A 114,512-nucleotide genomic window follows, 5' to 3' on the forward strand; every position below is an offset into this window, starting at 1 on the left:
GAATCACTTCGGCGATGAAGTCGCGGGCGCTTGAGCGCAGTACGCCGCGGCTCAGTTCGTCATTGATGATCCGGTCGATTTCGAGGCGATCCTCCGGACCCGGCGTGATCACCCGGGCACCGGACTTGCCGAGCAGGCGTTCCGTATAGAACCCGCCCTCCATGGTCGAGCTTGTTCCCAGTAGCGCCACGATCCGGTAACTGGCCTTCCGGATCTCGTCGCTGGTCGGGTCGCAAATATGCAGAAGGTCAATTCCGCACACCTGTTCGATCTGCCGGGCAAACCGATGCATTGCATTGCTGGCGATGATGATGAAATCGGCGCCGCCGGACTTGAGACTGTGCCCGGCTTCGCAAAGAAGCGACGCCACGTGATCCAGCTCACCGTTGCCGAGGGCCTGCCGGACAGCGCCATTGTTGACCGAATGCAGCAGAACGCGCGCGGCTTGACCTTCGCCCAGCTCCCTTTGGGTGAACTCGTTCAGCATCCGGTAGTAGCTGGATGTGGCTTCCCAACCGAGGCCGCCCAACATCCCGATCAGTTTCATGACCCGGTGCCGGCAAGATGCGCGAAGGCTGCGACAACCTGGTCATAGGCCTTGCGCTTGAACGGGACGATCAGACCGGGCAGATCCTGCATCGGCTTCCATTCCCAGGCGTCGAACTCGGCCACATGGTTGCCGGGCGGCGGGTTGATGCTGATCTCGCTCTCGTCGCCGGTAAAGCGCATGGCAAACCAGCGCTGCCGTTGTCCGCGGTACTTGCCCTTCAGGCCAATCCCGATCATGTGTTCGGGGAGGTCGTAGTCGATCCAGTCCGGCGCCTCGGCGACGAGTTCCACCGAGCGCATCCCGGTTTCCTCGTAGAGTTCGCGCAGGGCCGCCTGATAGGGGATCTCATCGGCATCGATCCCGCCCTGGGGCATCTGCCAGAGTTGCGGCGAGCCGTCATATTCGGTGTTGCCTTCGGCGATGCGGTGACCGGCCCAGACGAGTCCGTCGCTGTTGAGTACCATGATGCCGACACAGAGGCGATAGGGCAGGCTGTCTGCGTTCCTGGTGCGGGGGTCCTTGCCGGTCATGCTGTCCTGCCTATTTCTCCGGGTCGTCGGCAACTGCCGAGGCGGAAACGATTTCTATTCCACGGGCCTTGGCTTCCTCGGCCCAGGTTGCGATCGCATCGACGCTGACTTCGAAGGCCGAGGCGACACCGACGGCGATGCCGTTGCGCCTGGCTATGCGTTCCAGATCATCAAGCTTTGCGAGAATGTAGCCGCGCTCCTGGGTGGCGTCGAGCACCATGTCGGATGCGGCGAAAGGCATGCCCAGCGTCTTGGCGAACTGTCCCGTTAGCGAGCGTGCCGAGGTGCCGTCATCGAGGAACATGATGCCGCGTCCGGCAAGGTCGCGCATGACCGGCTCAAGCGCATCGGGATCGGCGAGAAAGCGGCCGCCCATGAAATTGGTGATGCCGGTGTAATTGGTGATGCGGGCCATGGCGGTGTGCAGGTCCGCCAGATTGGCCTGAGCGCCGGCGTTCACGGTCAGGGTGCCTGCGCCGGGATCGTTGGCCGGATAATCGAAGGGTTCGAACGGAACCTGGAGCAGGATCTCGTGGCCCTGGCGGCGGGCTTCCTGCATCCAGCGCTGCAGGCTGTTGCCGTTGGAGGCGAAAGCCAGCGTGACCTCTTCGGGAAGCGTCCTGATGGCATATTGCGTGCCGGTCTGGCTCAGGCCGAGGCCGCCAACGACGATCACCACACGGGCGCCGCGGGCTCCGGACCAGGGCCGCGCATAAATGTCGAAGGCGCGCTCGCCATCGGGCCCGCGCACCGGCAGCGGACCTGTTTCCGTGTCCTCCACCACTGCAGGATCGGGCAGGTGGGCGAGGTGCGGGTTCTGGCCGACCCGGCCGGGCGGGGTGAGAAGGACCGGCCGGTTGTCAGGGCGCGTGACCGGGGTGATCTTGTTGATTTCCTCCCCGTTCTCGCCGAGCGTCGTCGACACTTCGGCGCCGGACTGGCCGTGCAGGGTGCTAAGGGCGCCGTCTGCTTCCGGAGCCTGCGCAGCATCGGAGTCCGAACCGGGGGCCTGCTGCGGGTCCGCCGAGGCATCGGGTGCGGCTGCGGCGGTTTCCGCTTCAGGCCTCTCCAGCATCACCACCGTGTCGCCGGTTTTTATCCGGCTTCCCGAAAGCGACATCCAGGCCGCGGCGCCAATGATCGCGCAGACCGCGGCCGAGGTGAGCAGCAGGGTTGACCAGGCACGCTTCGACCGCCCTCCCGGATGTTTTCCCGGCTTCCGGTCCTGTCCCAGCGGTTGATGGATCTTGTCGCCCACGATCGTCTGTCCGAATCCCGATGAGGGCCGATTGAATCAGTCCGCCGCCCCGCATGCAAGCCGGAGAAACCGGGTGCAGGCGAGGCGCCGGAAAAAGGCTGGATCAGTTCTTGATCGAGGCCTGGTCCGGGTTGGGCGGGAAGGCCGGGTCGGTCTTGATGCCGCGCAGCAGATCCAGCGCATAGTTGAGCTGGACGTCGTCCTTCGGATCCGGCGGAACATAGGCAATCGAGCCGGAACCTTCCTCGGATTCGTTCTCGCCCTGGATATGGCCGCGCAGGGCGCTTTCACCCGACGGCTTCACCCGGCCGCGCAGCTCTTCCGGCACCGGCTCCTCGACCCGGATATCGGGCTTGATGCCGGTTCCCTGGATCGACGTGCCCGAGGGCGTGTAATAGAGCGCCGTGGTCAGCCGGAGCGCGGTTTTCGCATCCAGCGGGATGATGGTCTGGACGGACCCCTTGCCGAACGACGTGGTGCCCAGAACGGTGGCGCGACGGTGATCCTGAAGCGCGCCGGCAACGATTTCGGACGCTGAAGCCGAGCCGCCGTTGATCAGTACGATCACCGGCTTGCCGCCGGAAAGGTCGCCCGGACGGGAGTTGAAGCGGCGGGTTTCCTCGGGATTGCGGCCGCGGGTGGAGACAATCTCGCCGCGATCGAGGAAGGCGTCGGATACGCTGATCGCCTGATCGAGCAGACCGCCGGGATTGAGCCTCAGATCGAGCACGAAGCCCTTGAGCTTGTCCTTGCCGACCTCGTCGGTGATCTTCTCGATCGCATCGGAGAGATCGTCATAGGTCTTCTCGGTGAACGAGATCACCCGGAGATAACCGACGTCCTCCTCGACCCGGTAGCGGACCGCCTTGACGGCGATGATATCGCGGACGACCTTGATCTTGATCGGCTGGTCAGCGCCCTCGCGCAGCACGGTCAGTTCAATTGCTGTGTTGACCGGGCCGCGCATCTTGTCGACCGCTTCGCCCAGCGACAGGCCGCGGACCGGCTCGCCGTCGATTTCCGAAATGAAGTCGCCGGCAAGAACGCCTGCGCGCGCGGCGGGCGTCTCGTCGATCGGGGTGATGACCTTGACCAGTTCGTCTTCCATCGTGACTTCGATGCCGAGCCCGCCGAATTCACCGCGGGTCTGGGTGCGCATGTCATCGGCGGCTTCCTGGTTGAGGTAGCTCGAATGCGGATCCAGCGAGGTGAGCATGCCGTTGATGGCGGTCTCGATCAGCTTGTCCTCTTCCGGCGGCGTCACGTACTGGGCGCGGACGCGCTCGAAGACGTTGCCGAAGATCGCCAGCTGCCGATAGGTCTCGCTTCCCGCCGCGTTGGCGGAACCGCCATAGGAGTTGATTGCGCTTACGGCCGTTGCGCCCATCAATGCACCAACCGTCAGAAGTGTCACCTTACGTATCATTGCTTGCCTTTCTCGAAGACATATCGTCTTTCCACCACGATCGCGGGTCGACCGGTTGACCGTCTTTTCTGATCTCAATGTAGAGCGTCGGACGCTCCGATGCCAGCGACAAAGCCGCCGAACCTGCAAATCTCGTCTGTCCCATCGTCGCCAGGGGCTCGCCGGCAACCACGAACCTGCCGGCCGAGACCTTGATCTTCTCCATTCCGGCCAACACCACGTGATGGTTTTCGCCGGTATCGATAATAACCACCTGGCCATAGCTTCGGAACGGGCCCGCATAGGAGATCCATCCGTCGGCCGGCGCGTGGACGGTCGCGCCCTTTTCCGTAGCCAGGACTTCGCCCGCCAGAGTGTGCCCGGTGCCGTCGTCCGCGCCGAAATAGCGCACCATCTCGCCTGATGCGGGCATGGACAGCGTACCCGTGAGCTTCGAAAAAGCATATGCCGGCATAATGCGGTTTTTGTCGGGCACGGCCACGGCGGCGAAGGCCCGCGCCCGCTCCAGCCGCTCTGCCAGTTGGCGCTGGCGCTCCTCCTCGGCCTTGCGCGCGGCCTCGGCTGCTTGCTTGAGAGTGGCAATCTCGTCCGCCAGCGCGGCAATGACGGATTCGAGTTCGCCGGAGCGGACAGTGAGCGCCTCGGCCCGCTGGCGTTCGCGATCGAGGCGCCGCCGGCTTTCCTCCTGCAATGCCGCTTTCTCGGAAGCCAGATTGGCAAGGCGCTGCTCCTCGGCGGCGTTTTCCTCTAGGGCTGCGGCAAGCGACACTCGCTCCGAGGCAATGGCCTGGCGAAGGGCGGCAAGTTCTTTCAGATCGGCGGCGAGGGCTTGTGTTTCGGCGCGGATTTCGGGAACCACGGCGCCGAGCAGAATGGCGCTTCTGACCGAGGACAGTGCGTCTTCCGGGCTGACCAGAAGGGCCGGCGGCGGATCGCGACCAATCCGCTGCAGCGCGGCGAGCACTTCCGCCAGGACCGAGCGGCGCGAGATCAGGGACAGCCGCACCGCCTCCTGGCGCTCCGAAAGACCGGTCATGGCCTGTTCGCCAGCGGTGATCCGCTGGTCGAGTTCGGCCCGCCGGGCGGCGGTTTCGGCAATCTTGCGGTCAAGCTCCTGCTGGTCGGCGCGGAGGGCGTCGATATCCGCTTCCAGGGCTGAAAGCGCCTTGGCCGCAAGGGCGGCCTCGTCGGCGACCGACTGCAGTTCCAGCCGGCTGGCTTCCTGTTCCTGCTCGAGATCGGTGGCGACGCCAACGGAATCGGGGTCGGTGGCATCCGTCGCACGGGCGGGCGCCGGGCCGACTGCCAGCATCAGGACCAAGGCAAGCAGGCCGGGCCCCAAAGATAGAGGCAGCGCCCTAATCACGCGCGCGCGAGGAATGGCGGCAGTCATTGCTGCGCCAGACTCTGTCTGCACGGATCGGGGGCTCCACATGGTTTCACCCTAGCGAATTTCGCGTTAACGCTCCATGAACCATATTGTCCCGGCGCATCAAATCTTCGCGAGCCGCGCTGGCCCCGGGCGGAACGGCGAAGCGACCGGCGCAGACCGTCATCGGGGCCGGTCAGGCGCGGTGATAGGGATGCCCGGAGAGAATCGTGACGGCTCGGTAGAGCTGTTCGGCGGCCATGATGCGCACCAGCTGATGCGGCCATGTCATCCGACCGAAGCAGATCACCGCGTCGGCCTTGGCGTGCAGCTCGGGATCGAGGCCGTCCGCACCGCCGATGGCGATGACCAGGTCACGGCGGCCGTCGTCGCGCAACCGCGCGAGCATGTCGGCGAACCCGGGCGAATCAGGTGTCTTGCCGCGTTCATCGAGAAGGATCAGGGCGGCGCCGTCGGGCATGGCGCGGGCAAGCGTTGCTGCTTCCTCGCGCTTGCGCTGCTCGGCGGTCGGGGCGCGGCTTTCAGCCACCTCGATGGTCCGGGCGAAATCGAGCCCGATTGCGCCGCCGGATTTGGCGAAGCGATCCAGATAGCGGCTCGAAAGCTCGCTTTCGGGACCTGACTTGAGCCGTCCGACGGCAAAGAGAGTGATGCGCATGGTGCCCTGCGTTTGTCGTGCCGGGATCAGCGCAACGAACCTTCTCGCCGCGCTGCCACGCATGGCCGGGCGGCTTCAAACCTGATCCTGAAAACCAGCCAGGCTGACGACCGGAAGGCCTGTCAGCCGGCGCCGGTCAGTGCAGCTTTCCGTCTTCGATCTCGGGGGTCTGCCACATCTTCTCGATGTTGTAGAATTCCCTGATTTCGGGGCGGAAAACATGAATGATGACATCGCCAGCGTCGATGAGCACCCAGTCGCCGGCCGCCAGACCCTCGACCCGCGGATTGCCGAAGCCGGCGTCCTTGAGTTCGCTGATCAGGCGATCGCAGATGGATGCGACATGGCGGCTCGACCGGCCCGAGGCCACGACCATATGGTCGCCCAGCGCCGATTTTCCTGCAATGTCGATGGCTACGATGTCTTCTGCCTTGGAGTCCGCCAAGCTGTCGCGGACCAGTTCAAGCTGACGCAGAGCGGCGCGTTCGCCGCTTCCCGTGGCTTTCGAGAAATCGCCTTCGGCGCTTCCCTTCGCGTGTTCTGTTCTCAGGGTGGTTCCTTTCCTTTTCCTGAACAGTCCAACAACCGTTGCGATCATCGACGCGACCGCAACGCACCATGAAGATAGTCATGGACGGCAGGGTTTTTCAAGATGCAGCGGTTTTATTCGTGGAGCGCTCGCTGCGGATGGCGCTGGAAGAGAGCGACGAGCGGGGGCCATGGATGAAGGTCCAGGCGGGCGCCTTGAGATAGGGCAGGATCGCCGCATGGTCTTCGTCGATCCGGGCCCGGCTGAAGGTCTTGGCCATTTTCGAGGACAGGTAGGCCAGCGTCGAACCCGGCCGGTCGATCACCGCGATCGGGAAGGTGCAGGCGATGCCGCGCCAGTTTTGCCACTTGTGGAAGTGCCTGAGATTGTCTGCCCCCATGATCCAGACGAAGTTGATGCCGGGATTGCGGGCCTTGACGAAGGCCAGCGTCTGGGCGGTGTAATGCAGGTTGTGGGCGGCCTCGAAGGCAGTAACCTTGACCCGCGGACCCGGCGCCATCCGCCGGCTCAGCGCCACGCGTTCGTCGAGGCTTGCCAGATCGGCGTGGTTTTTCAGCGGGTTTCCCGGCGTCACCATCCACCACAGCTGATCGAGCCCGAGACGGCGCAGCGCGATTTCGGCCACCAGCTCGTGGCCCTGGTGCGGCGGATTGAAGGAGCCGCCGAACAGGCCGACGCTCATACCCGGTTCGACATGCGGCATCTTCAGGTAGGATGGGGAGCTGGCGGAGCGTCCGTTCAAGGCCGGATCTGGCCCGTGCCGCGCACGCGGTACTTGAACGAGGTCAGTTGCTCGACGCCGACGGGCCCGCGCGCATGCATCTTGCCGGTGGCAATGCCGATTTCCGCGCCCATGCCGAACTCGCCGCCATCGGCGAACTGGGTCGAGGCATTGTGCAAGAGGATGGCCGAATCCACTTCGGTGAAGAAGCGCTCGACGACTGCCGGATCCTCGGCAATGACGGCCTCGGTGTGGCTGGACGACCACTTGGCAATATGGTCGATGGCGCCTTCGATGCCGTCAACAAACCGCGCGGCGATGATCGCATCGAGATATTCGGTGCGCCAGTCGTCCTCGGTTGCCGGTGTGGCGGCGGGCATCAGGTTCATCACTGCATTGTCGCCGTGAACCTCGCAGCCTGCGGCGGCGAGATCGGCGAGGATGTCGGCGGCGAGCGCGCGATCCATGGCGCTGTCGAGCAGCAGGGTTTCGGCGGCGCCGCAGATGCCGGTGCGGCGCATCTTGGCGTTGACCACGATGGCGCGGGCCATGGCCGGGTCGGCGGACTTGTCGACATAGATGTGGCACAGGCCCTCGAGATGGGCGAAGACCGGCACCCGGGCGTCGGCCTGGACCCGGGCGACGAGACTCTTGCCGCCACGCGGCACGATGACATCGACCGTGCCGTTCAGTCCGGTCAGAAGCTCGCCGACGGCGGCGCGGTCGCTGACCGGGATCATCTGGATGGCGTCAGCCGGAAGCCCGGCTTTCTCGAGCCCCTCGACGAGGCAGGCGTGAATGGCGCGGGAGGAATGGAACGAGTCCGATCCGCCGCGCAGGATGACGGCATTGCCGGCCTTCAGGCACAGGGCGCCGGCGTCGGCGGTGACGTTGGGGCGGCTTTCATAGATCACGCCGATAACGCCGAGCGGGGTGCGGACGCGCTCGATCTTCAGCCCGTTGGGCCGGTCCCAAGCGGCAATCACGTCGCCGACGGGGTCGGGCAGGGCGGCGATGGCGCGGATGCCGTCGATGATTGCATCGATGCGGCTGTCATCGAGTTTCAGCCGGTCGACAAAGGAGGCCGCCATGTCGCTTGCAAGCGCCGCTTCGACATCGAGCGCATTGGCGTCGAGAATTTCCTTGCGGTGCGCCGAGATGGCCTCGGCCATGGCCTCGAGCGCGGCATTCTTCTGCTCCGTCCGGGCAATCGAAAGCGGTCGCGCGGCAGCCCTGGCACGGCGGCCGATGTCGGCCATCAGTGCAGCGATGTCAGCTTGGCTTGCGGTCTTGTCGAGCATGGCGCTCCTCCCGGCGTGCAATCAGGCAGGTTTCTTACGCAATCGGGGTGGCGGCGTAAAGACGGGACAGAATCCGGGCCCGATCAGCCGATCACCATGTCGTCGCGGTGGATCATGGCGGCGCGGCCGGAATAGCCGAGGATGGCCTCGATCTCGGCTGATTTGCGGCCGGCGATGCGGCGCGCCTCGTCGGCGTCATAGGCACTCAGACCACGGGCGATCTCGCGCCCGAACGCATCGCAGACCGCGACCGGATCGCCACGGTGGAAGTCGCCGGCAACCTCTTTCACGCCCGCCGGCAGCAGGCTCTTGCCGGAGCGGAGGGCTTTCTCCGCGCCTGCGTCGATGGTGAGTCTACCCGCAGGCTCAAGCTGGCCGGCGATCCAGATCTTGCGCGCCGACTGCGGCGTTCCGGACGGCCGGAACCAGCTCGACCGGGCGCCCCTGTCGATGGCCGAGAGCGGGTGATCGGTCTTGCCCGAGGCAATGATCATGGCGCAGCCGGCGCCGGTGGCGATCTTGCCGGCGTCGATCTTGGTCTTCATGCCGCCGCGCGAGAGCTCGGAGCCTGCGTCACCCGCCATGGCCTCGATCTCGGGGGTGATCGCGTCGATGATCTCGAGAAAGCGGGCGTCGGGATCGAGATGCGGCGGGGCGGTGTAGAGCCCGTCGATGTCGGACATCAGCACCAAGAGGTCTGCGCCGGCCATGGTGGCAACGCGGGCGGCGAGCCGGTCATTGTCGCCATAGCGGATTTCGCTGGTGGCCACCGTGTCGTTCTCGTTGATGATCGGCACCGCGCCATGGCGCATCAGCTCGGCCATGGTCGCCCGGGCATTGAGATAGCGCCGCCGCTCCTCGGTGTCGCCCAGCGTGAGCAGGATCTGTCCGGCAACAATGCCGTGGGTGGAGAGGCTGGAGGACCAGGCGCGGGCGAGCGCGATCTGGCCGACGGCTGCTGCTGCCTGGCTTTCTTCGAGCTTGAGCGGCCCGCCGGGCAGGCCAAGCACGGTGCGACCCATGGCGATGGCGCCGGAAGAGACCACCAGAACCTCGGCTCCGGCTTGCTTCAGCTCGGCGATATCGGCGCAGAGCGATTCGAGCCAGGCGGCCTTCAGGCCGCTGGCGCGGTCGACCAGCAGTGCCGAGCCGATCTTGATGACAATGCGCTTGTGCGCGGCAACGGGTTTGCGATTGCCTGCCATGTTCAGTCTTTCGTATCGCCCTTGCCGCCGGTCTTGCCGGCTTCCGCCGCGTCGTCTTCCGCCTTGGCGCCGACGATGACATCGCGCAAGGCGCGCAGGGCGCCGGTCATGCCTTCACCGGTAATGGCGGAGATTTCGTAGGGCGCCCGGCCGGCGGCCTTCTTCAGCGCCCGGACCTTCTTGGCCCGCTCCTTGGCGTCGACGACGTCGACCTGGCTCAGCGCCACGACCTCGTGCTTGTCGGCGATGCCATGGCCATAGGCCTCGAGTTCGTGGCGGACGGTCTTGTAGGCCTTGGCGACGTCTTCCTCGAGCGCGGAAACGAGATGCAGCAGCACCCGGGTGCGCTCGACATGACCCAGGAACCGGTCACCGATGCCGACGCCCTCGTGGGCGCCCTCGATCAGGCCGGGAATGTCGGCGAGCACGAATTCGCGGCCGTCGATGGTGGCGACGCCGAGATTGGGGTGCAGCGTGGTGAAGGGGTAATTGGCGATCTTCGGCCGCGCCCGGGTGACGGAGGCGAGGAAGGTCGACTTGCCGGCATTGGGCAGACCGATCAGGCCGGCGTCGGCGATCAGCTTGAGTCTCAGCCAGATGGTCTTCTCCTGGCCTTCGAGACCCGGATTGGCGTGGCGCGGTGCCTGGTTGGTGGCGGACTTGAAATGGGCGTTGCCGAAGCCGCCATTACCGCCGACGGCGAGGCGGTAGCGCTGGCCGACCTCGGTCAGGTCGCAGATCAGGGTCTCGTTGTCTTCCTCGAAAATCTGCGTTCCCGCGGGCACTTTCAGGGTGACGCTGTCGCCACCGGCGCCGGTGCGGTTGCGGCCCATGCCGTGGCCGCCGGTCTTGGCCTTGAAGTGCTGCTGGAAGCGGTAGTCGATCAGCGTGTTGAGCCCGTCGACGGCTTCCACCCAGACATCGCCGCCGCGGCCGCCATCGCCGCCATCGGGTCCGCCGAACTCGATGTATTTCTCGCGCCGGAACGAGACGCTGCCGGCGCCACCGTCGCCGGAGCGGATATAGACCTTGGTTTCGTCGAGGAATTTCATCTGGCTGTACCGATCGGACTTTGAACGCGAGGCAGCCGGAGCGGCGTATGCCTCCGGCTTTGCGGGCATCGATAAACGCCCTAAGGCGCAAGGTCAAAGCCTATTGCGGCGGGTGGTAAAGGCTCAGGCCCCGATTCGTCAGGGTTTGATGGCCCTGGCGGTCTCGAGCGTGGATGCGAAATTGACCCGGACCCGGGCAATCGGCAACCCGAACTTGGTCACCAGCGCGGTGTTGCGAAGCGTGCCGTCGTCCCCGAGTTCGAGCTTGTCGTGAAAGCGGACAATGTTGGGCTTGCCGCCGGGATTGAGATCGACCCGGTAGGTGAATCGGGCGGTGTTGCCCGACAGCCGGACGGTGGTTTCGCCCAGCACGTCTTCGCGGGTGCCCGAATAGGTGTTCGGCCCGGTGCGGGTGAAGATCCATGTCTTGGTGTCGCGCTCGCCGTCGTCGTAGCGGAAATCCTCGCGCAGCGTCAGCACCTTGCCGCGCACATGGCCGGTGAGATCAACGCGGAAGCTGCGGTGAAGCCCGGTGATGGCGCCGAAGGAACCGTAGGCATAGGTCTTGCCCTTGAAGAAATCCTCCAGCCGCAGCTCGGCTGAGTGCGCGGGCGAGGCGGCGAGGGCGGCGAAGAGCAGCAGGGCCAGGGGGCGCAGAAGGGTCATGGATCGCATCCTTTCGGGGGTCATGATCCTTCTACGCCGTTGTGGGCGGGCCGGATTACCGGGCGTTCGGCCGGTTTTCGTTCGACCAGCTGATCAGCGAGACCCAGGTCTTGCGGTCGAGCCGGAACCATTCGACCGCTGCGCTGGCGTTGATGGCCAGAACATTGATCATGCCGGTTCCCTGGAACTGGAAGCCGCTCTTCTGCAGCACCCGGCGGGAAGCCGGGTTGATCACCCGGCAGCGGGCGTCGATGTGCTCGATGTCGCGGGTGCGGAAGGCCATGTCGACCAGGGCATGCACGGCCTGGGTGGCGATGCCGCGGCCCCAGAACGGCTCTCCGACCCAGTAGCCCAGTTCGAGCGCCTTGCCGTCGCCGACGGTTTCCAGCGAACAGCAGCCGAGCAGCTTGCCGGTTTCGGATTCGGTGATGGCATAGACGCAATTGCCATTCCCGCGTTTGGCGGAGGCTCGCACAAAGGTTTCGGCGTCCGCGCGGGCATAAGGATGCGGGATGCGCGATACCATGGTGGCGATGGCCGGATTGTCGGCGAGAATGGCAATGGCGTCGATGTCCTCGGCGTGGGGCGCGCGAAGGACCAGGTGTTCGGTCAGGAGAACGGGGCAGTCGTAGCTCGACGCCGTCCGTTCGAAACTCTCTGCGTCGCTTGCGCTTATACAGTCGCTGAGGCTGTCTCTGGGTGCCCGTGCGCTGTCGCTCGGGCTCAAACTGGGATCTTCTCTCATGGTCGTTCTCCGGTTTTGGACAAAAAGAAAGGGGAGATGGCGTCCCATCTCCCCTTTTTCGTCCGGTGTTCCGGAGGTGCCTGCAAGGGCCGGGTCGATGAGACGCCGGCTTGCAAAATGCGATCCGGCTTATTCCGCTGCTTCCGCTTTCGGCATCACGGACACGTAGGTTCGGCCGTTGGCGGTTTTACGGAAGTCGACATTACCCGGCTGCACGGCAAAAATGGTGTGATCCTTGCCAATGCCGACGCCGGTGCCCGGATGCCACTTGGTTCCGCGCTGACGAATGATGATGTTGCCTGCAATCACAGCTTCGCCGCCGAACTTCTTCACGCCGAGGCGCTTGGAGTTCGAATCGCGACCGTTACGCGTGGAACCGCCAGCTTTTTTGTGTGCCATGGGTCTGCTCCTGTTCCGCCCTCAAGGGCGATTGTCTGTTTGCGGCTTTTGGCCGCCAGGGCCCGAACGGGCGGTTGATTACTTCGCGAGAGCCTTGGCCTGCTCGCGCCAGTCCGAAATCTGTTCGGCGCTGAACGGCATGGCTTCGTCGATGCGGGTGATGTCGGCGTCGCTGAGAGCGGCAACCTGGGCGAAGGTGGTGATGCCCTGCTCGTTGAGCTGGCCTGCTGCGACCGGGCCGATGCCCTTGATCTTGGTCAGGTTGTCAGGCTCGCCTGCCGGTGCGGTGAACAGCGGCGCAGCGGTTGCCGCAGCCTCGGTCTTCGCCGGAGCGGCTTCCTTCTTGGCGGCAGCCTTCTTCGACGGCTTGGCGCCACCGGTCAGGATGTCGGTGATCTTGACGACAGTCTGGTGCTGGCGGTGACCGCGGATGCGCTTGGAGTTCTGGCGGCGGCGCTTCTTGAAGGCGATGACCTTGCGGGCGCGGCCCTGCTCGACGACTTCGGCAACGACCATGGCGCCTTCAACGAAGGGAGCGCCAACGGTTGCGCCGGCGCCTTCGCCGACCATGAGAATTTCGGTGAACTCGACGGAATCGCCGGCGGCGCCCTCGAGCTTTTCAATCGTCAGAACGTCATTGGCGGCGACGCGGTACTGCTTGCCACCGGTTTTAATGACTGCGAACATCTTTTGTCCTTTCGTGTTCGTCCGGCTCTCGCCTTGCGGCGGGCCGTCTTTTTGCCAGTCGGAACGGATCGGCCGGGTCCATTGGGGACGCTGCCGGGTGAAGCCTGTCCGAGTTCCGCTGTTGCGGACGGCTCAGACAAAGGCCAACGGCGCAGGAAGCCCCACGCCGCATTCGGGTCGCGAGATACGTGAGACGGGGGCATGAGTCAAGCCAAATTGCCGGTCCGGTCCCGGTTTGGGGCGTGAGAGGCAAACTTACCCCTTGTGCAAGTCGCGCTGCGAGGTTATGGAAGCGCCCGCGCACTGATACTGCGCCGACCAAAGACGCGGAGAGGTGGCTGAGTGGTCGAAAGTACCGCACTCGAAATGCGGCGTGGGGGCAACTCCACCGTGGGTTCGAATCCCACCCTCTCCGCCATTTTCTGACTTCCCGCTGTCGCCCTTCGGGCCTCGCACAAGCTCGGACGGCCCTTGGCCTTGCGCACCCTGCTGGTTCGAAGTGTCCCGCTGCTCGCGGCCTTTTGTTTCTCGTGACATATCCGTCTGTGAACTGACCGGACCTAGCGTTACCGGCCGCCAGGTCTCGCCGGGCTATCGGCCGACAATCCTTGCGGTCTTCCGGTGGACTTCACTATTACATAAAGAATCTGCTATGTGTTGGCCTTTCAAGGGAGGATTACATGATCAGATATTTCACCATCGTTGCTATTGCGCTGCTGGCGTTCACAGGAATCGGGAAGGCCGAGGATCTGAAGGTCGGGATCACGTCGGAAATGCCGAGCGTGACCGTGGAGACCGCCGACGGCCCGGTGGAAATCCGCCGGATCCAGGACCAGGAGCACGAGATCACCGGTGAGTATGCCAGGACGTCGCGGGCCTGTCCGCCGTTCTGCATCCAGCCGATCTCGCCGGCGGAAGGGGTGACGACGATCGGAGAAGTTGAACTGATCGGCATGCTCAAGGACCCCGACGCGATTGTCGTCGACAGCCGCACGGTCGACTGGTTCCGTGGCGGGTCGATCCCCGGTGCGATCAACCTGCCCTACACGGAGACGGGTGACCGGCTGAGCCAACTCGGCTGCGAGCCGGATTTCGACGGCTGGGACTGCGAAAACGCGAAAAAGGTGGCGCTGTTCTGCAACGGGCTGTGGTGCGGCCAGTCCCCGACCGCGATCCGGGCGATGATTGCCGCGGGCTATCCGGCGGACCGGATCTTCTACTACCGCGGCGGCATGCAGAGCTGGAGGGTTCTGGGCCTGACCGTCACCGGCGAGGGCAAGTAGGACAGCGATCCTCACAGCGGTGAGGGCTATTCTCGCCTGAAGATGACGGACAGGTTGTTGGCGGGCATCTCGACGGTCGCGGTCAGGACCAGGCCGGCTTGCTCAGCCGCGTCTTCGACGTCCTCCAGCAGCCTTATGCCCCAGGCGGGATTGCGGGCGCGCAGGCTCGCGTCGAATGCCTCATTGCTGAGGGCAAATGGCTGCCCCTGGCGGCGGTAGGGGCCGTAGAGGAACAGCGCGCCTCCGGCCGGAAGAAGCCTGCCTGCCCCCTTCAGCAAACCCAGCGTGGCCTGCCAGGGGCTGATGTGCACCATGTTGATGGAGATGATCGCATCTGCGTGGTCGATTGGCCAGGTCTCGCCCGCAGCGTCCAGATCGAGCGGCGGCAGCACGTTGGCGACACCTTCCGCCTCCCTCCACTCAAGGATGGAGGCGCGCGCCTCCGGCGACGGATCGGACGGCTGCCAGCTGAGCGCCGGGAACAGGGTGGCAAAATGGGTGATGTGTTCGCCCGAGCCGCTGGCGATCTCTAGCACGGTACCAGATTCGGGCAGGACGGTGCGCAAGACATCGGCGATCGGGCCGCGATTGCGCAAGGCGGAGGGGCTGGAAAGCCTCTGGTCTCGAGATGACATCGTTGATCCTCACGGACAGCACAGATGTCGGTTCTTCCCACGAAAGGCGTTGCCATGCCAGCCCGCTGTTAAATCCGCTGCGCGGCCGGCGCGGTAGGAATATCGGCCGGGGATCTTGCGTGCCCCCGGCCGAAAATGACGTGACGTGCTTATCCGAGCACCTGCCGGACCGCCTCGGCGGTGGCCGAGACAATCGTGTCGGCTTCCTGGCGGGTCAGGCACAGCGGCGGGGCGAAGCCGAGGATATCGCCCTGCGGCATGGCCCGGGCAATGACGCCGCGTTCGAGAAGGGCTGCGGCGACCGACGGGCCGACCTTCTTCGAAGCATCGAAGAAGGTCCGGTTGTCGCGGTCCTCGACGAATTCGACGGCGCAGAGCATGCCTTCGCCGCGGATGTCGCCGACATTGGGGTGACTGCCGAGCGCGTCGCGCATTCCGGCGTTGAGATAGGCGCCGGTTTCACCGGCGTTCTTGACCAGGCCGAGATCGTCGATCAGCTTGAGGTTGGCGACGCCGGCGGCGGCACCGATCGGATGCGCCGAATAGGTCCAGCCATGGCCGATGGCGCCGAATTCGTCGGTGCCCTGTTCCAGCACTTTCCAGACGTTCTTCGAGATGATCGACCCCGACAGCGGCGCATAGGCCGAGGTCAGGCCCTTGGCGATGGTGATGATGTCGGGCTCGATGCCGTAATGGGTGGAGCCCATCATGGTGCCGAGCCGTCCGAAGCCGGTCACCACCTCGTCGGCGACGAGCAGGATGTCATGCTTCTTCAGCACCGCCTGGATCGCGGCCCAGTAGCCCGCCGGCGGCGGCACGATGCCCCCCGTTCCCAGAACCGGCTCGCCAATGAAGGCGGCGATGGTGTCGGCGCCCTCTCGCTCGATCAGCGCTTCGAGCTCGCTCGCGCAATGGGCGACGAAATCGGCTTCCGACATCGAGCGGTCCTGGCGGCGGAAATAATAGGGCGCCTCGGTGTGCAGCACCTGGCTCAGAGGCAGGTCGAACTTCTTGTGAAACAGCTCAAGCCCGGTCAGCGAACCGGTCATCAGGCCGGAGCCGTGATAGCCGCGCCAGCGCGAGATGATCTTCTTCTTCTCCGGGCGGCCGAGAATGTTGTTGTAGTACCAGATCAGCTTGACATTGGTTTCGTTGGCGTCGGAGCCGGAAAGGCCGAAATAGACCCGGCTCATGTTCTTCGGCGCCCGGTCGATGACCATCTTGGCCAGCGTCACCGAGGCTTCGGTGCCGTGGCCGACATAGGAATGGTAATAGGCCAGTTCCTTCGCCTGGGCGGCGATCGCCTCGGCAACCTCCTGGCGGCCGTAGCCGATGTTGACGCAATAGAGGCCGGCAAAGCCGTCAAGCAGTCGGTTGCCTTCACGGTCGGTGACGTGGACGCCTTCGCCGCCGGTGACGATGCGGTTCTTCAGTTCGCCGCGGGCGAACTGGGCGAGGTGGGTGGAGGGATGGAAAAAGTGATCGTGATCCCATTGGTCAAGCTGGTCGTTGCGCAACATTGTCATTTCCTTCTCTGAATCTGTGTCATGCCCAGTCGCGGCAGACATATTTGACGTCGGTGAATGCTTCCATGCCGAGGCGCGAGCCCTCGCGGCCCAGCCCGGATTGCTTCATGCCGCCGAAGGGGATCGGCGCGCCGGTCACCTTGGTCCGGTTGACGGCAACCATGCCGAATTGCAGCGTCCGGCTGGCGCGGTAGATGCGGCGGGGGTCCTGGGTGTGCAGGTAGGCCACGAGGCCGTATTCGGTGTCGTTGGCCCTTTGCAGAACCTCCTCCTCGGTGTCGAACGGCGCAATGGCTGCGACCGGGCCGAAGGTTTCCTCGTGCATGATCAGGGCGTCGGCCGGCACATCGGCCAGCACGGTCGGCTGGTAGAACAGGCGGCCCGCATCATGCCGGGCACCGCCGGTGAGCAGCCGCGCGCCCTTGCCGAGCGCGTCGGCGACATGCTGCTCCTGCTTGGCCACGGCGGCTTCGTTCATCAGCGGACCGATATCGGGATCGTCCATGCCAGCGCCGACGGTCAGCCTTGACGTGGCTTCGGCGAAGCGGCTGCAGAATGCCTCATAGACTGGGCGCTCGACGAAGAAGCGGTTGGCGCCGAGACAATCCTGGCCGGAGGTGGCGAATTTCGCCTTGATCGCCTCCTCGACGGCCTGGTCGAGATCCGCGTCGGCGAACAGGATGAAAGGGGCGTGGCCGCCCAGCTCGAGGACCAGGCGTTTGATCGTTTCGGCACTCTGCCGATAGAGGAGTTTGCCGATTTCGGTGGAGCCGGTGAAGGACACCGCGCGGACGCGCCGGTCCTGCATCCAGGGTTCGACAACCACCGGCGCATCGCCGGTGACGACGTTGAACGTGCCCGCCGGAAAGCCGGCACGTTCGGAAAGCTCGGCCAGCGCCAGTGCCGAGAAAGGCGTCTGAGCCGACGGATGCGCGACGACGGTGCAGCCTGCGGCAAGGGCGGCGGCTGCCTTGCGGGTCAGCATCGCGGAGGGGAAGTTCCAAGGCGTGATCAGGGCGGCGACACCGACAGGCTCGCGCCAGACCTCGACCTCGGCATCGGGCAGGTGGGACGTCACGCTCTCGATGTTGGGGCGCTTGGTCTCTTCTGCGAAGAACTCGACGAAGGAGGCGCCGTAGTCGATTTCGCCGCGCGCCTCGGAGATCGGCTTGCCCTGTTCGAGCGCCATGAGAAGCGCGAGATCCTGCTTGTGGGCGAGTATCAACTCGTACCAGCGGCGCAGAGTGGCCGCGCGTTGCTGCGGCAACATCGAGGACCATGGTCCGAATGCCTGCTGGGCGGCGTCGACGGCCCGGGCGCTGTCGCTTGCCGACAGGCTCGCGACATCGCCGAGATGGCTGCCGTCGGCGGGGTTGGAAACGGCAAACATCTGCGCGGACGCGCCGGCGGTCCAGCGTCCACCGACATAGGAGAAGCCGCGAAACAGGGCCGGATCGGAAAGCTCGAACTGCGTCGTTCTGAACTTTGACGGAACAATGGACACTGTGCTGCTCCCAGGTTGGTTGGACTGATCTGATCGTAACCAACGATGGCCAGAGGAATTGCCTGATGCATCCGGACCTGCCAGAGGCTTCATCCATTTTTTTGCGCCGAGCGGCCTAATTCGTCTTCGGCTCCAGCTTCGCGAGAATGTCGAAGGGCGGGACCGTTGAATGCTTGACCGGCTTGGTGACGATATAGGTGAAATAGCGCGCCAGGCCGGCGCGGCCGGCCAGGAGGTCGTCGATCAGCCGCTGATAGCTGTCGATGTCGCGGGTGATGACATGCAGCAGGTAATCGAAGCCGCCGCCCAGCGCCCAGCACGACATGATCTCGTCATATCCGGCAATCGCCTGTTCGAAGGCCTGGAATGTCACTGATCGATGGTTGTCGAGTTCAGCCATGACAAAGACGGACACCTGCGGACCGAGATGCTTGAGCTCGATATCGGCGTGATAGCCGGAGATGATGCCGGCCTTTTCCAGCCGGCTCAGCCGTTCCCAGCATGGCGTGGGGCTGAGATTGACCCGTTTGGCCAGTTCGGATTTGGATATCCGGCCTTCCCGCGACAGGATGGCGAGGATCTTTATGTCACGGTCATCGAGTTTGATTGGAGCCATGCCCGTGACTTTTGATGCAGCATCGGGGGGTTGTCAATTTCGATGATTGAGGTCATCAGTATATCATGACAATCTGGCCACCAAAACCGCAAGAGCTCCGCCGCCCCGCCTATAAATCCCTCGCAGACGCGCTGGTGCGCGCGGTGGATGCGGGCGAAGTGCGCAGCGGCGACCGGCTGCCGACGCACCGCACGCTCGCCTACGACCTCGGGCTGAGCGTACAGACGGTCAGCCGGGCCTATGATGAACTGATACGCCGCGGCTTCATCGCCGGCGAGGTCGGGCGCGGCACCTTTGTCCGCGCCGGCCGTAGCGACACCAAGCCACCCTATGTTCCGGACATCCAGAACGACGAGTTCATTGATTTCTCGATCCTGATGCCGGTTTTCGAATCGGTGCACATGGAAGCGATACAGCGGGCATTGGCCCAGCTCGGCGCCGATCTGCCGACCTCGACGATGTCGGCCTTCCGGCCGTCGACGGCGCTGCGCAAATACAATGGCGCGGCCGCCAAATGGTTGACCCTTTGCGGGGTGAACCCGTCATCGCAAGGATTGCTCATGACCAATGGCAACACGTCGGCGATGACCATCGCACTGATGACGGTGGCCAATTCCGGCGATCTTATCGTCACGGAAGAGTTGGGGCACCATACCCTCAAGGCGCTTTCGCGGTATCTCGGGTTGCGCATCCAGGGGCTCGAGATTGATGATGAGGGCGTCGTTCCCCGGGCCTTTGCCTCGGTTTGCGAGAGATCCCAGGTCAAGGCCATCTACCTGCTGCCGACCGGACTCAATCCGCGGGCAGCGACGATGTCGCTCGAAAGACGCCGTGAACTGGTCGAGATCGCACGGCGCCACGATGTTCTCATCATAGAGAACGACGCCTGGGGGCCGTTGCAGCCCGGCCGGCCGGATCCGATCGCGGCAATGGCGCCGGAGCGGACCTTCTATTTCACCAGCCTGACCAAGTGCATCATGCCGGGCCTGAGGTTTGGCTTCCTGACCATGCCCGAGGCGTTTGAATCGGCGGCCGCAAACCGGCACCTGGTGACGAACTGGATGGCCACGCCGCTGATGGCGGAAATCGGCAGTCGCTGGATCGAGGACGGAACCGCCGAACGTCTGCTGCACTGGCAGATGAATGCACTGAGCAAGCGCAACCGGCTGGCCGCCGAGGTTCTCGGTGACATCCCGTTCAATTCCAGCGCCAACGGGATGCATGTATGGCTCCCCACGCCGGGATCGTGGACCGAAGACGGGTTCGTTGCCCACGCCCGGCTGAACGGGGTTGCGGTGGCGCCGGGATCGGCCTTCTCCATGTCCGACAGCGTTACCAAGCGCGGGATCCGCATCTGCCTCGGGGCGGAGACGGACCAGACGCTCGAGCGGGGGCTGACGGTGATCTCGCGGCTTGCACGCAGCAATCCCGAGCCGGCCCTGCTGACGCTTTAAGGCTGCACATTTCCGCAGATGCCCGGCCGTGCGCTCGCACTGGAGCCTGCGGCTGGATTTGCTTTAATTGTCATGATTTAATAATGTCGTTGACTCTATATTGTCCTTGTTTAAGTTTCAATAAATCATAACAATAATGAAGTGGGGGAAGCGGATTCACATCGTTCCACTCACTCATCCAATGAGGGGCGGGTATTTGCGGCATCGGGGGCCTGGGCCTTCCAGCCGTCCCGCATGAAATTTACCGGCGGGTTTACCGGAAATCGACGTGAACCGAAAATCAATAAGAGAGGAACTGAACATGACACCTGCAATCCGCAATTTCCTGGGCGGCGTGGCTGCTGTGGCCATGATGGCCGGCGCAACCGTTTCCGCGCAGGCTGCCGACTGGAAATACGCATTCGAGGAATCCCTGACCGAAGTCCAGGGCGTCTATGCGACGAAGTTCAAGGAGGCGGTCGAAGCCAACTCCGATCATACGATCCAGCTGTTTCCCTACGGAACGCTGGGTGAATCCGCCGATATCATGGAGCAGGCGCAGGCCGGCATCTTGCAGTTCGTCGACCAGTCGCCCGGCTTTACCGGCGCGCTGATCCCGGAAGCCCAGGTGTTCTTTGTTCCCTATCTTCTGCCGACGGACCAGGCGCATCTCGCCCGCTTCTACAAGGAGAGCAAGGCGATCAACGAGGACTTCCAGGATCTCTATGCAAAGCAGGGTCTTGAGCTTCTGGTTATGTTCCCGGAAGGCGAAGTGGCGATGACGACCAAGGAGCCGGTCAAGAGCTGCGCCGATCTCAACGAGGTCAAGTTCCGCGTCATGACCAACCCACTGCTGGTCGAATCCTACAAGGCATTCGGCGCCACGCCGACGCCGCTTCCATGGGGCGAAGTCTATGGCGGTCTGCAGACCAACATCATCCAGGGTCAGGAAAACCCGACATTCTACCTGTACTCGACGGGTATCTACGAGGTGACCGATCACATCACCTATACGGGTCACAACAACTTCACGACAGCGGTCATGGCCAACAAGGACTTCTATGAGGGGCTCAGCGATGCGGACAAGAAGGTGATCGAGGACGCTGCCGCGACGGCCTATGACTACATCGTCGAGTACCAGAAGGGCCTGGCCGAAAGCGAGCTGAAGAAGATCAAGGAGGCCAAGCCCGAAATGACGATCACGGTGCTGTCGGAGGAGGAGCGGTCCTGCTTCAAGGAAGCGGCCGCCGAAGTCGAAGCCAAGTTTATCGAGATGACCGGCGACAGCGGCAAGGCCATCCTCGATCAACTGAAGGCCGATCTGGAAGCCACGAAGGGCTGATCCGTTTCCGGATTGCAGATTTAAAAATTTCGAAGGCCACATTCTTGTGGCCTTCGGGTCCATCAACCGACCAGCCGGGAGGCGGCCTTGGACGATCTGAAGGAAAACAACCCGCATGAATCGTCGCTGCCCGGCGTGTTGGGCGTGATCGATTCAACCATAAGCCGGGTCGAATCGGTGCTGCTTGCAGCCGGCGTGCTGCTGATGGCATTCAATACGATCGCCAATGTGGTGGGGCGGTTCGTGTTTCAGTACAGCCTGTTCTTTTCCGAAGAGCTCAACCGGATTTTGATCATTTTGATCACCTTTGCGGGGATCAGCTATGCGGCCCGGCAAGGCCGGCACATCCGGATGTCTGCAATCTACGACGCTCTGCCGCCACCGGCCCGCAAGGGGTTCATGGTGCTGATCGCGGCGGTCACCGCACTGACGATGTTCGGGCTTTGCTACTTCTCGGTCGGTTACATCGCCAAGGTCGCGACCTCGGGCCGGGTGCTGCCTTCGCTGCAGTTGCCGGTCTACTGGATCTTCCTGTGGGTGCCGGTCGGCTTTTTCATGACGGGTCTGCAATATGCGCTGACCGCCATCAAGAACATCGTCTCCAAGGACATCTACCTCTCGACGCGGGTGCTCGAGGGGTATGACGAAGACGAACTCGAGGTTTGAGGGGAGACGAGACATGGCACTGACCATTTTCCTGATCATGATCGTTCTGCTGCTGCTCGGCTTCCCGATGATGATCCCGCTGCTCGTGGCCACGTTTGTCGGCTTCGTCTTCATGTTCGGCGATCTGGGCAAGATGGATTTCATGGTCCAGCAGATCATGGCGGGCATTCGCCCTGCCTCGCTGATCGCGGTTCCGATGTTCATCCTTGCCGCCGACATCATGACGCGCGGCCAGTCGGCCAACCGGCTGATCGACATGGTGATGCAGTTCGTCGGCCACATAAAGGGCGGGCTTGCGGTCAGCACGGCCGCCGCCTGCACGCTGTTCGGCGCGGTTTCCGGCTCGACCCAGGCAACGGTCGTTGCTGTCGGCTCGCCGCTTCGTCCGCGCATGCTCAAGGCCGGCTACAAGGATTCCTTCGTGCTGGCGCTGATCATCAACGCGTCGGATATCGCTTTCCTGATTCCACCCTCGATCGGCATGATCATCTACGGCGTGATTTCCAGCACCTCGATCTCCGAGCTGTTCATTGCCGGGATCGGACCGGGCCTGCTGCTGCTGGTGCTGTTTTCCGCCTACAGCATGATCTACGCGACGATCAACAACGTGCCCACCGAGCCGAAGGCCAGCTGGGGCGAACGCATTCAATCGGTCAAGCGGGCGATCTGGCCGCTCGGCTTCCCGGTGATCATTGTCGGCGGCATCTACGGCGGCATCTTCAGCCCCACCGAGGCGGCGGCGGCCTGCGTGCTTTACGCGATCATCCTGGAATTCGCGGTGTTCCGGTCATTGAACCTGCCCGACATCTACCGGATCGCAAAATCGACGGGGCTGATCACCGCCGTCGTCTTCATCCTGGTCGGCGCCGGGGCGGCGTTTTCCTGGGTGATCTCGTTTGCGCAGGTGCCACAGGCCATCCTGGCGGCCGTCGGCGTCGCCGACATGGGCCCCAAGGGCGTGCTGGCGGTGATCTCGATCGCGTTCTTCATCGGCTGCATGTTCGTCGATCCGATCGTGGTGATCCTGATCCTGGTGCCGATCTTCGCCCCGGTGGTCGATTCCGTGGGTCTCGATCCGGTGCTGGTCGGCACGATCATCACGCTCCAGGTGGCGATTGGATCGGCCACGCCGCCATTTGGCTGCGATATCTTTACCGCGATCGCGATCTTCAAGCGGCCCTATATCGAGGTGATCCGCGGGATATTCCCGTTCACGGTGATCCTGCTGTGTGTCTCGGTCGCGCTCATTTACTTTCCGCAGATCGCGCTGTTCCTGCGCGACCTCGCGTTCCGATAACGGGGTAGATCGATGTTTGAACGAATCCTGGTCGCTGTCGACGGGTCCGAAGGATCCAAGAAGGCCCTGAGGGTTGCATCCAAGCTGCAACAGACCTGCGGTGGCGAATTGCTGCTTCTGACCGTGTTCCGGCATCATTCGCTGCTTGAGGCGTCGATGTCGATGGTGCGGCCGGACGATCCGGAGAGCCTCGATGATTCGATGCGCAATTATGCAAAGGAGGTCGCCGAGGAGGCCAAGGCGATCGCGGCAGACTGCGGGGCGCAAAAGGTGCGCGCCTTCGTCAAGGCCGGCCAGCCGGCGCGGACGATCGTGAAATTCGGCGAAGAGCACAAGGCCGACCTGATTGTTGTCGGCAGCCGGGGGCAGGGCGACATGCAGGGATTTCTGCTCGGCAGCGTGTCGCACAAGGTCACCAGCCTGGCGGCGATGCCGGTTATGGTGGTTTGACAATTTCGACAGGCAAGGCGCTGGATTTGCCCGGACACAAGGAGGCAGTCGACACATGAATGAAATCCGTGTTTCGCGTTCGGACGAGATCGTCCGGTTCAATGATGCTGGTGCGACTGCCCGGTTCGGGTTGATTGCGCTTGCCACCGACCTGACAAGCGAGCGCGACCTGTACCGGCAATTGCCCGGCGAGCATGTCTCGATCCATGTCACGCGGGTGGCCTATGAGAACCCGACAACTCCGGAGAATCTTCGCAAAATGGCGCCGCGGCTGACAGAGGCGGCACAGTTGCTGGCGCCGCTCAAGCCGCTCAAGGCAATCTGCTACAGCTGCACCGCCGCCTCGGTCGCCATCGGCGATGACGCGGTGACGGCCTCCATCCAGACCGGCGCGGGAAGCGTGCCGGTGGTAACGCCGACGGGAGCCGCGCGGATGGCGTTTACGGCACTCGGGGTGCGGCGGATCGCCATCCTCACCCCCTATACGGTGGCAACCACCGAACCGATGGCTGCCTATTTCGCCAGCCACGGGCTCGGCGTCTCCGCGGTTCAATGCCTCGGCCTCGAGGATGACCGGGAGATGGCGCGGGTGAGCGACGAGACCATTGTCAACGCGGCGATGGCGGTCGACACGGCCGACGCGGAAGCGCTGTTTCTCTCCTGCACCGGGCTGCCGGCGATCAATGTGATTGCGGAGCTCGAGAGGCGGACCGGCAAGCCGGTCGTCACCTCCAACCAGGCGAGCGCCTGGGCGATGGCGCGGCTCGGCGGGTTTGCCGATCACAGGCCACCAGAATTCGGCAGGCTGTTCGACTACGCTCTGCCGGACCGGGGCGTCGGTGCCGCGGCATGACCATGCTTGAGCCCTTTGTCGATCCCGCTGAAATCGATGAGGCGCGCGATGCCATTGCCGCCACCATCCGGACCACGCCGGTCAACACCTCGCCTGTATTGAGCGACCTGGCTGGCGTTCCGGTTCACCTCAAGCTCGAACACATGCAGATCACCGGCAGCTTCAAGCTGCGCGGCGCATCGAATGCCGTCGCGTCGCTGTCGGAAGCGGAGAGAGGCCGCGGGGTGGTGGGCGTGTCGACGGGCAATCACGGGCGCGGGCTTGCCTATGCCGCGAAGGCCGCCGGGGTGAAGTGCATCATCTGCATGTCGCGGCTGGTTCCGCAGGCAAAGATCGACGGGATCAAGGCGCAAGGCGCCGAAGTCCGCATTGTCGGACAGTCGCAGGACGAGGCGCAGCTCGAGGTCGACCGTCTGGTTGCCGATGAGGGCATGACCATGATCCCGCCCTTCGATCACCGCAAGATCATTGCAGGTCAGGGAACGCTCGGTCTCGAATTGCTCGAGCAGGTGCCGGATCTGGCCACGGTTCTCGTGCCGTTGTCCGGCGGAGGGCTGATATCGGGCGTTGCCGCGGCAATCAAAGGCAGGCGGCCCGACGTCCGGATTGTCGGCATCTCGATGGAGCGCGGCGCGGCGATGCAGGCCTGCCTGAAGGCCGGCAAGCCGGTCCAGGTCGAGGAACTGGCGACACTGGCGGATTCGCTGGGCGGCGGCATCGGTCTTAACAACCGGCTGACATTCGCCATGACGCGGGATCTGGTCGACGATGTCGTTCTCGTCAGCGAAGCCGAGATCGCCGCCGCCATCCGGCACGCCTACTGGCAGGAACGGCAGATCATAGAGGGGTCGGGCTCGGTCGGAATCGCGGCCCTGCTTGCCCGCAAGGTCGAGAGCGCCGGCCCGATCGTCGCCATCCTGAGCGGCGGAAACATCGACATGAACCAGCACCATCGCATCATCTCCGGCGAGGATGTCGATGTTACCCAAGAGGCAGCGTGACATGACCGACATCAGGATCCTGACCGAGGCGGATTTGCGCAGCCTGGTAAAGCTGGATCTTGATGCCGTCGATTGTGTCGAGCGGGCCTTTGCGGCGCTTGCGACCGGCGACGTGGTGATGCCGCCGATCCTGTCGATGGCGATTGCGCCGTTCAATGGCGAAGTCGACGTCAAGACCGCCTTCGTGCCGGGCATCGACAGTTTCGCCATCAAGATCTCGCCGGGTTTCTTCGACAACCCGAAAATCGGACTGCCGAGCACATCCGGGTTGATGGTGCTGTTTTCGGCCCGGACAGGGATGCTCGAGGCGCTGCTGCTCGACAACGGCTATCTGACCGACGTCCGCACGGCGGCTGCCGGTGCGGTCGCCGCCCGTCATCTGGCGCGTGCGGATGCCTCCCGCGCCTGTATCCTTGGTGCCGGATGCCAGGGGAAACTGCAGCTCAAGGCGCTGAGCCTCGTGCGGCCGATCACTTCCGCCATGATCTGGGCGCGGGACACGGCAAAGGCCGCAGATGCGGCGGCGGAATTGACACGGGAACTCGGCTTCGAGGTGATCGCGGCAATCGATCCTGCCGAAGCGGTCGGCATGGCCGATATGATCGTGACGACAACGCCCGCGTCGCAGCCCATCCTGCGTGCCGAATGGCTCAGGCCGGGCCAGCATGTCACCGCCATGGGGTCGGACCAGGACCACAAGAACGAGCTCGACCCGGCCTGCCTTGCCAGGGCCGACCTCTATGTGCCCGACCGGCTGAGCCAGACCCGCGGTCTGGGGGAGCTGCGCTCCGCCATCGCTGCGGGGGTGGCGGCACCCGAAGACGAATTTGCCGAACTCGGGATGATCGTTGCCGGCAGGGCGCGTGGCCGCCTCTCCGACAGCGCCATCACCATTGCCGACCTGACCGGCACCGGCATCCAGGATACGGCCATCGCCACCTTCGCAAGCCAGCGTGCGCTGGCTGCGGGCGCCGGCACGAATTTCTCAAACTGAAACCCTACCCAGAAAGGAAAATCCCCCCGAATGTCCGCGCCAGTTCTCAATTTCAGCCGGGACGAATATTCGCAGCGCCTCGCCAAGACGCGCGCCGCCATGGCTGCTGCAGGTGTCGACGTCATCATCGTTTCCGACCCGTCCAACATGGCCTGGCTGACCGGATATGACGGCTGGTCTTTCTACGTTCACCAGTGCGTGGTGGTCGGTCCGGACGGCGATCCTGTCTGGTTTGGGCGCGGCCAGGACGCGAACGGCGCGCGGCGGACGGCGTATCTGTCCGACGGCGACATCATCGGCTACGCGGATCATTACGTTCAATCGACCGAGCGGCATCCGATGGATTACCTGTCAGCCAAGCTTGAGGAGCGCGGCTGGGGGACAAAGCGGATCGGCGTGGAGATGGACAATTACTGGTTCTCCGCCGCCGCCTTTGCCTCGCTGCAGAGGCACCTGCCCAATGCCCGGTTTTCCGATGTGACGGCGCTGGTGAATTGGCAGCGAGCGGTCAAGTCCGGCCAGGAACTCGATTACATGCGCAAGGCGGCGCGGCTGGTCGAGCGGATGCACGAGACGATCTTCGACAAATGCGAAGTGGGCTACCGCAAGTGCGACCTGGTTGCCGACATCTATGAAGCGGGGCTGCGTTATGATGAAGGTCTCGGCTTCGGCGGCGATTATCCGGCGATCGTGCCGCTGTTGCCGTCGGGGCCGGACGCCTCTGCGCCGCACCTGACCTGGGACGACAAGCCGATGAAGAGCGGCGAGGGCACGTTCTTCGAGATCGCCGGTGTCTACAAGCGCTACCACTGCCCGCTGTCGCGCACGGTGTTCCTGGGCAAGCCGACGCAAACCTTCATCGATGCCGAGAAGGCGGTGCTGGAGGGAATGGAAGCCGGGCTCGAGGCGGCCAAGGCCGGCAATCTGTGCGAGGACATTGCCATCGCTTTCTTTACGGTTCTCAACAAGTACGGGATCACCAAGGACAACCGCACCGGCTACCCGATCGGTCTGTCCTATCCGCCGGACTGGGGCGAGCGGACGATGTCGCTGCGGCCGGGCGACAAGACCGTGTTGGAAGAGAACATGACCTTTCACTTCATGACCGGATTGTGGATGGACGACTGGGGCTTCGAGATAACCGAAAGCATCGTCATCGGAGCGAACGGGCCGGAATGCCTGGCCAATGTCCCGCGCCGGCTCTGCGTGAAGGATTGATGCATGACCGCCAATCCGATTGTTGCGACAATACCGCTCAACGAAGACGGTGAACATCACGGCTATTTGAGGCTGCCCTACAGCCGCGACGATTCCGCCTGGGGCTCGGTGATGATCCCGATCACCGTGATCAAGAACGGCATCGGGCCGACAGCGCTGCTCACAGGCGCCAATCACGGCGACGAATACGAAGGTCCGGTGGCGCTGATGGATCTGGCCGTGTCGCTCAAGGCCGGACACATCGAGGGCCGGGTGATAATCGTGCCGGCCATGAACTACCCGGCCTTTCGGGCGGGAACCCGTACATCGCCGATTGACCGGGGCAACATGAACCGGTCGTTTCCTGGCTCGCCGAGCGGTACGGTCACGGAAAAGATTGCGAACTACATCCAGACGGTCCTGTTACCGGAGGCGAGTATCGTGCTTGACTTCCATTCGGGTGGCAAGACACTGGATTTCATTCCCTTCGCATCGGCCCACGTGCTGGAAAACAAGGAGCAGCAGGCAGCCTGCGTGGCCGCGGTGGAGGCGTTCAACGCGCCTTACTCGATGATCATGCTCGAGATCGACAATGTCGGCATGTACGACACCAGTGTCGAGGACCAGGGCAAGACCTTTGTCACCACGGAGCTCGGCGGCGGCGGCACCTCGACGGCCTATTCCAACGGCATTGCCAAGAAGGGGGTTCGCAACGTGCTCAAGCATGCGGGCATCATGAAGGGCGAGCTGGAGGTTGCCCCCTCGGTGATGCTCGACATGCCCGATGGCGACTGTTTCGTCTTCTGCGAAGACGATGGCCTGTTCGAGGCGATGAAGGATCTAGGCGACCGGGTGGAGACAGGCGAGATCGTCGCCCGCGTCTGGCCGTCGGACCGCACCGGCAGGCCGGCCATCGACTACCGCGCCAAACGCTCCGGGATTCTTGCGTCGCGGCATTTTCCGGGACTGATCAAGTCCGGTGACTGCATGGTGGTGGTGGCAACGGTCGTGGGCGAAACGGTTTCCTGACATCCGTTTCACGCGCATCGCGGCCTCGACCCAATTGTGGCGCTCCGGGGGATGAGAGTTTCCCGGAGCTTTCACGCTGTGCTTGCTCAAACCTGAACGCCTGTTTAGGAGTCAATCATTCCTGGAAGGCGGCCGCGGCCGGTGCTCCGGGGACCATTGTGCAACTCTGTGGGCAAAGCGTGAAGCGGATTCTCTTTCGACTGGCCAGCGTGATGTGCCTGGCGGCCGGCCTGACCGGATGCACGGGAGCGGGCTATTACGCGGAGTCGCTCAAGGGGCATGTCGAGATCATGGCGGCGCGCCGCAATGTCGAAAAGCTGATCGCCGCCCGGACGACCCCCGAGCCGCTGCGGACGCAAATGAAGTCGGCGGCCGCGATCAGGCAGTTTGCGACGGAGAGCCTGGCGCTGCCCGACAATCAGAGCTACCGCAGCTATGCCGATATCGGCCGGGACTATGTGACCTGGGCGGTTTTCGCTGCGCCGGAGTTTTCGTTGACGCCGCGGGTCTGGTGCTTTCCGGTGTTCGGCTGCGTGCCCTATCGCGGGTATTTCTCCAGGAAGTCGGCGATCGGCACGGCCCTGGAGCTGAAGAAGGAGGGGCTGGACGTCCATGTCTCCGGTGTCACCGCCTATTCGACGCTGGGCTGGTCGAGCGATCCGCTGCTGAGCACGATGTTCCTTCACGACAAGACCTATCTGGCGGGACTTGTGTTTCACGAACTGGCGCACCAGCGTGTCTACGTGAATGACGATACGGCATTCAACGAGGCTTTCGCCGTCACCGTGGAAACGACCGGGGTGAGGAAATGGCTGCGGGCGACCGACGATCCCGCCACACTGCGCCGGTTTGAGGCCGGTGAGCAGCGCAGCGCCGACTTCCTTTCCCTGGTGGCGCAAACCCGGGGGGAGCTGAGAGAGATCTACAGCGGTTCCGCTGCTCCCGAAGATATGCGGGCTGCGAAGGCCGCGGCGATCGAACGGCTCAGGGCGCGCTACCGTCGGATGCGGGACACGCGCTGGGGCGGATACCGCGGCTACGATGGCTGGGTCGAGGCACCGATCAACAATGCAAAGATCGCCGCAACTTCGGTCTACAATGACCGGGTGCCGGCGTTTCTCCGCCTGTTTGAGCTGTGTTCGGGTGATTATCCACGCTTCTACGCCGCGGTTCGGCGGATCGGCGCGCTTGCCAGGGATCGCCGGTCCGAAGCGCTGGAGGCGGCGAAGACCTGCGATCAGGCCGGTTGAGGCCGGAGGTTGACGAGGCGCTGGCAAGGCGCGACGGCCGGCGCCGGGCCAACCGGTCTCACAACCGCCATGAAATCAGGGCACACTGGCAATTCCCAGGGAGTGCGCCCGGCGACATTCCGCAAGGATGTTTCTCCATTGCCGCCGGGAATTGTGTTTGACGCTCTGGAGTTGTAGTGGTCCGCAATGTCAGAGCGGCAAGCTGGAGTGAATCATGAGCCTTGAAGATACGGTGCCGGCACAGATTCCCGAGGCCAAGCGCAAGCGCGGCCAGGGCGTCGGTGCGGTCTACGATACGCTCAGGCACGAGATCCTCAACTTGACGCTGGAGCCCGGTAGTCCGGTTGACGAGGTCAAGCTCGCCGAACGGTTCGGCATTTCCCGGACCCCGGTGCGCGAAGCGATGGTCAAGCTCGCCGGCGAAGGGCTGGTGGTGACCTTGCCGAACCGGTTCACCATTGTCGCGCCGATCGATTTTCCCAACCTGTCGCAGTTCTTCGATGCGCTGTCGCTGATGTACCGGGTGACAACCCGGCTGGCGGCGGCAAACCGGACGGACGACGACCTTGAGGCGATCCGCGAACTGCAGCGGGGCTACACGCACGCGGTCGAGGCGCGCGATGTGCCGGCGATGATCGAGGTAAACCGCAATTTCCATGTGCGGATCGCGCAGGCAGGCCGCAACCGCTACTATACCGATCTTTTCAGCCGTCTGCTCGACGAAGGCCGGCGGCTGTTGCGGCTCTACTATTCCTCCCACAATGACGCCCTGCCGCGCATGTACCTGCAGGAGCACGAGGACATGATCGCGGCGATCGACCGGCAGGACATCGACGCTGCCGACCGGATCGCCCAGGCGCATGCGCAGCAGATCGTGCGGCAGATCCAGACTTACATCACCGAAGACCGCCGGCTGAATGCCGGGATAAGTCTCTGAAACAGCGACATTCTTGATCCATTTCCAAGCCGCCGGACCCGATGTCCGGCGAGCCTTAAGGCGCGCGGTGATGCAAAGAATATTTATTGTCGACAATAAAAATACAATTATCTATACTCCGGCTGTCTCCATAGAGGGGAGACGGGAAGGGGCATCCGCGCCAGCGGCTATCGTCCCTCCAGTCAGAACACCATCATACGGTCCGCGCGCCGCGCGGTCAGAAAACAGAGGGTCCTATGTTTGAGAAAGTCAGAAAGTGGGCGCTGATCTCCATGCTGTCTGTCGCGGCGATGCCGGCGGTGGCGCAGGAAGTCACGTGGCAGGTGCCGACCTCGGTGCCCGAAGGGTCGCCGTTCTATGTCAATTTCCTCGAGCGCTTCGCCGACAATGTCGATGTGCTTACCAATGGCCGCGTACTGATCGAGCCGTTCGGCGCCGGCGTCCTGGTTCCCGCGCTGCAGGTCTATGACGGCGTGCGCGACGGCATCGTCCAGGCCGGTCACTCGACCCCGAGCTACCTGGTCAACCAGGATCCGACCAACGCCATTTTCGCAGGCTTCCCCGGCGGCATGGGCCCTGAAGCCTACATCACCTGGATCTACGAAAAGGGCGGCAAGGAAAAGCTCGCCGCGCTGCGCGCCAAGGACGGGTTCAAGAACCTGATCGTCGGCATCGGTTCTTCGGAAGTGATGGCGCATTCGAACGTGCCGATCACCAAGGCCGAGGACCTCAAAGGCATGAAGTACCGCACCTCCGGTCCATGGGCCAAGGTGATGGAAGAATATTTCGGTGCCGTCCCGACCGTCGTGCCGCCCGGGGAAATCTACACCCTGCTGCAGCGCAAGGGCGTCGACCTGATCGAATGGGGCCCACCGTCGGCCAACATGCCCGAAGGTTTCCATGAAGCGGCAAAGTACATCATCGTTCCGGGCGTTCACCAGCCGACCTTCCTGTGGGAAGTCGTGCTCAAGCAGGAAACCTGGGACGCGCTGCCCGACGATCTGAAGCCGCTTCTGGAAAAGGCCGCCGAGCTCACCACCATGCAGGCGCTGGTGCATTTCTACGGCGATGACGTCGTCGCCATGGACAGCTACCGCAAGGGCAAGAACGAGGTGATCACGCTGTCGCCCGAGTTCATCAAGCAGCTTTCCGATGCCGGCGTCGACTGGATCTCGAAGACCGCGGAAGCGCAGAAGGCCGAAGGCAAGGCAGAGATGTCCGACATTCTTGCCGATTACATGGCTTTCAAGTCATTGTGGTCCGCCGAGAGCAGCTACCTGGTCCGCAACCAGGACTAACCCGAGAATACGGAACACGCCGTCATGACCAGGCTCTTCAATCTTGTTGACGCATTCTCCCGTCTCTTGTCCTGGATCGCTCAAATCGTGACGGTGGTTCTGGTCTTCTCGATGATCTACGAAGTGGCGGCGCGCTATGTTTTCGGCGCGCCGACCATCTGGGCCTTCGACATTTCCTACATGGCGACCGGCACGCTGTTCGTTCTGGGCGCGGCCTATGCGCTCAAGCAGGATGCGCATGTCCGGATCGATTTTCTGGCCCAGAAGATGCCGATCGGCGTTCGCCGCAAGCTGGAAGGCTTCGTGTTCGTCTTCCTGATCGCACCGATCTTCGGCGCGCTGTCGAAGTTTGCCATCGAGCGGGCCTGGCGGGCATGGGTGACATCGGAGGTCGAGAGCGTGAGCCCCTGGGCGCCGTTGATGTGGCCTTTCTACTCGATTCTCGCGCTCGGGCTGATCGCGCTGACCCTGCAGCAGCTGGTTCATGGCCTGCGGGTGTTCCGCGGCGACGAAGACCAGCCGTTCAAACTGGAAGCCTGAGCCGATGACCATCGCCGCCCTGATGTTTCCCGCGCTGTTCGTGCTGGTGTTGACCGGCATCCCGATCGCGTTTTCGCTGGCCATCGTCTCAGCCGCTGCCGGGATCGCCAAATTCGGCCCCAACGCCTTCGCCCAGCTCTACGGCGCGTTCTATTCAGCCTCGACGAATTTCATTCTGGCCGCCATTCCGATGTTCGTGCTCATGGGCGCAATCCTGGAGCGTTCCGGGATTGCCGAGCGGCTGTTCAAGGTGATGCAGATCTGGATGTCGCGCCTGCCCGGCGGACTTGCCGTCGCGACCATCGCCATGGGCGCGGTGTTCGCCGCCGCCGCCGGCGTGGTCGGTGCGGTCGAGGTGATGATCGGCATGATGGCGATCCCGGCGATGCAGCGCGGCGGCTACCGCAACAGCCAGATCGCCGGCACGATCTGCGCCGGCGGCTCGCTCGGCACGATGATCCCGCCATCGGTGATCGCGGTGATGTACGCCTCGCTGGCGCAGATGTCGGTGGGGGAGCTGCTTGCCGGGATGATGCTGCCGGGCCTGCTGATGGTCGGGCTATTCATCGTCTACCTGATCATCCAGGGCGTGATCGCGCCGCCACAGCCCCCGGCGGCCGATGCCGAGCCGGAGATGGCGCTTGGCGAGAAGCTGCGGATCACGGTGACATCTCTCTTGCCGATCTGCGCGCTGATCTTTGCGGTGCTGGGATCATTGCTCGCCGGCATCGCCTCGCCGACCGAAGCTGCCTCCGTTGGCGCGGTCGGTGCGACGCTGCTCAGCATCTTCTATCGCCGCTTCAACCTGGCGATGCTGTTCGACTCGCTGAAGATCACGGTGCGGATATCGGCGATGATCCTGCTGATCGTGGCTGCGGGCACCATGTTCATGGGCACGTTCGCTGCCAATGGCGGATCGCGCATGATCCGCTCCTTCGTTGACGCGGCGGGTTTCGGCGATGTCGGCATGATTGTCTTCTTCCTGCTGATCGTGCTGCTCCTGGGCTTCGTGCTCGACTGGACGGCCAACGTGCTGATCGCGGTGCCGCTGTTCACGCCGTTCATCCGGCAGGCCGGGATCGATCCGGTCTGGTTCGGGACCATGATGATCATCGTCATCCAGACCAGCTACCTGACCCCGCCGATGGCGTCCTCGATCTTCTATCTCAAATCCATCGCCCCGCCCGACATGACCTATGGCCAGATGTGCCGCGGCGTCGTGCCGTTTATCGGGCTGCAGATCCTGACGCTGCTGGCGGTGGCGCTGTTTCCCGCGCTGGCGACCTGGCTTCCTTCCCAGATCGTGGGCTTCTAAAACAACGGTTCATTGAAAAGGACAGACCCTGATGGACAATTCGATCTTCACCGGCTGCATGCCGGCCCTGATGACACCCTGCAAGCCCGACCGGAGCCCGGATTTCGACGCGCTGGTGCGCAAGGGCAAGGAACTGATCGCCGCCGGCATGTCGGCGGTGGTCTATTGCGGCTCGATGGGCGACTGGCCGCTGCTGACCGACGCACAGCGGATGGAAGGCGTCGAGCGCCTGGTTGCCGCAGGCATTCCGACGGTGGTTGGCACGGGCGCGATCAACAGCGCTTCGGCGGTGGCGCATGCGGCCCATGCCGCGAAAGTCGGCGCACAGGGGCTGATGGTGATCCCGCGGGTGCTGTCGCGCGGCAGCTCGGTCAATGCCCAGTCGGCGCATTTCCGGGCGATCCTGTCGGCGGCGCCCGAGCTGCCGGCGGTGATCTACAACAGCCCCTATTACGGGTTTGCAACCCGTGCCGAGTTGTTCTTCGCGCTCAGGAAGGACCATCCCAACCTGATCGGCTTCAAGGAGTTCGGCGGTGCTGCGGATCTGCGCTACGCGGCGGAGAACATCACGTCGGCGGATGACAGCGTTACGCTGATGGTGGGCGTCGACACCAATGTCTATCACGGCTTCGTCAATTGCGGCGCCACCGGCGCGATCACCGGCATCGGCAATGCGCTGCCGCGCGAAGTGCTGCAACTGGTGGATCTGTGCAAGAAGGCGGCAACAGGCGATGCCAAGGCACGGGTGCGGGCCAAGGAACTGGAAGAAGCGCTCGGCGTACTGTCCTCGTTCGACGAAGGCGCGGACCTGGTGCTCTATTACAAGCATCTCATGGTGCTCAATGGCGACACCGAGTACACGCTGCACTTCAACGAGACTGACGTGCTGACGGACTCGCAGCGGCAGTATGCCGAGAACCAGTACCGGCTGTTCAAGGACTGGTACGCCAACTGGAACGCCTGACCGGCACGGCTGGCGCTTCGGCGCCGCTGATGGTTCTTGCCGACATTCAAGCCGCCGGATCCGCAATCGGATCCGGCGGTTTTTTCTTCAGGACTTGTGGTGACGGACGGTTCCGGCGAAGTATGTGCCGCCGCGCCGGACACGTGACAGTGCGGCAAGATCCGTGATTCCGTGAGAGCTGCCGATGCCGCGTTTTGCCGCCAATCTGTCGATGATGTTTACCGAACACGCGTTTCCCGAGCGTTTCCGGGCCGCTGCGAATGCGGGCTTCGATGCGGTGGAATTCCTGTTTCCCTATGATTATCCGGCCGAGGACATAGCGGACTGGCGTCGCATGGCAGGCGTTGAGCAGGCGCTGTTCAACCTGTCGCCGGGCAACTGGGAGGCGGGCGAGCGGGGGCTGGCGGCCCTGCCCGGGCGGAAGGAAGAGTTTCGCCGGTCGGTGGAGATCGCGCTCGACTATGCCGGCATCATCGGAACGCCGCGGCTGCACATGATGGCCGGGATTGCCGATCCGTCCGATCCGGCGCATCAGGCCTGCTACCGGGAGCAGCTTGCCTTTGCAGCCGATGCGGCGGCGGAACAGGGTGTGACGATCATGATCGAGCCGATCAACGGGCGCGACATGCCGGGCTATTTCCTCGATGATTTCGACCGCGCAGCGGGGCTGATCGAGGATATCGGCCGTCCCAATGTCAGGCTGCAGTTCGATATCTACCACCGGCAGATCCTGCATGGCGACGTGCTGACGGGGCTCAAGTCACTGATGCCGCTGATCGGTCATGTGCAGATCGCCTCGGTGCCGGCGCGTAACGAGCCCGGAACCGGCGAGCTCGACGATTTCCGCATTCTCAGAACCCTGGACGAGCTTGGATACGAAGGCTTTGTCGGGTGCGAATACCGGCCTGCGGCCGGAACGCTGGACGGTCTCGGCTGGCTGCAGGCCTTCAGGGACGAATAGCTTAGCCCGCCTGCCTGTCGGCATGCCGCATCAGGCCGGAGAACACCAGCGGCATGATCACGAACACCGGAAGCGTCAGGTAGATCACTGAAAAACCGGTGTGCTCGGCGACAAAGCCGATCACCGACGGCGCGAACAAGATGCCGGAATAGCCCATGAAGGTGACCACCGAGATCGCCAGCCCTTGCGGCAATCCGGGAAAGTTGCCGGCTGCCGAAAAGGCGATCGGCACGGTGTTGGCAAATCCCAGTCCGGCAATGGCGAAGCCGGCAATGGCCATCTGCGGCGATTGCGCCAGTCCCGCCAAGGTCAGGCCGATCATGGCGAGAACCGCCGATACCCTGAAGGTCCTGACCGCGCCGAAGCGGTCGCGCACCAGGTCGCCGAGAAACCGCATCAGCGCCATGGCGGCGGAGAAGGCGCCGAAGGCGAGGCCGGACAGAGCCGGATCGGCGCCGAGTTCCTGGCGCAAATAGAGCGCGCCCCAGTCGAGAATGGCGCCTTCGGGCGTCATCATGATCAGGCAGATGATGCCGGTCAGCCAGACGGTGGCGCCGGCGGTGAGCAGGCTTGGCCTGGACACGCCGGATGATGCCTGGCTGGCGTCGTGGGCGGCCTTGTGCGGCGGGTCGGCAATGACCCGGGGCCAGGCGATGACCACCGCGACGGCGGTGAGAAGGCTGGCCACCATGGCGTGCAGATGAACGTCGTAAAGCTCGATCAGGATCCCGCCGAGTGCTGCGCCGGCGACACCGCCGAGGCTCCAGAAGCCGTGGCAGGACGACATGATGGCTCGGGCCTGGCGCTTTTCCACCTCCACCGCGTTGGCGTTCATGGCGACATCCATGCCTCCGATCAGCGCGCCCATCAGGAACAGGGCGGCGGCGGCGGTCCAGATCGACGGCGCGAGTGTGACGAGCAGCAGACAGGGGATCGTCGCCGATGCGACAAGCAGCATGATCCGGCGCGAGCCGTTTTTCGAAATCATCGCGCCGACGGCCGGCATGGCGCAGAGCGAGCCGATGCCGAAGCACATGATCATCAGGCCGAGGGCGCTCTCGTCCAGGTCCAGACGGGCGGCAAACTCGGGGATCTTCGGCGCCCAGCTACCCACCACGAAGCCATTGGCGAGAAACATCAGGGAAACAGCCAATCTTTGCGGGGAAAGCAACGGCGGTGCGACAAGGCTGGAGGTCGACATTCAAGGCTCCGGATTTAATCGGTTGAAATCAGGTAAGGTGGTTTCGCCCAGAGGTAAATCCGACTTTTGGTAACACTTGCAGTGACGATGTGACACATCGTGAATTGAAGATCGCGCGAGAAAAAGATGCCGTTTCGGCAAACGGCGTGGTAAGGCCGCCCAACTATGTGCCGAGAGCAGCAACAAGTGCCCGGCAGGCGAGGAAACAAATCTAGGAGACATACGAATGGTAACAGGATCAGCGCGGGAGTGGGTGCGTCGTCTGCAGCCCTACAGGTTGCCAAGCGACGGACGAAGCGCGTTCGAGACGGTCCTGACCTTCGGGCTTCTGGTTTCGGTCTGGGTGTTGATGTGGCTGGCGCTTCCCCACAGCATCATCCTGACGCTTCTGCTCTCGATTCCGGCGGCGTTTCTGATGGTGCGCCTGTTCATCATCCAGCACGACTGCGGACACGGTTCGATGTTCACCACCGCCAAGTGGAATGACCGGGTCGGCCGGGTTCTCGGCGTGCTGACGCTGACTCCGTACGATTACTGGCGCCGGTCGCATGCAATCCATCATGCCGGATCGGGAAATCTCGAGCGGCGCGGCATTGGCGACATCGACACGCTGACGGTGGAGGAATACCTGGCCCTGTCAAGCGTCGGGCGCTGGAAGTACCGTCTCTACCGGCACCCGCTGGTGATGTTCGGTCTCGGGCCTGCCTTCATCTTCATGCTGCAGCACCGCCTGCCGGTGACGGCGCTGAAGGACGGGATCATGTCCTGGAAGAGCGTGATGGCGACCAACCTGGCCATCGCGGTGATGTGGGTTGCGCTCGGCATGCTGGTCGGCTTCAAGGCATTCCTGATCATCCATTTGCCGATCATGCTGATCGGCGCCTCGATCGGGGTGTGGATGTTCTATGTCCAGCACCAGTTCGATCCGACCCATTGGGACCATGCTCCGGAATGGGAGCGGGAATATGCCGCCCTGCACGGCAGCTCGTTCTACGATCTGCCCAAGCCGCTGATGTGGGTGACCGGCAATATCGGCATTCACCATGTTCACCATCTGTCGAGCCGGATCCCGTTCTACCGTCTGCCGCAGGTTCTCAAGGATTTTCCGGAGCTGGCGCAGATCGGGCGGCTGACATTCTGGCAGAGCCTGCGCTGCGTTCCGCTGGCCTTGTGGGACGAGGAGCTGCGGCGCTTGGTGCCGTTCCGCTCGGTGCGCGACCGGGCCGCAGGGGCGGCCGTGGCTGCCTGACGAGGCCCGCGATCGCGGCGAATAATCGTGCCGGCAGGCCGGGATTTCCGGCCTGCGTGAGGGGTGATCGCGCTTTTGCTTGTGCTGGCAATAAAAACAGTGTACTAACAGCCTATCGATTTTTGGACCGGACGACTTGGTCGCTCACCGCCTGAGGCGGAGACACGCTCAACACTTCACTTAAACTCGATGACGAACGCCTGCGCCGAGCGCTTTGAAGAGCGCTTGCGCCGGAAATTACATTCATGGACATAAAGGACTTCCCCCATGAAAACCGGTACCGTTAAATTCTACAATGACCAAAAGGGCTTCGGCTTCATCGCACCTGACGACGGCAGCAAGGACGTTTTCGTCCATGCAACTGCACTTGAGCGTGCTGGCATGCGCGGTCTGGCCGAAGGCCAGAAGGTGTCTTTCGACACCGCTGAAGACCGCCGCACAGGCAAGACTGCAGTTTCGACCATCGAAGCTGCCTGAAAAGCCACACCAGAGGTTGGCTGGCTAGGCTGGTCGCTCTGAGTTGAATTCGCCCGGGAGCTTCGGTTCCCGGGCGTTTTGCGTTTCAGGTCCTGGCTGACGGGGCGAAAGCCGCTTCGGACCGGGACCGGACATCGCTAATGCATGTTCGTTATCGCTCAATTGGATTCAATTGAGCGATAACGAACATGCATCATTTCAAAGTGCTACAGCGTCCTTTGCGCATCCAATTGGATGCGCGGCGCTGTAGAGACAAACGAAAAAAGCCGGCCCGCAAGGGCCGGCTTTCAAGCCATCAAAGCTTTGAAAAGCTTATGCGCTTTCCTTCGGCGTCAGAACCTGGCGGCCGCGGTACATGCCGGTCTTCAGGTCGATGTGGTGCGGGCGGCGCAGTTCGCCGGAATTCTTGTCCTCGACATAGGTCGGGGCCTTCAGGGCGTCAGCGGAACGGCGCATGCCGCGCTTGGACGGGGTGGTTTTTCGCTTCGGAACAGCCATTATAAACTCCTATTGAGCGTACAGGCATGTCCAACGGTCGACCCAAGGGCCGAAACTGACACATGCCGATTTCGGAAATTTGCCGGGCTTATACATGGCATTTGCGGGTTTGACCAGCGGCGCGCGCGTTTTTTTGACTCAAACGCCGCCGCGTCACCCGGGGCCTGCCGGTCAGGCCTCGTCCTCGTCGACGACCCACGGCTCGGCCCGGCCCGCCGCTTCCCACTCGCGCCAGGCCGGCAGGGCCTTCATCCGGTCCATGTACTGGCTCACCGCCGGCCCGGTCTCGAAGGCGTAGACGTCGAGGCGGTTGACCACCGGGGCGAATATGGCGTCGGCAATGGAGAAGGCGCCGAACAGGAACGGGCCACCGCTGTTTTCGAGGCAGCCGCTCCAGAGCGCCTCGATGCGGGCCACGTCGGCAAGAATGGCTGGCGTGGTTTCGATCGGCTTGCGCTCGCGCCGGATGTTCATCGGGCAGGCGGAGCGCAGGGCCGAGAAGGACGAGACCATCTCCGAACTCATCGCCATCGCCTTGCTGCGGTCCTTCAAGTTTTCAGGCCAGAGCCCGGCCTCGGGGTACTTGCGGGCAACGTGATCGAGGATCGCCAGCGATTCCCAGACGGTCACGTCGCCGTCAACCAGAACCGGCACCTTGCCGGTGGGCGAGAACGCCCTGAACGCCGGATTGCCGGCGGCCATGTCGAACGGCACCAGCTTCTCCTCGAAGGGAATGCCGGCGGTGCGCATGCCGATCCAGGGCCGGAAGGACCAGGATGAGTAGTTCTTGTTGCCAATGTAGAGGACCGGATCGGCCATGGAGTGCACCTCATGCTGATTGAGGGGCGAGTTCTTGCACGGGCAGGAAGACCGGAAAAGCCAATTCGGCTGAACTCAATCATAAAGGCATTTGATGTATGCGCCGGACTGGCTGGCTCTCTTCTCGATGATGCCGGCAAGGCGTTTCATGCCGCGCGACGGATTGGCGGCGTTGCGCTTGACCGGATTGGGCAGGGTGACGGCAAGCAGGGCGGCCTGCCGGGCGGAGAGCTGTTTCGCGGTGACGCCGAAATAGGCTTGCGCCGCAGCCTCGACACCGTAGATGCCCGGAGCCCATTCGGCGATGTTGAGATAGATTTCCATCAGCCGCCTTTTCGACCAGACCACGTCCATCCACATGGCCAGCGGAATCTCGAGCGCCTTGCGGATCACCGAGCGGGTGGAAGGCAGGAACAGGTTCTTCGCGGTCTGCATCGGAATGGTGCTGGCGCCACGGGTGGCTTCACCCTCCAGCGCATCGTCGATTACCAGATTGAGCGCCTGCCAGTCGACGCCGGAATGGGCGCAGTACTGCCCGTCCTCGGACATCATCACCGATTGCACCAGAACCGGGGCGATGTCATCGAAACCGGCCCACTGCCGTTCATAGGCCCGGCCGGAAAGGGTTTCGCCGAGCATCAGCGTGGAGACGGGGCGGATCTGCGGCAGCGCGTAGAGCGGGATCAGCAGATAGGGCAGAAGCAGAACCACAACAATGACGGCCAGGCACCACATCAGCAGCCGGCGGAGCAGCGAGCGGCGTCCGGGCTTGCCTGAATTCTGTGGTGACCTGGAGGTCGGGCTGGTTTTCTGCTTGGCCAACTGGCTTTCCCCGGATGAACGTTACCGCTGCCGGCGGTTCTGACATGCGTGCATACCGATCTTGCCGGCTCAAGACCAGACCGGTGAGGCACGGTCGGCGCGAAGACTGTCAAAACCGGCTGTAGGAAAGCTCCAAACAAACCGTTGCCGCCCGGCGCACGGCATGGCAAGAGACCGCAATGAACACGGATACGACAGAGAGTTTCGCCGCACGGCTCGAGGCGACAGCGCAGCAGGTAGCGGCGGAGTTGGAAGCGTTGCTGTCCGACACCCTGCTCGAGGGTGAGATCGCCCGGCCCGATCATTTGCTGGCCGCCATGCGGCACGGCGTACTCAACGGCGGAAAGCGGCTGCGGCCGTTCCTGGTGATGCAGACGGCCCGTCTCCTGGGCGCACCGGAGCATGCCGCCAGACGGGTCGCGGCGGCGCTGGAGTGCATTCATTGCTACTCGCTCATTCACGATGATCTGCCGGCGATGGATGATGACGATCTCAGGCGCGGTCAGCCGACGGTGCATGTTGCCTTTGACGAGGCAACGGCGATCCTGGCCGGCGACGCGCTGCTGACGCTGGCGTTCGACATCCTCTCCTCGCCCGAGACCGACCTGCCGGCGAACGCCCGATTGCGGCTGATCAATCAGCTGGCGCGGGCCGCCGGGATCGGCGGCATGGTCGGCGGCCAGTCGCTTGATCTCCATGCCGAGCGGGTGGCGCCTGACGAGGCAGGCATCGTCAAGCTGCAGGCGATGAAAACCGGCGCGCTGCTGCGCTATGCCTGTGCCGCAGGCGCCATTGCCGCCGGCGCCGACGATCAGGTGTTGGCAAGGATGACCCGTTTCGGCGAGATTGTCGGGCTTGCCTTCCAGCTGGCGGATGACCTGCTGGACGTGACTTCCGACGCGGCGACGCTGGGCAAGGCGGCGGGCAAGGATGCCGGGCGCGGCAAGGGAACGCTGGTCTCCCTCCACGGCGTTGCAGCGGTGCGGCAGCGGCTGGACAGCCTGGTCGAAGAGGCGGCGTCGTTGCTTGAGCCGTTTGGCGACGAAGGCGAAACCCTGCGGCAGACCGCCGGCTTCATCGCCAGCCGGGAGCGCTGAGTCTTGCGGGTGTTTTTCCTTTGTTTTCCTAGGGCAGAAGTGGCTTCTGTAGGGTTTTAATTAACAATCTCGCGGCATTATCCTGACAAACGGGTGCTGCCAGAAACATGACTGAAACAAGCAAAGATCAGGATGAAACCGCTTTTGCGCGGCGGTCGGTTATTACACTGAGGATCGGCTATATTGTATCGCTTGCAGCGATTGCGGTCATTTGCACATTCTTTTTCATCGAACAGCGCGACCGCAACCGGATGATCCAGCAGATCGGCGAGGTTTCGGCCGATTTTGCGGAAGTCGACCATGACCTGCGTGCGATTGCCGATCGCACCAAGCGGCTTGCCGAGACTTATGTGAACTACCAGGCATTCGTGGACACAAGGCTTGATGGCGCAACGCTGGTGGAAAAACGCAAGATCCGCGAGAGCATGCCCGTGGATCCGGATATCGTTTCCGCCTTGTCGAGCCTGCGTTTCCGGTTCGAGCGGGCCCGCTGGAAGATCAAGCATCTCAATGACAAATGGGATGAGCTGCCAAGTACCCTGACACAGGAAATCCAGGCACAGTCCCGCTACATGACCAATGAGGATCCGTTCCTCAATCATCGGAAGATGCTCGATGCCGAGCGGCTGGACACTGCCCGGACGAAAAAGGACATCTACTGGACGGGCCGCGAAATCAGCGCCTTGTTCAACGAGGTGGTCCAGCCGTCCAATCTTTTTGTCCAGGAAGAGTTCCGCGACCATCTGGCCGAGCAGTCACTGGCGCAGGGAGCGCTGCTGCAGCGATACCTGCTGGCAACCATCGGCGTGCTGCTGCTGCTTGGCATCGGCGTCTTCGTTCCCATCGACATCATCATCCGTCAGATGATCAAACGGCTGCAGGACAAGACCCGCGATATCGATGCGGCCCTCACCAAGGCCAAGATGGGTGACCGGGCGAAGTCCGAATTCCTTGCCACGATGAGCCACGAGATCCGCACGCCGATGAACGGGGTGCTGGGGATGGCTGAACTCCTGACCCGAACCGAACTCGATACGCGGCAGCGCACCTTTACCGATGTCATTCTCAAGTCGGGCAACGCGCTGCTTGAGATCATCAACGATATTCTCGATTTTTCCAAGATCGATGCCGGCCAGCTGACGCTCAGCCCTAAGCCCTTCAACCTGATCGATACAACCGAAGACGTGGCTACGCTGATGTCATCCCGCGTGGTTGAAAAGGACATCGAGCTGGTTGTCCGAATCGCGCCGGGCCTGCCTGACAAGCTGATCGGCGATCCCGGGCGAATCAGGCAGGTCCTGACCAATCTGGTGGGCAACGCGGTCAAGTTCACCGATCACGGCCATGTCATGGTGGAGATCAATTGGCGGCAGGTCGAGCCGGTCAACGCGATGGACCGGTTGGCAATCACGATTGACGTGCGCGACACGGGGATCGGCATTCCGGCCGACAAGCAAGCCACGATTTTCGAGAAGTTCAGCCAGGTTGACGGGTCCTCGACCCGCAAGCATGAAGGCACCGGGCTTGGCCTGGCAATCGCCACCCGCCTGGTGGAGTTGATGGGCGGCAAGATCGAGCTCGAGAGCGAAGTCGGAGTTGGATCCTCCTTCAGTTTCACCATCGAAATGGACGTCGATGCGCAAAGCAGCGTGGCAACAGAGGCAACCTCGAATCTGTTGCCCGGCCGCCGCGTGCTCGTGGTCGACGACAACGCCATCAACCGGATGATCCTGACCGAACAGATCCGCGACTGGGGGTTCGACTGTGTGGCAGTGGAAAGCGGAGAGATCGGTCTGGACCTGTTGCGCCACGCGCGCAAGCAGCTCGATATCGGCATCGACCTGGTCGTGCTGGATTTCCAGATGCCCGGCATGTCGGGTGCGGAAGTGGCCCAGGCGATCCGCTCCGATCCGCTGATTGCGGACACGCCGATCCTTGTTCTGTCCTCGGTCGACCAGGCTGACCAGCTCGAAGCCCTCAACCATCTCGACATCTTTGCCCAGCTCACCAAACCGGTCCGCACGGCGCAATTGCGCACGACGGTGGAGATGGCGTTGCGAAAATGCAAGATCAAGAATGAAGCTCCGGCGCAAGTCGCGCAACGGACGCCGGAACCGGCCCTGCAATACCCTTCCGGGCCGGCGGCCCCGGTTGTCGAGGTCAAGCCGGCGACCATCGAGCGTAACGAGCCGCTGGTGCTGGTGGCGGAGGACAATCCGATCAACCAGATCGTCTTCCAGCAAACCCTGGACGGGATGGGATTGATGCATAATCTCGCCGTCAACGGGCGCGAAGCCGTCCGTATGTGGGGCGAACTCAGGCCGACGATTGTCCTGATGGACGTGTCGATGCCCGAGATGAACGGGCTGGAGGCGACCCAGGCAATCCGCGAGATCGAAAGCAGCCAGGGCCTGGTCCCGACGCCGATCATCGCGGTCACCGCGCATTCGTTGAAGGGCGATGAGGACCGCTGTCTCGCCGCCGGGATGGACGATTATCTCTCCAAGCCGATCTCGCCCGAGAAACTCGGCGCGATGATCGACCGCTGGCTGCCGGCCGATCAGGCCCGCGCCAGATCAGCATAATCCGCTCCGGTGGCGACTGTCTGATCAGGCCGATTGGCCGAAGCGCTTCTCGATGTAGTCGGCGACCATGGCCTGGAAGTCTTCCGCAATGTTGGGACCGCGGAGGGTTGCCGCTTTCTTGCCATCGATAAAGATCGGCGCTGCGGGGCTTTCTCCCGTTCCCGGAAGCGAGATGCCGATGTCGGCGTGCTTGGATTCGCCGGGGCCGTTGACGATGCAGCCCATGACGGCGACCTGAAGGCCCTCGACGCCGGGATACTTGTCGCGCCAGGCCGGCATGTTGCGCCTGAGATCATCCTCGATGGTGCGGGCGAGCTGCTGGAACACGGTCGACGTGGTGCGGCCGCAGCCGGGGCAGGCGGCGACAACGGGCACAAACTGCCGGAAGCCCATGACCTGCAGCAATTCCTGGGCGACGATGACTTCACGGGTGCGGTCGCCGCCAGGCTCCGGCGTCAGGGACACGCGGATGGTGTCGCCGATCCCGGCCTGCAGGACGATGCCCATCGCCGCCGACGAGGCGACTATGCCTTTCGAACCCATTCCGGCCTCGGTCAGGCCCAGATGCAGGGCATGGTCGGAGCGCCGCGCCAGTTCGGAGTAGACGGCGATCAGATCCTGCACCTGGCTGACCTTGGCGGACAGGATGATGCGGTTGCGCTCCAGCCCGGTTTCCTCGGCCAGTGCCGCCGAATGCAGGGCTGACTGTATGATCGCTTCACGGGTGACATCGCGCGCGCTCAGCGGCGATCCGTTGGCGGCATTCTCATCCATCAGCGTGGTCAGCAGCACCTGGTCGAGAGAGCCCCAGTTGACGCCGATGCGGACGGGCTTCGAATACCGGATGGCCATTTCGATGATCTCGATGAACTGCCGGTCCTTCTTGTCCTTGAAGCCGACATTGCCCGGGTTGATCCGGTACTTGGCCAGCGCCTCGGCGCAGGCGGGGTGATTGGCCAGCAGCGTGTGGCCGATATAGTGGAAATCACCGACCAACGGCACATCGAGGCCGAGCCGTTCGAGGCGCTCGCGGATCTTCGGCACGGCGGCGGCGCTCTCCTCGCGATCGACGGTGATCCGGACGATCTCGGAGCCGGCCCGGTGCAGGGCCGCGACCTGGGCGACCGTGGCGTCGATGTCTGCGGTGTCGGTGTTGGTCATCGACTGCACCACGACCGGTGCGCCTCCGCCCACGATCACGCCGCCGACATCGACGGCGACACTGGCCCGGCGGTCTTGCGGGACAACAAAGGGGGAACTGGTCATGCTGGCCTCGGCTTTAGTCTTTCGAAGGCGGAGCGCCTCCGGTGTGCTGGTTTCCTAAAACGCCCTACCGCGAAATGGAAGCCGTTTGATGACGGTGGTCCACCTTGGCAACAGGTGGCGGCGAAAATCGAGGGTCGGCATGCTCATGCCGGTGTAGCGTCGGGGTTGAGCCGCCAGACCGTCCGGTTGAGCGTTGCGGCGGTTGCGACCCAGGCCGCATAGGGCAGGAACAGCAGGGCTGCCGTCTGCGAAACGGGGTAGGCGGCAAGCATGAAGGCGATGATCGTCATGAACAGCAGGCAGACATCGGCAAAGGCCAGATCCATCCGCTTGCGACCGAAGAACAGCCATGACCACGCCGCGTTGAGTATCAGCTGGACGAGCCACAAGATCATGGCGACACCCATGCCGCCGGCTTGCCAGACCAGCCAGCCGGCGACGCCGATGGCAATGTAGAGGATGCTCCAGACAACGGGAAAGGCCCAGTTCGGCGGGGTCCATGAGGGCCGCCGTAAACCGCGATACCATTCGCCGGGCTTGAACAGGGCGCCGCTCGATGCGGCTGCGAGAACCAGAATGGCGATGATGATGGCTGACATGTCGAACTCCCGATTCAGGGCCGAGTATCCCGAAAACAGGTCGGATCAGGATGGTGGCTGGCCATAGTCAGGTAGTGGTCCTCCGCATTATTGCCAGACTGTCCCGGTGCTCGGTCTTCCGGATTCCGGATGGGGCGGCCGACCGGATCGTTCAGCGGGTGCCGGGTCACCGGGATTTGTTGATCAGGATCATTGTCGATACAGACGAGGTTGGGCACAATCACGGTTTGGTTCGAGGGGGAATGAGGGAGGACATCATGACCAACAACACAGATGGATTGGCGGGAGACAATCCGGTCGGCGCGCCGCATATCAGGGAACTCTCGCTGGATGACGTCCGAGCGAGCCTGAAGGATGGATGGGGCGACTTCCGGGCGCATCCGGGCTACGGACTGTTCTTCGGGGCGATCTACATGATCGGCGGTCTTTTGATCCTGGCGTTTCTCACCCGCATCGGCTCTCCGTGGATGATCATTCCGCTGGCCATCGGGTTTCCGCTGCTCGGCCCGTTTGTTGCGGTAGGACTCTATGAAGTCAGCCGTCGGCGCAGGATGGGTGAGCCGATTACCGCCAAGGGTGTTCTGGCGCAGGTGTTCTACCAGCGCGAACGGCAGCTCGGCTGGATGGCCTTCGTGGTGATGTTCATCTTCTGGATATGGGTCTACCAGGTGCGGCTGCTGCTGGCGCTGTTCCTGGGCTTCAAGTCGTTTTCGAGCTGGGACCGTTTCGTCGATATCGTGTTGACGACACCGGAGGGTTGGGGATTTCTCGTAGTCGGCACGCTTGTCGGGGCATTTCTGGCGACGGTGCTGTTTTCGACCACGGTGATCGCCTTGCCGATGCTGGCCGAGCGCGAAGTCGACTTTGTCACCGCCATGATCACCAGTATCGCTACCGTGGTGAAAAATCCGCTGCCGATGCTCGGCTTCGGATTTGTCGTTGGCGTCTGCACGCTGGCGGCGCTGATACCTGTATTTGCCGGTCTGCTGATCGTCTTGCCGGTGATGGGGCACGCTACCTGGCATCTCTACCGGCGGGCGACATCGCCCGGCTGAGACCGGGTCAGGTGCAGGAAAGCTGACGGATGACGGGCTGGCAGAGATCCGGGTTGCCGCCGCAGCAGTCTTCCAGCAGAAATCCAAGCAGGCCGCTGATGCCGGAGTGATCGGCATGGTAGCGGACATTGCGGCCGTCGCGTTCCCGCCGCACCAGTCCGGCCTTCAGCAGGATGCCGAGATTGGTCGACATGGTGTTCTGGCGGACGTTCAGGCGTTCGCCGATCTCGCCGGAGGTCATGCCTTCCGGGCCGGCCGACACCAGCAGCCGGAACACGGCGAGCCGGGTTTCCTGACTGAGAGCCGAAAAGGCGTCCAATGCGGTTTGCTGGTCCATGTGCGAATGGGTAGTGGATGAAGCCGGTTTGCGCAAGCTTGCACGCGCCCCCCGGCGCAACAGGCTGTCGTCCCGGGTTTTCCCGGATCAGCGGCCCGGCAGGTTGTTCCAGTGGATGTCTTCAAGCGCCTGCATGCGGGCGCGTGCGGCTTCGGACTGGGCGCGGGACACCCGGTCGATGAGCGCTTCGGCGACGGCCATCAATGTTATGCTCGAGTCCCAGGTGCGGTTGGCGTCGACGACACAGGGCAGCACCACGCGGGCCGAGCGGGCAATCGGCGACAGCCATGGATCGGTGATAAGCAGGATGCGGGCCTTGCGCTCGACCAGCAGTTCTCCGAGCCGGACCAGATCGGACTGGTAGCGGCGGATATCGAACAGCACAGCGACATCTCCCGGGCGCACATCGAGGAGCTGGTCGCGCCAGGTCGAGGTCTGTCCGTCGAAGTGCCGGACATTGGGGCGGATGATCCTGAGATGGGCTGCCATGTAGGCGGCGATGCTGTCGGTGAAGCGTCCGCCAAGGAAATGGCAGGCGGACTTGTGATCTGAGAGCAGATCGCAGGCGGCCTCGAACTCGCTTTCGGGCACCGCCTTGAGCGTGGCTTCGAGATTTGAGGCAATGCTGGCGAAGCTGGCCTTGAGCGCCGGGTTGTCGGGCACCGGACCGGTGCTGCGGGCGCGCTCGAGCGGGGACATCAGCTGCGCCTGCACGTCATTGCGCAGGACACGCTGGAAGTCGGGATAGGAGTCAAATCCGAGCCGGGCCACAAATCGCAGGACCGTCGGCGCGCTTGTGCCGGCGAGCCCGGCCAGTTCGGCGATCGTCGACAGGCCGATGCTCGGATAGTTGGCGAGAAACGCGTGAGCCACCTTCTTCTCTGCGCCGGGCAAAGTTCCGAGGGCTGTCTGGACCTGTTCGCGTATGGCCATCTGGTGTCCGTTCCGATGCGTATCCAATATGTAATAAAAATTACAGGATTGACAATGGAAGATCAATCCTAATCAATGTTACGAGAGTGGAAGCTGCTGCAGACGCCTGCCGGGGACACGTTGCCAAAATGAACGAGACGATGCTGATCGAACCATCGGAAGGGCCCGCCTTTGCCGTCCTTCGTCCCGGCGGGGCGAGCGACGTGGTGCTGATCTGCGAACATGCGTCGAAGACAATGCCGAAGGCGCTCGGAACCCTAGGACTTGGCGAGGCGGCGCTGGAAAGCCACATCGCCTGGGATATCGGCGCCCAGCGGGTGGCGGAAATCCTGTCGGAAAGCCTCGATGCAGCGCTCGTCTCGCAACGGTTTTCGCGGCTGGCCTATGATTGCAATCGCCCGCCGGAATCGCCCGGGGCCTATCCCGAACGCAGCGAGATCTACGACGTGCCCGGCAATGCGGGGCTGAGCGCCAGCGACAAGGCGGGCCGTGCCGACGCGCTCTATCATCCGTTTCATCAGGCCATCGATGCGCTGATCGACGCGCGGCTGGCCGCAGGGCGGAACGTCGTGCTGGTGACGGTTCATTCGTTCACGCCGGTCTATTTCGGCAAGCCGCGGGACGGGCATCTGGGGATCCTGCACGATGACGATTCCCGGCTCGCCGATGCCATGCTTGACGCTGCCGCTTCCATGATGCTTGAACAGGTCAGCCGGAATTATCCCTATGGTCCAGAGGACGGGGTGACCCATACGCTCAAGCGGCATGGATTGACCCGGCAAATCGCCAACGTCATGCTTGAGATCCGCAATGATCTCATCTCCGATGAGGCCGGCCAGCGTCACTGGGCCGGGCTGATCGCCGAGCTTCTCGCCGCTTCACTGGAGCGGCTGACAACAGAAGGGGGACGTCTCCATGCATGAGTGCGCCATTCCGGCGGAGGCAGGAGGTCCGGCAGTTACGACCGGATGGCTGAACCGATGAAGTTCCTCGAGAGCTACATCCGCACGGTCGATGCCTTCAACAGGCGTGTCGGGCGGTTTGCCATGTACCTGATCTTCGCGCTGATGGGCGTGCTGTTCTGGTCGTCGCTGACCAAGTATGCAGGCTCACCGGCTCTGTGGACGCTCGAATTCGCGCAGTTCATCATGGTCGGCTACTACCTGCTGGGCGGCGCCTATTCCATGCAGATGGGCGATCATGTTCGGATGGACCTGATCTATGGCGGGTGGTCGCCACGGCGCAAGGCGGCGATTGATTCGGTCACCGTGCTGTTCCTGATCTTCTACCTCTGCGTTCTGCTCTACGGCGGCATTTCCAGCACCACCTATGCCATCGAATATGGCGAACGGGCGCACTCGGTCTGGCGGCCCTACATGTGGCCGGTGAAGCTGGTTGGCGTCATCGGCATCTCGCTGATGCTGCTGCAGACCACGGCCGAACTCTTCCGTGACATTCTTTTCCTGCGCGGCGTCAGCGTCAACCATGCAAGCGAGGCGGGCCTTTGAGCTACGAACTTATCGCCCTGTTCATGTTCGCCTCGATGATGGCGCTGCTCCTGACCGGGCAGCGGGTCTTCGGCGTCATTGGCGCCGTCGCCGTAATTGCCGCCCTGCCGCTTTGGGGCACTGGCGGCGTCGAGATCGCGTTCGCGCAATCGATCAAGCTGATGAAATGGTATCCGCTGCTGACGCTGCCGATGTTCATCTTCATGGGCTACATGCTGTCCGAAAGCCGGATCGCCGACGATCTCTACCGGATGTTTCATGTCTGGTTCGGCCCGGTTCCGGGCGGCCTCGCCATCGGCACGATCTTCCTGATGGTGGTGATCTCGGCGATGAACGGGCTATCGGTCGCCGGCATGGCGATCGGCGCCACCATCGCGCTGCCGGAACTCTTGAGGCGCAACTACGACAAGGTGATGATCACCGGTGTGATCCAGGGCGGCTCGTCGCTGGGGATCCTGATACCGCCTTCGGTGGTGCTGGTGCTTTACGGCATGATCGCCCGGCAGCCGGTGAGCCAGCTGTGGCTGGCGGGCGTGTTCCCGGGCCTCTTGATGGCCGGGTTGTTCATTCTCTACATCGCCATCCGCTGCCAGCTGCAGCCGCACCTGGGGCCGCCGCTCCCGAAGGCCGAGCGCGATGCCATCACCTGGAAGGAGCGGATCAGTCTGCTCCGCGCCGGCTTCCTGCCGTTCATGATCTTCTTCCTGATGAACGGGCTGTTCCTGATGGGCTATACCAGCCTGGTGGAAAGCTCGGCGGTCGGTGCGCTGGCCTCGATGGCGGCTGCCTTCATAAAAGGCCGGCTGACCAAGGAGGTGATGGAGAACGTCATGCGCAAGACGCTCGGCATCTCCTGCATGTTCATGTGGATCATCCTTGCGGCACTGTGTTTCGGAGCGGTGTTCGACGGGCTTGGCGCGGTGCGGGCGATCGAGAACTTCTTCCTCGGCCAGCTCGGTCTCGAGCCCTGGCATGTGCTGATCCTGATGCAGCTCAGCTTTTTGCTCATGGGCACATTCCTCGATGACACGGCCATGCTGGTGATCGTGGCGCCGCTCTATGTGCCGCTGGTCAAGGTGCTTGGGTTCGATCTGGTCTGGTACGGCGTGCTCTACACCATCACCTGCCAGATTGCTTACATGACGCCGCCCTTCGGCTATAATCTGTTCCTGATGCGCGCCATGGCGCCGCCGGAGATCCAACTGCGTCATATCTATCTGTCCGTCATTCCCTTCGTTGCGGTCATGTTGCTCACATTGGTGATCGTGATGATGTTCCCGGAACTGGCATTGTGGCTGCCGGAGCAATTCCGCGGCAAACTCCAGGGCTGAAGTGAGCTAAACCGAAGAAGACGAAACCATAAAGGAGAACAGCATGAGCAATCTCAAGAGGCGTCAATTTCTTACCAAGGCCGGCGTCGCAGCCGGCGCCGCAGCCGGTACGGCGCTTGCCGCTCCGCCGGTGCTGGCGCAGGAGCCGATCCGCTGGCGCATGCAGACCTATGCCGGCGCAACGCTCGGCCAGTTCGTCACCCAGCCCTTCGTTGATGCCTTCAACAAGGCGGCGAATGGCGAGATGGTGATCGAGCTGTTCTTCGCCGACCAGATCGTGCCGACCGGCGAATTGTTCCGCGCCATGCAGGCGGGAACCATCGACGCGGTGCACTCGGACGACGATTCGATGGCGTCGCCCGTCGAAGTGGGTCTGTTCGGCGGCTACTTCCCGTTCGCCACCCGCTCGATCCTCGATGTGCCGGTGCTGTTTCAGCAGTACGGCCTGGCCGACATCTGGCGTGATGCCTATTCCGGAACAGGCGTCGTCTGGCTCTCGGCCGCGGGCCAGGATCCGTGCAACTTCAACACCAAGAAGGAAATCAAGAGCGTCGCCGATCTCGACGGCCTGAAGCTCTACACCTTCCCGACGGCTGGCCGCTTCCTCACCCAGTTCGGCGTGGTGCCGGTGTCGATCCCCTACGAAGATGCGGAAGTCGCGGTGCAGACCGGCGAGCTCGACGGCATGTCCTGGTCGGGGATCACCGAGGACTACACCGTCGGCTGGGCCGATGTGACGGACTACTTCCTGACCAACAACATCTCCGGCGCCTGGATCGGTTCCTGGTTTGCCAACGAGAAGAAGTGGAACGAGCTGCCGGAACATCTCAAGCAGCTCTACATGTCCTGCATGGAAGCCACCCACACCTTCCGCAACCAGTGGTACTGGGGCGGCGAAGCCAAGCTGCGCGCCACCGGCGACAAGCTGCAGCTTCGTTCGGTTCCGGCTTCCGAATGGAAGCAGGTCGAGGATGCCGCCGTGAAGTTCTGGGACGAAGTGGCCGCGGAAAGCGAAACCAAGGCCAAGGTCATCTCGATCTTCAAGGAGTACAACAAGGTCATCAACGCAGCCGGCTTCCCCTACGGCGAAAGCTGAGCCGGGCCTGACCGAAATCACGCCTCCCGGCTTGTCCGGGGGGCGGTTTGCCGCTACAGCGCTCACAAATCCAGGCCCCTTCAGGGCTGCTTACCAGGATCGATCCCATGGCCGGAAACCTTACCTTTGACGAGTTGAAATCTGCCGCCACATCCGGCGCTATCGACACGGTGCTGGTGTGCTGCGTCGACATGCAGGGCCGCCTGATGGGCAAGCGTTTCCACGTGCAGAACTTCATCGACTCGAGCCATGAGGAAACCCATTGCTGCAACTACATGCTGGCAACCGACCTCGAAATGGCGACGCCGAACGGCTATGCGACGACCAGCTGGCAGGCCGGCTACGGCGACTATGTGATGAAGCCCGACCTTTCCACCCTGCGCCGGGTGCCGTGGCTCGAAGGCACGGCGATGGTGCTGTGCGATCTTCTCGATCACCACAGCCACAAGCCGGTGCCGCAATCGCCGCGGCAGATCCTGAAAGTGCAGATCGCCCGGCTGAAGGAACTCGGCTACGAGGCGATGATGGCGACGGAGCTGGAGTTCTTCCTGTTCGAACAGAGTTTCCGCGATCTCGCACGTGGCGGTTATCGCGAGCTGACGCCGATCAGCGCCTACAACGAGGATTACCACATCCTGCAGACCACCAAGGAAGAGAGCATCATGCGCCCGGTGCGCAATCATCTCTTCGCCGCAGGCATTCCGGTCGAGAACTCGAAGGGCGAGGCCGAGACCGGCCAGGAAGAGCTCAACATCCGCTACGCCGAGGCGCTCGACTGCGCCGACCACCACACCATTGCCAAGCACGCGGTCAAGGAGATTGCCTGGGCCAATGGCCGGTCGGTGACCTTCCTGCCGAAGTGGAATGCAAACAAGGTGGGCTCGTCGTCGCATGTGCACATGTCGCTGTGGAGCGGCAAGACGCCAGCGTTCCGGGACGAAAACGGTGCGCATGGCATGTCCGACCTGATGCGCCACTTCATGGCGGGGCTGATCGAGTACGCATCCGACTACACCTGGTTCCTGGCGCCTTACGTCAACAGCTACAAGCGCTTCATGAAGGGTACCTTCGCGCCGACCCGCACGGTCTGGTCCGTCGACAACCGCACAGCGGGTTTCCGCCTGTGCGGCGAAGGCACCAAGGGCGTCCGGGTCGAATGCCGCATCGGCGGATCGGACATGAACCCCTATCTCGCGCAGGCGGCGCTGCTGGCCGCCGGGATCAAGGGGATCGAAGAGAAGCTGGAGCTGGCGCCACCGACCACCGGCGACATCTACGAGAATGCGGCCGCCAAGCACATTCCCTCGACCTTGCGCGCATCGACGGAAACCCTGCGGAATTCGAAGATGCTGCGTGAAGCCATGGGCGACGCGGTGATCGATCACTATGTGCGATGCGCCGAGTGGGAACAGGAAGAATTCGACAAGGCCGTGACCGATTGGGAAATCGCCCGCGGCTTCGAGCGCGCCTGACCCGGACAAATACCAAAACTTACATGATGGCTGGCACGGCCCCGAAATGGGGTGGGCCCCCAAGGAGACCAAGCAATGAGCAGTTTGAAGCTGATATCGCCGGTTGACGGTTCGGTCTATGCCGAACGCCCGGTCATGGGTGTGGAGGATGCAGCCGCAGCCGTCGCCCGCGCACGCAAGGCGCAGAAGGACTGGGCCCGGCGACCGCTGGAAGAGCGCATTGCGCTCGTCAAAGCGGGCGTCGCCCGTCTCAACGAGATGAGCGACGAAGTGGTGCCGGAACTGGCCTGGATGATGGGCCGGCCGGTGCGCTACGGCGGCGAGTTCGGCGGCGTCAACGAGCGCACCAACTACATGGCGGGGATTGCCGCGCGGGCGCTGGCGCCGATCGAGATCGAGAACTCGGCGCAGTTCGAACGTCGCATCGAGCGCGTGCCGCACGGCGTCGTCTTCGTCGTCGCTCCGTGGAACTATCCCTACATGACTGCCATCAACACGGTGGTTCCGGCGCTGATCGCCGGCAACACGGTGGTGCTCAAGCACGCAACCCAGACACTGCTGGTGGGCGAGCGCATGGTCCGCGCCTTCAGCGAGGCTGGACTGCCCGACGACGTGTTCATCAACCTGTTCCTGGATCACCAGGGAACCGAAAGCCTGATTTCGGCCGGCAGCTTCGACTTCATCAATTTCACCGGTTCGGTCGGTGGCGGCAAGGCGATCGAGCGGGCAGCCGCCGGCACCTTCACCGGGCTCGGCCTCGAGCTTGGCGGCAAGGACCCCGGCTACGTGATGGAAGACGCCGATCTCGACTGGGCCGTCGACGTGCTGATGGATGGCGCGATGTACAATGCCGGGCAGTGCTGCTGCGGCATCGAACGGCTCTACGTGGCGCGCCCGCTCTATGCGGCGTTTGTCGAGAAAGCCGAGGCCTGGGTCAGCTCCGGCCTCAAGCTCGGCAATCCGCTGGAGCAGGAAACCACGATCGGGCCGATGGCCAATGTACGCTTCGCGCAGGAAGTCCGGGCCCAGACCGCAGAGGCCATTCTCGGCGGCGCCCGCGGATTGATCGATCCGAATATTTTTCCGGCTGATGACGGCGGCGCCTACCTGATGCCGCAGGTCCTTGTCGACGTGACCCATGACATGCGGGTGATGCGCGAGGAGAGTTTCGGCCCGGTGGTCGGCATCATGCCGGTCGACAGCGACGAACAGGCGCTTGCGCTGATGAACGACTGCCAGTTCGGCCTGACTGCTTCGCTGTGGACCAATGACGCCGAGCGGGCGGCCCGCGTTGGTGCCGAAATCGAGACCGGAACCGTGTTCATGAACCGGGCCGATTATCTCGATCCGGCGCTGTGCTGGACCGGCTGCAAGGCCACCGGCCGCGGCGGCTCGCTGTCTGAAATCGGCTTCCACAATCTCACCCGTCCCAAATCCTACCATCTGAGAAAGAAATCCGCATGAGCCCGCGCGCCAACTGGTCTTATCCCACCGCAATCCGCTTCGGCGCCGGCCGCATTTCGGAGCTTGCCGAAGCCTGCGCTGCCGCCGGAATGAAGAAGCCGCTGCTGGTCACCGACCGGGGGCTTGCCTCGTTGCCGATCACCGTCAATGCGCTTGATCTCCTGGAGGCCGCAGGCCTCGGCCGTGCCATGTTTTCGGAAGTGGATCCGAACCCGAACGAGAAGAACCTCGAGGCCGGCGTCGCCATGTTCAAGGCTGGCGGCCACGACGGCGTTATCGCCTTCGGCGGTGGCTCGGGCCTCGATCTGGGCAAGCTGATCGCGTTTCAGGCCGGACAGAGCCGTCCGGTCTGGGACTTCGAGGATATCGGCGACTGGTGGACCCGTGCCAATGCCGATGCCATCGCGCCGATCATCGCGGTGCCGACGACGGCGGGCACGGGATCCGAGGTTGGCCGCGCCGGCGTGCTGACCAACTCGGTGACGCACGTCAAGAAGATCATCTTCCATCCGAAACTGCTGCCGTCTGTCACGATCTGCGACCCTGAACTGACCGTCGGCATGCCCAGGATCATCACGGTCGGCACCGGCATGGATGCATTCGCGCATTGCCTGGAAGCCTATTCCTCGCCGTTCTATCACCCGATGAGCCAGGGCATCGCGCTCGAAGGCATGCGGCTGGTCAAGGAAAATCTGCCGCTGGTGGTGGCCGACGGGTCGAACCTCGACGCACGCGCGGAAATGATGAGTGCTGCGGCGATGGGCGCGGTGGCGTTCCAGAAGGGTCTGGGCGCCATCCATGCGCTGTCGCACCCGATCGGCGCGGTCTACAACACCCATCACGGCATGACCAATGCGGTGGTGATGCCTCCGGTCCTCAGGATGAACCGCCCGGTGATCGAGGAGCGGATCGCCCGCGCCGCGGATTACATGGGAATCGGCGGCGGGTTCGACGGTTTTTACGATTACGTGCTGAAGCTTCGCGCCGATCTCGGCGTGCCGGACAAGCTGGCCGAACTCGGCGTCGGCCGTGACCGGATCGACGAAATGACCGCGATGGCGCTCGAAGATCCCAGCGCCGGCGGCAACCCGGTCAAGATGACCGTGGAGAACACCAAGGCGCTGTTCGAAGCCTGCATCTGAGCCTCCGCCCCTCCTTGTCCAGCCCTGTCTGGACAAAGCCGGCCCGCGCTTCCCGCGCGGGCCGGTTTTCGTTTTGGCGTTGAAAGGGATGGGGCCGGTTCGTGGGCCGATTGCAAAGAAATACTGGCGCAACTGCAAGATTTAGGATTACAATGGGTTTCGAAACCTGATTTTACTGCAGATCTATATTGAAATTGAACGATAAACGCCAAATTTGATGCTTTGGGGGAGATTATGGAGATGAACGCCGTTCTGCAGTTTCTTGATACCGAGAGAAACGGCGAGGAAGGCGCAGAGAGCATTCGCGGGCGGCTTCGCAAGATCATCAACGAGCTCGGATTTGACTATTTCACGCTGGTCCGGCAGCCCGGACCGGAGAACCCGGCGAGCGACATCATGCTCGAGGGTCAATGGCCGAAAGGCTGGCCCGAGCTTTACGTGAAACGGAAATACGCGACTATTGACCCGCTGGTCCGATATCTCGGTCACAGCCAGCGCGGCTATCGCTGGCGCGAGTCGGTCGAGGCCTTCAGGCAGGACCCGAACCACAAGCGCATGGAGCGGATGATGGTCGATGCGCGCCGTTTCGGCCTGGAAGACGGATATGTCTTCCCGGTTCACGGACGGCGTGGGCTGGTTGGGGTTCTGACCGTTGCCGGCCGCCCCGTGGAATTGTCGCCGTCGGAGATGGCGATGATGGACGCGCTTGCCAAGAAGGCGTTCTGGGAGCTTCTCGAGGCGGTGGATCCGAATGCGCACGAGCAGATCAGCCGGCCCGTTGCGATGCCGCTGACCCGCCGCGAAATGGAAACGCTGGAGTATTTGGGCTATGGCATGACGTCGAACGAGATGGGCGCCACGCTCGGTCTTTCGGCGCATACGGTCGACTGGTACATGAACGGCATCCAGGACAAATTGCAGGCCAGGAACCGGCATCACGTGGTAGCGATTGCCTTCAGGCTAGGCCTGATCTCTTAGAGCCCATCATCTTTAGATGAAATCGACTGAACCTGGCTTTTCACGCCCTGGACAGCGTCGCGCGAGGCTAACGGTGCTCGCGCCGCGTCGCCGCACGCTTCCAGCCAGATTACAAAATCCCGGCGTTCAAACGCTTCCAGCTAAAGATGATGGGCTTCAATTTGCACTGCAGCAAAACAGGCGTTAATGATTGAATGCGGGGTTCGCTCGAGCCTTGTTTTCCTTGCCCAAACCCGGGAGCCTGTCTGTGCCGATTTCCAAAATTCTTGTTGCCAATCGTTCGGAAATTGCCATTCGCGTGTTTCGCGCAGCCAACGAACTGGGCATGAAAACCGTCGCGATCTGGGCGGAGGAAGACAAGCTGGCGTTGCACCGCTTCAAGGCGGACGAATCCTACCAGGTTGGCCGCGGTCCGCACCTCGAGCGCGACCTGGGCCCGATCGAGAGCTACCTGTCGATTGACGAAGTGATCCGGGTGGCAAAGCTGTCGGGCGCCGATGCGATCCACCCCGGTTACGGACTGCTGTCGGAAAGCCCGGAATTTGCCGACGCCTGCGCCGAAAACGGCATCATCTTCATCGGGCCGAAGCCCGACACGATGCGGCGGCTGGGCAACAAGGTGGCGGCGCGCAATCTCGCCATCGAGATCGGCGTGCCGGTCGTGCCGGCAACCGAGCCGCTGCCGGACGACATGGACGAAGTGGCGCGGATGGCGGAGGAAATCGGCTATCCGATCATGCTGAAGGCCTCGTGGGGCGGCGGTGGCCGCGGCATGCGGGCCATCCGCGATCCGAAGGACCTGGCCCGCGAAGTCACCGAAGCCAAGCGCGAGGCAAAGGCGGCGTTCGGCAAGGACGAGGTCTATCTCGAAAAGCTGGTCGAACGGGCGCGTCACGTCGAAAGCCAGATCCTCGGCGATACCCATGGCAATGCCGTGCACCTGTTCGAGCGCGACTGCTCGGTGCAGCGCCGCAACCAGAAGGTCGTCGAGCGGGCTCCGGCGCCTTATCTGACCGAGGCGCAGCGGCAGGAACTGGCGACCTATTCGCTCAAGATCGCCAATGCCACCGGCTATGTCGGCGCAGGTACGGTCGAGTACCTGATGGATATCGACACCGGGGCCTTCTATTTCATCGAGGTCAATCCGCGCATCCAGGTCGAGCACACGGTGACCGAGGAAGTCACCGGCATCGACATCGTCAAGGCGCAGATCCACATCCTGGAAGGCGCTGTCATCGGCACGCCGGAATCCGGCGTGCCGGCGCAGGCCGACATCCGGCTCAACGGCCACGCGCTGCAGTGCCGCATCACCACGGAAGATCCGGAGCAGAATTTCATTCCGGACTACGGCCGGATCACCGCCTATCGCGGCGCCACCGGCTTCGGCATCCGGCTCGATGGCGGCACGGCCTATTCCGGGGCGGTGATCACGCGGTTCTACGACCCGCTGCTGGAGAAGGTCACGGCCTGGGCGCCGACACCGGAGGAAACCATCCGCCGGATGGACCGGGCGCTGCGCGAGTTCCGCATCCGCGGCGTGGCAACGAACCTCACCTTCCTGGAAGCGATCATCGGCCATCCCGAGTTCCGCAACAACACCTATACGACACGGTTCATCGACACGACGCCTGAGCTGTTCGAGCAGGTCAAGCGCCAGGACCGCGCCACCAAGCTGTTGACCTACCTGGCCGATGTCACCGTCAACGGGCATCCGGAAACCAAGGGCCGGCCGCTGCCGCTCGCCGATGCCGCGGCGCCGCGGGTTCCCCATGTCGAGGGCGAGGTCCGGCCCGGAACGCGGCAATTGCTGGATGAGCTCGGCCCGAAAGGCTTTGCCGACTGGATGCGGGCGCAGAAGCGGATCCTGATCACCGACACGACGATGCGCGACGGCCACCAGTCGCTGCTGGCAACCCGCATGCGCACGCACGACATCGCGGCCGTGGCCGGCACTTACGCCCGGGCGCTGCCGGATCTCTTGTCGCTGGAATGCTGGGGCGGAGCCACCTTCGACGTGTCGATGCGGTTCCTGACCGAGGACCCGTGGGAGCGGCTCGAGCTGGTGCGGCAGGGGGCTCCGAACCTGCTGCTGCAGATGCTGCTGCGCGGCGCCAACGGCGTCGGCTACAAGAATTATCCGGACAATGTGGTCAGGCATTTCGTGCGCCAGGCGGCGCAGGGCGGCATCGACCTGTTCCGCGTCTTCGACTGTCTCAACTGGGTCGAGAACATGCGCGTGTCGATGGACGCGGTGTGCGAGGAGAACAAACTCTGCGAAGCCACCATCTGCTACACCGGTGACATTCTCAACTCGGCGCGGCCGAAATATGACCTGAAATACTACACGGCGCTTGCGGCCGAGCTCGAGAAGGCCGGCGCCCACATCATCGCGGTCAAGGACATGGCCGGCCTGCTGAAGCCGGCTGCGGCGCGGCAACTGTTCAAGGCACTCAGAGAGGCCACCGACCTGCCGATCCATTTCCACACGCATGATACGTCCGGCATTTCCGCCGCCACTGTGCTGGCCGCGGTCGACAGCGGCGTCGATGCGGTCGATGCGGCGATGGACGCGCTTTCGGGCAACACCTCGCAGCCTTGCCTGGGCTCGATTGTCGAGGCGCTGAAGGGACATGAGCGCGATTCGGGTCTCGACACCGAGTGGATCCGCCGGATCTCGTTCTACTGGGAAGCGGTGCGCAACCAGTACGCGGCGTTCGAGAGCGACCTGAAGGGGCCGGCCTCGGAGGTCTATCTGCACGAGATGCCGGGCGGCCAGTTCACCAACCTGAAGGAGCAGGCGCGCTCGCTGGGGCTGGAAACCCGCTGGCACGAGGTGGCGCAGGCCTATGCCGATGCCAACCAGATGTTCGGCGATATCGTCAAGGTGACGCCGAGCTCCAAGGTGGTGGGCGACATGGCACTGATGATGGTGAGCCAGGACCTGAGCGTCGCCGACGTCGAAAACCCGGCCAAGGACGTGTCGTTCCCCGATTCAGTGGTCTCGATGATGCGCGGCGATCTCGGCCAGCCGCCGGCCGGCTGGCCCAAGGCTTTGCAGGCCAAGGTGCTCAAGGGCGAGAAGGCCTATACCGAACGCCCGGGCTCGCTGCTGCCGGATGCGGATCTTGCCGCCGAACGCGCCGAAATCGAGGCCAAGCTGGAGCGCGATATCAGCGAGAACGAGTTCGCCTCCTATCTGATGTACCCGAAGGTGTTCACCGATTTTGCGCTGGCGACGGAAACCTACGGACCGGTGAGCATGCTGCCGACGCCCGCCTATTTCTACGGGATTCCGGTCGGCGGCGAGCTTTTCGTCGAGATTGAAAAGGGCAAGACGCTGGTCGTCCAGAACCTGGCCCAGGGCGAATCCGACGACAAGGGCATGGTCACCGTGTTCTTCGAGCTCAACGGTCAGCCGCGGCGGGTCAAGGTGCCCGACCGGGCGCATGGCGCATCGGGTTCGGCGGCCCGGCGCAAGGCGGAAATCGGCAATGACGCGCATGTCGCCGCCCCGATGCCCGGCGTGATTTCGACGGTTGCTGTGGCCGCAGGCCAGGAGGTCACAGCCGGCGACGTGCTGGTGTCGATCGAGGCGATGAAGATGGAAACCGCGATCCATGCGGAGCGCGACGGGGTGCTGGCCGAGGTGTTGGTCAAGACCGGTGACCAGATCGACGCCAAGGATCTGCTGATCGTCTATGCCTGATTGAGCCGTCCGGATCTGATCCGCCGCCGGTGTCCGGCGGCGGATGGATCACGGCAGTCCATAACATGACGAAATGCTGATCGATCCGCTTGCGCTCGCCGGATTGATTTCGCATTGTCGCATGGCTCGCGCTTTGCGGCGGCAATGATCGCCGTGGCCGGCATTCCGCACCGTCGTCCAGTTCCGTCAAGAAGGGTTTTCCATGCTCGCCGCCATACCGCTGATGATCGTGCCGCTTATCGTCTACAACCTGGTCCTGATCGGCCTGGTCGGCGACGGAGTCTCCGCGCTCGCGTCGACCATCACCTCGTTGTCTATGATGTCGGGCGCCACCTGGACGATGAGTCTGGGCGACCTGCTGATCACCGTTTCGCTGGTGCTTCTGTTCATCGAGGTGCTGAAGGCCACGCGCACCGGGTCTTGGTCGGTGATCGATCACATGCTGTCGATGTTCGTGTTCGTGGCGTTTCTGGTCGAGTTCCTGCTGGTGCGCGGTGCTGCGACCCAGGTCTTCTTCATCCTGATGGTGATCGCGTTCATCGATGTGATCGCCGGGTTCTCCGTCTCGATCCGCTCGGCGGGCCGGGATGTCTCGATCGGGTTGTAACCCGGCGTTTGCGATCTCGCCAGCGGAGCCTCAGCCTGCGTCGGGCGTGAAACCGGCGGCTTCGATGCCGGCGATTGCGGCGATCTCGTCATTGTCGGAGGTGTCGCCGGTGATCCCGACCGCGCCGATGATGGCGCCCTTGCGATCCCTGACCAGCACGCCGCCAGGAACCGCGACGATCTTGCCGCCGGACACCGCCGAAAGACCTTCAAGAAAATGCGGGCGGGTTTCCGCCTGGGTGTTGAGCCAGCGCGAGCCGACGCCGACGGCAAGCGCGCCATAGGCCTTGCCGCTGGCGATCTCGAACCGCATCATCGACGCCCCGTCCTGGCGCTGGAAGGCTTTGACATGGCCGCCGGCATCGAGAACGACCACGGCCAGTGGCTTGAGACCGCGTTCCTTGCCTGTTGCGAGCGCGGTGTTGATGATCTTGAGTGCCTTGGCCAGGGTGAGTTCGGTCATCGGGAATGCCTTTCGGGTCAATGTCGGGAACAGTTCTGACGCTTATAGGCCCGGAAACGGGCCGTGCGCCACCGCTTTGGCCCGGATCGGCGGAGGAAAGCTGTTTCGCCGGAAAGGAAACAATCCGCAGTGTTTATGAACGCCCGGTCAAAGGTGGGACCGGGCCGAGGGATCTTCGGAGGGCATCGTTCGGGGAAGGATCAGCTGTCGATCGAATTGATCTTGTCCTGCAGCTGCTTGAGCTGGGTCTTGAGATCATCGATATCCTTCGAGGTGTCCGACTTCTTCGGAGTCTCCTCGGGCTGTGTCGAATGGGCGAGCGCGAAGGGCGAGAACATCTGCATCGCCTTCTGGAACATCTCGGTGTTGCGGCGGACCTGCTCCTCGACCAGCTGGATCGGCAGCTGGATGTTGCGCGCCACAGGGTTGTCGCCGAAGGCCTTGGTGATCTGGGCGCGGACCTGTTCCTGCTGTTCGGTCAGCGCCGACATGGAGTGTTCAAGGTAGCTCGGCACCACCATCTGCAGCTGGTCGCCGTAGATCGAGATCAGCTGCCTTAGGAAGGACACCGGCAGCAGCGTGTTGCCGGTCTTGGATTCCTGTTCGAAAATGATCTGTGTCAGCACGGAATGGGTGATGTCGTCGCCGCTCTTGGCGTCGAGAACGATGAAGTCCTCGCCCTTCTTGACCATGACCGCGAGGTCATCCAGCGTCACATAGGTGCTCGTGCCCGTGTTGTAGAGACGGCGATTGGCATATTTCTTGATCGTGATGGTGCCGGTGTTCTTCGCCATTCTTCACTCTCCTCAAATGGTCTCCCCAGACCAGATCCTCGCCTTGTTGACCCAGACTGTAGGCGAAAACGGTTGATAAAGACAATTCCTTTGTGCGATGCGGCGAAAGCAGCCGGAAATCATCAGACTATGGTCCTGATTAAACCGATTGCATGTAAAATTCGGCGTCGGGGCATTTGACATGAACATCAAGCTCCGTCACGTTCTGGGCAACTCCTCACACTCACATGACAGGGAAATTCCATCATGAGTTCCATCGTAATCGCCAGTGCCGCCCGCACCCCGGTCGGGTCTTTCAACGGTGCTTTGTCCTCGGTTGCCGCCCACGATCTGGGCGCGGTCGCCATCAAGGCAGCGCTCGAGCGCGCCGGTGTTGCACCGCAAGAAGTCGATGAAGTGATTCTCGGCCAGATCCTCTCCGCAGGCCAGGGCCAGAACCCGGCGCGCCAGGCGGCGATGGCTGCCGGCATTCCGCAGGAAGCCACGGCCTGGGGTCTCAACCAGCTGTGCGGTTCGGGCTTGCGCGCGGTCGCGCTCGGCATGCAGCAGATTGCCAATGGCGATGCCAACATCATCGTCGCCGGCGGCCAGGAATCAATGTCGATGGCGCCGCACGCCATGCATCTGCGCAACGGCGTGAAGATGGGCGCCGCCAACATGGTCGACACCATGATGCACGATGCACTGACAGACGCCTTCTACAATTACCTGATGGGCAACACCGCGGAAAACGTCGCCAAGCAGTGGCAGCTTTCGCGCGACGAGCAGGATGCGTTCGCGGTCGCCTCGCAGAACAAGGCGGAAGCCGCGCAGAAGGCCGGTAAGTTCAAGGACGAGATTGCCGCGGTGACGATCAAGGGCCGCAAGGGCGACACCGTCGTCGAAGAAGACGAATACATCAAGCACGGCGTGACCATCGAGGGCATCTCGAAGCTGCGTCCGGCCTTCGACAAGGAAGGCACCGTGACCGCCGCCAACGCATCGGGCATCAATGACGGGGCTGCGGCCACCGTGCTGATGAGCGAAGCGGAAGCCGCAAAGCGTGGCATCACCCCGATGGCACGGATCGTTTCCTGGGCGACCGCCGGCGTCGATCCGCAGATCATGGGCACCGGCCCGATCCCGGCATCGCGCAAGGCGCTGGCGAAGGCCGGCTGGAGCGTCGGCGATCTCGACCTGGTGGAAGCCAACGAGGCGTTTGCCGCACAGGCCTGCGCGGTCAACAAGGACATGGGCTGGGATCCGGCGATCGTCAACGTCAATGGTGGCGCGATTGCCATCGGCCACCCGGTCGGCGCATCGGGCGCGCGTATTCTCAATACGCTGTTGTTCGAGATGGTTCGCCGCGACGCCAAGAAGGGCCTGGCGACGCTGTGCATCGGCGGCGGCATGGGTGTGGCGCTCTGCGTCGAGCGCGGCTGAGTGTAGATTACGGTAACAGTCTGGGAGGATTGGCATGAGCAAGGTAGCAATCGTGACGGGAGGGTCCCGCGGGATCGGGGCAGCGATTTCGATCGCGTTGAAGGCGGCCGGCTACACGGTCGCCGCCAACTATGCCGGCAATGACGAGGCGGCGGCGAAGTTCACCGAGGAGACCGGCATCAAGACCTACAAGTGGTCGGTGGCCGATTACGACGCCTGCGTCGCCGGCATCGCCCAGGTTGAGGCCGACCTCGGCCCGGTCGCGGTGCTGGTCAACAATGCCGGCATCACGCGGGACGCCATGTTCCACAAGATGACGCCGCAGATGTGGGGCGAGGTGATCAACACCAACCTCACCGGCCTGTTCAACATGACCAACCCGATCTGGGGCGGCATGCGCGACCGCAAGTACGGCCGCATCATCAACATCTCCTCGATCAACGGCCAGAAGGGCCAGGCCGGCCAGGTCAACTACTCCGCCGCCAAGGCCGGTGACATCGGCTTCACCCGGGCGCTGGCCCAGGAAGGCGCGCGCGCCGGGATCACCGTCAACGCGATCTGCCCCGGCTATATCGGCACCGACATGGTGCGCGCTATCGACGAGAAGGTGCTGAACGAGCGGATCATCCCGCAGATCCCGGTCGGTCGCCTCGGTGAGCCCGAGGAAATCGCCCGCTGCGTGGTGTTCCTGGCGTCCGAGGATGCAGGCTTCATCACCGGGTCGACGATCTCGGCCAATGGCGGCCAGTACTTCAGCTGACCGCATCGGACCATCGACTTGATCAGCGCCCGGCGGGAAACTGCCGGGCGTTTTGATTTGGCGCTCATGTCCTTGCGGATCGCTTCCGGCAGCCGGTTGATTTAAGCTAGAACACCTCTTGTTCAAGGAGACAGCGGCGATGATCGATTACACGCTTTACTACTGGCCCATCCAGTTTCGCGGTCAGTTCGTCAGGTCCGTTCTTGCCCATATCGGCTGTGCCTGGGAGGATGCCGGATATGAGGCAGTGCTTGCGCAAAGAACCTCACCGCCGGGCGAGCAGCTGATCGCGCATATGGGGCCGCCGGTGCTGACGGACCACGAGAGCAACGTCCATCTGTCCCAGATGCCTGCGATCCTGGCGTACCTCGGAGAAAAACACGGGTTGATGGGCCAAGACCCGGTGACAAGGGCGATGTGCCTCAAGCTGGTGTGCGATGCCAATGACGTGCTCTACGAGATGACCCGGTACAACGGCGAACAGATGTGGACGGATGCGGCCTGGGTGGAGTTTCAGCCAAGGTTGCATCGCTGGATGAGGATTTTCGAGGAGACGGGCCGGCGCCATGGCCTGACGGCGCAATCGGGCTTCATGCTGGGAGGCGATGCCCCAGGCATCGCCGATCTTGCGACATCAACGCTGTGGGGTACCATGACCGCCAAGATGCCATCGCTCCGGCCAGTGCTCGACGAATATGCGCCAGCAATATCCGTTCTCTCCGACCGTATTGCGGCACTCCCATCCCAGGCCGAGCTCCGGAAACGTAGTGACGCCCTGTATGGCGAAGCCTGGTGCGGCGGCCAGATCGAGGCGTCGCTTCGCGCGGTGCTTGGCCACGGGCAAGGATGATCAAGTCGCCCAGGCAAGTTTGAATTCCGCAGGGCCGGAAAACGATCTATTGTGTGCCGGGAGGAGTGAGCGGATGTGCAGATTTCGAAAGTCGATGATTTCAACCGTCACCGTCATTGCGGGATTGGTTGCGACGGCGGTGCCCGCGCTCGCCGACCGGATCGATGGCGACTGGTGCTCGGCCGATGGCAAGCATCTGAGCATCGAAGGCCCGCGGATCATGATTCCGTCGGGGGCCGAAATCTCCGGCCAATACGACCGCCACCATTTTCGCTATTCAGCACCTGCAGGCGACCCGGAAGAGGGGCAGACCATAGAGATGCAGGTGCTGTCGGACGAAGAGATGTGGCTGCAGCGGACAACGGGCGGCGAGAAGATGCCGGTCGAGACCTGGCGGCGCTGCCAGGTGACCAGCTAGCCGGCCACTCCGGCGCGCTAGCGCCATTGTCTGGATCCGAGGTCAAAGGTTAACAAAAGCGGCTGTCAACCCTTTGATTTCCGTGTTTTCGCGCGTGTGGATAGGCGGTCTGGCGTTCAGCGGCACAAGATCTGGTATGGAACAAACCGGGAAATCCGGCTCAAGGCTGATTCGTCGCCGATTCGTTCCGGCGCTGTTCCGGAAGTTAACGGAACCGGGAAAATGCCGCCGAATGTGTTTACCAAGCGTTTGGAATGTTTAACGAAATCTGAACACCGGACTCGGCCTGCGAGGGCGCGGCAGAGGTGGTGCTGGCGTGAATCCTGGCGGCAAAGGTTAATTTTTGCCGGGTTCGGCGTGGCGGATACTGTGCCCAGCTTTGGAAACTAGTGGCAATGCTGCAGCCGTGAACCAATATCTTGTGGTGAACAAACGGCCAACATCGCCCAGTCAGTGATTCGTCGCCGATTCGTTCCGCGGCTGTTCTGAAGGTTAACGGGATCGTTCAAATGAGAAGAATCTGGTTAACGAAGTGTTTGGATTTATTGCTAAATCCTTAAGGGCGGCGGTCGGCTGCAGCGCGACGGAGCGGCGCCGAATCCAAAGGTTAACGCAGAGGTGCGGGCAGGTCGGCAATGCCGTAAGGGCGATTCAGCATGTGGTGGCGCAAAGCCTGCCACGGGGCAGATGTTGCGGTGAACAAAAGCGGAATCAGGGCGAGTCATTGATTCGTCGCCGATTCGTTCCGCCACTGTTCCAATGGTTAAATTGCGCGCTGTCGGAGTCTTTGCGATTAGAGCCGATCATCTTTAGATGGAATCGTTTGAACGCCGGAATTTCGTGATCTGGCAAGGAGCGTGAGGTGAAGCGGCGCGAGCGCCGTTAGCCTCGCGCGACGCAGTCCAGAGCGCGAAAGGCCAAGTTCAGACGATTACAAGAGTTCCTTCTTGGCGAAACATCCTTGTCCACCAGGCTTGGACGTCTTTTCCGCGCCAGCGTCGTCAAAATCCTCGCACGATGCGCTGCATCGCGCTTGCGGTTTTTCCTCGCTGGCACGAAAAATCCTGTCCATCAAATCGCTTCCAGCTAAAGATGATCGGCTCTAGCCCCTGTTTCGCCTTCTGCGATGTGTTAGGTAACACTCGACTTGACCTGAATACGGACGACATGCCCGCTTCCCGCAGCCATCCCCCGAAACCATTGATCCTGTCCGGGCGCGGCGTCACAGCCGTGCTGGGGCCGACCAATACCGGCAAGACACATTTCGCCATCGAGCGGATGGCGGCGCATTCGTCCGGTGTGATCGGGCTGCCGCTGAGGCTCTTGGCGCGCGAGGTCTACGGGCGCATGGTTGACAAGGTTGGCGTGAGCCACGTGTCGCTGATCACCGGCGAGGAAAAGATCACGCCGCCGGGTGCGCGCTATTCCGTCTGCACCGTGGAGGCGATGCCGCAGGAAACCAATGCGGCCTTCGTCGCCATCGACGAAGTGCAGATCGCCGGCGATCTCGAGCGCGGCCATGTGTTTACCGACCGGATCCTGTCGCTGCGTGGCCGCGAGGAAACGCTACTCCTGGGATCGGCTACGGTGCGGGGGATCCTCGAGCGATTGCTGCCCGGGATCACCATCGTCGAACGGCCGCGCCTGTCGGAGCTGCACTATGCAGGCTCAAAGAAGATCACCCGGCTGCCGCGACGGTCTGCCATCGTGGCGTTTTCGGCCGACGAGGTCTATGCGATCGCCGAGTTGGTGCGGCGGCAGCGCGGCGGCGCCGCGGTGGTGCTGGGGGCGCTCAGCCCGCGCACCCGCAACGCACAGGTCGAGCTCTATCAGAACGGCGACGTCGACTACCTGGTAGCGACAGACGCAATCGGCATGGGACTCAATCTCGATGTCGACCATGTGGCCTTTGCCCAGGACCGGAAATTCGACGGATATTCCTACCGGCAACTTACGGCGTCAGAATTCGGCCAGATCGCCGGTCGGGCGGGCCGGCATCTGCGTGACGGCACCTTCGGGGTTACCGGCCAGGTTCAGCCCTTGCCCGACGAGCTGGTGCAGCGGCTCGAAAGCCACGTGTTCGAGCCGGTCAAGATTCTGCAGTGGCGGTCCAAGCAGCTCGACTTTTCCACGCTGAACTCGCTGCAGGCCAGTCTCGAGCAGATCCCGGCGGTGCAGGGGCTGACCCGCGCGGTGCCGGCGGTGGATCAGCGCGCGCTCGAGCACCTGGTCAATGATTTCGAGGTGCGGGACCTGGCCAGCACGCCGAAGAATGTCGCCACGCTGTGGGACGTCTGCTCGCTCCCCGATTACCGGCGCATTGCCCCGGCGCAACATTCCGACCTGATCGCCACGATCTATCGCGACCTGATCCGCAGCGGAGCGGTGAACGAGGATTTCCTGGCGGAACAGGTGCGCAGAACCGACGCGACGGATGGAGAAATCGACACCTTGTCGGCCCGGATTTCTCAAATCCGGACATGGACATATGTATCAAACAGACCCGAATGGCTTGCCGATCCGACACACTGGCAGGAAAAGACGCGCGAAATTGAGGACCGATTGTCCGATGCGTTGCATGAAAGGTTGACGAAACGCTTTGTTGACCGCAGGACATCTGTGCTCATGAGGCGCCTGAGAGAGAACGCGATGCTCGAAGCTGAAATCAGTGTAAACGGTGATGTCTTCGTTGAAGGTCACCATGTTGGACAATTGGCCGGATTCCGTTTCATGGCGGATGCGTCGGCGGACGGGCCGGACGCCAAGGCCGTGCTGGCGGCTGCGCAAAAAGCGCTTGCGCTGGAATTCGAGGCACGGGCCGCACGGCTGCATGCGTCGGGCAATTCCGACTTCGCCATCGGGGCAGATGGAACCGTGCGCTGGCTCGGCGATCCCGTTGCCAAGCTCGCAAGCGGCGATCATATTCTCAAGCCGCGCACGATCCTGCTTGCCGACGAGCAACTGACCGGGACAGCGCGCGATTTCGTTGCCGCGCGCATCGACCGCTTTGTCAATCACCACATCGCAACGGTGCTCAAGCCGCTCGACGACCTGACCCGGGCCGAGGACCTCGATGGCCTGGCGCGTGGCCTGGCGTTCCGGCTGGCTGAAAATCTTGGCGTCCTGTTCCGCCGCGACGTGGCCGAGATGATCAAGGATCTCGACCAGTCGGCGCGGGCATCCTTGCGCAAATACGGGATCCGCTTCGGAGCCTATCACATCTTCATGCCGGCGCTGCTGAAGCCGGCACCGGCCGAACTGGTGACGCTGTTGTGGGCGCTGGCCAATGACGGGTTCTCCAGGCCCGGCTATGGCGACGTGACGCCGCTGCTGGCCGCCGGCCGTACATCTGTGGCCACCGACCCGGAGATTGACCGCGAGTTCTATCGCCTCGCCGGGTTCCGGTTCCTCGGAAAGCGCGCGGTGCGGATCGACATTCTCGAGCGGTTGGCCGACCTGATCAGGCCGGCGCTGCAGTGGAAGCCGGGCACGCAAGGGGCGCGGCCGGAAGCCGCCTATGACGGCCGCCGGTTCATCACCACGACCGGGATGCTTTCCATTCTCGGCGCCACGCAGGATGACATCGAGGAAATCCTCAAGGGTCTTGGCTACCGCGCCGATGCGGTTCCGGCCGAGGAAGCGCAAAGCCATATCGCGAGCCTCGATGCGGCACAGGCGGAGGCCGCAGGTGCGGCCGGCACTGGGCCCGTGGTCGAGGTGGTTGTCTCGCGAACTGCGGCCGATCGTCCGCACAAGCCGGTTTCACCGGCAGCCGAGCAGGCTGCCTCATCCGATGCTGCAGCAGACGAGACCGTGAAAGCGACGGCAGAAGTCCCGGCTGACACGGCGGAAGCGCCGGCGTCGGGCGAAGAGACCGGTGCGCAGCCGGCTGAAGTTTCCACCGACAGCGTTGCCGCCGAGGCAGGCGTGCCGGCGGCGGAGGAAACTCCGGCAGGCGATGCGCCAAAGGCGGAGACGGCAGAGGAAGCCGAGGCGCCGCGTCCGGTATTGTTGTGGCGGCCGGGTGGCCGTCAGGATGGACAGCGCGGTCCGCGCAATGCACCCGGCGAAGGCCGCGGCCGCCGCGAGAGCGGAAACCGCAATGCCCGTTCCGGCGAGAAACCGGAAGGTGAGGGCGCTGCCGAAGGCGAAGGCCGGCCCAACAGGGGGCACCGCGGAAAGCCCGGACATCAGGGCAAAGGCGGACCCGGACGGGGCGGTCCCGGCAAGGGCGGGCAGGGCAAGGGCCGTCAGGACGGCGATGCCAATCGCGGCGGACGCAATAATGACCGGCCGCAGCGCAAGGAGAAGCCGATCGATCCGGATTCGCCTTTCGCAGCGCTTGCAGCCTTGCGCGACCAGCTGAAAAAATAGGCCCCGACGCGATGGAGCAGGCGACGCGGCAGCGCATCGACAAGTGGCTGTTCTTCGCGCGCATCATCAAGTCGAGAACGCTTGCCGGCAAGTTTGCCGCCGGCGGCAATGTGCGGGTCAATTCCGAGAAGATCGACCAGGCAAGCGTGCTGATCAAGCCCGGAGACGTGCTGACGATCACGCTTGAGCGGCGGATCCTGGTGCTCAGGGTGCTTGGCTGCGGAGAACGCCGCGGCCCGGCGCCTGAAGCGCAACTGCTCTACGAGGATCTGTCGCCGAAACCCGCCGCAGCGGGTGAGGCCGAACCGGTCGCGGCGCAGCGTGCGCCGGGATCCGGCCGGCCGACCAAGCGGGACAGGCGAAAAATAGATCAGTTTCGCAATGCGGATGATGACGCATGAAATTGTCTTGACCCGCGAGGTTGCGGAGAAGCTCGTTCGCAAATCCGGCCCGCAGGCAGCGAGGTTCGTCCGCCGGCGCCCGGCTGCGGCGCTTTGCCGGCATCTGATGTCTTGCAATACGGCGTCAAAGCCGGTACCTCACCGCCGTTGATCGCTACAGCTTCCGCTTCGCCATGATGATCGCGATGCGCGCTGTGACGCTCTGGAAATGATGCATCTGCCGGCAGCCGGACCCAAGCCGACCGAGCCGCAGTTGCAGCAGTTAAAAGTGCTAAAGCGTCCTTTGTGCGTTTGATTAGACGCACGGCGCTTTAGGAGCCTCAGGAGAGATGCATGACCTATGTGGTGACTGACAATTGCATTCGCTGCAAATACATGGATTGCGTTGAAGTTTGCCCGGTGGACTGTTTCTACGAGGGCGAGAACATGCTGGTCATTCATCCCGACGAATGCATCGACTGCGGTGTGTGCGAGCCCGAGTGCCCCGCCGAGGCGATCAAGCCGGACACCGAGCCGGGGCTCGAGAAGTGGCTCGAGGTCAACACCGAATATGCGGAAAAATGGCCTAACATCACCATCAAGAGGGATGCGCCTGCCGACGCAAAGGAATTTGACGGCAAGGAAGGCAAGTTCGAGCAATACTTCTCGCCCGAGCCCGGCGAAGGCGATTGATCGCCCGAATCGGCTGTGGATATTGCTGCAATGCGGCGATCTTGCCTGTGCGCCGCCGCATGGTTAACCAAATCTTAAACTGTTTTTCCGCGGCCCGTTCGGCGGCTTGCGCAAATCATTGATTTACACCATTTTTTGTGGTACATATCATATTACTGACATCTTCAAGGCGCCGCCAGGGCGAAACAAGAAGCAAAAACGGAAGCAAACGTCCCTTACAGCGGTGGCTCTTTCCTTGCAGCGCAAAGCTGTCGGATTGCCAGATTCCGCGCGGTAAGCGACTGCGGCTTTTTGACTTGTCTCGTTCTTGAAAGCGTTGTCAGTGCGATGCGCCTGCCGGCCGTCGCAGGACCGGTCCGGGCAAGCCATGCCCGGCTCCCAGTGTCCGTTTCCGTAACAGGGAGTTTTGAAAACGCATGACAACCCAGCAGAAAAAGCCTTCACAGAGACAGGGTTTCAAGACCGGTGAATCGATCGTGTATCCAGCCCACGGCGTTGGACAGATCGTTGCGATCGAAGAACAGGAAGTTGCAGGCCACAAGCTTGAATTGTTTGTGATTGATTTCGAAAAGGACAAGATGCGCCTCAAGGTGCCGGTCGCCAAGGCATCGACAATCGGCATGCGCAAATTGTCGGAAACAGATTTTGTCGAGCGCGCGCTGAAGGTTGTTCAGGGCCGTGCCCGGGTCAAGCGGACCATGTGGTCGCGCCGCGCGCAGGAATATGATGCGAAGATCAACTCCGGCGATCTGATTTCGATCGCGGAAGTGGTTCGCGATCTCTATCGCGCCGAAAACCAGCCGGAACAGTCCTACTCCGAGCGCCAGCTTTATGAAGCGGCACTTGACCGGATGGCCCGCGAACTCGGCGCCGTCAACAAGATGTCCGACACCGAAGCGGTGCGGCTGATCGAGGTCAATCTCAACAAGGGGCCGAAGCGCGGCAAGGCCAATGATGAGGACGGCGCGCAGGAAGAAGCTGCATAACGGCTTCGCGTTCCACAAGCCTACCAAAAGCCCGGGCCGCCCCACGCGCCCGGGCTTTTTTGTTGCGGCATGCAGGAACGATCTCTCAGGGCTTCCCCGTGGTTTCGGAAGGCCGCCAGAAACGGCTCAGTCCAGGGTGCGGCCGGCATACTCCGGGTATGGGCGCCTCTCTCCTGCCGAGAATAAATGATCCGCACTGACGTGGTCCGGCCACTTTTCCGCCGCATCCTTTGCTGGAGAAGGAGCCGGAAACTCCCGGAGTATGGCGTGAGGCCGGTCGCTTCCGGCTGCTCAAGATTTCATGGAACCATTTGCATTTAAAAGCCTTTCCCTCAAGGGCGTGCACGTCTGCAGGCTGCAGGGGTCTTATCACGGATATTTCATTACGCGTGATGATCCATTCCCCAATGTCTCACGTAGACTCGGGCATACGTCGAAAAGACCGGAGGATGTCATGAAAGCGATTTCCGCAAACAGACAGATGGTGCGTGCCGCCATGGCCGCTCCCTATCTCGAACGGGAACAGGAGCATGACCTTGCGGTCCGCTGGAAAGACAAGAAGGACCAGGACGCGCTGCACCAGATCACCATGGCGCACATGCGGCTGGTGATATCGATGGCTTCCAAGTTCCGCAACTTCGGCCTGCCGATGAACGACCTGATCCAGGAAGGCCATGTCGGCCTGCTTGAGGCGGCCGCCCGGTTCGATCCCGAACGGGATGTGCGGTTTTCGACCTACGCCACCTGGTGGATCCGGGCTTCCATCCAGGATTACGTGTTGCGGAACTGGTCCATCGTCCGCGGCGGCACCAGCTCGGCCCAGAAGGCGCTGTTTTTCAACCTGCGCCGGCTTCGGGCGAGGCTTGCCCAGGACGATCCGAGCCTTCCCGAGAGCGCCATCCACTCCCAGATCGCCAATACGCTCGGCGTTCATGCCAAAGATGTCGAGGTGATGAACGCGCGCCTGTCGGGATCGGACTCGTCGTTGAACGCTCCGATGTCGAATGGAGATGATGGTGCATCGTCCGACCGCATGGATTTTCTCAGAAGCGACGAGCCACTGCCCGACGAACAGGTGTCGACGATCATCGACGAAGAACGCCGCAATATCTGGCTTGATGACGCGCTCAACACGCTCAATCCGCGCGAACTTCGCATCATCCGCGAGCGGCGGTTGAGCGAGGATGGGGCGACGCTCGAGTCGCTCGGCTCGGAACTCGGCATCTCCAAGGAGCGAGTGCGCCAGATCGAAAACCGGGCTCTGGAAAAGCTGAAGGCCGTGCTGACGACGGCCACGCCCGAGATCGCCAGCCTCTGAACGGAGACGGAGAGCCTGCGGGGGCCATGTTTCCCCGCCGATTCAGCGGTCGCTGACGATCTTGACCTTCTGGCCGGCCGATACCACGGAGCCGGACGGAATTGCATTGAGCAACCTGAACAGCTCAAGCTTGCGTTCGACGCCTTTCATCCTCGCGGCCAGCGAAACCACTGTGTCGCCGGGGGAGACGGTGACGATCCGGATCCGCAACGGCTGAACTTGTCTGATTTCAGCGGCCGACATCCTGCGGAACCCGGCGCGAACGACCGAAGCCGTGGGCTCGAGGTCGCGGCTGCCGCTCGGCGCGGCGGTTAAAAACCGATAGATGCGGTCCTTCAGCCTCACCACTGTGATATCGAAATCCCAGCGGTCTGCACTGGCGCGGGCGGTGGCGGCGGGCAATCCGTCGATGCGGGTCGGCCTGATCGAGGAGGGATCCAGGCCGGTGACCCAGCCGCTCGCGATATAGTCCGTCAGGGACTGGTTGCTGTCGTCGGTCACGCCGTCAAAGCGGATCGCCATATCTCCGGGGCCCGTTGCCATCACGGCGTCGGCGTTGTTGTCGATCCTGAAACCCGCCGGGACCCTGAACTTGATCCCCAGGACCGGGTGGAGGAATTCGGTGCCGCGGACATAGCCCTCATTCGGGCTGTCGCCGAACAGCAGTCCGTCAATGCCCTCGAGATAGTAGTCGCGGCCGCGGTCACCGACACCTTCGGGCCCGAAGGCGCGTGCATGGTTCTTGGCAAGCTGCACCCGCTGCGGCGCATTTGGGTGACTGGCGAGAAAGTCGAGGCTTGAATCCGCTTCGGGATCGACGGCGGTGAATTGCTGGTTGGCATTCATCGATTCGAGAAACCGCGGCGCCGCATAGGGGTCGTAGCCGGCCTCGCCGAGCATTCTCACGCCGATGACGTCGGCCTGGAGTTCCTGATTGCGAGAGAAGGCGGCAAGAGACAGCTTGCCGCGGGCGACCGCGCGCCGGCCGTCTATGGAATTGGCAAACAGTTCCTCGGCCACCTGGCCGGCAATCTCGACCTCCTGTTCGCGGCGTTGCCGTTCCAGGCCGTGATTGGCGGTGACGTGCGCCATTTCGTGCGACAGGACGGCCGCCACTTCCGAGGCGTCATTGGCGAGCGCCAGCAGGCCGCGGGTGACGTAAAGATAGCCGCCCGGCAAGGCGAAGGCGTTGACCGCAGGCGAATTGAGAACGGTGATGCGATAGGCTTGGCTCGGGTTTTCCGAGACGAGAGTCAATGCCCCGACGATGCGCGCCACCAGCCGCTCGGTCTTGGCGTCGCGGAACTCACCGCCATAGCTGGCGATGATGCGCGGGTGCTCGTTGGCACCTATGCGTGTGCGTGGATCGGAGGCGCCGGCCTTTTCCGCAGTTTGCGGTGTGGCAGATGGCTTGACGGCCGGCTCATAGACGTCGACCCCGAGTGTCTGGCAGCCAAACAGCAGCAGGCCGCCCGTCGCCACCAGCGCGATGCGAAGCTTGTTGCCGATTGCCGGTTTGGTTCTTGTGCGGGGCGCAGCGATCTTGGCCATGGTCCGGATTGTTTTCTGGTCATCTTGATGCCGGGACGGAAGCTGAAAATCTCACAGGCCGGAACTCAGGCTCTGGTCTATCCCAATTTGCGCCGCTTCTCCAGTGGCAAACACTCGCGTCGAAATTGTGGCGCGGTCTCATTTTCCGGCTGCACTGCCAAGGTAGGCCTCCAGGTCGGGCAGGTCGTGGCGTTCGAAGAAGCCTGCCGCAGGCGCGTCGGCGATAATCCGGCCCCTGGCTATGAACAGGATCTGACCGGCTGCAGTGCGGGCCTCATCGGGGTCGTGCGTGACCATGAGCACCGTTGCGCCGACCTCGGAGCAGATCTCCAGCATCAGGGCAAGCATATCCGCGGCAAGGCCGGGGCCGAGGCCGTCAAACGGCTCGTCGAGCAACAACAGCGGGCGACGGCGGGCGAAGGCGCGGGCCAGCGCCACCCGTTGCCGCTCGCCGCCCGACAGGGTTGCCGGCATCCGCTTGCCGAAACCCGCGAGGCCGACCCTTTCGAGCGCGTGCTCGACCCGGGTCCAGGCGGCTGCATCGAGCCGCAGCGAAGGGTTGAGGCCGATGCCGATATTGGTGCGAATATCGAGATGGGCAAACAGGTTGTTGTCCTGAAACACCATGGAGATGCCGCGTTCGGCAGGGGCAAGACCGGTCACGTCGCGGCCATCAATTCGGATCCGGCCGCTGTCGGGTGTCAGGAAGCCGGCGGCGAGATTGAGCAGGGTCGACTTGCCGGCGCCGGAGGGCCCGAGAATGGCGGTCACGGTTCCCGCCTCCCGCCGGAACGAGAACTCGGCGCCGAGATCGCCGATGCCGTAGACAACGCCTTCAAACGCAATTGCTGGTTCCTGTGTCATCGCAGTCCGCTTCCGTTCCGGTTGCCGAGCCTGTCGGCGAGGATCATCAGACCCATGGTGAGGCCTCCCAGAAGCAGCGCCAGGCCGGCGGCGTCGCTGGTCCGGTAACTTCCCAGTTTCTGATACAACAGCCAGGGCAGGGTGACGATCCGGTCGCTGCCAAACAGCGCGATGGCGCCCAGATCACCGAGCGACAGGGCGACGGCGAAGACGAAGCCGGTCGCCAGGGCCGGCAGCATGGCGGGCATGTCGATCTGCCAAAGCCGGTTGAGGCCGACCAGGCCGAGCGACACGGCCAGCCGACCATTGCGCTCCATGGTGCCTTGATGCGCGGGCTCCATCACCCGCATGACGAAGGGCAGCGCCATCAGAGCATTGACCAGAGTGATCACCGCCAAAGGCGCCAGCAACTGGCCGGTTCCGCCGCCAAGCGTCAGGAACCATCCGGCACCGAGAACGACGGGCGGCACAAGAAGCGTCAGGGATCCCGCTGCGCTCGACAGCCCTGCCAGCAGGCCCATCAAGGCTGAGCCGGGCCGGGCGCCGGCCGAATAGCGGGCGCGCACCAGGAGGCTCGCGAGCAGGACCGACAGCGACGCAGCGGCAAGGCCGATCAGCAGGCTGGTCATTGCCGCGCGCCAGAACAGGGCGTCACCAAGCAAGCGCGACATGTCGGCGCTCAATCCGGAAACCAGCACCGCAGCCATCGGCGCACCGACAAAGACGCCGCCCAGCCCGATCAGCATTGCATCCGGGACAGCATGAATGCCGCCGCCGACATCCGGGCGGTTGCTGGCGCCGCCCTTGGTGTCGCCGGCCTCTGTCGGCGCGGAGATCAGCTTGAGAGCGAGCATCACCACCAGGGTCAGGCCGACCTGGATGAGCGAAAGCAGCACCGCCCGGCCGGGATCGAAATCAAAGCGCAGCGCCTGGTAGATGGCGACCTCCAGCGTGGTCGCCGCCGGTCCGCCGCCAAGCACCAGGACCAGTGTGAAGGAGGTGGCGCAGAGCATGAACACCAGCCCCGCCGCACCGGTCGCGGACCGGCGTATCGCAGGCCATTCGACGAGGCGGAACAGCGAAAGTCCACCCATACCCAGATTGGCGGCGGTCTTCCAGTACTCCGGCGGCAGGCGTTCCAGCGCCGGCAGGATCAGCCGGACTGCCAGCGGCAGGTTGAAGAACACGTGGGCGACGAGAATGCCGCTCAGGCCGTAGATCGAGAACGGGGTTTCGACGCCGAGGACGGACAGGCCCTTGTTGGCGATGCCGTTGCGGCCCCAGATCTCGATCAGGCCGAGGGCGGCCACCAGCGGCGGCAATCCAAGCGGCACTGCAAACAGGCTGATCAGCCAGCGCCGCCCCGGAAAGACGGGGCGGCGGGCAAGGGCCCGGGTCAGCGGCACCGCGAAGAGCAGGCTGAGAAGGGTCGACAGGCCTGCCTGCAGCAGGGTGAACCGGGTGATCCGCAGCAGGTAGCTACCCTGACTCGAGTTGAACCCGGTCCCGCCGCCGTGGGAGAGCAGAACCGCAAGCGGCGCCGCCAGCGCCAGGCCGACGCATAGCAGGGCGGCAATGCCCGCCAACCGTGATGTGCGATGTTCGGCCCGGGTCAGCATGGCGGCCTTCAGCGGCTCATGGCGCCGAGCCATTCCTCGATCCAGGCGGCACGGTTCTGTTCGACCTCCTCGGGCGAGTAAAGGAAGGTTGTTTTCGGGGAGACCAGGGTGGAGAAGGCTTCCGGCAGTTCCATGGTGACGGGTGCCGCCGGCATCATCCAGTTGTTGGTGGGGATCTCGTTCTGGAAACCGGGCGTCATCATGAAGCTCAGGAACTGGCGTGCCAGGTCCTTGTCCGGGGCGTTGGCGAGCAGGCCGGCGACCTCGATCTGCAGGTAATGGCCTTCGGAAAATTCAGCCGCCTGGTAGCGGTTGGTTCCCTCGGCGACCATGTGGTAGGCGGCCGAGGTGGTGTAGGACAGCACCATCGGCGCTTCGCCTGAGGTGAACAGGCCATAGGCTTCCGACCAGCCCGGCGTCACGGTCAGCACGCGCTTCGAGAGTTTCCGCCAGGCGGAGGCCGCGTCGTCGCCATAGACCGACTTCATCCACAGCAGCAGACCAAGGCCCGGTGTCGAGGTGCGCGGATCCTGGATGACGATCTTCTGTTCCGGGTCGCCTTCGACCAGCTCTTTAAGGCTTGCAGGCGGTGTGCTGATCGCCTCGCTGTCATAGATAACGGCGAAATGGCCGTAATCATAGGGGATGAACACGTCGTCGCTGAAGCCGCCGGGGATCTTGACCGCCTTGGTATCCAGGCCGTGCGCCTCGAACAGGCCGGTGGCCTTTGCTTCGGCAACCAGGTTGGTGTCGAGTCCCAGCACGATGCCGGCCTCGGCCTTGTCGCCCTCGAGCTTGAGGCGGTTGAGGAGGGCCACGCCATCGGCGACGCCGACCCATTTGAGATCGCAGCCGCACTCTGCTTCAAAGGCTGCTTCAATCTTTGGGCCAGGGCCCCATTCGGCAATGAAGCTCTCGTAGGTATAGACCGTTAACGCCTTGTCAGCACCGATCGCCGGGGCTGCGAGAAAGGGGAAAAGGGCTGCCAGGGCAGCAGGAAGAAATCTGTACTTGCGCATCGATCGCGCCTCCTTGGTTCAGAAAAACAGGAATAGGCGCGATGTGCACGTCTAATCCCTCCGCCGGTACAAACCGGATCAGGTTCTTCGGGTTGACCATCTGGTCTCTCAGCATGGCAAATGCCAGGCACCCCGTTAGAGCGGGACAAGACATAGAATTTCTTCCAGACGCTGGCAAGTGCGCGCAAAGCTGCTATTGGCATGCGCCATGAGTTCAAATTCCACTTTTGCCATCCTGCTCGGCGGGGTGCTCGAGATTGACGACCGCGTTCTGGCGCTGACGGCGGGCGCGCGGGCGATTGCCGCCGACGGCGGCATCGTCCATGCGCAGGCGCTTGGCCTGACGCCCGAATTGTGGGTCGGCGATTTCGATTCGACCTCGACCGATCTCACCGAACGGCATGCCGGCATTCCGCGGCTGCCGTTCCCGGCGGAAAAGAATTTCACCGACGGCGAACTGGCGATTGAACAGGCGATCGAGCGCGGTGCTGCGCGGCTGATCCTGATCGGCTCGTTTGGTGGCGCGCGCACCGATCATGCGCTGTCGCATCTGATGCAAGCCGTCACCCTGGCCGAGCGGGGGCTCGATGTGGTGCTGACCTCCGGCGTCGAAGAGGCGGTTCCGTTGTTGTCCGGGTCGCGGGAGCTCGATCTTCCCGCCGGCTCACTGTTTTCGGTCATCGCGTTTACCGCGCTCAATGGCCTCAGCCTGTCCGGAGCGAAATATCCGCTCGACAGGGCCAATATTGCATTTGGTGCGTCACGCACCATCTCGAACGTGGCCGAGGGCCGCCTGACCGCGAGCCTTGGTTCCGGGCGCGCCCTCATCGTCGCCCGCCCTCATGATTTTTCCGGAGCCTGAGCATGGCGCCTCCCATTCTGAAACTCGACGACATCAGGCTTTCCTTCGGCGGAGCGCCGCTGCTTGACGGGGCCGAGCTGCAGGTCGAACCTGGCGACCGGATCTGCCTTGTCGGCCGCAATGGCTCGGGCAAATCGACACTTCTGAAGATTGCCGCCGGGCAGGTCGAGCCGCAATCGGGCGAGATCTTCCGGCATCCCTCCTCGACCATCCGCTACCTGCCGCAGGCGCCGGATTTCGATGGCTTCAAGACGGTCCAGGCCTATGCGGAAGCCGGCCTCGGTCCGAGCGACGATCCGCACAGGGTCAGCTATCTGCTCGAGCATCTCGGGCTCGACGGCGAGGCCGACCCGCAAACGCTTTCCGGCGGCGAAGCCCGCCGAGCGGCGCTGGCTCGGGTGCTGGCGCCGGAGCCGGATATCCTGCTGCTGGACGAACCGACCAACCATCTCGACCTGCCGACCATCGAATGGCTGGAAGAAGAACTTCTGCGCAGCCGCGGCGCGCTGCTGGTGATCTCGCATGACCGGCGGTTTCTCGAGCGCATCAGCCGGGTCACGGTCTGGCTCGACCGGGGCCGCTCGCTGAGGCTGGATCGCGGTTTTGGACATTTCGAGGCCTGGCGGGATTCGGTGCTGGAAGCCGAAGAGCTGGAGCAGCACAAGCTCGGGCGTCAGATCGAGCGCGAGGAACACTGGCTTCGCTACGGCGTGACCGCGCGGCGCAAGCGCAACATGCGGCGTCTGTCGGATCTCAAGACCATGCGCGCTGAGCATCGCGGCCACAAGGGACCGCAGGGGCGGATCAATGCCCAGGTAGCCGAGGGCCGCGATTCGGGCAAGCTGGTGATCGAGGCGGAAGGAATCTCCAAGAGCTATGACGGTGCGCCCGCAGTGGTGCGCGACTTCTCGATGCGGATCAATCGCGGCGACTGCATCGGCATCGTCGGCCCCAATGGTGCAGGCAAGACGACGCTTCTCAAGATGCTGATCGGCGAACTCGAGTCGGATACCGGCTTTGTCAGGCATGGATCGAAGCTCGACATCGCGGTGCTCGACCAGCGCCGCGAAGTGCTCAATCCGGACGAGACGCTGGCGCATTACCTGACAGACGGGCGCGGCGACAATCTGCTGGTCAACGGCGAAGCCAAACATGTCACCGGCTACATGAAGGACTTCCTGTTCCAGCCGGAACAGGCGCGGACCCCGATCCGCAACCTGTCGGGCGGCGAGAAGGCGCGGCTGGTGCTGGCGCGGATCCTGTCGCGGCCTTCGAACCTGCTGATCCTTGATGAGCCGACGAACGATCTCGACATGGAGACGCTGGACCTGCTGCAGGAAGTCGTCGCCTCCTATCCCGGAACCGTGATCCTGGTCAGCCATGACCGCGATTTTCTCGACCGCACGGTCACCTCGACCCTTGCGCCGGCGAACCCGGCGGAACCTGACGGGCGATGGATTGCCTATGCCGGCGGATATTCCGACATGCTGACACAACGCGGTGTCGAGGCGCGGGAGAAGAAGGCCCGCTCGGCCCAGGAGACGGCCAGCACCGCCTCAGCGCCGAAGCCGCAGACGGCCAGCCGCGACGCCTCGCGCAAGCTCTCCTACAAGCAGAAATTCGCGCTGGAGTCGCTTCCCGGAAAGATCGAGGAAGCGCAGGCAAAGCTCGCGAAGATCGAGGCGGAAATGGCCGATCCAAAACTGTTTGCCAAGGACCCGGACGGGTTTGCCGCCCGGGCCAAGACCCACGATGCGCTCAAGGGCGAGATCGAGGCGATGGAAAGTGAATGGATGGAGCTCGAGATCCTGCGCGAGGAAATCGAGGGCAGCTAAAGCCAACGGAGCGCTCATGCGGGCTGCTTGAGCGCTCCTTCCATTTCTCGAGCCGCCTTTTGCGTCAGGCGACCTTTGTCACCGAAGCGATGACGAAGGTGTGCAGTTCGTCGGCGCCGTGATCACGGATCGATATGTATTCCCCGGTCTTGAAGACATGGTTGGAGAGCCGGAAGCCGGTTTCATCGTCGTCATCGTCGGCGGGATCGTAATCGAAAGCCCAGCCGCCTTTCGGATGATGGACGAGATAGCCCAGTTCCGAGCGCTCACCATCCCAGAAACGAACGACGGTCGAGGATGACGGCGCCTTTTCCCAGGCTTCCTTGTCGAGATGGCCTTCCTGATCCAGCGGGGCATGGATGTCGTAGCCGCGATGGACATTGCCTTCGGGGAATTCCTTGTTGCGGGCCATGACCAGATGGATGTGGTAAAGCGTCATGTCATTCTCCAGTTGATGCGATGAGCAGGTTTGGATTCATCCTGTCCTGCCGTTCCCTCCGCCGCCTTGATCTGGCGCAAACCGTTGATGTGGCTTGCGGGTTGCGTCACGGGCCCGAGTATGGTGTTGAAGACGGTATCGAACCAAGCCGCCGGATTTGCGGCGTATGGAGGAAATATGCAGTTTGAAGGCACGTCCGCCTATGTCGCGGAAAAGGATCTCACCGTTGCGGTCAATGCGGCGATCCGGCTCGAGCGGCCGCTTCTGGTCAAGGGAGAACCCGGCACCGGCAAGACCGAGCTTGCGGTGCAGATCGCCAGTGCGCTGGGACTGGAGCTGATTGAATGGTCGGTGAAATCCACTACCAAGGCGCAGCAGGGGCTTTACGAGTACGATGCTGTCAGCCGTCTGCGCGACAGCCAGCTTGGCGACGAGCGCGTCAATGACGTGGCCAACTACATCCGCCGCGGCAAGCTCTGGGAAGCCTTTGCCGCCGACAAGAAGACAGTGCTGCTGATCGACGAGATCGACAAGGCCGACATCGAGTTTCCGAACGACCTGCTGCAGGAACTCGACCGCATGGAGTTCTTCGTCTACGAGACCGGCGAAACCATCCGGGCGAGGCAGCGGCCGATCGTCATCATCACGTCCAACAACGAGAAGGAACTGCCTGATGCGTTCCTGCGCCGTTGTTTCTTCCACTATATCCGGTTTCCCGACATGGAGACCCTGCAGCGCATCGTCGACGTGCATTATCCGGGGATCAAGCAGACGCTGGTTCGCGAAGCGCTGACCCAGTTCTACGAGATCCGCGAGACGGCTGGCCTCAAGAAAAAACCCTCGACGTCCGAGGCACTCGACTGGATCCGGCTGCTGGTCGCCGATGATGTTTCGCCGGAAACGCTTCGCGGAGATGCGAAGAACGCGTTGCCGAAACTTCATGGCGCGCTGTTGAAGAACGAGCAGGATGTTCACCTTTTCGAGAGGCTGGCCTTTTTGGCGCGGCAACGCGGCAATTAGTTTTCCCCGGTAATTATTTGGCTAGGTTTGGCTGGTAGCATGCGCCGTTCCGGACACTCGCGAAAGGCCGTTTTACTTGCCGTATGCCAACCTGACATATGAAGTGCTCGGGCCCGCGATATTCCTGTCTGCTGGCTTCGCATTCCTTTTGCTTTATATGCACGACCGCACACAGCTGCCCGCGCTCAGATTGTCGGCGGCCTATTTCGTTTCGCTCTTCGGATTTGTCGCTGTCATGTTGGTCGACAGTGATCTTCAGCCCGGCTTTCAGGCCGCCATTCTGGTTTCGCTGTTTTCGGGGCATTTTCTGCTGGTCTGGGGTGTGGCCTCGCTTTTCGGAAAAGACTTTCCCCGGCTGGCCTTCGGGCTATCGGTCGCGGTTGTCCTGAGCCTGATAGTCTATGCCAACGCTTCCGGGGCGATGTTCTGGCTGCGGTTTGCGGCTATCAGCGGATTCACGGTTCTGGTGGACCTGATGTGCTGTCTGCTGGTCTGGCGTGCAAGAAGCCATCGGGTAGACATCGTTGTCGCGATGGCCTTCCTTGCCCAGGCCGCGCTGACGCTGAACCGGATCGTCCTGATCCAGTTTTCCGAGCTCGACCTATCTACGCACAGTGTCTTCAGGAACTCGGATTTTGCACCATCAATGCAGACCGAGAATGCAATATTCGCGATTGTGATCGGCCTTGCTCTTTTCTCCCGCTATTCCGTCACCCTGGTCATGCAGCTGAGGCGTCTTGCGGAAACCGACCCCCTTACCGGCCTTCTCAATCGCCGGGCATTCGAAGCCAAAGTACAGGCGCTGCGGGCAGCGTCGGAGCCATTGCCGACCGGTCTGATCATCTGCGATATCGATCATTTCAAACGGGTCAATGATGACCACGGGCATGAGGTGGGAGACAGAAGCCTCAAGGCATTTGCCGAATTGCTGGAGCGGGAGACGCCGGATACGGCGATCTGTACGCGGCTTGGCGGAGAGGAATTCTGCATTGTTCTCGCAGGTGTCAATAATGAAGCGATCCGGCTCCAGGCAACCCATCTTCGCAGGGCGGTTGAACAGTTGCAGATTGCCATAAGGGGCGGGAACCTGAGCCTGACGGCAAGTTTCGGCTACAGCAAGCTTGAACCCGGAGATGATCTGAGGACTGCCATGGTCAATGCCGATGCTGCCGTATACCAGGCGAAAAAGGACGGTCGAAATCTGGTTCGCGAGGCTGCACAGACAGTGGCGACAGCTGAACAGATGAAGGTGGCCTGACAGAAGCTTTGACCGGGATCTGTACTGTCAGCCCCCGAGAGGAGGCTTCCGGCATCACTGTGATGTCGAGTGCTTCATGGATTTGGCCTGCAACGAGACCTGCCACAGGTAGCCGATGCCGATGAAGAAGATCCCCAATCCGGCGAAAAAGCAAAAAAAGAACAGGACAATGAACAGCTGGGGGGACAGGTCCATCACGGATTCCTCTCGTTGATCGTATCATCCCACGCTTGGCGGCATAGGACGAAACCTTGGTTTGTTCGTGAAGGATGGCTGCGTGGGCTGACCGGTTCAATGATGGATGTCATTGCAACGAGATTGACTTGCCGGCAAGTGCCACTAAATTGGCTCTCGTGGTGATTTGGCCGGCCGGCTTGCAGCCACGTTAAACAACTTGCTAAAGGGCCGACGGGGCGCGTTCCCACCGGACCGGCAGCATTGTATTCGCGGCCGGTTTCTTGTTGGAGCTGATAGCGTCATGCCGATCCGTATTCCCGATGGTCTTCCCGCCCGCGACGCACTTGTGCGCGAAGGCGTGCAAATCATGGATGAATCAATTGCCGTGCGGCAGGATATCCGTCCGTTGCACATCGGGCTGTTGAACCTGATGCCCAACAAGATCGCCACGGAAACCCAGATTGCGCGGCTGATCGGCGCTTCACCGCTTCAGGTGGAGCTGACACTGGTGCGCATCGGCTCGCATGTGGCCAAGAACACCTCGGAAGATCACCTGATCAATTTCTACCACACCTGGGACGAGGTGAAGCACCGCAAGTTCGACGGCTTCATCATTACCGGTGCGCCGATCGAGACCCTTCCGTTCGAGGACGTGACCTACTGGCAGGAGATGGAGCAGATTCTCGACTGGACGACAACGCATGTCCATTCCAGTTTCTTTGTCTGCTGGGGGGCGATGGCCGCGGCCTGGCACTTCCACAAGGTGCCCAAGCGGGCGCTCGAGGAGAAGGCATTCGGGGTCTACCGGCACCGCAACCTCAATCCCGCGTCGCCTTATCTCACGGGATTTTCGGACGATTTCCAGGTTTCAGTGTCGCGCTGGACGGAGGTACGGCGCGAGGACCTGACGCCGGGTTTCGAGGTCCTGATGGAAAGCGACCAGACCGGATTGTGCCTGCTGCACGAGGCTTTCGCCAACCGGCTCTATATCTTCAATCACATCGAATATGATTCCGGGACCTTGGCGGAGGAGTATTTCCGCGACGTCAAGGCGGGGACGCCGATCAAGCCGCCGGCGAATTATTTTCCCGATGACAACCCGGACAAAAAGCCGCAAAACCGCTGGCGCAGCCATGCCTTCCTGCTGTTCGGAAACTGGATCAACCAGGTCTACCAAACCACGCCCTTCGACATCGAAGAGATCGGGGAGGACCGTCTGCCGTCGGAAACAAAGGGAGTGAATGCATGACCGGGAAAGTTGAAATACGGCCGATTACGCTGGCTGACGAACCCGAATGGCGGCGGTTGTGGACGCTTTATCTCGAGTTCTACGAATCGAGCGTTCCGGAAGAGGTCTACCGGACCACGCTGGCCCGGATCGTCGGCGATCATGTTGCCGGTGAAGCATCCTTCTACGAACCGCGCGGGATGCTGGCGCTGGTCGACGGCAAGCCGGCCGGCCTGGTGCATTATTTCTATCACCGGCATTGCTGGAAGATCGAACAGGTCTGTTATCTGCAGGATCTGTATGCCGCGCCGGACGTGCGCGGCACCGGCGTTGGACGGGCGCTGATCGAGGCGGTCTACGCGCAGGCCGACGCGGATGGCTGCCCGAGCGTCTACTGGATGACGCAGGAATTCAACGCCACCGCCCGCAAGCTCTACGACCGCATCGCCACGCTGACGCCGTTCATCAAGTACAGCCGGTAGGGCCCTGGGCCGGCATTGCTGGCGGTAGGACTTGAACATTTTGGACAATTTGGCTATTTTAGACAAAATGTCCAATCTGGCAATTTGCCGACCGGGAGATGTCCGATGAAAGTCATGCAGGCAAGCGAGGCCAAGAACCGCTTCGGGGAATTGCTGGAGGCTTCCGCTACGGAGCCGGTGGTGATCCGAAAGAACGGGCGCGACATACGCGTCGTGCTGTCAACCGAAGAGTATGAGCGCCTTTTGGGCTCCAACTCGGTCGACCCAAAGGTGCAGACTTCGTTGGAGCGCAGCATGAAGCGCTGGAACAAGGTGTATGAAGCATTGGCCAAATAGGGTCGCTCATGCGCTACATTACACTTCAGGAAGCGATCCACATCCACGATGTGTTGCTCAAGGCCCATGGCGGTGCGCCGGGCCTCCGTGATCGAGGGCTGATCGAGGCTGCACTTTTGCGGCCACAGACCGGTTGTTACACAGATCTTATTGAAGAGGCGGCAGCGCTTTGGGAAAGCCTTGCCATGAATCACGGCTTTGTTGACGGCAACAAGCGCGTTGCCTTTGCCTGTATGGAAATCTTCCTGGATCTCAATGGCCTTGAACTTACTGCTGGTGAAGATGAAACAATTCGGTTCATCTACGACCGGCTTGAATCCGGAACCTTCACCAAGGACAATCTCGATGCCTGGTTGCGGGGTAACACGGGCCCGGCGTGAGTGCGGTTGTGATGGTGCAGCATCCTCGTGCTCGCTCATGAATCGCCGGGAGTGAAGCAAAGTCGCCGCTGGTCTCGATCCGGAAGTTGTGAGAAACTGATCCCTGATCAGCCGTATTCCGGGGAAACGATCGAGGCGTGGCGGACATGGCCGTGCGGGAAGACAGGACATTCGAGAAGGTCGTTGCCGCGATGGCCGGGCTGGCCTGCGTTCTCATGGCGATTGGCTGGGCAATGCGCGAAGATCCCGCGGAAAAGCCCTATATCGATATCGCCGGCGGTGGCTTCGTCTACAATTACCGGGAAGCGCAGGTGTATTACGGGTTTGTCGCCCATGTGCTCAAACCCCTGCCGGTCGGGACCTGGTTGATTGCCGATTTCGAGAATCCCGCGGGTGGGCCGCCGCTCACCGTCGAGACCCGGCTGCACGCGCGCAGCGTCCGCTATGGCGTTCACTCACCCAAGGTGCGCGGGGTTAAGGCGGGCAAGCCATACCATGTGGCGATCAGGCTATACGACTATACCCGCAGCAAGCTGATCTGGGCCGCGGACAAGGATTTTACCAGCCAGATCGACGACACCGTCGTGCCGGACAAGCCGCTGACCATCGGGCCGGGCTATTTCCCCAACCCCGAACTCAACGAGAGCTGACAATGATCGGCCCCAAGTCCGTTGGCACTACGCTGCCAATGCGGCAATCGTCGCGCGACCGGTTCCTCTGTCGGTTTGTCAAAACCAAAGCCGACTAAGTATCTATCCCGAGTTGCAGCTGCCTGGCTCCGATCAAGATGCAGGGCGGACCTTTTGCAGCACGAGCTTGCAGGTTTCGCCATCTGGCGCGGAAGTAGTTGCCGCACCGTCTCACCAATGCCGCTCGTCCTGAAAACGATCAAAAATTGCCCGTAAAATCAAGATTTTGGATACCGTGTTTTATCAATTCTTAGCGAACTCATCGGAATAGTCCCATTGCATTGACGGCTTTTCGTCGGATTTTTTAGGGATACGTTTGTGAGCAATATCGATATTAAGCGGCCCATGTGGGTCAAGATGGCCGGGTTTGGCTTCGCGTCGGTTCTTTTTGCCAGCTCGATGATCGGCGGCCTTGCCTGGTACAGCCAATCCAACATGAACGAGCAGGCGGTTCTGAAGGAATTCAACGCCGACCTCGCAGTGCTGGAGGCAGATATGGAAGCCCAAAAGCGGGCCGCATCCGGCCTTGCTCTTTCCATTGCCAGCGAACCCGAGATTGCCGGCCTGATTGCGGAAAATGCGCGCGAGGACCTGATCGCGCGCTATTCAGGCAGTCTTTCGCGGGTGAATGAAACGAGCGGTCTCGGGCTCATCACCTTCTCCCGGAACGGTGTGGTCGTTGCGCGCGTTCACGCACCGGAAAAATTCGGTGACGACATCCGCGGGCGCCGCAAGATGGTCGTCGCAACGATTGCAGGCAAAAAACTGCATGCCGGTGTTGAACCCGGACGCACCTCGGTCAACGTCTTTGCCACAGCGCCCGTCATGCAGAATGGCGAGATTGCCGGTATTGTGGATGTTGGCAGCGAGCTTTCAGCGAACTACTTCTCCCGCATCGCAGAGAAGACCGGCTCTCTGATTGCCGTCCACATCCTGAAAGACGGTAACTTCGAGACGCAGTCCTCGACGTTCGGTGCTTCCACGATGATGTCCCCGGAAGAGCTGCGCGCGGCTTTCGATAACGATCAGCCGCTGAAGCTGGTGTCGACAAAAGAGCATGACTATGCAGTTACCGGAAAGGTGCTGAGGAACTTCTCCGGGGAGAAGATCGGCGTGATTGAAATCGCAGCTGACGTCACACCGGTTGTTGTTGCGGGCGAAGCCGCGACGTGGTCATCGATCGTTGGAACCCTGATTGTTTCGCTGCTGTCCCTGCTGGGTTTCTTCTTTTACGCCCGTTCTTTCTCCGGCACGATAAGCCGGATGACCAGTACCATGGTGCGGCTGGCCAATGGCGACCTGGCGGCAGATGTCCGGGATCAGAACCGTCCCGATGAAGTTGGCGCGATGGCGCGCGCGGTCCAGGTCTTCAAGGAATCCGGTCTGGAAAAAATCCGGATCGAGCAGGAGGCCGACGAACAGAGAAACAGCGCCGAGCAGACGCGCGAGCGCAACAGCGAAGCCGAACGCGTCCGGGCGCAGGAAATGGAGCAGGCAACCCAGGGGCTCGCGGATGGTTTGAAGCATCTTGCCGACGGCGACCTCTCCTACCAGCTGACGCAGCCGTTCGCTGCCGATTTCGAAGGTCTGCGAAGCGATTTCAATGCGGCCGTTGCGCAGCTCGGAAATACGCTGCGGTCAGTCGCCGAGGCATCGCAGCAGATCGATACCGGATCGCGCGAGATCAGCCAGTCGGCCCAGGATCTCTCCAAACGGACCGAGCAGCAGGCTGCCTCACTTGAGGAAACAGCCGCTGCCCTTGACCAGATCACGGCGAATGTCACCAATTCGACGCAGCGCGTCGAGGAAGCCAGGACTGTCGCGGTCAAAGCCAACCAGAGTGCTGTGCAATCGGCTACGATTGTTTCCAATGCTGTCGACGCAATGGGTCGGATCGAGCAATCTTCGAACCAGATCTCCAACATCATTGGCGTGATTGACGAGATCGCTTTCCAGACCAACCTTCTGGCGCTGAATGCCGGTGTGGAAGCAGCCCGCGCAGGCGAAGCCGGAAAAGGCTTTGCCGTGGTGGCACAGGAGGTTCGCGAACTGGCGCAGCGCTCTGCCCAGGCCGCGAAGGAGATCAAGGATCTGATCCGCAATTCTTCCGTCGAAGTGGAAGGCGGCGTCCGGCTTGTCAGTGAAACCGGCGAGGCGCTGAAAGCGATCGAGAGCTACATCGTGACCGTCAACGAGCACATGAATGCCATCGCCCACGCCGCGAAGGAACAGTCGGTAGGCCTGTCGGAAGTCAATACCGCCGTCAACCAGATGGACCAGGTCACACAGCAGAATGCCGCAATGGTGGAGGAAAGCACGGCTGCCAGCGTTTCGCTTCAGGATGAGGCGGGGCGCCTGGGTTCCCTGATCGGTCAATTCCGTCTGTCGGGCAGCGCCAGTGGACACTCGGCGGCGTTGCGCCAGACAGCACGCGTCATGGCGGAGCCGTCTTCTTCCAGCCGGCGTTCAGCCCCGGTACAGGGCAATCTTGCCGTCAAGGCCGAAGAGTGGTCTGAGTTCTGATCCATCCGCCGGTTTACGCAGCCGGGCTGTCGAGAAGGTCCGGGTTGCGGGAGATCCGTTACAATCAGACTGCGGCGCCGCGAGGGGAATCCCTTGCGGCGCCGCACAAGTCACGGGGCCGGGTCACGGTAGAAGTGGTTGCTTCAGGTGTCCTCGATGATCGATCCATGCCTCGGCAGATGGCATGGAGCCGCAAGACCGGCTGACGCTCGGTGGCGGCTCACTGGAAAAGCACTCCCGATGCGGATCATCAGTTCCAAACCGGTTGGCAACCGGTTCTCAATGCGGCTATTGTCCCGCGCATGTTTCTTCCGTTTTTTCTAGAACTCAAAGCCGCCAAAGTACCGGTCTCGCTGCGCGAATACCTCACCCTGATGCAAGGGCTTGAGGCTGGGCTGTCGCGTTATGACGTCGAGGGTTTCTATTACCTGGCGCGGGCGTCGCTGGTGAAGGACGAGCGGCACGTCGACCGCTTCGACCAGGTTTTCTCGCACTATTTCCGCGGCGTCGAGGCGATCGGCGGCGAAGGCGGCGTGGATGCGCGCAACCTGCCCGAGGAATGGCTCCGGCGGATGGCCGAGAAGCATCTGAGCGAGGACGAGAAGAAGCTGATCGAGAGCCTTGGCGGCTTCGACAAGCTGATGGAAACCCTCAAGCAGCGGCTCGAGGAGCAGCAAAAGCGGCACCAGGGCGGCTCGAAATGGATCGGCACCGCCGGCACGTCTCCGTTCGGCGCCTATGGCTACAATCCCGAGGGCGTACGGATCGGTCAGGACGAGAGCCGCCACCGGCGGGCGGTGAAGGTTTGGGACAAGCGGGAATTCAGAAACCTCGACGACACAGTGGAGCTCGGCACCCGCAACATCAAGGTGGCCTTGCGGCGGCTCAGGCGCTGGGTGCGTGAGGGCGCGGCGGAAGAGTTCGACCTGCCCGGAACCATCCAGTCGACCGCGGAACATGGCTGGCTCGACGTCAAGACCCGGCCGGAGCGCCGCAACGCGGTCAAGCTCCTGATGTTCTTCGATGTCGGCGGCTCGATGGATGATCACATCAAGGTGGTCGAGGAGCTGTTCTCGGCGGCCCGGGCCGAGTTCCGGCACATGGAGTATTTCTACTTCCACAATTGCCTTTACGAGGGCGTATGGCGGGACAACAGCCGGCGGCGACAGGAACTGCTGCCGACAGCCGAAGTGCTGCGCACCTACGGCTCGGACTACCGGGTAATCTTTGTCGGCGACGCGGCGATGAGCCCCTACGAGGTGGTTTCCGTGGGAGGATCGGTGGAGCACTGGAACGAGGAGCCAGGCCAGGTCTGGCTGACGCGCGTGCTCAACCATTTTCACAAGGTGGCATGGCTCAATCCCGCGCCGGAAGCCTATTGGCCGCACACCCATTCGACGGCACTGATCCGGCATCTGTTCGGCGACAGGATGTTCCCGATGACCCTTGCCGGGCTGGAAGCCGCAACCCGTCAGCTGACGCGCTGATCCGGTCTTGCGCCGGACAGAAAACGCGGTCATGTCTTCCTCGGGAACCATCCGCACCTGATCGAGGGGAGAAACAGCATGACGATTGAAGCTTTCGGCCAGACCGCGGATGGCGAGACCGTGCACCGGGTGACGATCGGAGGCGGTGGGCTGACAGCGAAGATCATGACCTGGGGTGCGACCCTGCAGGATCTCCGGCTGGAAGGTCATGCAGCGCCGCTGACGCTGGGTTTCCCCGACTTCGAGAGCTATCCGCTCCACTCACCCTACTTCGGACAGACGGCCGGGCGGCACGCCAACCGGATTGCCGGCGGGCGCTTTGTGCTGGACGGGGTCAGCTACCAGCTCGAATGCAACGAGCGCGGCATCAATCATCTGCATGGCGGCAGCGCCGGGATTGCCAAGCGGCTGTGGACGCTCGAAAGCCACGGCAGCGATTTCGCGGTTTTTTCAATTGTCGATCCGGACGGCCAGTCGGGCTATCCCGGAACCATGAAGATCGAAGCCCGCTATGAGCTGCGGCCAGGGGGCGGCATGGCCATCACCTATACCAGCGTCACCGACCGGCCGACGCTCGCCAACATCGCACATCACAGCTATTTCACCCTCGACGATGCCGACGATATCCTCGAACATGAAATGATGATTGCGGCAGATCATTATCTGCCGGTCGATGCGGAGCAGATCCCCACCGGCGAGATCCGCGACGTGGCGGGCACAGATTTCGATTTCCGTGAACTGCGGCCGATCCGCCGGGAAGGCCCGGATGGGCAGGTGGCCTATGACCACAATTTTTGCCTGTCGACCGAGCGGCAGCCGGTCCGGACCATTGCACTGGCGCGGTCGATGCGTTCCGGGATCGCCATGGAGCTTCGGTCAACCGAGCCTGGGCTCCAGTTCTATACCGGCTTCAAGATCAATCCGTCGGTTCCCGGACTGACCGGAAAACCCTATTCGGCCTGCGCCGGCTTCTGCGTTGAAACCCAGAGCTGGCCCGACAGTCCCAACCATCCGGGTTTTGCCGGCGCGGTGCTCAGGCCGGGCGAGAAGCTGGTTCAGCATACCGAGCATGTGTTCATCAGCAGCTGAAGACGGGTACGAGCGTAATTTCCCGTCTTGACAGGCGCTCCAAAATAGAAGCCCATAGCACAGGTCTTATATAAGACTTGCCGACCTGTTCCGGCTGTCGGCTCTGGGGAGGAGCGTGACCATGACGGTTTTACTGGCGGTGCTCAAGCCGTTGGCGGGCTTCAACACCCTCATGTTGCGCATGGGCCGCAACGTCGCCTGGGTGGCGATGGGCCTGATGGTGCTGATCATCATCCTGCAGGTGGTTTTCCGCTACGTTCTGGGCAATGCGCTGGCCTGGCCGGACGAGGGAGCCCGCTTCCTGATGCTGTGGATGACGGCGTTGATAGCGCCCACCGCCTATCGCTGGGGCGGCTTCGTTTCCATCGAAATGGTCAAGGACATGCTGCCGGTGCGGATCGGCGCGTTTCTGGGCCTGGTGCTGCTGGCGCTGTCGCTGGTCGTGCTCGTCTACGGGTTCAGGCTTGGCCTCAATCATGTCAATTCCGGCTGGCTGTTCAACTCGAGTTCGCTGAAGCTGCCGCTCGAGTTTCTGGGGCTGGGACTGGTGCGGATCAAGCTGGCGTGGATGTACATGTCGCTGCCTGTCGGCCTGCTGTTGATGATCCTGGTCAACATTGAATTGTGCCTCAAGGCCATCGCGCATCTCATCGACCCGGAGGTGGAACTGCCCGAGGATCATGACCGCTTCATCGTGGCGGTGGAGTAGGCCATGCTGTTCTTCTTCCTGCCGCTGTTCCTGATCTTCCTGATGATCGGCCTGCCGGTGTTCTTCGGCATGCTCGCGGCCCCGGGCCTGCTGCTCTGGTTCAACGGCCAGGAGCGGGACATCGCACTGCTTTACCGCAACGTCTACACCGGGATGGATTCGTTTCCGCTGATGGCGATCCCGTTTTTCATGCTGGCGGGCGAACTGATGAACCGCGGCGGCATCACAATGCGCATCGTCGAGTTCAGCCAGGCGATGATCGGCCATCTCAAGGGTGGCCTGGCGCATGTCAACATCCTCTCCTCGATGCTGTTCGCGGGCCTTTCCGGCTCGGCCGTGGCCGACGTGTCGGCGCTGGGATCGATGCTCATTCCGGCGATGGAGAAGAACGGCTATACCCGGAAATTTGCGGCCGCGGTGACGGCGGCCTCGTCGGTGATCGGGCCGATCATCCCGCCATCGGGGATCATGATCATCTATGCCTACGTGATGGGCGAGTCCGTGGCGGCACTGTTTCTTGCAGGCATCGTACCCGGTGTCCTCGTCGGTGTCGGACTGATGCTGGTCGTGGCCTTCATGGCCAAGCAGCACGACTTTCCGGTGGCCTCCCGGCGGGCCACCTGGCCCGAGCGCGGCCAGGCCAGCCTGAAAGCGTTCTTCCCGCTTTTGACCCCGGTGATCATTCTGGGCGGCATCCTGGGCGGCGTATTCACGCCGACGGAAGCTTCCGCCGTGGCCGCGGTCTACGCCTTCATCGTTTCGCTGTTCATTCTCAAGACCATGGGCTGGGCCGATCTGCCGAAGGTGCTGACCAAGGCGGCGATGACCACGTCGGTGGTGCTGCTTCTGGTCGGCGCCGCGATGGCGTTCAAGACCGTTGTCAGCCTGTCGCACACGCCGGAGATCCTGGCCAATTTCATTCTTGGCCTGTCTGACAATCCGTACATGCTGCTGTTCCTGATCAATGTGCTCCTGTTCATTGTCGGGATGTTTCTCGATGCGGGGCCGGCGATCATCATCCTGGGGCCTATCCTCGGACCGATCTTCACCGATCTCGGTGTTCACCCGGTGCACTTCGCCATCATCATGAGCGTCAATCTGACCGTGGGGCTTGCAACGCCACCCATGGGGCTGGTGCTGTTCGTCACCTCAAGCGTGTCGGGCGAACGGGTGGAAACCATCGCCAAGGCGATCCTGCCGTTCCTCTTGGTGGAAGTGGCGGTGATCTTCATGATCACCTTCATCCCGCAGATTTCGCTGTTCGTGCCGCAGCTGTTCGGCTTTGCGCGATGAGGGTTCGGGACGTGCGGAATGTGGCAGGCGAGGCGCGATGCATGCGGTTGACAAGAGCAGGGATCTCGTCAATCTTGTATCTTATATAAGACTACTGCCGGGAAGCAGGAAAAAGGGAGGATCATCCATGATAGTAAAACAGGCATTGAAGACACTGACCGCAGCGGCGCTGGGGCTGTCGGTCCTTGCAGGCGGCATGATCACGGCGGCACAGGCTGCCGACATCAAGCTGCGCGCGACGGCCAATTCGAACGAGAATGACGAGGACTATGACGGCCTGATCGTCTTCAAGGACTATGTCGAGAAGGCCTCGAACGGCGCCATCGAAGTGGAACTCTTCATCGGCACGCAACTCTGCTCCACGGGTGCTGAATGCCTTCAGGGCATCGCCGACGGATCGATCGACATCTACATCTCCACATCCGGCGGTGCCTCGGGGATCTTCCCTTACGTGCAGGTGCTTGATCTGCCCTACCTGCTGCGTGATGATCGGATCGCGGAAGCCGTGCTGACCGAAGGCACCTTCGTGCGGGCGATGCGGGAGCAGATGCTCGCCGATTCCGGCGGCATGATCCGCCTGATGACGATTGGCAACACCGGCGGCTGGCGCAATTTCGCCAATACCAAGCGGGAAGTTCGCTCGCCGGCCGACTTGGAAGGTCTGAAGATCCGCACCGTGGTGGCCGATCTGCCGCAGGAACTGGTCCGGGCCATGGGAGCTTCACCGACCCCGATCCCCTGGCCGGAACTGTTTACCTCGTTCCAGACCGGCGTGGTCGAAGGCACGCAGAACGGCATCACCGACATCATGGGCATGAAGTTCCCCGATGCGGGGCTCAAATATCTCACGCTTGACGGTCATTCCTACATGGGCGCCCTGTGGTACATGAACAATGAGCGGTTCATGGGCCTGGACGAGGGCCTGCGCCGCGTCGTGGTCGATGGCTTCGCCGCCCTGCAGCAGGCGACCTTCGCTTCGCCGAAACGCAAGTCCATCGAAGCCTACAAGGAGTTCGCGGCCGTGGGCGGTTCGGTCTATGTGCCGACCATGGAGGAAAAGGCCGCGTTCAAGGAAGCTGCCGCTCCGGTGTTCGAATGGTTCAAGACCAACGTCCAGGGCGGGACCACTTTCTATGACCTGCTGGTCGCCGAAGCCGCGAAGGCATCCGAAATGATCGACGGCGGTGCCATGAAGGACATGCAGTAAGGTCCTTGTGAAAGAGCCTCGAATGCGGGCCGTCCGGTTGTCACCGGGCGGCCTTTCTGTCTCCATCTGTCACCGGAACGGATACATCCGGGGTCGATGGTGGTCGGCCATCACCTTGGCGCGGCGGATCTCGTCCGGTCACGGTGTCGAGTGGATTGCCGGTCGATTGAGCCCTTGCCGGGCTGGCGCCTTGTGAGTCGGCAAAGTAGCCGATTCTGTCTTGTGTCTTATATAAGACTTGATAAAGTCACTTGATGGCGGATCTCTTTCGCCTGCTGGAAGCCACGTCTTGGAAGCGTATCTGCAATGACAAAAATCGTGACCGCCGGTGTGGCCGTGGTGGATTTCGTCTTCTTTCTCGACGAGATGCCGAGGCTGGCCGAGAAATACCGGGCCAATGGCGCCGAGATCACCGGCGGCGGAGGCGCCGCCAATGCCGCGGCCGCGATCGCCCGGCTGGGCGGACATGCCATGCTTGCGAGCCGGCTGGGATCGGACCAGGTCGCGGACATGATCGTCGCCGGTCTCGAGGCCGACAGGGTAGACTGCTCCATGCTGCGGCGGTTCGAGGGGCGGCGCTCCTCCTTTTCCTCGGTGTTCATCGACAAGGCGGGCGAGCGGCAGATCGTTAATTTCCGCGATCATGACTTGCCGATGGATGCCGGATGGCTGCAGGCAGCGCTTCCGGGCCAGTTCGATGCGGCACTGGCCGACACGAGATGGCCGGACGGGGCCGAGGTGTTGATGCGGGTGGCGCGGGAACGCGGGCTGCCGGGCATTCTCGACGGAGAGGCGCCGATCCGAGAAGCCGAAGCGGCACTTCACCTTGCGAGCCATGTCGCCTTTTCGGCGCAGGGATTGCGTGACTGGGCGCAACACGACGATCTCGAAAAGGCGCTGGCCGATGTGGCCGCTGAAACGGGAGCTTTCGTCTGCGTCACCGACGGCGCCAAGGGCGTGACCTGGCGGCATGGCTTGGCGTCGGGTTTCGAACCGGCTTTTGCGATCAAGCCGCTTGATACGCTGGGCGCCGGCGATGTCTGGCACGGTGCGTTCGCGCTCCGGCTCGGCGAGGGCGCGTCGCCGCCCGAAGCGATCCGCTTCGCCAGCGGCGTGGCGGCAATCAAATGCACCCGGACCAATGGCCGTGCCGGCTACCCGACACGTGCAGAAACCGAATCCTTCATGAAAGAGACGCCGTCATGCAGCTGAGCGCAGGCAAATTATGGGGCATGCGCCGCATGGCCGACGACGGTGGACTGTTCAAGATGACGGCTGTCGACCAGCGGCCGCCGATCAAGGGGCCGATCGCCAGGCACCACGGCGTGACCGAAGCCCCGTGGGAGGAGGTTGCAGCCTTCAAGACCCTGCTGATCGAAACCCTGCAGGGGCAATCTTCGGCGATGCTGCTTGATCCGCATTTCGCGATTCCCAAGGGTATCGGCAAGCTTTCACCGACAAAAGGGCTGATTGTGACGCTCGAGGATTCGGTTTTCGAGGAAACGCCGGATGGACGGCTTTCGAGCGAGATCGATGACTGGTCGGTGGCCAAGATCAAGCGGATGGGCGGCGATGCAGTCAAGGTGCTGGCCTGGTACCGGCCCGATGCACCCGAACACATCCGCCAGAAGCAGAAGGATTTCACTAGGCGGGTCGGCGAGGCCTGCGCGCGCTATGACATTCCGTTCCTGTTCGAGCTGCTGGTCTATCCTCTGGCGAGCGATGCACACCAGACCACGGATTACGTCGAGATGACCGGCAAGCGCACCGACCATGTGCTGCAATCGGTGGCGGATTTTGCCGTGCCCGAATTCGGTATCGACGTGTTCAAGCTCGAGAGCCCGGTTGCCGCCAAGGATGTTCCGGAAGGTGGCGACGCGGAGGTGCAGGCGGCGTTCGACGAGATGGGACGGCTTGCCGGCCGGCCCTGGGTGATGCTGTCGGCGGGCGCCGGCAAGGCCGAGTTCCGCAACATCCTCGCCCACGCCTACAAAGCCGGGGCCTCGGGTTACCTCGCAGGCAGGGCGATCTGGCTCGAGCCCTTCGGGCTGTATCCCGACTGGAACGCCATGCGTCTGGGGCTGGAGACCGGCTCGGTGGATTACATGCAGGATCTCAATGCGCTTACCGATCAGGCAGCCACTCCCTGGGACAAGCACCCGGTGTTTGGTGCGGAAGGCGCGCGGTTCGCGCCCGCCGACCAGAGCTTCCGCCACGGCTACAGCGATTTCGGCTGATGCAGCGCCCGGATCTAGTCGAGCAGCAGGCGATTGACGACCCGGGGCTTGTCGCCCGGGTTGGCGCCCGGCGCAATGATGACAGCCTCGCCTTCGCGCGGCGTGGTGCCCGAGATGGCGCGGATCAGCGCCGGGTGGGTGACCATCAGCTGGTTGCCTGCGCCCTGGAATTCCTCGACCGCGGCAATCAGTTCGTCCGGGATCACGTCAGGATCGGCGCCGCCGACGATCGAATTGAGATAGGCCCTGGTTTCGACCTGTCTGCGGCCAAACGCCAGTCCCGCAGTTTCGGTGGCGCGGCAGAATTCGCCGGAATAGACCGCACTGATCGAGACGGCGCGGGCCGCGAACCGCATGCCGATGCGGCGGGCCTCCTGGATGCCCCGGTCGGTCAGGCTCTTGCGGTTTTCGCAATCGCCGAGATCCGGCCTGAGCGGTTCGCCGCCACCCGGCGTTCGCGAGTATCCGAGCAGGATCGTGTATCCGCCCTGCGCCAGACGGGCCCAAGCGGCCTCGGTGGCCGCGCCTTGAGTGGGAGGGGCAATGGCAAGGATCGCCACCGCGAGGAAGAGGGCCGCCGGCCAACGTCGCAGGTTCAATTTCATACCTGCAATCTAGTGTTTTTACCCGGTGATGTAAGGGGGAATGTCAATGTCCGGTGAAACTCTCACCATAGGCGTTCTGCCGCTGGGGCGGCCAACCTTCGATGTGGAATTCGCCGAGGAAATGCTCGGCGGCATGCTCGCCGATCTGAGGGCCACCGGCCACCGGCTGGTCGGGTCCGAAAAGTTGCTGATGGATGCCGTCGCCACCGAAGCGGCGATCGCGGACATCAAGGCCGAAAACCCGGACCGCATTCTCATCCTGCAGCTCACCTTCACCGATGCCGCTATGACCTGCCGCATCGCGGACACGTTCGCCGAGCCGCTGGCGATCTGGGCGGTTCCCGAGCCGCGGCTCGGCGGCCGGTTGCGGCTCAATGCCTTCTGCGGGCTCAATCTCGCCTCGCACGCGCTGGGGCTCAGGGGAAGGCTGTTTTCCTGGCGATACGCGGCTCCCCATACTCCGGGTATCGAGGCGCTGCTGGCGGAAGAGCCGATGGTTCGCCCCCTGATCCCGCAGAAAGCCGGTGCAGACTCCAAGTATGGCGACGCCCTGCTGGATGGCTTGCGCGGCAAGAGCATTGCCCGGATCGGCGCGCATCCGGACGGGTTCGACACCTGCGCCTATGACAGTGGCCGTCTTGCAGATCTGACCGGAATGACCGTGACCGGGTTCGAGCTTGCGGATCTGTTTGACCGGGCGCGGGCAGCGCCGGAACCGGCGGCAAGGCGGCTCAGGATGACGCTTTCGGAAAATCTCGCCGGACTTGACGACGTCAACCAGACGGAACTCGACCGGTCGCTCAGGCTGAAGCTGGCGCTCGACGGCATGAAGGCCGAGGGCGGTTTCGATGCCTTCGCCATCCGCTGCTGGCCGGAGACTTTCACCGAATATGGTGGAGCGGTCTGCGGCCCGGCCTCGATGATGGGCGAGGGCCGCGTGCCCTGCGCCTGCGAGGCCGATGTCTATGGGGCAGCGACGCAGCTCCTGTTGCAGGCGGCAAGCGACCAACCGGTGTTTCTGGTCGACCTGGTTGACCTGGATCCGAGCGATGACACCGGCGTGGTCTGGCATTGCGGCCAGGCGCCGATCTCGATGGCGGATCCGGACGCCGTCGCCCGGGCGACGATCCACACCAACCGCAAGATGCCGCTTTTGTTCGAGTTTCCGCTCAAGTCCGGACCGGTCACCTTTGTCCGGCTGAGCCAGGCGCGAGGGCGTCAGAGCCTGATCATCGCCCGCGGCGAGATGCTCAAGCGCGACATGGCCTTCACCGGCACGTCCGGCGTGGTGCAGTTCGAGCGCCCGGCGCGAGACGTGCTCGCGCGGGTCATCGACAGCGGGCTCGAGCATCACATGGCGCTTGCCTATGGCGATCATGTCGGGGCGCTCGAAAGCTTTGCTGCTGCTGCCGGCCTGCCGGTGATCCATCTCTAGGGTTTCTCCCAACATCAGGGCTTTGCCATGACAGACATCAGATACGGCATCATCGGCTCGGGCATGATGGGGCAGGAGCATATCCGCACGATCGGGCTTCTCGAGGGGGCTCGCGTGACGGCGGTGTGCGACCCGGACGAAGGGATGCGCTCGAGCGCCGCGCACATGGCGGGCGAGGGGTGCGCGGAATTCACCGACCATGCCGCACTGCTGCAATCGGGGCTCTGCGATGCGCTGGTGATCTCGGCGCCGAATCACCTGCATCACCGGATCCTGAAGGACGCGCTGCCCGCGGATCTGCCCATACTGGTGGAAAAGCCGCTGTGCACGACGCTTGCCGATTGCGAGGACATCCTCGAGCTTGCCAAGGGGCGGTCGTCGCATGTGTGGGTGGCGATGGAATACCGCTACATCCCGCCGGTGCAGCGCCTGATCGAGGCGGTGCATTCGGGAGAAACCGGCGTGCCGCGGATGATATCGATTCGCGAGCACCGGTTTCCGTTCCTGAAGAAGGTGGGGGACTGGAACCGCTTCGAGGCCAAGACCGGCGGGACGCTGGTGGAGAAATGCTGCCACTTCTTCGACCTGATGCGGCTGATCGCCAAGGCCGAGCCGGTCCGCATCTATGCGTCGGGCAATGCCGACGTCAATTTCCGCGACGAGGAATATGACGGAAAGCGCCCGGACATTCTCGACAACGCGTTCGTGGTGGTCGATTTCGACAATGGCCTGCGCGCGATGCTGGATCTGTGCATGTTTGCCGAAGGTTCGAACTGGCAGGAAGCGATCGCGGTGACCGGCGACATCGCCAAGGCCGAAGCGTTCGTGCCGGGGCCATCCCGGTTCTCGCCCGACGGCAAGGAGCGGCATTCGGAGTTCGTGCTGTCGCCGCGCGCGACCAAGCGCGAACACCGCGAGATCGTCGATGTCGATGCCGCGATCCTGGCGGTCGGCGATCACCATGGGTCGACCTTCTTCCAGCACCAGAAGTTCCTGGCGATGATCCGCAACGGCGGCGTGCCCGGGGTTTCTCTCGAGGACGGACTGAAGGCGGTGCGCATCGGGCTGGCCGCTGAGCAATCGGCAAAAACCGGAGCTGCCATCAGCCTCTGACGGTCAGCGCAGGTTGACCGCGTAATGGATTTCCCGGGTTATGCAGCGCGACCAGCGCAATTCGACCGGACGGTTTTCGAGATCACGGGCCAAGCGGCTGATCAGCAACAACGGCTCTCCATTTTCGCAGCCCAATTTTGCGGCGTCGCGGGCGCTGGCGGCAATGGCCTTGAGCCGTTCCTCGGCGCTGCCGATGGTGATGCCCCAGCGCTCGGAATAAAGCCTGTAGACGTTGTTGGGGATGATCGTCAGGTGATCGAAGTCGGGAAACCGGTTCGAGGGCAACGTAATAGTCTCGATCAGGATCGGCTGGCCCGACAGCGAGCGGATACGCTCGATGCGGATGACCTCATCCGCATCCTCCAGTCCGAGGGCTTCCTTTTCAGTCTTCGTTGGCTTGGCGGTTCCGGTGCTGAGCACCTGCGAATCGGGAAAGCTCGGGCTGCCCTCGTCCGGTGAGAGCCGGAAGAACTGGAACATGATCCGGCTTTCCTCGGGCTCGGCGACATAGGTCCCACGGCCCTGGCGGCGCAGCAGCAGATTGTCGGCTGTCATCGAATCGAGCGCCTTGCGCACCGTGCCCTGGCTGACATTGAGCTGGCGCGCCAGTTCCATCTCGCTGGGCAGCAACATGCCCGGCAACCAGGCGCCTTCGACCAGGCGGCGCATCAGCCGTTCGCGGACCTGGGCATAGAGCGGCTTGAAACCGATTGCCTCACCAGTGCCGGATTCGGCCGTTTCCAGCACCTGATTTTTCTTTTCCATGCTCTGCCCCGGTTGACTTTTTGCTCGTACCATATCTTATGTCTTATATAAGACCTGTCCGTAGGACGCCAATAGATTACACCTTATCCACATTGGAGGACAAACGTGACCACCCCCCATTTGCTAGTTCATGACCACGCAGACAATGTCGGCGTCGTCGTTGTCGAAGGCCTGAAGGCCGGCACCAAGATGCTCTGTGTCGTCACCCATGACAATTCAAGTTTCGAACTTGTGTCGAACGCGGATGTGCCGATTGGCCACAAGATCGCGCTCAAGGACATCAAGTCGGGCGATACGGCGATCAAGTACGGCGAGGATATCGGAAAATTCGTCGCCGATGTCGGCAAGGGCGCTCATGTCCACACCCACAACCTGAAAACCAAGCGCTGGTAGGAGCCCTCATCATGGCATCGAAATATTCAAACATGACCTTTCAAGGCTACCGGCGCGAGAATGGCCGGGTCGGCGTCCGCAATCTCGTCGTCATCCTGCCGGTCGACGACATCTCCAATGCGGCCTGCGAGGCGGTGGCCAACAACATCAAGGGTACGCTGGCCTTGCCGCACGCCTATGGCCGGCTGCAGTTCGGTGAGGACCTGGACCTGCATTTCCGCACCATGATCGGCACCGGGGCAAACCCGAACGTGGCGGCCGTGGTGGTGATCGGCATCGAACCGGGCTGGACCAAGAAGATCGTCGACGGCATCGCCGCTACCGGCAAACCGGTCACCGGCTTCTCGATCGAGCAGAACGGCGACCTCAAGACCATCATGGACGCATCGCGGGTCGCCAAGGAATATGTCCATTTCGCTTCCGAGCTGCAGCGCGAGGAGTGCTCGATCTCGGAATTGTGGGTCTCGACCAAGTGCGGCGAGAGCGATACCACGACCGGCCTCGGGTCCTGCCCGACGGTGGGCAACATGTACGACAAGCTGCTCCCCGAGGGCATCTACGGCTGCTTCGGTGAAACATCAGAGATCACCGGCGCCGAGCATATCTGCAAGGCCCGCGCGATCAACGAGGAAGTCGGCGAGCGCTGGTACAAGATGTGGAAGGCCTACCAGGACGACGTCATCTTCGCCCACCAGACCGACGACCTGTCCGACAGCCAGCCGACCAAGGGCAATATCGAGGGTGGCCTGACCACCATCGAGGAAAAGGCTCTCGGGAACCTGGAAAAGATCGGCCGGACCTCGAAATACATCGACATTCTCGATCCGGCGGAAGCGCCGAAGTCGGGCAAGGGGCTGTATTTCATGGATTCGTCCTCGGCCGCGGCTGAATGCGTGACGCTGATGGCGGCCGGTGGCTATGTGGTTCACACCTTCCCCACCGGCCAGGGCAACGTGATCGGCAACCCGATCGTGCCGGTGATCAAGATCACCGCCAACCCGCGTACCGTCCGGACCATGGGCGAGCATGTCGATGTCGATGTCTCGGGGATCCTGAGACGCGAAATGACCATCGACGAGGCGGGCGATGCGCTGATCGAGATGATCATCCGCACATCGAACGGACGGGCCACCGCGGCGGAAGCGCTGGGTCATCGCGAATTCTCCATGACAAAGCTCTATCGTTCCGCTTAAACCGGAAGGGAAAAGGCGGAGTTGTCATGGCAGATATCGTCATAACCGAATTCATGGACGAGGCGGCGGTCGGCCGCCTCGTCCAGGCATATGATACCCTCTACGATCCGAAACTGGTCGACGACCCGGCGGCGCTGCACGATCAGCTAACATCGGCGCGGGCGCTGATCGTGCGCAATCGCACCCAGGTGCGCGAGACGCTCCTGAGCATGGGACCGAAGCTCCGCGTGGTGGGCCGGCTGGGTGTCGGGCTCGACAACATCGACGTCGCGGCCTGCAAGGCGCGCTCGATCGCCGTCATCCCGGCAACAGGAGCCAATGACCTGTCGGTGGCCGAATATGTGATCACCTCGGCGCTGATGCTGCTGCGCGGCGCCTTCATGCGATCGGCGGAAGTGGCCTCGGGCGCCTGGCCGCGCCAATCGATGATGGGGCGCGAACTGGCGGGCAAGACCATCGGTCTCGTCGGCTACGGCTCGATCGCCCGGGAAGTGGCCTGGCGGGCGCACATGATGGGTATGCAGATCGTGGCCTATGATCCCTATCTGATGGCGGATCATCCGGGCTGGCAAATCGCCCGCAACGTGTCGCTCGACGGCGTGCTGGAATTCAGCGACGTGATTTCTCTGCACACGCCGCTGACCGATGCGACGCGGAACATGATCGATGCCGCGGCGCTATCGCGGATGAAGCCGGATGCGATCCTGATCAATGCGGCGCGCGGCGGCATCTTCGACGAGGCGGCGCTTGCCGAGGCGCTGAAGGCGGGCCGGCTCGGCGGGGCGGCGCTCGACGTGTTCGAGACCGAACCGCTGACGGCGGAAGCAGGGGCCAAGTTCAAGGATCTCAACAATCTCGTGCTCACGCCTCACATTGCCGGGGTGACGGGCGAATCCAACGAGCGGGTCAGTCATCTGATCGCCGACAAGGTGCTCGAAGCGCTGGGGAACAAGGCATGAGCGACATGCTGACAATGATGCCGGAGGCCGTCACCGAGCTGATTACCGGGGCACTGACGCGCAGCCGGACTTCGTCCGAGAATGCGGCTTCGGTGGCGCGCGCGCTGTTGGCGGCCGAACTTGCGGGTCAGAACGGCCATGGCCTGCGCCGCGTCGAGGCCTATTCGGCCCAGGCGCGAGCCGGCAAGGTCGACGGCTTCGCCGTTCCCAAGGCGGAGCAGACAAGGCCGGGCGCCCTGGCGATCGATGCCGGAAACGGCTTCGCCTACCCGGCGATGGACCTGGCGCTCGACTGGTTGCCCGAAGCCGCGAAAACCCAAGGCGTTGCCATTGCCGGCATCCGCCGTTCACATCATTGCGGCGTTGCGGGCGTGATCGTTGAGGCGCTGGCCGAACGTGGCGTCGCGGCGCTGATGGTTGCAAACGCGCCGGCGGCCATGGCGCCCTGGGGCGGGCGGCGTCCGCTGTTCGGCACCGATCCCATCGCCTTTGCGGCTCCGTTGAGTGATGGCGCGCCGGTGGTTGTGGACATTTCGCTGTCGAAGGTGGCGCGCGGCAAGATCATGGCTGCGGCCCAGAAGGGCGAGGCGATCCCCGAAGGCTGGGCGCTCGATCCGGAAGGGCAGCCCACCACTGACGCCAAGGCGGCGATGGCGGGAACGATGATCCCGCTCGGCGATGCCAAGGGAACGGCGCTTGCCCTGATGGTGGAGCTTCTCTGCGCCGGATTGACCGGGGCCAATTATGCCTGGCAGGCCACGTCGTTCTTCGACGACAAGGGCGATCCGCCCGGTACGGGGCAGGCGATCATCGCGATCGACCCGGATGCGTTCGGACCGGGTGGCGCGGAGCGGATGACGCTGATGGCCGACATGGTTGCCGGCACCGAGGGTGCGCGGCTGCCCGGCCGCCGCCGTCAGCAGATCCGCACGGATCTGCTCGAGAACGGAATTCCGGTGGATGCCGCACTGGCGGCAGCCATCCGCGCCATCGGAACATGAACCGGCGCGGTTCCGGGGCTAATCAGCCCCGCCGTCAGTAAAGCAGCCTGACGGCCACCAAGGTAATGGCCGGGAACATCGTCAGGATGGCGACGCGGATAATATCGGTCATGACGAAGGGAAACACGCCGCGATAGGTGGCGGACAAGGGCGTGTCCTTGGCCATCGAGTTGATGACGAAGAGGTTCATGCCGACCGGCGGCGTTATCAGCCCCACTTCCACGACGATCAGCACGATGATGCCGAACCAGAGGGCGAATTCCTCAGGGCTGAGGCCAAAGTCGAGCGCTGACATGATCGGGAAGAAGATCGGAACGGTGAGCAGGATCATCGAAAGCGAGTCCATGATGCAGCCGAAGACCAGATAGAGCAGCAGTACCGCGACCATCACCAGCCAGGGATTGAAGCCCTGGCCGCCGACATAGGCGGCGGCCGTCTGCGGCAGTTGGCTGAGCGCCAGAAAGGCGTTGTAGACCCCGGCGCCGAAGACAATGAGAAAGATCATGCCGGTCGCGCTGGCGGTTGCCAGGATAGAGCTCATCAGGGTCGAGCGGTTCAGGCCGCGATTGACCAGTGCGATCACTCCGGTGCCGAAGGCGCCGATGGCAGCGGCCTCAGTGGGGGTGAAGATGCCGCCGTAGATGCCGCCGACCACGGCGATGAACACGAGCAGCACCGGCCAGACCGCGATCAGGCTGCGGAACCGTTCGGAATAGGGGGCGCGATCGCGCTGACCGGCAGAGCCGGGCTTGAGCCTGACATAGATGGCGATGGCGATCATGTAACCGAGTGCGGCAAGAATGCCGGGAATGAAGGCCGCGACAAACAGCTTGGCGATGTTCTGCTCGGTCAGGATGGCGTAGATGACCAGGATAACCGATGGCGGAATCAGGATTCCCAAGGTGCCGCCGGCGGCGAGCGCACCGGTCGCCAGTTCGCCGGAATAGCCGTAGCGCTTGAGTTCGGGCAGCGCGACCTGCCCCATCGTCGCCGCAGTTGCCAGCGACGAACCGCAGATCGCGCCAAATCCGGCGCAGGCGCCGACAGCTGCCATGGCGACGCCGCCCTTCCTGTGTCCCATCCAGGTTTCAGCCGCCTTGAACAGGGCCTGCGACATGCCGCCGAGCGTGGCAAACTGACCCATCAGCAGAAACAGCGGAATGATCGAAAGCGAGTAGCTCGAAAACGTGCCCCAGGTCAGGTTCTTGAGCTGGGCGAATATCATCAGGAACGAGCCGTTGATGAAATAGCTGCCGCCGATCCCGGTGATCAGCATGGCAAGGCCGATCGGAATGCGCAGGAAGATCAGCAGCAGCAGAACGGGAAAGGAGAGGAGGGCGATGTCGATATTGGTCAATGTACCGTCTCTCCATGGGACTGGCTCTGGCCTGTCAGCAGCGCCCTGGCGCTCAGGATCACGCACCAGAAGCTGATCAGGACGAAGCCGAACGCGCCTATCAGGCCTGACGCATAGGCCCACCAGACCGGGTATTGAATGATGAAGGTGGTCTCGCCGTAGGCCAGTTTGTCAAGCGTGCCGTCCCAGTGCTTCCAGGCGAGCAGCAGCGCGATGGCGAACATCAGCAGATCGGCGACAACATCGATCAGCCTGTTGGCGCTGTCGCCCAGATGCATGGTGAGGATCTCCACCGATGCATGCTGGCGGTTGATCTGAACCCAGGGAAGAAAGGCGAAAACCGCAAAACCGGTGCCGAGTTCCACCAGTTCGAAATCACCGCGGATGGGCCCGAGCCCGATCCAGAGCAGGGCGCGTCCTGTCACCGAGGCAACGGTCGACAGGATCACGGCGACCAGTACCAGGCCGCCCAATATGGCCAGGAAAGCTGCAAGCGACCGCATCAGTCGGTCAATCCGGTCAAACATTTCAAACCTCCCGGGCGGGCCACGGCCACGCGCCACTGCGGACATCTAATGACGGATACCAGTAAGTGCGTGTGACGGACCAGCCAAGGCTTTTAAAGAGCTGATGCTTCCGGTTGGTCCGCCCAAGATATCCTGGATGCCGTTCTGGTCGCCAATCAGCGCACACCTTGATCGGGCGAGCGCGGCAGGATTGGCTCTCATATCCCCCATTATTGGTCTTGATACGGTTCCGGCGGGGTTGGTCTTCGCAGACAAGCCCCGCCGGAAGCCGAAGGTTTCCCTGTTACTTGGTGTACTTGGCGATCAGTGCCTGTGCCTTGTCGTAAAGCGCTTCGCCATCGATACCCTTGGCGTCCATTTCCTCGAACCAGTTGTCCCGAACGGTTTCGGCGATCGCCTTCCAGCGGGCTACCTCTGCTTCGTCCAGCACGACAATGTCATTGTCGGTGGCTTCGGCGATCTTGCGTCCTGGTGCGTCGAAATCGGCCATGGTCTTGCCGGCGTAGGCCGAGAATTCCGCACCGGTGTTGTCATCGAGCACCTTCTTGAGGTCGTCAGGAAGGCTGTCGTACTTGGCCTGGTTCATGGCCAGAACAAAGGCGGCGGTGTAAAGCGCCGTATCACCCGAAAACTCGGTGTGGGTGTCGACCAGTTCGGCAACCTTGAGTGCCGGTGTGACTTCCCAGGGAATAACGGTGCCGTCAATCACGCCCTTGGAAAGGGCTTCCGGAATTGCCGGGACCGGCATGCCCACAGGCTCGGCGCCGAGTTCGGCAAGCAGGCCGTTGATCACGCGGGTCGGGCCGCGCATCTTCTTGCCCTGCATGTCCTCGAGCTTGCGGATGCCTTCACCCTTGGAGTGAATGACGCCGGGTCCATGGACCCAGGTGGCGAGAATCTTGATGCCCTTGAATTCAGTGGCTTCCATGTCCGACTTGAACAGGTCCCAATAAGCCCGGGACGTTGCTTCCGCGTTGGTCATGGTGAAGGGAAGCTCGAACACCTCGACGCTGGGGAAGCGGCCCGGGGTGTAGCCGGGAAGAGTCCAGACGATGTCGACAACGCCATCGCGGGCCTGGTCCATCAGCTGGGGAGGCGTGCCGCCGAGCGACATGGCCGAAAACACCTCGACCTTGATGCGGCCACCGGATTCGGTGCCGATCTTTTCCGCCCAGGGAATCAGCACGCCGGCCGGGATGTTCGCCTGGGCCGGCAGGAACTGGTGCATGCGAAGGGTGACTTCCTGCGCAGCCGCACCGATCGATGATGCGCCCATTGCGGACAGGGCGAGCGCTGCCACGGCAGCGGATTTCAGGAAATTGCGTTTCTTCATGGTATCCTCCCAGAATGATTGTGCGGAGACAAGTCCGCGTCCCCCCGGAAACTAGGGGGATTTTATGTAACTGCATAGGGCCTGATCCAGCTCCTGCGGGACCTGACCACAGCGGAACATCTTATTTCACGGCGCATATCGGAAGTCACTCCCGGTATTGCGGGGCAACCGCGCGATTGTCGGTCCGATGGCTCCTCCGGATCAAATTAGTTTCTTGCCCAGATAGTTTATAGAGGGAATTGTTCTGCAGCACAACAAATTTTAGCGCCCTTCATCGGCGTTCGAATCGACGGGCCGGGCGGGATATCACCGGCCACGACAGTTGTCGTGCCGGAGGCTGCCGACCGACTGGGCCGGCGGGTGCAACGGCTGGCTCGCCTCCCGCCGTGACATGATCCCGGATGGTGTGGTTTTGCAGGTAGCGGTTGACGGATTATTCCAAGTTTAACTGTTGATCCTTTTTGAAAAAAGGAAAATGATGGCCGGAGGGTGAGAGAGGTTTGCAACACCCCAGGGAGGAATTCTATGGCGAATGTATCGATGACCGTGAACGGGCGAGCCGTTTCCGGCCAATGCGAGGATCGGACCCTTCTGGTCCAGTTCATCCGTGAAAATCTCGGACTTACCGGTACCCATGTCGGATGCGACACGTCCCAGTGCGGGGCGTGTGTGGTGCATGTCGACGGCAAGGCGGTCAAATCGTGCACCATGCTGGCTGCGCAGGCTGACGGCTCGGAGGTGGTGACAATCGAAGGCTTGTCTTCCGGTGGCGAGTTGCACCCGGTCCAGGCGGCATTCCGCGAGCATCATGGCCTGCAGTGCGGCTTCTGCACCCCCGGAATGATCATGTCGGCCGTCGACATGATCCAGCGTCATGACGGCCAGCTCGATGAGAAGACTGTCAGGCAGGAGCTGGAAGGCAACATCTGCCGTTGCACCGGCTATCACAACATCGTCAAAGCAGTGCTCGATGCCGCGTCCAAGATGGGCGAGGGCGCCAAGGTCGCAGCTGAATAGGCAATGCCTGAACAGGCAATGGCGGAAAGCGGCGGATACCGGGAATGAACGAGAGGTGGTCAGCGGACTGAAGATCCGAATTGCAGGGGCCGCAATACATCGGTTGCCCTTGCAGGTTCGAGATCGCGATCCGGCGCCACGACCCAGGATTTCCGTACCGGCTTTTCTCCATCACCCAAACGGAGGAGTTTGAGACATGGGAATGGAAGGCATCGGCGCCCGCGTGGCGCGCAAGGAAGACAAGCGGTTTATCACCGGCAAGGGCCGCTATACCGATGACATGGTGGTACCGGGCATGAAGCATGCCCATTTCGTGCGTTCGCCGCACGCTCACGCGAAAATCAAGAGTATCGACACATCGGCCGCTGAAAAGATGCCGGGCGTGATCGGCATTCTCAACGGAAACCAGCTGGCCGAGGATGCGGTCGGCAACCTGATCTGCGGCTGGATGATCCATTCCAAGGACGGCAGTCCGATGAACATGGGCGTGTGGCGCCCGCTGGCCCAGGAGACGGTCCGCTATGTTGGTGACGCGGTCGCCATCGTGGTGGCCGACACCAAGGCGCAGGCGCGCGATGCGGCCGAGGCCGTCGTTGTCGACTACGAGACGCTGCCGGTGGTGACGACCGCGGTGGAAGCGCTCAAGGACGGCGCGCCGCAGCTGCATCCGGTAGCCAAGAACAATCTGATCTACGATTGGGAGATCGGCGACGCTGCCGCCACGGATGCGGCGATTGCCTCGGCGGCGCATGTCACCGAAATGAAGATCATCAACAACCGACTGGTCCCGAACCCGATGGAGCCGCGCGCGGCCCTTGGGGTCTATGACGCGGGGGACGATCACTACACCGTCTGGACCACCTCGCAGAACCCGCATGTCGCCCGTCTGGTGATGAGCGCGTTCTACAATGTTGCGCCCGAAAACAAGCTCCGGGTGATCGCGCCCGACGTGGGCGGCGGGTTCGGGTCGAAGATCTACATCTATCCCGAAGAGATCGTCTGCCTGTGGGCGTCCAAGCGCACCGGCGTTCCGGTCAAGTGGAACTCGGACAGGACCGAAGCCTTCCTGACCGACGCGCATGGCCGTGACCATGTCTCGACCATCAAGATGGCGTTTGACGCCAACAACAAGATCACCGGTTTCAAGGTCGACACGATCGCCAATCTCGGCGCCTACATGTCGTTGTTCTCGAGCTCGGTGCCGACCTATCTCTACGCCACCTTGCTGTCCGGCCAGTACGACATTCCGGCGATTCACGCCAATGTGCGCACTGTCTATACCAACACCGTCCCGGTGGACGCCTATCGCGGCGCCGGTCGGCCGGAGGCGACCTACCTGCTCGAGCGGGTGATGGAGACGGCGGCGCGTGAACTGGGCGTGACGCCCGCGGAACTGAGGCAAAACAACTTCATCCGCGAGTTCCCGCACCAGACACCGGTGATCATGTGCTACGACGCGGGCGATTACGACGCTTCGCTCAACGCGGCGATGAAGGCGTCCGACTATGCCGGGTTCCCGGCCCGCAAGGCCGAGGCCAAGAGCCGCGGCAAGCTGCGCGGCATCGGCATGAGCTGCTACATCGAGGCCTGCGGCATTGCGCCATCGGCCGCGGTGGGGTCGCTCGGCGCAGGCGTCGGGCTCTGGGAATCGGCTGAAGTGCGGGTCAACGCGGTCGGTACGATCGAGGTGCTGACCGGATCGCACAGCCATGGCCAGGGCCATGAAACCACCTTTGCCCAGCTCGTCGCCGAACGCTTCGGCGTCGGGATCGACACCGTCTCCATCGTCCATGGCGACACCGACAAGGTGCAGATGGGCATGGGCACCTACGGCTCACGTTCGGGCGCTGTCGGCATGTCGGCGGTCGTCAAGGCGCTCGACAAGGTCGAGCTCAAGGCCAAGAAGCTGGCCGCTCACCTGATGGAAGCCGACGAGAGCGACATCGTCATCGAGAATGGCGAACTCAAGGTCGCAGGCACCGACAAGAGCGTGCCGTGGTTCCAGATGGCGCTGGCCGCCTACACCGCGCACAATATGCCCGAAGGCATGGAGCCGGGGTTGAAGGAGGGCGCGTTTTACGATCCGTCCAACTTCACCTTCCCGGCCGGCTGCTACATCTGCGAGGTGGAAGTCGATCCGGAAACCGGAAAGACCGAGGTCATCCAGTTCGTCGCCGCCGACGATTTCGGCAAGATCATCAATCCGATGATCGTCGAAGGCCAGGTGCATGGCGGGCTGGCGCAGGGCATCGGCCAGGCGCTGCTGGAAGGCGCGCACTACGATCCGGAAACCGGCCAGCTGCTGACGGCAAGCTACATGGACTACACCATGCCGCGCGCCGACGACCTGCCGTCGTTCCAGGTCTCGACCACGGAAACCGCCTGCCCGTCGAACCCGCTCGGGATCAAGGGCTGCGGCGAGGCCGGCGCCATCGGTTCGCCGCCGGCGTTGATCAACGCCATCACCGATGCAATCGGCAACAATGACCTGACGATGCCTGCGACCCCCCAGCGGGTCTGGGCGGCGCTCCGGTCGGCTCAGTAGGAAAGGGAGGCAGACACCATGTATGCAACCAACTATCACCGCGCCTCCTCGGTCGAGGATGCAGTCAAGCTGGCCTCGGCGAATGACGAGGCCAAGTACCTCTCCGGCGGGCAGACGCTGCTGCCGACGATGAAGCAGCGGCTCGCCGCGCCCTCGGATCTCGTGGATCTTCGCCACGTTTCGGACCTGAAGGGGATCTCCGTCAGCGGCGGCTCCATCCGCATCGGGGCGGCGACAACCCATGCGGAAGTGGCAAACTCGGCCGAGATCGCTTCGGCCTGCCCTGCGCTCGCCCATCTGGCTGCCCATATCGGCGACCCGCATGTCAGGCACATGGGCACGATCGGCGGCTCGATCGCCAACAATGACCCGGCGGCGGACTATCCGGCGGGGCTGATGGCGCTCAACGCGACGATTGTCACCAACAAGCGCTCGATCGGCGCCGATGATTTCTTCACCGGCATGTTCGACACGGCGCTCGAGGATGGCGAACTGATCGTGGCGGTCGAAATCACCGCTCCGTTGAAGTCCGGATATGCCAAGTTCCCGAACCCCGCCTCGCGTTATGCGATGACCGGGGTGTTCGTCGCCAAGCATGGTGACGGATCGGTGCGGGTGGCGGTCACCGGCGCCGGGTCCGGTGGCGTGTTCCGGCAGTCAGACATGGAACAGGCCCTGGCATCGAACTTCTCGGCCGGTGCCCTCGACGGGATCACCGTCGATGATTCCGACCTGATGTCCGATATCCACGCTTCGTCGGCCTATCGCGCCAATCTGGTTAAGGTGATGGCCAAGCGGGCGGTCACCGCCGCCGGATAAGGCCGTTCAAGGCATCCAGAATGCAGGAAAGGGCGGGTCTTCGGATCCGCCCTTTTTCATTGCAGGGGCAACTCAGGCTGATATTCGCATCAATTCCGCGGCGGTCCTGCGGGCTTCACGGTCGGCGGCATAGACATCGTCGATGCCGTGCGCCTGGCGGCCGTCATCGAGCCGGTCCATCGTGGCGGCGACGATGTCGGCGATGTCGAGAAAACCGG

109 protein-coding genes, 1 tRNA gene and 2 riboswitches (2 of these 112 running past the window's edge) are annotated in these 114,512 nt (G+C 62.6%); of the genes, 69 read left to right on the forward strand and 41 right to left on the reverse strand.

Translation table 11 applies throughout. The features are described 5' to 3' along the window. The 15 genes from O4H62_RS12625 to O4H62_RS12695 all read right to left on the reverse strand — a co-directional run. Positions 1-547, reverse strand: partial view of an aspartate/glutamate racemase family protein gene (locus O4H62_RS12625; RefSeq protein WP_269388269.1) — the 5' portion only. 158 nt of this gene lie to the left of the window's left edge; only the first 547 of its 705 coding nucleotides appear in the window; it begins with the start codon at positions 545-547; its stop codon lies off the left edge, out of view. Next, positions 544-1,080 (reverse strand): RNA pyrophosphohydrolase, encoded by a 537-nt coding sequence (locus O4H62_RS12630; RefSeq protein WP_269388270.1) that lies wholly within the window; start codon positions 1,078-1,080, stop codon positions 544-546. Before O4H62_RS12630 ends, O4H62_RS12625 begins: the two co-directional genes overlap by 4 nt. A gap of 10 nt (positions 1,081-1,090) precedes the next feature. Beyond that, a complete protein-coding gene (locus O4H62_RS12635) occupies positions 1,091-2,338 on the reverse strand; it encodes a divergent polysaccharide deacetylase family protein (protein ID WP_269388272.1) in 1,248 nt (415 codons plus the stop codon). A gap of 103 nt (positions 2,339-2,441) precedes the next feature. Then, positions 2,442-3,764 carry a S41 family peptidase gene (locus tag O4H62_RS12640; protein ID WP_269388273.1) on the reverse strand — a complete coding sequence of 441 codons (1,323 nt, stop codon included), beginning with the start codon at positions 3,762-3,764 and terminating at the stop codon, positions 2,442-2,444. Next, positions 3,754-5,076 (reverse strand): murein hydrolase activator EnvC family protein, encoded by a 1,323-nt coding sequence (locus O4H62_RS12645; protein WP_269388605.1) that lies wholly within the window; start codon positions 5,074-5,076, stop codon positions 3,754-3,756. The genes O4H62_RS12640 and O4H62_RS12645 overlap by 11 nt, the downstream gene beginning before the upstream one ends. 253 nt (positions 5,077-5,329) lie before the next feature. Further along, positions 5,330-5,812: a 23S rRNA (pseudouridine(1915)-N(3))-methyltransferase RlmH gene (gene rlmH / locus O4H62_RS12650; protein ID WP_269388274.1), complete on the reverse strand. Its 483-nt coding sequence runs from the start codon at positions 5,810-5,812 to the stop codon at positions 5,330-5,332. 136 nt (positions 5,813-5,948) lie between these two features. Beyond that, positions 5,949-6,410, reverse strand: coding sequence for a ribosome silencing factor (gene rsfS, locus O4H62_RS12655; RefSeq protein ID WP_269388275.1), 462 nt, complete (start codon positions 6,408-6,410; stop codon positions 5,949-5,951). 49 nt (positions 6,411-6,459) lie between these two features. Further along, positions 6,460-7,065, reverse strand: a complete 606-nt coding sequence (locus O4H62_RS12660) for a nicotinate-nucleotide adenylyltransferase (protein ID WP_269388607.1) — start codon at positions 7,063-7,065, stop codon at positions 6,460-6,462. 35 nt (positions 7,066-7,100) lie between these two features. Further along, complete coding sequence (locus tag O4H62_RS12665) at positions 7,101-8,384, reverse strand: glutamate-5-semialdehyde dehydrogenase (RefSeq protein WP_269388276.1); 1,284 nt, start codon at positions 8,382-8,384, stop codon at positions 7,101-7,103. Between the two features lie 83 nt (positions 8,385-8,467). Then, positions 8,468-9,589, reverse strand: a complete 1,122-nt coding sequence (proB, locus tag O4H62_RS12670; RefSeq protein ID WP_269388277.1) for a glutamate 5-kinase — start codon at positions 9,587-9,589, stop codon at positions 8,468-8,470. A gap of 2 nt (positions 9,590-9,591) precedes the next feature. Then, positions 9,592-10,641, reverse strand: a complete 1,050-nt coding sequence (obgE, locus tag O4H62_RS12675) for a GTPase ObgE (RefSeq protein WP_269388278.1) — start codon at positions 10,639-10,641, stop codon at positions 9,592-9,594. A 138-nt stretch (positions 10,642-10,779) separates the two neighbouring features. Next, on the reverse strand, positions 10,780-11,307 hold the full coding sequence (locus O4H62_RS12680) for a DUF3833 family protein (RefSeq protein ID WP_269388279.1): 528 nt from the start codon (positions 11,305-11,307) through the stop codon (positions 10,780-10,782). 55 nt (positions 11,308-11,362) lie between these two features. Beyond that, the gene (locus O4H62_RS12685) at positions 11,363-12,052 is read right to left on the reverse strand and encodes a GNAT family N-acetyltransferase (protein ID WP_269388281.1); all 690 of its coding nucleotides are present in this window, start codon (positions 12,050-12,052) and stop codon (positions 11,363-11,365) included. Between the two features lie 129 nt (positions 12,053-12,181). Beyond that, positions 12,182-12,451: a 50S ribosomal protein L27 gene (rpmA, locus tag O4H62_RS12690; RefSeq protein WP_269388283.1), complete on the reverse strand. Its 270-nt coding sequence runs from the start codon at positions 12,449-12,451 to the stop codon at positions 12,182-12,184. 78 nt (positions 12,452-12,529) lie between these two features. Continuing rightward, positions 12,530-13,138, reverse strand: a complete 609-nt coding sequence (locus tag O4H62_RS12695) for a 50S ribosomal protein L21 (protein WP_269388284.1) — start codon at positions 13,136-13,138, stop codon at positions 12,530-12,532. A 328-nt stretch (positions 13,139-13,466) separates the two neighbouring features. Between O4H62_RS12695 and O4H62_RS12700 the strand changes: the two genes are divergently transcribed. Both O4H62_RS12700 and O4H62_RS12705 read left to right on the forward strand, forming a co-directional pair. Next, positions 13,467-13,556, forward strand: a tRNA-Ser gene (locus tag O4H62_RS12700). A gap of 262 nt (positions 13,557-13,818) precedes the next feature. Beyond that, positions 13,819-14,421 carry a rhodanese-like domain-containing protein gene (locus tag O4H62_RS12705; protein ID WP_269388286.1) on the forward strand — a complete coding sequence of 201 codons (603 nt, stop codon included), beginning with the start codon at positions 13,819-13,821 and terminating at the stop codon, positions 14,419-14,421. A gap of 26 nt (positions 14,422-14,447) precedes the next feature. Here O4H62_RS12705 and O4H62_RS12710 read toward each other — a convergent pair whose 3' ends face one another. From O4H62_RS12710 to O4H62_RS12725, 4 genes are all read right to left on the reverse strand, one after another. Next, entirely contained in the window at positions 14,448-15,056 is a 609-nt protein-coding gene (locus O4H62_RS12710) for a DUF938 domain-containing protein (protein ID WP_269388288.1), read from the reverse strand. A 149-nt stretch (positions 15,057-15,205) separates the two neighbouring features. Next, positions 15,206-16,576: an aspartate aminotransferase family protein gene (locus tag O4H62_RS12715; RefSeq protein WP_269388290.1), complete on the reverse strand. Its 1,371-nt coding sequence runs from the start codon at positions 16,574-16,576 to the stop codon at positions 15,206-15,208. Positions 16,577-16,601: 25 nt separating this feature from the next. Continuing rightward, positions 16,602-18,086 carry an NAD-dependent succinate-semialdehyde dehydrogenase gene (locus O4H62_RS12720; RefSeq protein WP_269388292.1) on the reverse strand — a complete coding sequence of 495 codons (1,485 nt, stop codon included), beginning with the start codon at positions 18,084-18,086 and terminating at the stop codon, positions 16,602-16,604. A 115-nt stretch (positions 18,087-18,201) separates the two neighbouring features. After that, positions 18,202-18,702 (reverse strand): Lrp/AsnC family transcriptional regulator, encoded by a 501-nt coding sequence (locus tag O4H62_RS12725; RefSeq protein ID WP_269388293.1) that lies wholly within the window; start codon positions 18,700-18,702, stop codon positions 18,202-18,204. Positions 18,703-18,767: 65 nt separating this feature from the next. On the opposite strand from O4H62_RS12725, the gene O4H62_RS12730 reads away from it, so the two are divergent. From O4H62_RS12730 to otnI, 17 genes are all read left to right on the forward strand, one after another. After that, positions 18,768-20,156: a PLP-dependent aminotransferase family protein gene (locus O4H62_RS12730; protein ID WP_269388298.1), complete on the forward strand. Its 1,389-nt coding sequence runs from the start codon at positions 18,768-18,770 to the stop codon at positions 20,154-20,156. 301 nt (positions 20,157-20,457) lie between these two features. Beyond that, complete coding sequence (gene dctP / locus O4H62_RS12735; protein WP_269388299.1) at positions 20,458-21,477, forward strand: TRAP transporter substrate-binding protein DctP; 1,020 nt, start codon at positions 20,458-20,460, stop codon at positions 21,475-21,477. Between the two features lie 87 nt (positions 21,478-21,564). Next, positions 21,565-22,143: a TRAP transporter small permease gene (locus O4H62_RS12740; protein ID WP_269388300.1), complete on the forward strand. Its 579-nt coding sequence runs from the start codon at positions 21,565-21,567 to the stop codon at positions 22,141-22,143. A gap of 13 nt (positions 22,144-22,156) precedes the next feature. After that, a complete protein-coding gene (locus O4H62_RS12745; RefSeq protein ID WP_269388301.1) occupies positions 22,157-23,440 on the forward strand; it encodes a TRAP transporter large permease in 1,284 nt (427 codons plus the stop codon). 12 nt (positions 23,441-23,452) lie between these two features. Then, positions 23,453-23,890: a universal stress protein gene (locus O4H62_RS12750; RefSeq protein ID WP_269388303.1), complete on the forward strand. Its 438-nt coding sequence runs from the start codon at positions 23,453-23,455 to the stop codon at positions 23,888-23,890. A gap of 55 nt (positions 23,891-23,945) precedes the next feature. Beyond that, complete coding sequence (locus tag O4H62_RS12755) at positions 23,946-24,743, forward strand: aspartate/glutamate racemase family protein (protein ID WP_269388304.1); 798 nt, start codon at positions 23,946-23,948, stop codon at positions 24,741-24,743. Between the two features lie 2 nt (positions 24,744-24,745). Next, positions 24,746-25,744, forward strand: coding sequence for a hydroxyectoine utilization dehydratase EutB (gene eutB / locus O4H62_RS12760; protein ID WP_269388608.1), 999 nt, complete (start codon positions 24,746-24,748; stop codon positions 25,742-25,744). A 1-nt stretch (position 25,745) separates the two neighbouring features. Continuing rightward, positions 25,746-26,738, forward strand: a complete 993-nt coding sequence (gene eutC, locus O4H62_RS12765; RefSeq protein ID WP_269388305.1) for an ectoine utilization protein EutC — start codon at positions 25,746-25,748, stop codon at positions 26,736-26,738. Positions 26,739-26,768: 30 nt separating this feature from the next. Beyond that, a complete protein-coding gene (doeA, locus tag O4H62_RS12770; protein ID WP_269388306.1) occupies positions 26,769-27,956 on the forward strand; it encodes an ectoine hydrolase DoeA in 1,188 nt (395 codons plus the stop codon). 3 nt (positions 27,957-27,959) lie between these two features. After that, the gene (gene doeB, locus O4H62_RS12775) at positions 27,960-28,964 is read left to right on the forward strand and encodes a N(2)-acetyl-L-2,4-diaminobutanoate deacetylase DoeB (RefSeq protein ID WP_269388307.1); all 1,005 of its coding nucleotides are present in this window, start codon (positions 27,960-27,962) and stop codon (positions 28,962-28,964) included. A 179-nt stretch (positions 28,965-29,143) separates the two neighbouring features. Further along, positions 29,144-30,214, forward strand: a complete 1,071-nt coding sequence (locus tag O4H62_RS12780; protein WP_269388308.1) for an aminopeptidase — start codon at positions 29,144-29,146, stop codon at positions 30,212-30,214. Positions 30,215-30,428: 214 nt separating this feature from the next. Next, entirely contained in the window at positions 30,429-31,151 is a 723-nt protein-coding gene (locus tag O4H62_RS12785; RefSeq protein WP_269388309.1) for a GntR family transcriptional regulator, read from the forward strand. 236 nt (positions 31,152-31,387) lie between these two features. Beyond that, complete coding sequence (gene dctP / locus O4H62_RS12790) at positions 31,388-32,449, forward strand: TRAP transporter substrate-binding protein DctP (protein WP_269388310.1); 1,062 nt, start codon at positions 31,388-31,390, stop codon at positions 32,447-32,449. 24 nt (positions 32,450-32,473) lie between these two features. Beyond that, positions 32,474-32,989, forward strand: a complete 516-nt coding sequence (locus O4H62_RS12795) for a TRAP transporter small permease subunit (RefSeq protein ID WP_269388311.1) — start codon at positions 32,474-32,476, stop codon at positions 32,987-32,989. Positions 32,990-32,993: 4 nt separating this feature from the next. After that, on the forward strand, positions 32,994-34,304 hold the full coding sequence (locus O4H62_RS12800) for a TRAP transporter large permease (RefSeq protein WP_269388312.1): 1,311 nt from the start codon (positions 32,994-32,996) through the stop codon (positions 34,302-34,304). 31 nt (positions 34,305-34,335) lie between these two features. Beyond that, positions 34,336-35,268 carry a dihydrodipicolinate synthase family protein gene (locus tag O4H62_RS12805; RefSeq protein WP_269388313.1) on the forward strand — a complete coding sequence of 311 codons (933 nt, stop codon included), beginning with the start codon at positions 34,336-34,338 and terminating at the stop codon, positions 35,266-35,268. A gap of 184 nt (positions 35,269-35,452) precedes the next feature. Then, positions 35,453-36,229: a 2-oxo-tetronate isomerase gene (gene otnI, locus O4H62_RS12810; RefSeq protein ID WP_269388314.1), complete on the forward strand. Its 777-nt coding sequence runs from the start codon at positions 35,453-35,455 to the stop codon at positions 36,227-36,229. A 1-nt stretch (position 36,230) separates the two neighbouring features. Here otnI and O4H62_RS12815 read toward each other — a convergent pair whose 3' ends face one another. After that, the gene (locus O4H62_RS12815) at positions 36,231-37,430 is read right to left on the reverse strand and encodes an MFS transporter (protein WP_269388315.1); all 1,200 of its coding nucleotides are present in this window, start codon (positions 37,428-37,430) and stop codon (positions 36,231-36,233) included. A 226-nt stretch (positions 37,431-37,656) separates the two neighbouring features. On the opposite strand from O4H62_RS12815, the gene O4H62_RS12820 reads away from it, so the two are divergent. Both O4H62_RS12820 and O4H62_RS12825 read left to right on the forward strand, forming a co-directional pair. After that, the gene (locus O4H62_RS12820; RefSeq protein WP_269388316.1) at positions 37,657-38,679 is read left to right on the forward strand and encodes a fatty acid desaturase; all 1,023 of its coding nucleotides are present in this window, start codon (positions 37,657-37,659) and stop codon (positions 38,677-38,679) included. 267 nt (positions 38,680-38,946) lie between these two features. Next, complete coding sequence (locus O4H62_RS12825; protein ID WP_152011254.1) at positions 38,947-39,156, forward strand: cold-shock protein; 210 nt, start codon at positions 38,947-38,949, stop codon at positions 39,154-39,156. Between the two features lie 312 nt (positions 39,157-39,468). Here O4H62_RS12825 and rpmF read toward each other — a convergent pair whose 3' ends face one another. From rpmF to mtgA, 3 genes are all read right to left on the reverse strand, one after another. After that, the gene (rpmF, locus tag O4H62_RS12830) at positions 39,469-39,654 is read right to left on the reverse strand and encodes a 50S ribosomal protein L32 (protein ID WP_097106820.1); all 186 of its coding nucleotides are present in this window, start codon (positions 39,652-39,654) and stop codon (positions 39,469-39,471) included. 171 nt (positions 39,655-39,825) lie between these two features. Further along, positions 39,826-40,473 carry a glutathione S-transferase family protein gene (locus O4H62_RS12835; RefSeq protein ID WP_269388317.1) on the reverse strand — a complete coding sequence of 216 codons (648 nt, stop codon included), beginning with the start codon at positions 40,471-40,473 and terminating at the stop codon, positions 39,826-39,828. Positions 40,474-40,548: 75 nt separating this feature from the next. Next, a complete protein-coding gene (gene mtgA / locus O4H62_RS12840; RefSeq protein WP_269388610.1) occupies positions 40,549-41,226 on the reverse strand; it encodes a monofunctional biosynthetic peptidoglycan transglycosylase in 678 nt (225 codons plus the stop codon). 248 nt (positions 41,227-41,474) lie between these two features. Between mtgA and O4H62_RS12845 the strand changes: the two genes are divergently transcribed. Beyond that, entirely contained in the window at positions 41,475-42,392 is a 918-nt protein-coding gene (locus tag O4H62_RS12845; protein WP_269388318.1) for a polyprenyl synthetase family protein, read from the forward strand. Between the two features lie 107 nt (positions 42,393-42,499). Continuing rightward, the gene (locus O4H62_RS12850) at positions 42,500-44,977 is read left to right on the forward strand and encodes a hybrid sensor histidine kinase/response regulator (protein ID WP_269388319.1); all 2,478 of its coding nucleotides are present in this window, start codon (positions 42,500-42,502) and stop codon (positions 44,975-44,977) included. A 24-nt stretch (positions 44,978-45,001) separates the two neighbouring features. On the opposite strand, the gene ispG is transcribed toward O4H62_RS12850, so the two are convergent. Both ispG and O4H62_RS12860 read right to left on the reverse strand, forming a co-directional pair. Beyond that, a complete protein-coding gene (gene ispG / locus O4H62_RS12855) occupies positions 45,002-46,243 on the reverse strand; it encodes a flavodoxin-dependent (E)-4-hydroxy-3-methylbut-2-enyl-diphosphate synthase (RefSeq protein WP_269388320.1) in 1,242 nt (413 codons plus the stop codon). A 143-nt stretch (positions 46,244-46,386) separates the two neighbouring features. Further along, positions 46,387-46,842 carry a TspO/MBR family protein gene (locus O4H62_RS12860; RefSeq protein WP_269388321.1) on the reverse strand — a complete coding sequence of 152 codons (456 nt, stop codon included), beginning with the start codon at positions 46,840-46,842 and terminating at the stop codon, positions 46,387-46,389. Positions 46,843-47,099: 257 nt separating this feature from the next. On the opposite strand from O4H62_RS12860, the gene O4H62_RS12865 reads away from it, so the two are divergent. Continuing rightward, on the forward strand, positions 47,100-47,897 hold the full coding sequence (locus O4H62_RS12865; protein ID WP_269388322.1) for a DUF2189 domain-containing protein: 798 nt from the start codon (positions 47,100-47,102) through the stop codon (positions 47,895-47,897). A 7-nt stretch (positions 47,898-47,904) separates the two neighbouring features. Here the strand turns inward: O4H62_RS12865 and O4H62_RS12870 are convergent, their stop codons facing one another. Both O4H62_RS12870 and O4H62_RS12875 read right to left on the reverse strand, forming a co-directional pair. Next, complete coding sequence (locus O4H62_RS12870) at positions 47,905-48,234, reverse strand: ArsR/SmtB family transcription factor (RefSeq protein ID WP_269388324.1); 330 nt, start codon at positions 48,232-48,234, stop codon at positions 47,905-47,907. Positions 48,235-48,321: 87 nt separating this feature from the next. After that, positions 48,322-49,167: a MurR/RpiR family transcriptional regulator gene (locus tag O4H62_RS12875; protein ID WP_269388326.1), complete on the reverse strand. Its 846-nt coding sequence runs from the start codon at positions 49,165-49,167 to the stop codon at positions 48,322-48,324. A 128-nt stretch (positions 49,168-49,295) separates the two neighbouring features. Between O4H62_RS12875 and O4H62_RS12880 the strand changes: the two genes are divergently transcribed. From O4H62_RS12880 to O4H62_RS12925, 10 genes are all read left to right on the forward strand, one after another. Then, positions 49,296-50,090, forward strand: a complete 795-nt coding sequence (locus O4H62_RS12880) for an N-formylglutamate amidohydrolase (RefSeq protein WP_269388328.1) — start codon at positions 49,296-49,298, stop codon at positions 50,088-50,090. 45 nt (positions 50,091-50,135) lie between these two features. After that, on the forward strand, positions 50,136-50,675 hold the full coding sequence (locus tag O4H62_RS12885) for a TRAP transporter small permease subunit (RefSeq protein ID WP_269388330.1): 540 nt from the start codon (positions 50,136-50,138) through the stop codon (positions 50,673-50,675). Next, complete coding sequence (locus O4H62_RS12890) at positions 50,672-52,006, forward strand: TRAP transporter large permease (protein ID WP_269388332.1); 1,335 nt, start codon at positions 50,672-50,674, stop codon at positions 52,004-52,006. The genes O4H62_RS12885 and O4H62_RS12890 overlap by 4 nt, the downstream gene beginning before the upstream one ends. Positions 52,007-52,049: 43 nt before the next feature. Then, positions 52,050-53,102, forward strand: coding sequence for a TRAP transporter substrate-binding protein (locus tag O4H62_RS12895; protein ID WP_269388333.1), 1,053 nt, complete (start codon positions 52,050-52,052; stop codon positions 53,100-53,102). A 107-nt stretch (positions 53,103-53,209) separates the two neighbouring features. Next, entirely contained in the window at positions 53,210-54,574 is a 1,365-nt protein-coding gene (locus O4H62_RS12900; RefSeq protein ID WP_269388334.1) for a glutamine synthetase family protein, read from the forward strand. A 75-nt stretch (positions 54,575-54,649) separates the two neighbouring features. Then, on the forward strand, positions 54,650-56,038 hold the full coding sequence (locus O4H62_RS12905) for an aldehyde dehydrogenase family protein (RefSeq protein WP_269388336.1): 1,389 nt from the start codon (positions 54,650-54,652) through the stop codon (positions 56,036-56,038). Continuing rightward, positions 56,035-57,180 carry an iron-containing alcohol dehydrogenase gene (locus O4H62_RS12910; RefSeq protein WP_269388338.1) on the forward strand — a complete coding sequence of 382 codons (1,146 nt, stop codon included), beginning with the start codon at positions 56,035-56,037 and terminating at the stop codon, positions 57,178-57,180. The genes O4H62_RS12905 and O4H62_RS12910 overlap by 4 nt, the downstream gene beginning before the upstream one ends. A 234-nt stretch (positions 57,181-57,414) precedes the next feature. Further along, positions 57,415-58,158, forward strand: a complete 744-nt coding sequence (locus tag O4H62_RS12915) for a helix-turn-helix transcriptional regulator (RefSeq protein ID WP_269388339.1) — start codon at positions 57,415-57,417, stop codon at positions 58,156-58,158. Positions 58,159-58,405: 247 nt separating this feature from the next. After that, complete coding sequence (pyc, locus tag O4H62_RS12920; RefSeq protein WP_269388340.1) at positions 58,406-61,864, forward strand: pyruvate carboxylase; 3,459 nt, start codon at positions 58,406-58,408, stop codon at positions 61,862-61,864. Positions 61,865-62,066: 202 nt separating this feature from the next. Further along, positions 62,067-62,471 (forward strand): hypothetical protein, encoded by a 405-nt coding sequence (locus O4H62_RS12925; protein WP_269388341.1) that lies wholly within the window; start codon positions 62,067-62,069, stop codon positions 62,469-62,471. Positions 62,472-62,501: 30 nt separating this feature from the next. Here O4H62_RS12925 and O4H62_RS12930 read toward each other — a convergent pair whose 3' ends face one another. Together O4H62_RS12930 and phaR are read right to left on the reverse strand one after the other, a co-directional pair. Continuing rightward, a complete protein-coding gene (locus tag O4H62_RS12930; RefSeq protein ID WP_269388343.1) occupies positions 62,502-62,933 on the reverse strand; it encodes a GlcG/HbpS family heme-binding protein in 432 nt (143 codons plus the stop codon). 200 nt (positions 62,934-63,133) lie between these two features. Further along, positions 63,134-63,727, reverse strand: a complete 594-nt coding sequence (phaR, locus tag O4H62_RS12935) for a polyhydroxyalkanoate synthesis repressor PhaR (RefSeq protein WP_269388346.1) — start codon at positions 63,725-63,727, stop codon at positions 63,134-63,136. A gap of 246 nt (positions 63,728-63,973) precedes the next feature. Between phaR and O4H62_RS12940 the strand changes: the two genes are divergently transcribed. The 9 genes from O4H62_RS12940 to O4H62_RS12980 all read left to right on the forward strand — a co-directional run bounded on the left by O4H62_RS12940 (position 63,974) and on the right by O4H62_RS12980 (position 74,928). Beyond that, positions 63,974-65,149: an acetyl-CoA C-acetyltransferase gene (locus O4H62_RS12940; protein WP_269388348.1), complete on the forward strand. Its 1,176-nt coding sequence runs from the start codon at positions 63,974-63,976 to the stop codon at positions 65,147-65,149. Positions 65,150-65,183: 34 nt separating this feature from the next. Further along, complete coding sequence (phbB, locus tag O4H62_RS12945) at positions 65,184-65,909, forward strand: acetoacetyl-CoA reductase (protein WP_269388350.1); 726 nt, start codon at positions 65,184-65,186, stop codon at positions 65,907-65,909. Between the two features lie 139 nt (positions 65,910-66,048). Next, positions 66,049-66,759 carry a glutathione S-transferase family protein gene (locus O4H62_RS12950; RefSeq protein WP_269388353.1) on the forward strand — a complete coding sequence of 237 codons (711 nt, stop codon included), beginning with the start codon at positions 66,049-66,051 and terminating at the stop codon, positions 66,757-66,759. A gap of 73 nt (positions 66,760-66,832) precedes the next feature. Then, the gene (locus O4H62_RS12955) at positions 66,833-67,177 is read left to right on the forward strand and encodes a hypothetical protein (RefSeq protein ID WP_269388355.1); all 345 of its coding nucleotides are present in this window, start codon (positions 66,833-66,835) and stop codon (positions 67,175-67,177) included. A gap of 1,167 nt (positions 67,178-68,344) precedes the next feature. Continuing rightward, the gene (locus tag O4H62_RS12960; protein WP_269388357.1) at positions 68,345-71,551 is read left to right on the forward strand and encodes a helicase-related protein; all 3,207 of its coding nucleotides are present in this window, start codon (positions 68,345-68,347) and stop codon (positions 71,549-71,551) included. 11 nt (positions 71,552-71,562) lie between these two features. Further along, positions 71,563-71,952: an RNA-binding S4 domain-containing protein gene (locus tag O4H62_RS12965; RefSeq protein WP_269388358.1), complete on the forward strand. Its 390-nt coding sequence runs from the start codon at positions 71,563-71,565 to the stop codon at positions 71,950-71,952. Positions 71,953-72,285: 333 nt separating this feature from the next. Beyond that, positions 72,286-72,624 (forward strand): ferredoxin FdxA, encoded by a 339-nt coding sequence (gene fdxA, locus O4H62_RS12970; protein ID WP_269388359.1) that lies wholly within the window; start codon positions 72,286-72,288, stop codon positions 72,622-72,624. 416 nt (positions 72,625-73,040) lie between these two features. Next, entirely contained in the window at positions 73,041-73,610 is a 570-nt protein-coding gene (locus O4H62_RS12975) for a CarD family transcriptional regulator (RefSeq protein WP_269388360.1), read from the forward strand. A 454-nt stretch (positions 73,611-74,064) separates the two neighbouring features. Beyond that, on the forward strand, positions 74,065-74,928 hold the full coding sequence (locus O4H62_RS12980; RefSeq protein WP_269388362.1) for an RNA polymerase factor sigma-32: 864 nt from the start codon (positions 74,065-74,067) through the stop codon (positions 74,926-74,928). A gap of 42 nt (positions 74,929-74,970) precedes the next feature. Here O4H62_RS12980 and O4H62_RS12985 read toward each other — a convergent pair whose 3' ends face one another. The 4 genes from O4H62_RS12985 to thiB all read right to left on the reverse strand — a co-directional run bounded on the left by O4H62_RS12985 (position 74,971) and on the right by thiB (position 79,981). Next, a complete protein-coding gene (locus O4H62_RS12985) occupies positions 74,971-76,479 on the reverse strand; it encodes a M48 family metalloprotease (RefSeq protein WP_269388363.1) in 1,509 nt (502 codons plus the stop codon). Positions 76,480-76,617: 138 nt separating this feature from the next. Continuing rightward, positions 76,618-77,343, reverse strand: coding sequence for an ATP-binding cassette domain-containing protein (locus O4H62_RS12990; RefSeq protein WP_269388365.1), 726 nt, complete (start codon positions 77,341-77,343; stop codon positions 76,618-76,620). Beyond that, positions 77,340-78,962: a thiamine/thiamine pyrophosphate ABC transporter permease ThiP gene (locus tag O4H62_RS12995; protein ID WP_430538434.1), complete on the reverse strand. Its 1,623-nt coding sequence runs from the start codon at positions 78,960-78,962 to the stop codon at positions 77,340-77,342. The genes O4H62_RS12990 and O4H62_RS12995 overlap by 4 nt, the downstream gene beginning before the upstream one ends. 8 nt (positions 78,963-78,970) lie before the next feature. Beyond that, positions 78,971-79,981 (reverse strand): thiamine ABC transporter substrate binding subunit, encoded by a 1,011-nt coding sequence (gene thiB, locus O4H62_RS13000; RefSeq protein ID WP_269388368.1) that lies wholly within the window; start codon positions 79,979-79,981, stop codon positions 78,971-78,973. A gap of 38 nt (positions 79,982-80,019) precedes the next feature. Beyond that, a riboswitch (TPP riboswitch) is annotated at positions 80,020-80,126 on the reverse strand. 63 nt (positions 80,127-80,189) lie between these two features. Between thiB and O4H62_RS13005 the strand changes: the two genes are divergently transcribed. Beyond that, a complete protein-coding gene (locus O4H62_RS13005; protein ID WP_269388369.1) occupies positions 80,190-80,843 on the forward strand; it encodes a thiamine diphosphokinase in 654 nt (217 codons plus the stop codon). Positions 80,844-80,845: 2 nt separating this feature from the next. Next, positions 80,846-82,678, forward strand: coding sequence for an ABC-F family ATP-binding cassette domain-containing protein (locus tag O4H62_RS13010; protein WP_269388371.1), 1,833 nt, complete (start codon positions 80,846-80,848; stop codon positions 82,676-82,678). Between the two features lie 64 nt (positions 82,679-82,742). Here O4H62_RS13010 and O4H62_RS13015 read toward each other — a convergent pair whose 3' ends face one another. Continuing rightward, entirely contained in the window at positions 82,743-83,117 is a 375-nt protein-coding gene (locus O4H62_RS13015) for a hypothetical protein (protein ID WP_269388373.1), read from the reverse strand. A 177-nt stretch (positions 83,118-83,294) separates the two neighbouring features. Here O4H62_RS13015 and O4H62_RS13020 point away from each other — a divergent pair, with 177 nt between their 5' ends. Beyond that, entirely contained in the window at positions 83,295-84,137 is an 843-nt protein-coding gene (locus tag O4H62_RS13020) for an AAA family ATPase (protein ID WP_269388374.1), read from the forward strand. Between the two features lie 235 nt (positions 84,138-84,372). Further along, on the forward strand, positions 84,373-85,395 hold the full coding sequence (locus tag O4H62_RS13025) for a GGDEF domain-containing protein (RefSeq protein ID WP_269388376.1): 1,023 nt from the start codon (positions 84,373-84,375) through the stop codon (positions 85,393-85,395). Between the two features lie 54 nt (positions 85,396-85,449). On the opposite strand, the gene O4H62_RS13030 is transcribed toward O4H62_RS13025, so the two are convergent. Continuing rightward, positions 85,450-85,590 carry a hypothetical protein gene (locus tag O4H62_RS13030; protein ID WP_269388378.1) on the reverse strand — a complete coding sequence of 47 codons (141 nt, stop codon included), beginning with the start codon at positions 85,588-85,590 and terminating at the stop codon, positions 85,450-85,452. A 148-nt stretch (positions 85,591-85,738) separates the two neighbouring features. Beyond that, positions 85,739-85,816, forward strand: a riboswitch (SAM riboswitch). Between the two features lie 57 nt (positions 85,817-85,873). Between O4H62_RS13030 and O4H62_RS13035 the strand changes: the two genes are divergently transcribed. From O4H62_RS13035 to O4H62_RS13095, 13 genes are all read left to right on the forward strand, one after another. Then, positions 85,874-86,821 carry a homoserine O-succinyltransferase gene (locus O4H62_RS13035; protein WP_269388380.1) on the forward strand — a complete coding sequence of 316 codons (948 nt, stop codon included), beginning with the start codon at positions 85,874-85,876 and terminating at the stop codon, positions 86,819-86,821. Beyond that, a complete protein-coding gene (locus O4H62_RS13040; RefSeq protein WP_269388382.1) occupies positions 86,818-87,282 on the forward strand; it encodes a GNAT family N-acetyltransferase in 465 nt (154 codons plus the stop codon). The genes O4H62_RS13035 and O4H62_RS13040 overlap by 4 nt, the downstream gene beginning before the upstream one ends. A 105-nt stretch (positions 87,283-87,387) precedes the next feature. Then, the gene (locus O4H62_RS13045) at positions 87,388-87,618 is read left to right on the forward strand and encodes a type II toxin-antitoxin system prevent-host-death family antitoxin (RefSeq protein WP_269388383.1); all 231 of its coding nucleotides are present in this window, start codon (positions 87,388-87,390) and stop codon (positions 87,616-87,618) included. A gap of 8 nt (positions 87,619-87,626) precedes the next feature. Further along, positions 87,627-87,998, forward strand: a complete 372-nt coding sequence (locus tag O4H62_RS13050; RefSeq protein WP_269388385.1) for a type II toxin-antitoxin system death-on-curing family toxin — start codon at positions 87,627-87,629, stop codon at positions 87,996-87,998. 146 nt (positions 87,999-88,144) lie between these two features. Continuing rightward, positions 88,145-88,648 carry a hypothetical protein gene (locus tag O4H62_RS13055; RefSeq protein ID WP_269388611.1) on the forward strand — a complete coding sequence of 168 codons (504 nt, stop codon included), beginning with the start codon at positions 88,145-88,147 and terminating at the stop codon, positions 88,646-88,648. Between the two features lie 357 nt (positions 88,649-89,005). Beyond that, positions 89,006-91,210, forward strand: coding sequence for a methyl-accepting chemotaxis protein (locus tag O4H62_RS13060; RefSeq protein ID WP_269388387.1), 2,205 nt, complete (start codon positions 89,006-89,008; stop codon positions 91,208-91,210). A gap of 302 nt (positions 91,211-91,512) precedes the next feature. Beyond that, positions 91,513-92,697 (forward strand): vWA domain-containing protein, encoded by a 1,185-nt coding sequence (locus O4H62_RS13065; protein WP_269388388.1) that lies wholly within the window; start codon positions 91,513-91,515, stop codon positions 92,695-92,697. Positions 92,698-92,775: 78 nt separating this feature from the next. Next, positions 92,776-93,786: an aldose epimerase family protein gene (locus O4H62_RS13070; RefSeq protein ID WP_269388390.1), complete on the forward strand. Its 1,011-nt coding sequence runs from the start codon at positions 92,776-92,778 to the stop codon at positions 93,784-93,786. 121 nt (positions 93,787-93,907) lie between these two features. Further along, complete coding sequence (locus O4H62_RS13075; RefSeq protein ID WP_269388392.1) at positions 93,908-94,495, forward strand: TRAP transporter small permease; 588 nt, start codon at positions 93,908-93,910, stop codon at positions 94,493-94,495. 3 nt (positions 94,496-94,498) lie between these two features. Further along, a complete protein-coding gene (locus O4H62_RS13080) occupies positions 94,499-95,788 on the forward strand; it encodes a TRAP transporter large permease (RefSeq protein WP_269388394.1) in 1,290 nt (429 codons plus the stop codon). Between the two features lie 130 nt (positions 95,789-95,918). Further along, complete coding sequence (dctP, locus tag O4H62_RS13085) at positions 95,919-96,995, forward strand: TRAP transporter substrate-binding protein DctP (protein ID WP_269388612.1); 1,077 nt, start codon at positions 95,919-95,921, stop codon at positions 96,993-96,995. Between the two features lie 306 nt (positions 96,996-97,301). Beyond that, entirely contained in the window at positions 97,302-98,207 is a 906-nt protein-coding gene (locus O4H62_RS13090) for a PfkB family carbohydrate kinase (protein ID WP_269388396.1), read from the forward strand. After that, entirely contained in the window at positions 98,198-99,232 is a 1,035-nt protein-coding gene (locus tag O4H62_RS13095) for a tagatose 1,6-diphosphate aldolase (protein ID WP_269388398.1), read from the forward strand. The genes O4H62_RS13090 and O4H62_RS13095 overlap by 10 nt, the downstream gene beginning before the upstream one ends. Before the next feature lie 14 nt (positions 99,233-99,246). Here the strand turns inward: O4H62_RS13095 and O4H62_RS13100 are convergent, their stop codons facing one another. Beyond that, positions 99,247-99,831 (reverse strand): histidine phosphatase family protein, encoded by a 585-nt coding sequence (locus O4H62_RS13100; protein WP_269388400.1) that lies wholly within the window; start codon positions 99,829-99,831, stop codon positions 99,247-99,249. A 52-nt stretch (positions 99,832-99,883) separates the two neighbouring features. Between O4H62_RS13100 and O4H62_RS13105 the strand changes: the two genes are divergently transcribed. Continuing rightward, entirely contained in the window at positions 99,884-101,272 is a 1,389-nt protein-coding gene (locus O4H62_RS13105) for an L-fucose/L-arabinose isomerase family protein (protein WP_269388402.1), read from the forward strand. A gap of 27 nt (positions 101,273-101,299) precedes the next feature. After that, on the forward strand, positions 101,300-102,385 hold the full coding sequence (locus O4H62_RS13110) for a Gfo/Idh/MocA family protein (RefSeq protein ID WP_269388404.1): 1,086 nt from the start codon (positions 101,300-101,302) through the stop codon (positions 102,383-102,385). Positions 102,386-102,388: 3 nt separating this feature from the next. Here the strand turns inward: O4H62_RS13110 and O4H62_RS13115 are convergent, their stop codons facing one another. Further along, positions 102,389-103,150 (reverse strand): GntR family transcriptional regulator, encoded by a 762-nt coding sequence (locus tag O4H62_RS13115; protein ID WP_269388406.1) that lies wholly within the window; start codon positions 103,148-103,150, stop codon positions 102,389-102,391. 105 nt (positions 103,151-103,255) lie between these two features. Here O4H62_RS13115 and O4H62_RS13120 point away from each other — a divergent pair, with 105 nt between their 5' ends. From O4H62_RS13120 to O4H62_RS13135, 4 genes are read left to right on the forward strand one after another with little or no spacing between them, the layout of a single operon-like run. Continuing rightward, positions 103,256-103,543 carry a UxaA family hydrolase gene (locus O4H62_RS13120; protein WP_269388408.1) on the forward strand — a complete coding sequence of 96 codons (288 nt, stop codon included), beginning with the start codon at positions 103,256-103,258 and terminating at the stop codon, positions 103,541-103,543. 11 nt (positions 103,544-103,554) lie between these two features. Further along, a complete protein-coding gene (locus tag O4H62_RS13125) occupies positions 103,555-104,736 on the forward strand; it encodes a UxaA family hydrolase (protein WP_269388409.1) in 1,182 nt (393 codons plus the stop codon). Positions 104,737-104,762: 26 nt separating this feature from the next. Then, positions 104,763-105,695: a hydroxyacid dehydrogenase gene (locus O4H62_RS13130; protein WP_269388410.1), complete on the forward strand. Its 933-nt coding sequence runs from the start codon at positions 104,763-104,765 to the stop codon at positions 105,693-105,695. Next, the gene (locus O4H62_RS13135; protein WP_269388411.1) at positions 105,692-106,696 is read left to right on the forward strand and encodes an Ldh family oxidoreductase; all 1,005 of its coding nucleotides are present in this window, start codon (positions 105,692-105,694) and stop codon (positions 106,694-106,696) included. Before O4H62_RS13130 ends, O4H62_RS13135 begins: the two co-directional genes overlap by 4 nt. 34 nt (positions 106,697-106,730) lie before the next feature. On the opposite strand, the gene O4H62_RS13140 is transcribed toward O4H62_RS13135, so the two are convergent. The 3 genes from O4H62_RS13140 to O4H62_RS13150 form a co-directional block, all read right to left on the reverse strand. Further along, positions 106,731-108,053, reverse strand: a complete 1,323-nt coding sequence (locus O4H62_RS13140; RefSeq protein ID WP_269388413.1) for a TRAP transporter large permease — start codon at positions 108,051-108,053, stop codon at positions 106,731-106,733. Beyond that, positions 108,050-108,580 (reverse strand): TRAP transporter small permease, encoded by a 531-nt coding sequence (locus tag O4H62_RS13145; RefSeq protein ID WP_269388415.1) that lies wholly within the window; start codon positions 108,578-108,580, stop codon positions 108,050-108,052. The genes O4H62_RS13140 and O4H62_RS13145 overlap by 4 nt, the downstream gene beginning before the upstream one ends. A gap of 283 nt (positions 108,581-108,863) precedes the next feature. Then, the gene (locus O4H62_RS13150; RefSeq protein ID WP_269388417.1) at positions 108,864-109,913 is read right to left on the reverse strand and encodes a TRAP transporter substrate-binding protein; all 1,050 of its coding nucleotides are present in this window, start codon (positions 109,911-109,913) and stop codon (positions 108,864-108,866) included. Between the two features lie 525 nt (positions 109,914-110,438). Here O4H62_RS13150 and O4H62_RS13155 point away from each other — a divergent pair. The 3 genes from O4H62_RS13155 (at position 110,439) to O4H62_RS13165 (ending at position 114,294) form a co-directional block, all read left to right on the forward strand. Then, positions 110,439-110,930 (forward strand): (2Fe-2S)-binding protein, encoded by a 492-nt coding sequence (locus O4H62_RS13155; protein ID WP_269388419.1) that lies wholly within the window; start codon positions 110,439-110,441, stop codon positions 110,928-110,930. Positions 110,931-111,126: 196 nt separating this feature from the next. Continuing rightward, positions 111,127-113,475, forward strand: coding sequence for a xanthine dehydrogenase family protein molybdopterin-binding subunit (locus tag O4H62_RS13160; RefSeq protein ID WP_269388421.1), 2,349 nt, complete (start codon positions 111,127-111,129; stop codon positions 113,473-113,475). 18 nt (positions 113,476-113,493) lie between these two features. Next, a complete protein-coding gene (locus O4H62_RS13165) occupies positions 113,494-114,294 on the forward strand; it encodes an FAD binding domain-containing protein (protein ID WP_269388423.1) in 801 nt (266 codons plus the stop codon). A 72-nt stretch (positions 114,295-114,366) separates the two neighbouring features. On the opposite strand, the gene dxr is transcribed toward O4H62_RS13165, so the two are convergent. Beyond that, on the reverse strand, positions 114,367-114,512 hold the 3' portion of the coding sequence (dxr, locus tag O4H62_RS13170; RefSeq protein WP_269388425.1) for a 1-deoxy-D-xylulose-5-phosphate reductoisomerase. It continues 1,042 nt past the right edge of the window; 146 of the gene's 1,188 nt are visible here — the last part of the coding sequence; its start codon lies beyond the right edge, outside the window; the stop codon is at positions 114,367-114,369.

The organism is Parahoeflea alexandrii (assembly GCF_027214025.1).
Taxonomy (GTDB): domain Bacteria; phylum Pseudomonadota; class Alphaproteobacteria; order Rhizobiales; family Rhizobiaceae; genus Hoeflea; species Hoeflea alexandrii_A.

Coding starts and splice junctions, on each gene's coding strand:
- O4H62_RS12630 (WP_269388270.1), bottom strand. CDS start 1,080: ATGACCGGCAAGGACCCCCGCACCAGGAACGCAGACAGCCTGCCCTAT.
- O4H62_RS12640 (WP_269388273.1), bottom strand. CDS start 3,764: ATGATACGTAAGGTGACACTTCTGACGGTTGGTGCATTGATGGGCGCA.
- O4H62_RS12645 (WP_269388605.1), bottom strand. CDS start 5,076: ATGCTGGCAGTCGGCCCGGCGCCCGCCCGTGCGACGGATGCCACCGAC.
- rlmH (WP_269388274.1), bottom strand. CDS start 5,812: ATGCGCATCACTCTCTTTGCCGTCGGACGGCTCAAGTCAGGTCCCGAA.
- rsfS (WP_269388275.1), bottom strand. CDS start 6,410: ATGATCGCAACGGTTGTTGGACTGTTCAGGAAAAGGAAAGGAACCACC.
- O4H62_RS12660 (WP_269388607.1), bottom strand. CDS start 7,065: ATGCCGCATGTCGAACCGGGTATGAGCGTCGGCCTGTTCGGCGGCTCC.
- O4H62_RS12665 (WP_269388276.1), bottom strand. CDS start 8,384: ATGCTCGACAAGACCGCAAGCCAAGCTGACATCGCTGCACTGATGGCC.
- proB (WP_269388277.1), bottom strand. CDS start 9,589: ATGGCAGGCAATCGCAAACCCGTTGCCGCGCACAAGCGCATTGTCATC.
- obgE (WP_269388278.1), bottom strand. CDS start 10,641: ATGAAATTCCTCGACGAAACCAAGGTCTATATCCGCTCCGGCGACGGT.
- O4H62_RS12680 (WP_269388279.1), bottom strand. CDS start 11,307: ATGACCCTTCTGCGCCCCCTGGCCCTGCTGCTCTTCGCCGCCCTCGCC.
- O4H62_RS12685 (WP_269388281.1), bottom strand. CDS start 12,052: ATGAGAGAAGATCCCAGTTTGAGCCCGAGCGACAGCGCACGGGCACCC.
- rpmA (WP_269388283.1), bottom strand. CDS start 12,451: ATGGCACACAAAAAAGCTGGCGGTTCCACGCGTAACGGTCGCGATTCG.
- O4H62_RS12695 (WP_269388284.1), bottom strand. CDS start 13,138: ATGTTCGCAGTCATTAAAACCGGTGGCAAGCAGTACCGCGTCGCCGCC.
- O4H62_RS12705 (WP_269388286.1), top strand. CDS start 13,819: ATGATCAGATATTTCACCATCGTTGCTATTGCGCTGCTGGCGTTCACA.
- O4H62_RS12710 (WP_269388288.1), bottom strand. CDS start 15,056: ATGTCATCTCGAGACCAGAGGCTTTCCAGCCCCTCCGCCTTGCGCAAT.
- O4H62_RS12715 (WP_269388290.1), bottom strand. CDS start 16,576: ATGTTGCGCAACGACCAGCTTGACCAATGGGATCACGATCACTTTTTC.
- O4H62_RS12725 (WP_269388293.1), bottom strand. CDS start 18,702: ATGGCTCCAATCAAACTCGATGACCGTGACATAAAGATCCTCGCCATC.
- O4H62_RS12730 (WP_269388298.1), top strand. CDS start 18,768: ATGACAATCTGGCCACCAAAACCGCAAGAGCTCCGCCGCCCCGCCTAT.
- dctP (WP_269388299.1), top strand. CDS start 20,458: ATGACACCTGCAATCCGCAATTTCCTGGGCGGCGTGGCTGCTGTGGCC.
- O4H62_RS12745 (WP_269388301.1), top strand. CDS start 22,157: ATGGCACTGACCATTTTCCTGATCATGATCGTTCTGCTGCTGCTCGGC.
- O4H62_RS12750 (WP_269388303.1), top strand. CDS start 23,453: ATGTTTGAACGAATCCTGGTCGCTGTCGACGGGTCCGAAGGATCCAAG.
- O4H62_RS12755 (WP_269388304.1), top strand. CDS start 23,946: ATGAATGAAATCCGTGTTTCGCGTTCGGACGAGATCGTCCGGTTCAAT.
- eutB (WP_269388608.1), top strand. CDS start 24,746: ATGCTTGAGCCCTTTGTCGATCCCGCTGAAATCGATGAGGCGCGCGAT.
- eutC (WP_269388305.1), top strand. CDS start 25,746: ATGACCGACATCAGGATCCTGACCGAGGCGGATTTGCGCAGCCTGGTA.
- doeA (WP_269388306.1), top strand. CDS start 26,769: ATGTCCGCGCCAGTTCTCAATTTCAGCCGGGACGAATATTCGCAGCGC.
- doeB (WP_269388307.1), top strand. CDS start 27,960: ATGACCGCCAATCCGATTGTTGCGACAATACCGCTCAACGAAGACGGT.
- O4H62_RS12785 (WP_269388309.1), top strand. CDS start 30,429: ATGAGCCTTGAAGATACGGTGCCGGCACAGATTCCCGAGGCCAAGCGC.
- dctP (WP_269388310.1), top strand. CDS start 31,388: ATGTTTGAGAAAGTCAGAAAGTGGGCGCTGATCTCCATGCTGTCTGTC.
- O4H62_RS12795 (WP_269388311.1), top strand. CDS start 32,474: ATGACCAGGCTCTTCAATCTTGTTGACGCATTCTCCCGTCTCTTGTCC.
- O4H62_RS12800 (WP_269388312.1), top strand. CDS start 32,994: ATGACCATCGCCGCCCTGATGTTTCCCGCGCTGTTCGTGCTGGTGTTG.
- O4H62_RS12805 (WP_269388313.1), top strand. CDS start 34,336: ATGGACAATTCGATCTTCACCGGCTGCATGCCGGCCCTGATGACACCC.
- otnI (WP_269388314.1), top strand. CDS start 35,453: ATGCCGCGTTTTGCCGCCAATCTGTCGATGATGTTTACCGAACACGCG.
- O4H62_RS12815 (WP_269388315.1), bottom strand. CDS start 37,430: ATGTCGACCTCCAGCCTTGTCGCACCGCCGTTGCTTTCCCCGCAAAGA.
- O4H62_RS12820 (WP_269388316.1), top strand. CDS start 37,657: ATGGTAACAGGATCAGCGCGGGAGTGGGTGCGTCGTCTGCAGCCCTAC.
- O4H62_RS12825 (WP_152011254.1), top strand. CDS start 38,947: ATGAAAACCGGTACCGTTAAATTCTACAATGACCAAAAGGGCTTCGGC.
- rpmF (WP_097106820.1), bottom strand. CDS start 39,654: ATGGCTGTTCCGAAGCGAAAAACCACCCCGTCCAAGCGCGGCATGCGC.
- O4H62_RS12835 (WP_269388317.1), bottom strand. CDS start 40,473: ATGGCCGATCCGGTCCTCTACATTGGCAACAAGAACTACTCATCCTGG.
- O4H62_RS12845 (WP_269388318.1), top strand. CDS start 41,475: ATGAACACGGATACGACAGAGAGTTTCGCCGCACGGCTCGAGGCGACA.
- O4H62_RS12850 (WP_269388319.1), top strand. CDS start 42,500: ATGACTGAAACAAGCAAAGATCAGGATGAAACCGCTTTTGCGCGGCGG.
- ispG (WP_269388320.1), bottom strand. CDS start 46,243: ATGACCAGTTCCCCCTTTGTTGTCCCGCAAGACCGCCGGGCCAGTGTC.
- O4H62_RS12860 (WP_269388321.1), bottom strand. CDS start 46,842: ATGTCAGCCATCATCATCGCCATTCTGGTTCTCGCAGCCGCATCGAGC.
- O4H62_RS12865 (WP_269388322.1), top strand. CDS start 47,100: ATGACCAACAACACAGATGGATTGGCGGGAGACAATCCGGTCGGCGCG.
- O4H62_RS12870 (WP_269388324.1), bottom strand. CDS start 48,234: ATGGACCAGCAAACCGCATTGGACGCCTTTTCGGCTCTCAGTCAGGAA.
- O4H62_RS12875 (WP_269388326.1), bottom strand. CDS start 49,167: ATGGCCATACGCGAACAGGTCCAGACAGCCCTCGGAACTTTGCCCGGC.
- O4H62_RS12880 (WP_269388328.1), top strand. CDS start 49,296: ATGAACGAGACGATGCTGATCGAACCATCGGAAGGGCCCGCCTTTGCC.
- O4H62_RS12885 (WP_269388330.1), top strand. CDS start 50,136: ATGGCTGAACCGATGAAGTTCCTCGAGAGCTACATCCGCACGGTCGAT.
- O4H62_RS12895 (WP_269388333.1), top strand. CDS start 52,050: ATGAGCAATCTCAAGAGGCGTCAATTTCTTACCAAGGCCGGCGTCGCA.
- O4H62_RS12900 (WP_269388334.1), top strand. CDS start 53,210: ATGGCCGGAAACCTTACCTTTGACGAGTTGAAATCTGCCGCCACATCC.
- O4H62_RS12905 (WP_269388336.1), top strand. CDS start 54,650: ATGAGCAGTTTGAAGCTGATATCGCCGGTTGACGGTTCGGTCTATGCC.
- O4H62_RS12910 (WP_269388338.1), top strand. CDS start 56,035: ATGAGCCCGCGCGCCAACTGGTCTTATCCCACCGCAATCCGCTTCGGC.
- O4H62_RS12915 (WP_269388339.1), top strand. CDS start 57,415: ATGGAGATGAACGCCGTTCTGCAGTTTCTTGATACCGAGAGAAACGGC.
- O4H62_RS12925 (WP_269388341.1), top strand. CDS start 62,067: ATGCTCGCCGCCATACCGCTGATGATCGTGCCGCTTATCGTCTACAAC.
- O4H62_RS12930 (WP_269388343.1), bottom strand. CDS start 62,933: ATGACCGAACTCACCCTGGCCAAGGCACTCAAGATCATCAACACCGCG.
- phaR (WP_269388346.1), bottom strand. CDS start 63,727: ATGGCGAAGAACACCGGCACCATCACGATCAAGAAATATGCCAATCGC.
- O4H62_RS12940 (WP_269388348.1), top strand. CDS start 63,974: ATGAGTTCCATCGTAATCGCCAGTGCCGCCCGCACCCCGGTCGGGTCT.
- phbB (WP_269388350.1), top strand. CDS start 65,184: ATGAGCAAGGTAGCAATCGTGACGGGAGGGTCCCGCGGGATCGGGGCA.
- O4H62_RS12950 (WP_269388353.1), top strand. CDS start 66,049: ATGATCGATTACACGCTTTACTACTGGCCCATCCAGTTTCGCGGTCAG.
- O4H62_RS12955 (WP_269388355.1), top strand. CDS start 66,833: ATGTGCAGATTTCGAAAGTCGATGATTTCAACCGTCACCGTCATTGCG.
- O4H62_RS12960 (WP_269388357.1), top strand. CDS start 68,345: ATGCCCGCTTCCCGCAGCCATCCCCCGAAACCATTGATCCTGTCCGGG.
- O4H62_RS12965 (WP_269388358.1), top strand. CDS start 71,563: ATGGAGCAGGCGACGCGGCAGCGCATCGACAAGTGGCTGTTCTTCGCG.
- fdxA (WP_269388359.1), top strand. CDS start 72,286: ATGACCTATGTGGTGACTGACAATTGCATTCGCTGCAAATACATGGAT.
- O4H62_RS12975 (WP_269388360.1), top strand. CDS start 73,041: ATGACAACCCAGCAGAAAAAGCCTTCACAGAGACAGGGTTTCAAGACC.
- O4H62_RS12980 (WP_269388362.1), top strand. CDS start 74,065: ATGAAAGCGATTTCCGCAAACAGACAGATGGTGCGTGCCGCCATGGCC.
- O4H62_RS12985 (WP_269388363.1), bottom strand. CDS start 76,479: ATGGCCAAGATCGCTGCGCCCCGCACAAGAACCAAACCGGCAATCGGC.
- O4H62_RS12990 (WP_269388365.1), bottom strand. CDS start 77,343: ATGACACAGGAACCAGCAATTGCGTTTGAAGGCGTTGTCTACGGCATC.
- O4H62_RS12995 (WP_430538434.1), bottom strand. CDS start 78,962: ATGCTGACCCGGGCCGAACATCGCACATCACGGTTGGCGGGCATTGCC.
- thiB (WP_269388368.1), bottom strand. CDS start 79,981: ATGCGCAAGTACAGATTTCTTCCTGCTGCCCTGGCAGCCCTTTTCCCC.
- O4H62_RS13005 (WP_269388369.1), top strand. CDS start 80,190: ATGAGTTCAAATTCCACTTTTGCCATCCTGCTCGGCGGGGTGCTCGAG.
- O4H62_RS13010 (WP_269388371.1), top strand. CDS start 80,846: ATGGCGCCTCCCATTCTGAAACTCGACGACATCAGGCTTTCCTTCGGC.
- O4H62_RS13015 (WP_269388373.1), bottom strand. CDS start 83,117: ATGACGCTTTACCACATCCATCTGGTCATGGCCCGCAACAAGGAATTC.
- O4H62_RS13020 (WP_269388374.1), top strand. CDS start 83,295: ATGCAGTTTGAAGGCACGTCCGCCTATGTCGCGGAAAAGGATCTCACC.
- O4H62_RS13025 (WP_269388376.1), top strand. CDS start 84,373: ATGTTGGTCGACAGTGATCTTCAGCCCGGCTTTCAGGCCGCCATTCTG.
- O4H62_RS13030 (WP_269388378.1), bottom strand. CDS start 85,590: ATGGACCTGTCCCCCCAGCTGTTCATTGTCCTGTTCTTTTTTTGCTTT.
- O4H62_RS13035 (WP_269388380.1), top strand. CDS start 85,874: ATGCCGATCCGTATTCCCGATGGTCTTCCCGCCCGCGACGCACTTGTG.
- O4H62_RS13040 (WP_269388382.1), top strand. CDS start 86,818: ATGACCGGGAAAGTTGAAATACGGCCGATTACGCTGGCTGACGAACCC.
- O4H62_RS13045 (WP_269388383.1), top strand. CDS start 87,388: ATGAAAGTCATGCAGGCAAGCGAGGCCAAGAACCGCTTCGGGGAATTG.
- O4H62_RS13050 (WP_269388385.1), top strand. CDS start 87,627: ATGCGCTACATTACACTTCAGGAAGCGATCCACATCCACGATGTGTTG.
- O4H62_RS13055 (WP_269388611.1), top strand. CDS start 88,145: ATGGCCGTGCGGGAAGACAGGACATTCGAGAAGGTCGTTGCCGCGATG.
- O4H62_RS13065 (WP_269388388.1), top strand. CDS start 91,513: ATGTTTCTTCCGTTTTTTCTAGAACTCAAAGCCGCCAAAGTACCGGTC.
- O4H62_RS13070 (WP_269388390.1), top strand. CDS start 92,776: ATGACGATTGAAGCTTTCGGCCAGACCGCGGATGGCGAGACCGTGCAC.
- O4H62_RS13075 (WP_269388392.1), top strand. CDS start 93,908: ATGACGGTTTTACTGGCGGTGCTCAAGCCGTTGGCGGGCTTCAACACC.
- O4H62_RS13080 (WP_269388394.1), top strand. CDS start 94,499: ATGCTGTTCTTCTTCCTGCCGCTGTTCCTGATCTTCCTGATGATCGGC.
- O4H62_RS13090 (WP_269388396.1), top strand. CDS start 97,302: ATGACAAAAATCGTGACCGCCGGTGTGGCCGTGGTGGATTTCGTCTTC.
- O4H62_RS13095 (WP_269388398.1), top strand. CDS start 98,198: ATGCAGCTGAGCGCAGGCAAATTATGGGGCATGCGCCGCATGGCCGAC.
- O4H62_RS13105 (WP_269388402.1), top strand. CDS start 99,884: ATGTCCGGTGAAACTCTCACCATAGGCGTTCTGCCGCTGGGGCGGCCA.
- O4H62_RS13110 (WP_269388404.1), top strand. CDS start 101,300: ATGACAGACATCAGATACGGCATCATCGGCTCGGGCATGATGGGGCAG.
- O4H62_RS13115 (WP_269388406.1), bottom strand. CDS start 103,150: ATGGAAAAGAAAAATCAGGTGCTGGAAACGGCCGAATCCGGCACTGGT.
- O4H62_RS13125 (WP_269388409.1), top strand. CDS start 103,555: ATGGCATCGAAATATTCAAACATGACCTTTCAAGGCTACCGGCGCGAG.
- O4H62_RS13130 (WP_269388410.1), top strand. CDS start 104,763: ATGGCAGATATCGTCATAACCGAATTCATGGACGAGGCGGCGGTCGGC.
- O4H62_RS13135 (WP_269388411.1), top strand. CDS start 105,692: ATGAGCGACATGCTGACAATGATGCCGGAGGCCGTCACCGAGCTGATT.
- O4H62_RS13145 (WP_269388415.1), bottom strand. CDS start 108,580: ATGTTTGACCGGATTGACCGACTGATGCGGTCGCTTGCAGCTTTCCTG.
- O4H62_RS13150 (WP_269388417.1), bottom strand. CDS start 109,913: ATGAAGAAACGCAATTTCCTGAAATCCGCTGCCGTGGCAGCGCTCGCC.
- O4H62_RS13155 (WP_269388419.1), top strand. CDS start 110,439: ATGGCGAATGTATCGATGACCGTGAACGGGCGAGCCGTTTCCGGCCAA.
- O4H62_RS13160 (WP_269388421.1), top strand. CDS start 111,127: ATGGGAATGGAAGGCATCGGCGCCCGCGTGGCGCGCAAGGAAGACAAG.
- O4H62_RS13165 (WP_269388423.1), top strand. CDS start 113,494: ATGTATGCAACCAACTATCACCGCGCCTCCTCGGTCGAGGATGCAGTC.